This is a genomic window from Chitinophaga sp. YR573 (assembly GCF_900110995.1).
Classification (GTDB): Bacteria; Bacteroidota; Bacteroidia; order Chitinophagales; family Chitinophagaceae; genus Chitinophaga.
Window position 1 is genome coordinate 1 of record NZ_FOJF01000002.1, and the last position, 115,343, is coordinate 115,343.

80 protein-coding genes, 1 tRNA gene and 1 pseudogene (1 of these 82 running past the window's edge) are annotated in these 115,343 nt (G+C 42.0%); 56 read left to right on the forward strand and 26 right to left on the reverse strand.

Translation table 11 applies throughout. The features are described 5' to 3' along the window. On the forward strand, positions 1 to 879 hold an 879-nt coding region (locus tag BMW86_RS20130), incomplete at its 5' end, for a reverse transcriptase domain-containing protein (protein ID WP_143056640.1). Between the two features lie 339 nt (positions 880 to 1,218). Here BMW86_RS20130 and BMW86_RS20135 read toward each other — a convergent pair. Then, positions 1,219 to 3,216, reverse strand: a complete 1,998-nt coding sequence (locus tag BMW86_RS20135; RefSeq protein ID WP_089783746.1) for a pentapeptide repeat-containing protein — start codon at positions 3,214 to 3,216, stop codon at positions 1,219 to 1,221. A gap of 203 nt (positions 3,217 to 3,419) precedes the next feature. Here BMW86_RS20135 and BMW86_RS20140 point away from each other — a divergent pair, with 203 nt between their 5' ends. Continuing rightward, positions 3,420 to 4,007, forward strand: coding sequence for a hypothetical protein (locus tag BMW86_RS20140; protein ID WP_089783747.1), 588 nt, complete (start codon positions 3,420 to 3,422; stop codon positions 4,005 to 4,007). A gap of 100 nt (positions 4,008 to 4,107) precedes the next feature. Here the strand turns inward: BMW86_RS20140 and BMW86_RS32585 are convergent, their stop codons facing one another. Next, positions 4,108 to 4,347, reverse strand: coding sequence for a hypothetical protein (locus BMW86_RS32585; protein ID WP_143056641.1), 240 nt, complete (start codon positions 4,345 to 4,347; stop codon positions 4,108 to 4,110). 339 nt (positions 4,348 to 4,686) lie between these two features. Between BMW86_RS32585 and BMW86_RS20145 the strand changes: the two genes are divergently transcribed. Continuing rightward, entirely contained in the window at positions 4,687 to 5,445 is a 759-nt protein-coding gene (locus BMW86_RS20145) for a DUF2321 domain-containing protein (protein ID WP_089783748.1), read from the forward strand. A 146-nt stretch (positions 5,446 to 5,591) separates the two neighbouring features. Here the strand turns inward: BMW86_RS20145 and BMW86_RS32875 are convergent, their stop codons facing one another. The 3 genes from BMW86_RS32875 to BMW86_RS20155 form a co-directional block, all read right to left on the reverse strand. Beyond that, the gene (locus BMW86_RS32875; protein ID WP_177189332.1) at positions 5,592 to 5,768 is read right to left on the reverse strand and encodes a hypothetical protein; all 177 of its coding nucleotides are present in this window, start codon (positions 5,766 to 5,768) and stop codon (positions 5,592 to 5,594) included. Between the two features lie 1,319 nt (positions 5,769 to 7,087). Continuing rightward, positions 7,088 to 7,927: a hypothetical protein gene (locus tag BMW86_RS20150; protein ID WP_143056642.1), complete on the reverse strand. Its 840-nt coding sequence runs from the start codon at positions 7,925 to 7,927 to the stop codon at positions 7,088 to 7,090. 110 nt (positions 7,928 to 8,037) lie between these two features. Further along, on the reverse strand, positions 8,038 to 9,429 hold the full coding sequence (locus tag BMW86_RS20155; RefSeq protein ID WP_089783750.1) for a zinc metalloprotease: 1,392 nt from the start codon (positions 9,427 to 9,429) through the stop codon (positions 8,038 to 8,040). Between the two features lie 984 nt (positions 9,430 to 10,413). On the opposite strand from BMW86_RS20155, the pseudogene BMW86_RS20160 reads away from it, so the two are divergent. Next, a pseudogene (locus BMW86_RS20160) lies at positions 10,414 to 11,165 on the forward strand (integrase core domain-containing protein). A 316-nt stretch (positions 11,166 to 11,481) separates the two neighbouring features. On the opposite strand, the gene BMW86_RS20170 reads toward BMW86_RS20160, so the two are convergent. Then, positions 11,482 to 11,565 (reverse strand) — tRNA-Leu (locus BMW86_RS20170). 57 nt (positions 11,566 to 11,622) lie between these two features. Beyond that, a complete protein-coding gene (gene treY, locus BMW86_RS20175) occupies positions 11,623 to 14,217 on the reverse strand; it encodes a malto-oligosyltrehalose synthase (RefSeq protein ID WP_089783752.1) in 2,595 nt (864 codons plus the stop codon). A 149-nt stretch (positions 14,218 to 14,366) separates the two neighbouring features. Here treY and BMW86_RS20180 point away from each other — a divergent pair, with 149 nt between their 5' ends. Next, a complete protein-coding gene (locus BMW86_RS20180) occupies positions 14,367 to 16,118 on the forward strand; it encodes a glycoside hydrolase family 13 protein (protein ID WP_089783753.1) in 1,752 nt (583 codons plus the stop codon). On the opposite strand, the gene BMW86_RS20185 is transcribed toward BMW86_RS20180, so the two are convergent. Then, on the reverse strand, positions 16,115 to 16,621 hold the full coding sequence (locus BMW86_RS20185) for a GNAT family N-acetyltransferase (RefSeq protein ID WP_089783754.1): 507 nt from the start codon (positions 16,619 to 16,621) through the stop codon (positions 16,115 to 16,117). The two genes, BMW86_RS20180 and BMW86_RS20185, sit on opposite strands and share 4 nt — an antisense overlap. A gap of 48 nt (positions 16,622 to 16,669) precedes the next feature. Here BMW86_RS20185 and BMW86_RS20190 point away from each other — a divergent pair, with 48 nt between their 5' ends. Beyond that, positions 16,670 to 17,173: a YdeI/OmpD-associated family protein gene (locus tag BMW86_RS20190; RefSeq protein WP_089783755.1), complete on the forward strand. Its 504-nt coding sequence runs from the start codon at positions 16,670 to 16,672 to the stop codon at positions 17,171 to 17,173. Here BMW86_RS20190 and BMW86_RS20195 read toward each other — a convergent pair. Next, complete coding sequence (locus BMW86_RS20195) at positions 17,159 to 18,112, reverse strand: ion channel (RefSeq protein WP_089783756.1); 954 nt, start codon at positions 18,110 to 18,112, stop codon at positions 17,159 to 17,161. The two genes, BMW86_RS20190 and BMW86_RS20195, sit on opposite strands and share 15 nt — an antisense overlap. A 79-nt stretch (positions 18,113 to 18,191) precedes the next feature. Here BMW86_RS20195 and BMW86_RS20200 point away from each other — a divergent pair, with 79 nt between their 5' ends. The 4 genes from BMW86_RS20200 to BMW86_RS33215 all read left to right on the forward strand — a co-directional run bounded on the left by BMW86_RS20200 (position 18,192) and on the right by BMW86_RS33215 (position 26,340). Then, positions 18,192 to 19,025: a CvfB family protein gene (locus BMW86_RS20200; RefSeq protein WP_089783757.1), complete on the forward strand. Its 834-nt coding sequence runs from the start codon at positions 18,192 to 18,194 to the stop codon at positions 19,023 to 19,025. Between the two features lie 306 nt (positions 19,026 to 19,331). After that, entirely contained in the window at positions 19,332 to 22,592 is a 3,261-nt protein-coding gene (locus tag BMW86_RS20205; protein ID WP_177189333.1) for a glycosyl hydrolase family 18 protein, read from the forward strand. 114 nt (positions 22,593 to 22,706) lie between these two features. Then, complete coding sequence (locus tag BMW86_RS20210; protein WP_089783759.1) at positions 22,707 to 24,344, forward strand: glycosyl hydrolase family 18 protein; 1,638 nt, start codon at positions 22,707 to 22,709, stop codon at positions 24,342 to 24,344. A gap of 157 nt (positions 24,345 to 24,501) precedes the next feature. Then, entirely contained in the window at positions 24,502 to 26,340 is a 1,839-nt protein-coding gene (locus tag BMW86_RS33215; RefSeq protein ID WP_089783760.1) for a carbohydrate-binding protein, read from the forward strand. A gap of 128 nt (positions 26,341 to 26,468) precedes the next feature. On the opposite strand, the gene BMW86_RS20220 is transcribed toward BMW86_RS33215, so the two are convergent. The 9 genes from BMW86_RS20220 to BMW86_RS20260 all read right to left on the reverse strand — a co-directional run bounded on the left by BMW86_RS20220 (position 26,469) and on the right by BMW86_RS20260 (position 42,534). Then, on the reverse strand, positions 26,469 to 27,590 hold the full coding sequence (locus BMW86_RS20220) for an efflux RND transporter periplasmic adaptor subunit (protein WP_255372969.1): 1,122 nt from the start codon (positions 27,588 to 27,590) through the stop codon (positions 26,469 to 26,471). A gap of 1 nt (position 27,591) precedes the next feature. Further along, a complete protein-coding gene (locus BMW86_RS20225; protein ID WP_089783762.1) occupies positions 27,592 to 30,822 on the reverse strand; it encodes an efflux RND transporter permease subunit in 3,231 nt (1,076 codons plus the stop codon). Positions 30,823 to 30,825: 3 nt separating this feature from the next. Beyond that, positions 30,826 to 32,358: a TolC family protein gene (locus BMW86_RS20230; RefSeq protein ID WP_255372970.1), complete on the reverse strand. Its 1,533-nt coding sequence runs from the start codon at positions 32,356 to 32,358 to the stop codon at positions 30,826 to 30,828. Positions 32,359 to 32,569: 211 nt separating this feature from the next. Further along, the gene (locus tag BMW86_RS20235; RefSeq protein WP_089783764.1) at positions 32,570 to 33,613 is read right to left on the reverse strand and encodes an NAD(P)-dependent alcohol dehydrogenase; all 1,044 of its coding nucleotides are present in this window, start codon (positions 33,611 to 33,613) and stop codon (positions 32,570 to 32,572) included. Positions 33,614 to 33,844: 231 nt separating this feature from the next. After that, on the reverse strand, positions 33,845 to 35,770 hold the full coding sequence (locus BMW86_RS20240) for a gliding motility-associated C-terminal domain-containing protein (protein WP_089783765.1): 1,926 nt from the start codon (positions 35,768 to 35,770) through the stop codon (positions 33,845 to 33,847). A 66-nt stretch (positions 35,771 to 35,836) separates the two neighbouring features. Next, positions 35,837 to 37,762, reverse strand: coding sequence for a gliding motility-associated C-terminal domain-containing protein (locus BMW86_RS20245; RefSeq protein ID WP_089783766.1), 1,926 nt, complete (start codon positions 37,760 to 37,762; stop codon positions 35,837 to 35,839). A gap of 35 nt (positions 37,763 to 37,797) precedes the next feature. Next, positions 37,798 to 40,257 carry a PKD domain-containing protein gene (locus BMW86_RS20250; protein ID WP_089783767.1) on the reverse strand — a complete coding sequence of 820 codons (2,460 nt, stop codon included), beginning with the start codon at positions 40,255 to 40,257 and terminating at the stop codon, positions 37,798 to 37,800. 242 nt (positions 40,258 to 40,499) lie between these two features. Continuing rightward, entirely contained in the window at positions 40,500 to 40,799 is a 300-nt protein-coding gene (locus BMW86_RS20255; protein ID WP_089783768.1) for a protease inhibitor I42 family protein, read from the reverse strand. Between the two features lie 61 nt (positions 40,800 to 40,860). Next, on the reverse strand, positions 40,861 to 42,534 hold the full coding sequence (locus BMW86_RS20260) for a DUF8189 domain-containing protein (protein WP_089783769.1): 1,674 nt from the start codon (positions 42,532 to 42,534) through the stop codon (positions 40,861 to 40,863). Between the two features lie 339 nt (positions 42,535 to 42,873). Between BMW86_RS20260 and BMW86_RS20265 the strand changes: the two genes are divergently transcribed. The 9 genes from BMW86_RS20265 to BMW86_RS20305 all read left to right on the forward strand — a co-directional run bounded on the left by BMW86_RS20265 (position 42,874) and on the right by BMW86_RS20305 (position 57,068). Continuing rightward, positions 42,874 to 43,470 carry an RNA polymerase sigma factor gene (locus BMW86_RS20265; RefSeq protein ID WP_089783770.1) on the forward strand — a complete coding sequence of 199 codons (597 nt, stop codon included), beginning with the start codon at positions 42,874 to 42,876 and terminating at the stop codon, positions 43,468 to 43,470. A gap of 4 nt (positions 43,471 to 43,474) precedes the next feature. Beyond that, entirely contained in the window at positions 43,475 to 44,491 is a 1,017-nt protein-coding gene (locus tag BMW86_RS20270) for a FecR family protein (protein WP_089783771.1), read from the forward strand. A gap of 42 nt (positions 44,492 to 44,533) precedes the next feature. After that, a complete protein-coding gene (locus BMW86_RS20275) occupies positions 44,534 to 48,166 on the forward strand; it encodes a SusC/RagA family TonB-linked outer membrane protein (RefSeq protein ID WP_089783772.1) in 3,633 nt (1,210 codons plus the stop codon). An 11-nt stretch (positions 48,167 to 48,177) separates the two neighbouring features. Then, on the forward strand, positions 48,178 to 49,548 hold the full coding sequence (locus BMW86_RS20280) for a RagB/SusD family nutrient uptake outer membrane protein (protein ID WP_089783773.1): 1,371 nt from the start codon (positions 48,178 to 48,180) through the stop codon (positions 49,546 to 49,548). Between the two features lie 2 nt (positions 49,549 to 49,550). Then, positions 49,551 to 51,494, forward strand: coding sequence for a TlpA disulfide reductase family protein (locus BMW86_RS20285; protein WP_089783774.1), 1,944 nt, complete (start codon positions 49,551 to 49,553; stop codon positions 51,492 to 51,494). Between the two features lie 59 nt (positions 51,495 to 51,553). Beyond that, positions 51,554 to 52,597, forward strand: a complete 1,044-nt coding sequence (locus BMW86_RS20290) for an alpha/beta hydrolase family protein (RefSeq protein ID WP_255372971.1) — start codon at positions 51,554 to 51,556, stop codon at positions 52,595 to 52,597. Positions 52,598 to 52,677: 80 nt separating this feature from the next. Continuing rightward, complete coding sequence (locus BMW86_RS20295) at positions 52,678 to 53,676, forward strand: DUF2157 domain-containing protein (RefSeq protein WP_089783776.1); 999 nt, start codon at positions 52,678 to 52,680, stop codon at positions 53,674 to 53,676. After that, positions 53,673 to 54,827 carry a hypothetical protein gene (locus tag BMW86_RS20300; RefSeq protein WP_089783777.1) on the forward strand — a complete coding sequence of 385 codons (1,155 nt, stop codon included), beginning with the start codon at positions 53,673 to 53,675 and terminating at the stop codon, positions 54,825 to 54,827. Before BMW86_RS20295 ends, BMW86_RS20300 begins: the two co-directional genes overlap by 4 nt. A gap of 252 nt (positions 54,828 to 55,079) precedes the next feature. Next, the gene (locus BMW86_RS20305; protein ID WP_089783778.1) at positions 55,080 to 57,068 is read left to right on the forward strand and encodes a RagB/SusD family nutrient uptake outer membrane protein; all 1,989 of its coding nucleotides are present in this window, start codon (positions 55,080 to 55,082) and stop codon (positions 57,066 to 57,068) included. Positions 57,069 to 57,440: 372 nt separating this feature from the next. Here BMW86_RS20305 and BMW86_RS20310 read toward each other — a convergent pair whose 3' ends face one another. Beyond that, on the reverse strand, positions 57,441 to 58,415 hold the full coding sequence (locus BMW86_RS20310; protein ID WP_089783779.1) for a fatty acid desaturase family protein: 975 nt from the start codon (positions 58,413 to 58,415) through the stop codon (positions 57,441 to 57,443). A gap of 8 nt (positions 58,416 to 58,423) precedes the next feature. Beyond that, positions 58,424 to 59,326: a lysophospholipid acyltransferase family protein gene (locus BMW86_RS20315; RefSeq protein ID WP_089783780.1), complete on the reverse strand. Its 903-nt coding sequence runs from the start codon at positions 59,324 to 59,326 to the stop codon at positions 58,424 to 58,426. A gap of 155 nt (positions 59,327 to 59,481) precedes the next feature. Between BMW86_RS20315 and BMW86_RS20320 the strand changes: the two genes are divergently transcribed. The 7 genes from BMW86_RS20320 to BMW86_RS20350 all read left to right on the forward strand — a co-directional run bounded on the left by BMW86_RS20320 (position 59,482) and on the right by BMW86_RS20350 (position 68,818). Then, on the forward strand, positions 59,482 to 60,357 hold the full coding sequence (locus tag BMW86_RS20320; protein WP_089783781.1) for a TlpA family protein disulfide reductase: 876 nt from the start codon (positions 59,482 to 59,484) through the stop codon (positions 60,355 to 60,357). Between the two features lie 158 nt (positions 60,358 to 60,515). Continuing rightward, entirely contained in the window at positions 60,516 to 61,859 is a 1,344-nt protein-coding gene (locus BMW86_RS20325) for an alpha-L-fucosidase (RefSeq protein ID WP_089783782.1), read from the forward strand. A gap of 107 nt (positions 61,860 to 61,966) precedes the next feature. Continuing rightward, positions 61,967 to 62,482, forward strand: coding sequence for an RNA polymerase sigma factor (locus tag BMW86_RS20330; RefSeq protein WP_089783783.1), 516 nt, complete (start codon positions 61,967 to 61,969; stop codon positions 62,480 to 62,482). Between the two features lie 79 nt (positions 62,483 to 62,561). Next, on the forward strand, positions 62,562 to 63,572 hold the full coding sequence (locus BMW86_RS20335; protein WP_089783784.1) for a FecR domain-containing protein: 1,011 nt from the start codon (positions 62,562 to 62,564) through the stop codon (positions 63,570 to 63,572). 2 nt (positions 63,573 to 63,574) lie between these two features. Then, on the forward strand, positions 63,575 to 64,462 hold the full coding sequence (locus tag BMW86_RS20340; protein WP_089783785.1) for a glycerophosphodiester phosphodiesterase family protein: 888 nt from the start codon (positions 63,575 to 63,577) through the stop codon (positions 64,460 to 64,462). 83 nt (positions 64,463 to 64,545) lie between these two features. Next, positions 64,546 to 67,395, forward strand: coding sequence for an FAD-binding and (Fe-S)-binding domain-containing protein (locus BMW86_RS20345; protein ID WP_089783786.1), 2,850 nt, complete (start codon positions 64,546 to 64,548; stop codon positions 67,393 to 67,395). Positions 67,396 to 67,471: 76 nt separating this feature from the next. Next, positions 67,472 to 68,818 carry a DEAD/DEAH box helicase gene (locus tag BMW86_RS20350; protein ID WP_089783787.1) on the forward strand — a complete coding sequence of 449 codons (1,347 nt, stop codon included), beginning with the start codon at positions 67,472 to 67,474 and terminating at the stop codon, positions 68,816 to 68,818. Positions 68,819 to 68,866: 48 nt separating this feature from the next. On the opposite strand, the gene BMW86_RS20355 is transcribed toward BMW86_RS20350, so the two are convergent. Further along, entirely contained in the window at positions 68,867 to 71,113 is a 2,247-nt protein-coding gene (locus BMW86_RS20355; protein ID WP_089783788.1) for a glycoside hydrolase family 2 protein, read from the reverse strand. A gap of 259 nt (positions 71,114 to 71,372) precedes the next feature. Between BMW86_RS20355 and BMW86_RS20360 the strand changes: the two genes are divergently transcribed. The 3 genes from BMW86_RS20360 to BMW86_RS20370 all read left to right on the forward strand — a co-directional run bounded on the left by BMW86_RS20360 (position 71,373) and on the right by BMW86_RS20370 (position 77,161). Further along, entirely contained in the window at positions 71,373 to 73,790 is a 2,418-nt protein-coding gene (locus BMW86_RS20360) for an ABC transporter permease (protein WP_089783789.1), read from the forward strand. 82 nt (positions 73,791 to 73,872) lie between these two features. Beyond that, positions 73,873 to 74,406 carry an isoprenylcysteine carboxyl methyltransferase family protein gene (locus BMW86_RS20365; protein WP_089783790.1) on the forward strand — a complete coding sequence of 178 codons (534 nt, stop codon included), beginning with the start codon at positions 73,873 to 73,875 and terminating at the stop codon, positions 74,404 to 74,406. Between the two features lie 136 nt (positions 74,407 to 74,542). Further along, the gene (locus BMW86_RS20370; protein ID WP_089783791.1) at positions 74,543 to 77,161 is read left to right on the forward strand and encodes a leucine-rich repeat domain-containing protein; all 2,619 of its coding nucleotides are present in this window, start codon (positions 74,543 to 74,545) and stop codon (positions 77,159 to 77,161) included. Positions 77,162 to 77,163: 2 nt separating this feature from the next. On the opposite strand, the gene BMW86_RS20375 is transcribed toward BMW86_RS20370, so the two are convergent. After that, entirely contained in the window at positions 77,164 to 79,023 is a 1,860-nt protein-coding gene (locus BMW86_RS20375) for a helix-turn-helix transcriptional regulator (RefSeq protein ID WP_089783792.1), read from the reverse strand. A gap of 31 nt (positions 79,024 to 79,054) precedes the next feature. Beyond that, on the reverse strand, positions 79,055 to 80,917 hold the full coding sequence (locus BMW86_RS20380; RefSeq protein WP_089783793.1) for a helix-turn-helix transcriptional regulator: 1,863 nt from the start codon (positions 80,915 to 80,917) through the stop codon (positions 79,055 to 79,057). 174 nt (positions 80,918 to 81,091) lie between these two features. Here BMW86_RS20380 and BMW86_RS20385 point away from each other — a divergent pair, with 174 nt between their 5' ends. The 26 genes from BMW86_RS20385 to BMW86_RS20510 all read left to right on the forward strand — a co-directional run bounded on the left by BMW86_RS20385 (position 81,092) and on the right by BMW86_RS20510 (position 113,106). Further along, positions 81,092 to 82,468 carry a hypothetical protein gene (locus BMW86_RS20385; RefSeq protein WP_089783794.1) on the forward strand — a complete coding sequence of 459 codons (1,377 nt, stop codon included), beginning with the start codon at positions 81,092 to 81,094 and terminating at the stop codon, positions 82,466 to 82,468. Positions 82,469 to 82,518: 50 nt separating this feature from the next. Then, entirely contained in the window at positions 82,519 to 85,779 is a 3,261-nt protein-coding gene (locus tag BMW86_RS20390; RefSeq protein ID WP_089783795.1) for a leucine-rich repeat domain-containing protein, read from the forward strand. A gap of 15 nt (positions 85,780 to 85,794) precedes the next feature. Next, positions 85,795 to 88,176 carry a leucine-rich repeat domain-containing protein gene (locus BMW86_RS20395; RefSeq protein ID WP_089783796.1) on the forward strand — a complete coding sequence of 794 codons (2,382 nt, stop codon included), beginning with the start codon at positions 85,795 to 85,797 and terminating at the stop codon, positions 88,174 to 88,176. 8 nt (positions 88,177 to 88,184) lie between these two features. Beyond that, entirely contained in the window at positions 88,185 to 89,762 is a 1,578-nt protein-coding gene (locus tag BMW86_RS20400; protein WP_089783797.1) for a hypothetical protein, read from the forward strand. Positions 89,763 to 89,791: 29 nt separating this feature from the next. After that, entirely contained in the window at positions 89,792 to 90,484 is a 693-nt protein-coding gene (locus tag BMW86_RS20405) for a hypothetical protein (RefSeq protein ID WP_143056643.1), read from the forward strand. 10 nt (positions 90,485 to 90,494) lie between these two features. Then, entirely contained in the window at positions 90,495 to 91,403 is a 909-nt protein-coding gene (locus BMW86_RS20410) for a hypothetical protein (protein ID WP_089783799.1), read from the forward strand. Positions 91,404 to 91,411: 8 nt separating this feature from the next. Continuing rightward, positions 91,412 to 92,953, forward strand: a complete 1,542-nt coding sequence (locus tag BMW86_RS20415; protein WP_089783800.1) for a hypothetical protein — start codon at positions 91,412 to 91,414, stop codon at positions 92,951 to 92,953. 21 nt (positions 92,954 to 92,974) lie between these two features. After that, on the forward strand, positions 92,975 to 93,592 hold the full coding sequence (locus tag BMW86_RS20420; RefSeq protein WP_089783801.1) for a hypothetical protein: 618 nt from the start codon (positions 92,975 to 92,977) through the stop codon (positions 93,590 to 93,592). Between the two features lie 5 nt (positions 93,593 to 93,597). Further along, complete coding sequence (locus tag BMW86_RS20425; protein WP_089783802.1) at positions 93,598 to 94,362, forward strand: hypothetical protein; 765 nt, start codon at positions 93,598 to 93,600, stop codon at positions 94,360 to 94,362. Between the two features lie 6 nt (positions 94,363 to 94,368). Further along, entirely contained in the window at positions 94,369 to 94,974 is a 606-nt protein-coding gene (locus tag BMW86_RS20430; RefSeq protein WP_089783803.1) for a hypothetical protein, read from the forward strand. Continuing rightward, the gene (locus tag BMW86_RS20435; protein WP_089783804.1) at positions 94,971 to 96,560 is read left to right on the forward strand and encodes a hypothetical protein; all 1,590 of its coding nucleotides are present in this window, start codon (positions 94,971 to 94,973) and stop codon (positions 96,558 to 96,560) included. The genes BMW86_RS20430 and BMW86_RS20435 overlap by 4 nt, the downstream gene beginning before the upstream one ends. 51 nt (positions 96,561 to 96,611) lie before the next feature. Continuing rightward, entirely contained in the window at positions 96,612 to 97,532 is a 921-nt protein-coding gene (locus BMW86_RS20440) for a type VI immunity family protein (RefSeq protein WP_089783805.1), read from the forward strand. 3 nt (positions 97,533 to 97,535) lie between these two features. Continuing rightward, a complete protein-coding gene (locus BMW86_RS20445) occupies positions 97,536 to 99,116 on the forward strand; it encodes an SMI1/KNR4 family protein (RefSeq protein ID WP_089783806.1) in 1,581 nt (526 codons plus the stop codon). A 31-nt stretch (positions 99,117 to 99,147) separates the two neighbouring features. Then, positions 99,148 to 100,155 carry an ankyrin repeat domain-containing protein gene (locus BMW86_RS20450; RefSeq protein WP_177189334.1) on the forward strand — a complete coding sequence of 336 codons (1,008 nt, stop codon included), beginning with the start codon at positions 99,148 to 99,150 and terminating at the stop codon, positions 100,153 to 100,155. Positions 100,156 to 100,162: 7 nt separating this feature from the next. Then, positions 100,163 to 100,993 carry a hypothetical protein gene (locus BMW86_RS20455; protein ID WP_089783808.1) on the forward strand — a complete coding sequence of 277 codons (831 nt, stop codon included), beginning with the start codon at positions 100,163 to 100,165 and terminating at the stop codon, positions 100,991 to 100,993. A 7-nt stretch (positions 100,994 to 101,000) separates the two neighbouring features. Beyond that, positions 101,001 to 102,776 (forward strand): leucine-rich repeat domain-containing protein, encoded by a 1,776-nt coding sequence (locus tag BMW86_RS20460; protein ID WP_089783809.1) that lies wholly within the window; start codon positions 101,001 to 101,003, stop codon positions 102,774 to 102,776. A 1-nt stretch (position 102,777) separates the two neighbouring features. Next, on the forward strand, positions 102,778 to 103,914 hold the full coding sequence (locus BMW86_RS20465) for an SMI1/KNR4 family protein (RefSeq protein WP_089783810.1): 1,137 nt from the start codon (positions 102,778 to 102,780) through the stop codon (positions 103,912 to 103,914). 109 nt (positions 103,915 to 104,023) lie between these two features. Further along, complete coding sequence (locus BMW86_RS20470) at positions 104,024 to 104,899, forward strand: beta propeller repeat protein (RefSeq protein ID WP_089783811.1); 876 nt, start codon at positions 104,024 to 104,026, stop codon at positions 104,897 to 104,899. Positions 104,900 to 104,965: 66 nt separating this feature from the next. Then, complete coding sequence (locus tag BMW86_RS20475) at positions 104,966 to 105,847, forward strand: hypothetical protein (RefSeq protein WP_089783812.1); 882 nt, start codon at positions 104,966 to 104,968, stop codon at positions 105,845 to 105,847. Between the two features lie 9 nt (positions 105,848 to 105,856). Continuing rightward, complete coding sequence (locus BMW86_RS20480) at positions 105,857 to 106,939, forward strand: hypothetical protein (RefSeq protein WP_089783813.1); 1,083 nt, start codon at positions 105,857 to 105,859, stop codon at positions 106,937 to 106,939. Then, entirely contained in the window at positions 106,932 to 107,783 is an 852-nt protein-coding gene (locus BMW86_RS20485) for a YwqG family protein (protein ID WP_089783814.1), read from the forward strand. Before BMW86_RS20480 ends, BMW86_RS20485 begins: the two co-directional genes overlap by 8 nt. Before the next feature lie 55 nt (positions 107,784 to 107,838). Beyond that, on the forward strand, positions 107,839 to 108,543 hold the full coding sequence (locus BMW86_RS20490; RefSeq protein WP_089783815.1) for a hypothetical protein: 705 nt from the start codon (positions 107,839 to 107,841) through the stop codon (positions 108,541 to 108,543). Between the two features lie 11 nt (positions 108,544 to 108,554). Next, entirely contained in the window at positions 108,555 to 110,735 is a 2,181-nt protein-coding gene (locus tag BMW86_RS20495) for a tetratricopeptide repeat protein (RefSeq protein ID WP_089783816.1), read from the forward strand. Between the two features lie 28 nt (positions 110,736 to 110,763). Next, on the forward strand, positions 110,764 to 111,837 hold the full coding sequence (locus BMW86_RS20500) for an ankyrin repeat domain-containing protein (protein WP_089783817.1): 1,074 nt from the start codon (positions 110,764 to 110,766) through the stop codon (positions 111,835 to 111,837). 10 nt (positions 111,838 to 111,847) lie between these two features. After that, the gene (locus tag BMW86_RS20505; protein ID WP_089783818.1) at positions 111,848 to 112,666 is read left to right on the forward strand and encodes a YwqG family protein; all 819 of its coding nucleotides are present in this window, start codon (positions 111,848 to 111,850) and stop codon (positions 112,664 to 112,666) included. Between the two features lie 65 nt (positions 112,667 to 112,731). Continuing rightward, positions 112,732 to 113,106 (forward strand): SMI1/KNR4 family protein, encoded by a 375-nt coding sequence (locus BMW86_RS20510; RefSeq protein ID WP_089783819.1) that lies wholly within the window; start codon positions 112,732 to 112,734, stop codon positions 113,104 to 113,106. A gap of 70 nt (positions 113,107 to 113,176) precedes the next feature. Here BMW86_RS20510 and BMW86_RS20515 read toward each other — a convergent pair whose 3' ends face one another. The 3 genes from BMW86_RS20515 to BMW86_RS20525 all read right to left on the reverse strand — a co-directional run bounded on the left by BMW86_RS20515 (position 113,177) and on the right by BMW86_RS20525 (position 114,926). Further along, positions 113,177 to 113,851 carry a hypothetical protein gene (locus BMW86_RS20515; RefSeq protein ID WP_089783820.1) on the reverse strand — a complete coding sequence of 225 codons (675 nt, stop codon included), beginning with the start codon at positions 113,849 to 113,851 and terminating at the stop codon, positions 113,177 to 113,179. Between the two features lie 7 nt (positions 113,852 to 113,858). After that, positions 113,859 to 114,272, reverse strand: coding sequence for a hypothetical protein (locus BMW86_RS20520; RefSeq protein ID WP_089783821.1), 414 nt, complete (start codon positions 114,270 to 114,272; stop codon positions 113,859 to 113,861). Positions 114,273 to 114,512: 240 nt separating this feature from the next. Beyond that, the gene (locus BMW86_RS20525) at positions 114,513 to 114,926 is read right to left on the reverse strand and encodes a hypothetical protein (RefSeq protein WP_089783822.1); all 414 of its coding nucleotides are present in this window, start codon (positions 114,924 to 114,926) and stop codon (positions 114,513 to 114,515) included. Between the two features lie 265 nt (positions 114,927 to 115,191). Between BMW86_RS20525 and BMW86_RS20530 the strand changes: the two genes are divergently transcribed. Then, positions 115,192 to 115,343, forward strand: the 5' portion of a protein-coding gene (locus BMW86_RS20530) for a beta propeller repeat protein (protein ID WP_089783823.1). Its footprint extends 772 nt past the window's final position; 152 of the gene's 924 nt are visible here — the first part of the coding sequence; the start codon lies at positions 115,192 to 115,194; its stop codon lies off the right edge, out of view.

The following is a 115,343-nucleotide window of genomic DNA, read 5'->3' on the forward strand; positions in this document are numbered from 1 at the left end:
CTGTCAAGAGAAGTTAGTATGAACAGGATGCGCTACATTATAGACGCAGACATGCAAAACTACTTTGGGAGTATCAATCACCAATGCCTGCGGGAATTCCTTGACCTGAAGATAAAAGATGGCGTGATCAGGAAAATGATCGATAAATGGCTGAAGGCTGGAATATTAGAAAACGGACAAGTGATGTATCCAACGGAAGGTACACCTCAGGGAGGTAGCATCTCTCCGTTGATCAGTAACGTTTTTCTACACTATGTTCTGGACGAATGGTTCAAAGAACAAATCCAGCGATTACTGAAAGGTAACAGCTTTATCATCCGCTTTGCAGATGACTTTCTGTTAGGTTTTACTAACAAGGAAGATGCATTGCGTGTGATGGAAGTACTACCAAAGCGATTAGGAAAATTTGGATTGACACTTCACCCTGAAAAGACTAGATTGATAGATCTGGGAGAAGTAGAGGGAGAGGATAAACATCCAAAGAAAACGTTTGACTTTTTAGGCTTTACGCATTACATGAGTAAAAGCAGGAAAGGAAAACTTATTCTGAAACGCAAAACAAGCAGTAAGAAGCTGAATCTGTCATTGAAACGATTGAGTGATTGGATTAAGTTTTATAGACATAAACTTCCCATTGCGGAACTTATGAAAGAACTGAACCAAAAGCTACGCGGCCATTATGCTTATTACGGTATGACCTTTAACTATAGAAAGCTACACACGTACTATAACCGGACAAAACATTTGCTCCATAAATGGTTAAACCATCGTGGCGGTAAGCGTGTCTGGACGTGGAATAAAATTGCAAAGCTGACTACAGAATGGATACCTCTTGTAAGACCGAAAATCTATCACAGTCATCAATTAGCAAAGCCATAAATAGAGGAACCGTGTGCAGGAAATCTGCTCGCACAGGTCTGTGGGGGAGCGGGGAGGTAACGAACCGCTCTACCCGGAACCAATTGGTATTGATAGTTAGTAGATTGGTATTGTAGCGCCAATTTAATTCAGACGTATCAAGTATATCTTTTACAGCAAAATAACCTATTGTAGGTACTAGCACATTTTCATTTGATCATGCTATAACCCATAATAGAGCAAATAGGAGAAAGCGTCTTTAGGCTGCGATTGACAACCAACTCAATGACATTCGAGTTATGAAAGCTCGTTTTTATTCAGGGATTAAAATAAGAATCTGACCTTCTTGTTTCCAGAACCTTACATTCCAATTCTGAACTGCCAATAACATCCTTTGGAAGATTGCACTTTAATAAGGCCAAATCTTTCCTCCGGAGGAGATTTGTGGCGTAAAAGGTTGAAAATATCACAAATCAGAGATTTATGATCCCCATAATAGGAATGACCGAGGAAGTCAGTATCAAGCTGCGATACATCAATACTGTCCATTTGCTCAATAATTACAATGTTGTCTCCTGCATCTCCCGCCCTGGGGTATCGGTGTATTTTTTTAGACAGCAGAAGTGCCTTGTCATTTTCTGATGCATACAAGGTAAAGCGGTGAGCAAAATGGAGTATCTTTTTAAGCAAATTGGTGAAATGCCCCTGGTCTACATCCGGAGCGGCCAGCATTATCTGGTTAAAGGTTAAATGTTGCCTGTCGGTGACGATAGAATTTTCTGCTATGGAGGCCAGTACTCTTAAAAGAGCCCGGTTACCCATACTATGTGCCAAAATGTGAACTGTGTTAATACCACAAACTTGAACTACAAGGTTCAGGAAGGTAGCCAGGTCTGGCTCTGCGTATTCAATATTTGCTTCATCCACGGTGTAATTAACGGTTGCTACTTCTGACGGCCAGCTAAAAAATAAGGAAATACCCTCAAATGCCAGATCGTAATGGATCTGGGCCGATCTGCGGGCCGCATCTTCAAAAGAAACATTGTAACCATGGATAAATACTATGGCTTCCTGTTTTTTTGCATTCCTCCATTTGGTTGTTAAAGATCTCACGAACTGTTCTTCCTTTTCAAGAAGAGTTTTAAGTAATACGATATGCTTTTGCGGATCTTGCCTGAATTCCAACCGGAAAATGGAGGGCGCTTCCAGCTTTCCTAATCTATGATCTCTGGGGATGCTTACTTCGCATTTTCCAAAGGATAATTGGCCCCGCATAATCCCGAATTCAGAAGACGAGACCGAGGAATTTAACGGTTCCCGGTTTGTACCATAAAAGACCTCTACTACTGCGTAATTGAGTTTGTCAGGCTCTTGCACCCGGTACATAACTGTATTATCAAAACTGGAAGGCAATGTAGATTGTTCTGTCACTGCTACTGATAAATCGATGCCAGTGGATTTAATATCTTCTAGTATCGCATGCCAGAAATTGGTTCCTTTAATGTTGGCGTACGAAAGATCTGTGGAAGTAAGGTTTGTCGTTTCTAATTTCGCTTCTTCAAGATTGGCGCCGATTAGAAGGGCTTCTTGAAAATTGCATCCTCTTAGGTCTGCATGAGCCAAGTGAGCATTAGTGAAGTTTGCGCGGTATAAGTTGGAGTATCTTAGATCTGCATCACTAAGATGAGCATCTATAAAAATAGAATCCGGCAAAACTGATCGTTTGATAGTTACATACCTAAGATCAGCACCGGAGAAATCAGCTTTAGTAAGGTTCACATTTTGAAACGAAGCCTTTAACAAATAGGTCTTCTTAAAAATGGCATTTGACAAATCAATCTCTGAGAAATAAGTCATTGATAGATTTGAGAAAGAGAAGTCAGGCGAAGCTAAATAGGAATTAGAAAAATGGCCTGCGGCCAGGTTTTTATTTTTAAAGTCTATTCCGAGAAGGTTACATCCAGAAAATACAATGCCAGTAAGATTAGACTCATCCAAATCGGCATCTTCTAAGTCGCAAGAATACATACTACACGATTGCAAATTAGCATTTCTCAAAAAAGAGTTACGAAACTTGCATCCATATAAATACCCATCTGATAGATCGGCTCCTTCCAGGTTGGATTCAGATAAATCGGTTCGCATCATTCTAACATGTTTCAACCTGGCAAACATCAGATTGGTTTTTGATAGATTTGCTCCGTCTAAACGGGTGTTCTCTAGGCTTGCATTTTCCAGGTTTATTCCGGAAAGATTGGCACCTGTTAAATCAAGCCTTATATCTTTATTCCGTTCTCTCCACCTTAAAAGCGATTCAGCACCTTCATGCACAAGTTTTACGTGTGTTGGATTTGCCATTTGGGGTCAGCGGTATTTGTTATTAAATATAGGGAAATTAGGTTACATAGTTTATATTACCCTCTACTTGATCAGAGCTGGGATGGAGAAATACAAAGTAGTTGGTATTTTTCAGGTGATTCTAGGAATATAAATTTGTGAGAGCTGTCTTAAGTAGTACGAACTCCAAGCGGCAGTATAACATAGCCCAAAATACAGAATCTATGATACCAATATTTGAACAAGGACAAGGTGAAGGAATTGGACATTCGTTTGACACCTTCTTAACCAGATTTATTGCGATTTGTGAAGAGCACTTAAAGAATGGCAGAGCAAAGGCGTTTGCATTTATACTTTATGACTTCCATGATAGTGCTATTAAACAGGTTTTACGTTCGCAAGGAGGATTTGCACGCCTGGACCGTTTGGCTGGACACGATCTTTCTGTATTCTATTTACATTCTGATAATAAAAGACAGCTAAACGCTTTCAATGACATTTTTCTTCATATGTTTGACATACTCCCTGCCCAGAATCTGCCGTTCGTTTTATTCTTTAAACTGGTTGACCGAGATGCTGTGGATGTTGAAATCGCTGAACTTGAACAATCGAATATAATGTTCGCTTTTGACGAGCTATACCAAAAAATGGAAGATTACATTGATAAATTAAAAAATGATGATACAAAGAATGATCATAGGTCAAGTAAATTTCTTTGCCTTTACCAATTTGTTAAGAAAATAGCAGCGGAGAAGTTTATTGAATATTTGGTAACAAAATTAGGTGAGTACGCTGGACGAAACTTGATATAAAATCAATGAGATAGTAAACGACAATTAAAACGGGCTTTACAGAAGTAACCAGAACGACCTTACCATTTGCTCATATCGTTGGTAGTGTTCCGGTCTAATATTACAAATATAGGATCTGGTATTCCTCCTTTGTTTCACGTTCTTTTTTCTGTGCTTCGGATTTATCATCATAGTCGCCGGTAAACCTGCGAACCATTCGCATAACATAATCAGCACCAGGCGTCCTGGAAGTTTCCGGTTCAAGTCGTGTGGCCAGAGAGTTGAGTGTTACCATTATCTTTTCACCATGAGCACACTCAAACAGGGAGTACTTGGCCTCATCAAGGCAATAGCGACTCAAAGCAACTGATAGTTGATTACATCGAATGATATTGTAATGTTTTATAATTCAAATCTTGATATGACAGATTCAGGTAAACAAAATAGTCATAACATTTGTTACACTTAAGAATGATATAAATCTAAATTAATTCCTAATAGTTTCTATTCTGCTTTTACGAAGGATTATAAAGTTTATATTAAGATATCGGTAGACTGTGAAATATATTAAAGTCTTAAATTAATCAGAAGGCAGAATAAATAGATGGAATTAGAACAATACTGAAATCTTTCTATATTGGTAATGTCCGCTGCGTAACAGATTACTGTAATAAAATATTAAATTAATTTTTAACTGTTAATGGCAAAACAAGACACTCAAGAAGTATGTTTAAATGGTCATCAAATAACCGACCGATATTATAGCTCTCCTGAATTCCGAAAGAAATTTTGTACAACCTGTGGTGAAAAAACCATTCATACTTGCCCTTCATGTGCTAAAGATATTAAAGGACACATGATTTATGAGAATGTTATTGACTTATCAGGTAGATCTACACCAGTCCCTAACATCTGCGATAATTGTGGTGCAGATTTCCCTTGGAGAGAAAAGAAACAAAAAATAAAAGAATTATCAAACCCAACAAATGTTGAAAAAGATGCAACATTTCTAATTGGTGTGCTATGTGATAGATTTCATTTAATAGTTAAGCAACTTAGGCAACGACACAACGATAGACCTACTTTAGACATTAACGATGAATACGATGTACAAGATTTATTACATTCTCTTCTTAAAATATATTTTGATGATATTAGACCTGAAGAATGGAATCCCAGTTATGCTGGTAGTTCGACTCGATCTGACTTCTTATTAAAAGATGAACAGATAATAATTGAAGTCAAAAAAACAAGAACTGGGCTGAAAGCAAAGCAGCTTGGAGAACAACTTATTATTGACATTGCACATTATAAAAATAATTTTGGCTGTAAAATCCTGTATTGCTTTGTGTATGATCCAGAAGGTTATATAAGCAATCCTAAAGGAATTGAAAGTGATTTATCAAAAAATGAAACCGGATTTAACGTAATTGTAAACATTATTCCCAAAGGGCATTAAGTCTGAAAAGAAAAGGATGAGATCATTGCAAAGGTACCGATTACATAAAATAGCAAACCCCAACTAGTGCGGATTTGTTATTTACACATCAGTTTTATCAAAGCTGAGATGAAGCAAATAAACTTCAAATTGATCTGCAGGAATTCTTACTTCCTCTCTTTCCTGTAATATAAGCATCCCTTTCCAAACACCATCAGCACTAACTTACTATTCTCCATAATTGCTTGACGAGATATAGACTTCAAACCAGTTCCTTCGATGGAATCTGTAAAGGTGTGCGCAGTTTTAACCGCCTCTTTAATTGTTCTTGTTAATTCAGACATATAAAATGATTTAAGGACACAAGGTAACGCGCTAAATAAATCAATTCAAAAATCAGGAAAGTTAATACAAGGTTAAGGGTTATAAGTAATTGATTTTGTAGAAGTAGCAGCAAACTAAAGTTGCATGAAGGTTACTTGATGGTAAAGAATGTAATGATTTCCCTGATTTACCCTAATAAAGAGATACGTTATAACCGCTGAGCATTCCAATAGTCAGAAAAACATTTCGAACGTCAGCTCTCATCCTTTCATTATCTGGGAATGAGTTTCCAAATCTAGCCTCGATTCGACGGTTCTCTTTGTTATAATCGAATAAAATAAAATCAGACATCGTGAAATTCATAGTCAGGGTAATGATTTTCCAGTAAGTGATGCAATGATTCTTCGAACTCTTTAATGAAGTTATCCATAATAAATTTTTAGAAACCGAATATAACGAAATGAAAATAAAAGATTAATGCTGTGCCAGGGAACAGGGTTGCAGATAAGCTTCGATTGCCAAAACCTTCGTTGTTGTTAATATACTCTTGATAGTAGTCGAAAATATTGTCGTTAATCTTATGGACTGGAATATCCCCACTGAAACAGACTGTTTTTCTATTACTAGTTGAGATCTCCTGGCTTCCAGAATGGAAAGAGCCTCTTTGTAATATTCCTTCTGTTCATAGTTTTAGGCTTTGCCCAAGCATAAATTCCTCTTGCTTTACGCCGGCCAGCGCCTTTGCCCCATTCGAAATAATGCCATACATTAAATCCGTCGCGGGAATCCGTTGTGAAATAGAAATAGTGCTCGCTATAATGTTCACCAATTGTACGCCAAAATAGGCGGTAAAACGTAGCAAAATGTGATATTTTTCAAACTGCGATATAATTAAAAATCCACGTAAACACTGTTTTATCAGTACCTACGGTGATTTTTCAAGTGCCCAATGGTGAATGGTAGAGTATTTTCGAACCAAGTATTACTGATTATGAGAGAATTAGTTTCACTAAAGCTATGATTACAATAGTAGATGAGTCTAGTTCCCATTTCTAAATCCCTTGAGACTACGAAATTTATAAAACGTCTGATTTCCGCAAGTTTACTATCATTTGATAGTGGATTCGGTCTTTCACACAATAACAATTTCTTGATCCGATTCTTCCAAAACAATTTACAAAGGTTTGTATGTTTCGAAAAGAACCTTGGTGAAAGATGAAATCCTGACCTAGATAAGTACGTTTCGTTGCCTATTCCAATTAAGATATTGGTACGTTGTCATAAATCAGCAAGAGTCAAAATTAGGAAAAAAGAGCTACGATAAAACCTTGTGCGCCCACTAATTTAACTTGAATATACTAGTAGATATCAACGCCCCAACAACCAGAATTCCGCCTTGCAAGTCTCTGTTGCCAATATTTTCAGTGTTGTTTAAAATCTGCTTATAATTTGCAAAAAGCCCCAGTTCTGCAACCTGCAAGGATGTGTTAAATCCAATAGTGTGAAACGTAGGAGGCAGTGCTTTTTCACCTAGCATTTCATTTCTAATACTGAAGTCTTTGGGTTCTGTTGCAATCAGCTGATAATATGGGTAAAAAGTAAACCCAAATTGTTTAGTTATAGCCCCCAGAGTGAAGTCCCTTCTAAGATCTATTTTGGCCCCTATTGAGAAATTTGTAGAATGAAATTTTAAGATGGAATCTTTCGAAGGTGTATAAATATTCCGATTAAATGAAAACTCTACAAAAGGTATCAATCTCCATGGCGCATCTCCGCTTCCTAGTTTGATTAACCATTCATATCCGAGTGTCAAGTCCCTTTTTCCTATGTCTGGGAATAGAAAGGTTCTGGCAACAACACTTGTATCCGCTGAGTTTCCTGCCCTAGCATTATACAGAATATAGACAGCGTGGTGTGACCACCTCGTATTGTCTTTCTTTTTTTGGAAGGCTATATAAGCGCCTAATGCTAAGCTACCTCCTAAGTTCTGCGAGTTGGTAATGTCGTTTGCGCCTCCGATACCTAAGATATCTATATCAATTGGATTTACCACAGATGCATCCTTCCTATTCGCTCCCAGATTTAAGGCGCCCGATGGCCTAATTTGAGTGGGAATGAATTGCTGTGTGAACGCATTGAGAGATAAGAGGCAAAGAATACATGTGATCAAGAATTTCATAATGATGGAGTTCATTAATTAATAGAAAATAATTTTTCGTTGAACACCTCCGTATGAGGCATTGATATTAATGTAAATATTTTCGATTTAAACAATAAGAGATTGTAATATTATCGTATCAATTGGAGTTTTCTGAATCGACTAAATGGGTTATTCCCTTTTAAGTTGAAAACGAAAGAAGTGCTCTCAGCTGACTGGCTTTCATCAGTCAGAACCGCCTGCACTTTTATCTCATATAGAATGTGTGAGCCAAGTCCTCCAAGTTTAATGTAATTATTCGTTGTTGTTATAGTTTTCCAGATATTAGATTTCACCTTTTTGGCTAGGACATTGTACTCCTTAGCTCCATCTATCTCAGTCCAAAAAACAAATCCGTAACGACAAGTATCATGGATCGGTTTGCATCGGAAATACTTTTTAAATTCCACAATTGTAGGTGTAAATATGTCTGTCCGTCTGTTATCACTTACCAATAGCTGCCGGTTTGCAACGTCATTATTCATAAAATGAGATCTGTCTCCGCCTTCTACAAACAAGCTACGCATTCTGTCCTTCTGTTTCTTTGTAAACATGCACATGCAGGCATCATCTACGTAATCCATATAGTTCATAAACATTTCGGCCACAGTTTCTGGGCATTCAGGATTATAAACCATAGGATGGTTAGGACATCCGTAATTTTGACCATATCCGTTGCCTTTGTTTCCTTCATCCGACCCGCCCTTTTGTGGAGGAGTGTCGGCGACAAGATCATCACCACAACCTCCGTAAGTGTCACCGCCAATATGACGCAGATTAAGCCAATGCGCTAATTCATGCGTTAATGTTCTACCTTTGTCGTATGGTCTATATGGAGATGGTACCCCAAAACATTTGTAGTAGATAACTACTCCGTCATATTCACACAATCCTCCTGGGAATGCTGCATAACCTAATAATTGCCCATCACTACCATCCGTAATATTTCCCACCCAAATATTTAAATATTGGGTACAAGGTAATGCATCGACACCTCCCAAATAGGAGAATTTAATCGGTTCATAACTAGGACTATAAACTTTATAGCCATTACCATCCTTGCGCGATTGAATAAGGAATTGTCTTTTGTTTGTCTTAATTCGATTTATAGAATGAAGGACAAACTCAATTTGGCAATCAGCTATCCTATCTTTAAATATTTCCGGAACATTTATTATATCCTTATTTTTCGCGGAGAAATCCAGATTAAGTTGAGATATCTGCGACTTTATTAACGAATCAGGTAAATTTTCCTCTGACGCATTGTACACAACATGCACAACCACTGGAATTTTTATCATTCCTGTTAACCTACTCAACTTTTCGTTCAGCAAAGAATCGGAATTGGTTCGTCCATAACGAGAGGATAACTCTGGATAGTTTCGTATGATATTTTGTTTATACGGCTCTGTTCCACAATTTCGCTGGGAATGGACTAAAAAACTTAGGCAACAGAATATCAATATGAGTATAAGTTTGAGCATAAGATATATTTTAATTTACAATACAAAATATTCTTGTCAGAATTGCTAGTATTTATCACCATTCCTCATTAATCCGCAATTACTTGTCTATATGTCTAAAAACAAAGATGCTTGAATTTAGATCTAACAACAATACCAACTAGTTTGTATTTTTCTTGTTTCAGTGGTCTGAAATTTTTCTCCGAATGTCTTTATTAGTGTTTGTCATTAGTGAAAATTATTTGGATGAGAAGGATTAGATTATCCCTAAAACTAGATGCTTACAATACCGTTGTTTATTAATCATTTTAACAAGCCACAGGATACTGAATCGGGTTATCCAAATTTACGGGAGAGTATGTTATGGGGTTGATCGAAGAATACTCCTAATACTTATGATGATATAAATTGAAGAGCCGAAAATTTGAAGTCGAATTGAAACACACTGCGTGATTTAAACTTCACAAATTATATGTATTATATCAAGAATGAAGTGACCTTTAAAAAGCAATAAGCTAAGAGGTTTATGATATGTATAGACATACTCCAAATGATGAGTTGTGTAAGGCTTGTAAAAAAGATCAAAATTACTCTTGGCCAATAAGATTCGATATTACATATAGCGAGAGAGACGAAGAGGAAATTCAGAATCGAACCTATCGAGATATGATTATAAATAACTTATAAAATGGCTTTAAATCCTGTAGAACAGAAAATCCGCTACTAGAGCTATTGTCTGAACACAGTTCTAAAAAGAATCCAGCCTTACATGACTGCAGTAAATTTCTATGGAAATTTAGACTTTGATTGACAGTTTTCATCTTGTCAATCAAATGTTTAAACATGAGTCCAAAAGAACTATCAGACATTCGTAGAAAACTCAGAGTAATACAGCATGGTAAGGAAACCGGCAACATTTCCAAAACATGTAGATACTTCGGTGTATCAAGGTAAACGTATTATAAATGGAAGAGAGATTATGAAAAAGATGGTGAAGAAGCACTAATTAATAGCAAACCTTGTCCTCAGAATCCTAAGCTCCGTGTTCCTACAAATATTGAAGAGAAAATCATGCACTTGAGAACAATCTATCACTTAGGTCAGGTACGGATATCCTGGTATCTAAAGCGCTATCATAATATAACCGTTTCACCCGCAGGCGTATATGGAGTACTTAAAAGAAATGGAGTAAATAAGCTGTCTCAAAATCAGCGTAAAAGATCGATGGAGCAGTTCAAAACATATAAAAAACAAGTACCTGGTCACAGAATATAGGTTGATATTAAGTTTTTAACCTTCACTGATAAGTCTTCCGGCAAGGAAATCAAACGGTTTCAATATACAGCCATTGATGATGCAACAAGAGCCAGGGCATAAAAAATATACCCTAAGCATAATCAGAATAGCGCAATTCAATTTATAGACTATATAAGAGATAAATTCCCATTTCGGATACATACTATACAAACGGATAATGGACACAGATTTCAAGCTCAATTCATTGGCATTGCGAAGATTTAGGCATACGTCATGTATATATTAGAAAAGCTAGTCCTCATTTAAATGGAAAAGTAGAGCGCTCGCATTTAACACACAAACAGGAATTTTATCAGCAACTGGAGTATAAAGATGATATAGACATAGACAAAAAATTAGAGGAGTGGAAAAAATTCTATAACTGCCATCGGCCCAATGCAGTCTTAAAAGGAAAGATGCCTTATGAAGTTCTCAGAAAAAAACTACAATCCAAACCATGATGTATCCATTGTTAGAAACCCCTGCCGGGATGGGGGGTAAGGGGAATGACGCGGCAGCAGCGCCTTCCCCAGGAAATTTTAATGTTTTGACTACAGCAATCGTATTGTCAATGATATCCCAAGGATCACGTGTAATGGCTCTGATTTTATCTAACAGTCAGGTACAATTGGGCCTAAGCAACAGGTAGATCATTGAAAACTAAGTTCGTCTACCCTTGATCGAACCAATTTGAGCTTGAATATGAAATACTTATAAAGTAGAGTGAGATAACATAAAATGCAAGACCCGCTCTATGAGCGGGTCTTGCATTTTATGTGCCCAGAACTGGATTCGAACCAGCACACCCTTGCGAGCGCTGCGACCTGAACACAGTGCGTCTACCAATTTCGCCATCTGGGCATCTCCTTTTCGTGTCAGGGTTGCAAATGTAAACACTTTTTTAAAATGAACAAATTTTTATTCGGATTCATGGATAAGTAGCGCCACAGGGAATTGTTTAAGTATGGCAGACACAGATAAAACCCCTTTGATAGCAAGGATTTCATTAGTGAAAACGTTCCTGAACCGGGAAGGTGCCCCGGCAGGTAATAACACCGTTGCTGTATCAGAAGAAAAGCCGGGGAGAGGGGTGATGACTACCAACCATTGCTTACGGTAAGCCCGCGCATAAGCCAGGACTCCTGATGAACTGCTCTGCAAGGGCAGGTAATCTCCTTCGAGGAAGAGGTCTGGATACAGCTTGCGTAAGGGCAAGGCTTTCCAGATGAGATATAGCTTTTGTAAGCCCGAAGAGCGGTTAGCAGAGAGATAAGAGAGTGAGAAGTCTTTGGACGTAAAGGAGGCAAGCGCAGCCTTCCGGATAGTATAGTCCACCGGGCGGCGGTTATCGGGATCTACATAGCTGTAGTCCCATAACTCGCAACCCTGATAGATATCCGGGATACCAGGAGCGGTGATTTTTACCAGTACCTGGACAAGAGAGTGTATAAAAGCATGTTCATCTAAAATAGAAAGGAAATCCCGCAGGGGGTGTAGAAAAGATGAATCTGTAAGGATCTGTTGGATGAAGTCCGTACCGGCCTTTTCATAGGTTTCATCAGGAGTAGCCCAGTGCGTATTAACTTTCGCCTCACGCGCCGCTTTAATAAAGTATTGCTGCAAACGCTTTATATACTCAGGAGTAACAACGCCATCTGGTGGAAAGCCCGCTATAACAGACTGATAAATGAAATACTCGTCATTTAAATCACCGGTAAAACCAAGGTTACGCCATTGGGTCACTAACGCTTTCCACTCAACAGGAAAGAGAGTGAGCATATTAAGCCTTATACGGGCATCCTCGCCTCTTTTGGTATCGTGAGTGCTGGTTGTATTCAAAGACTGAGGAGTATGCAGCTGGCGGGTTAATAAACGCTTATGAAAGGCATCTAAAGAGAAGTCGGCAGGAGCGGGGCTATCGCCTACTTCATTAAAGGATAACAAAGGATTGTACACGTAAAAAGTTGTATCCTCTACACCCTTGGCAGTAAGAGGCCCTGTAAACTGCATCAGCCGCTCTACAAATAATAGCCGGTTTTTATCGGAAGTATCTTCGAAAAAACTCTCTAATAACGCCATCTCAGTCTCAACAGTACGGTTCCGCGCCCGCGCTCGTTCAAATGTCTCCCGTACAATCTCCTCATCAAAGGGGCGATAAAGACGATAAACTGGTAAACAAAGCATGAATAACGCTAACGCCTCTTTCAGCTTCTGTCTGTTAATACGTGTATCCGCCAGTTTTAGTGTGTAAGCATAGCGCACCAGGTTGTCCCATTCACCCACCATATACTGCTCTAAAATCAGCCTTTTTTTAGCATAAACAGTTCCCTCATAATCAGGGGTAGCAGGTAATAATTCATGATAAAACTGACGTAGTATTATTTCACCTTTACGATCAGTTAAAAGATGATTGGTGTATGAAAGGAATTCATATCCGCTGGTACCCTGCAATGACCAGTCAGAAGGGAAAGACTCATGGCTTTCTAATATCTTCTCTGCAATAATATAACAACTACTGCCAAACATCCTGCGTAACTGACGTATATAAGAAGCCGGATCACGTAACCCGTCTATATGATCTATGCGTAAGCCCTGTATTAATTCTTCCCTGTAAAGGCGATGTAGGAAAGTATGGTATTCCTCAAAGACAGGTAACGTTTCCATACGCAAAGTTATCAGCTGATTTATGGTAAAGAACCGGCGGTAATTGATATTATGATCAGCTTCACTCCATGTACTAAGCTGGTAATATTGCTGCTCCGCTAATTGGGCCAGCAGAGTAGGGCTGTTATTGATTCTTTCTATAAGATCAGTCAATAAGGAGGATTCTAATAACGGTGCCAGTAATTCTTTTTTACGCTGAACCCAGTCAATCATACTAGTGCCAATTGTGGCCTGTTGATATAAAGCGTTCATAAGCTGCTTAATATCACCGGCAGCAACAAGCACTTCATACGCAGACACCGATAACGGAAATACCTGCTCAAAATAATTAATACTAAAACCATTACCTGAAACAGATAATTTAATCTCCCCATCGGCAATACATTCCTTCAGTGTTTTGGCCAAAAAAGGTGCTATTACCTTACCTGCAAAAGAAGGATGATGCCAGTCTATATCAAAATATTCATAATAAGGTGATAAAGGCCCTCTCTCCAGCACATCATACAACCTTGTATTTGTAGAATGATACGCCATATGATTCGGTACAATATCCTGCAACCAGCTCATCCCTTTCTCCTGCAAGCGCTGATGAATAACGCGTAACTCTTCTAATGTACCAATAGCCGGATTGATAAGATGGGGTTCCGTAATATCATAACCATGCCGACTACCAGGCGCTGCCTGAAACACAGGAGACGCATAAATTGTAGAAATACCAAGATCGTACAGATAATCAATAATCTCTTCTAACTGCTTAAATGTAAAACCTGCATGAAACTGTAAGCGGTATGTTGATGATGGTGAACTATAAGATCCGGCAGGCCCAGCAAAAGGATATTTATTCATCATAAATGTCAGTAGTGAAAATAATATGCCAGCTATGCAGCATATTGATAACGTAGAATATATGCGACGTTATTCTACAGTCTGAAACATAAAAACGGGATAAAATACTATTGCAGGGTTTTTGCAGCAAGGAATATAGAAAAATTATAACCATGTCAGAAACCGGAAAAAATTGGTGGAAAGAAGGCGTCATATATCAGATTTACCCAAGAAGTTTTAAAGATAGCAATGGAGATGGAATAGGGGATATTCCCGGTATCATCTCAAAACTGGATTACCTGCAAAGCCTTGGTATTGACATGGTATGGCTGAACCCTGTATACGGATCTCCCAATGATGATAATGGTTATGATATCAGCAACTATTATGATATTATGAAAGAGTTTGGTACCATGGAAGATTTTGATGTGCTGTTAAAAGGACTCCACGACAGGAAAATCCGCCTCTTAATGGACCTTGTAGTGAACCATACCAGCGATGAACACCCCTGGTTTAAAGAAGCAAAACAATCACGGGAGAGCGCTTACTATGACTATTACCATTGGTGGCCTGCAGAAAAAGGAACGCCGCCTTTCCGTTACAGTCATTTTGATGCCAGTGGTAATGCCTGGACTTACAACAAAGCTACCAACTCTTACTATCTGCATTATTTCTCAGAGAAGATGCCCGACATCAACTGGGAAAATGCAGCAACAAGACAAGCCATTTACGAAATCATGCGCTTCTGGTTTAAAAAAGGAGTAGATGGTTTCAGGATGGACGCTATCTGTTATATTTCCAAAGATACAAGCTGGCCTGATGTAAGAAACCTCGTAAGAGATAAATACAATAACGACTGGGCAGGATATTACGCACATGGCCCGCACCTGCATGATTATCTGCAGGAGATGCGCAAAGAGACAATGGATGGGTTTGATGTAACCACACTGGCAGAAGCATCCGGTATCACCATCGATGAAGCATTACTCTTTGTAAAAGAAGATCGTAAACAATTGCATATGCTGTATCACTTCGAAGGTATGATGCTGGGATATGAGAAAAACGGATACAAACGCCCTGATCCTAAAGGCCCGGATCTGGTGCAACTAAAAAAAGTATACACCGCCTGGGACGAAGTATTTGAACAGGATGGATGGGGAACGATTTATTTAGGAAATCATGATCAGCCGAGGATGGTGAGCAGATGGGGAAATGATACAGAAGAATTCAGGGAAGTATCTGCAAAAATGCTGATGACTTTCTTACTCACGATGCGTGCAACACCTATCTTCTACAACGGAGATGAAATAGGTATGACGAACATCAGATTTAATAAAATAGAAGATTACAGGGATATTGAAACGATCAATATGTACAAATATCTTCAGAGTAAAAAAGAAGACCTGGAACGTTTCCTGAAAGATCAGCAAACCAGCGCCCGTGATAACGGCAGAACACCTTTTCAATGGGATGACTCTATCAATGCAGGTTTCACCACTGGTAAACCCTGGTTGAAAATAAACGATAACTATACTACACTCAACGAAGCTGCTGCAAGCAGTAATGACCGTTCAATATTACAGTTCTTCCGGCAGATGGTATTACTCCGTAAACATACACCTGCATTGGTATACGGTACATATGATCTCTATGATGAAAAACATCCACAGGTATATACATATACACGTACACTGGATAAAGAAATGTTGCTGATCGTATTAAATTTCTCTAAAGAGAAAATTGATTACGACATACCTTTCCAGTTAGCCGCTGATATAGAACCACTGGTAAATAATATGCTGACTTTTAACTTGAAAACGCTGGAACCATATCAGGCATTGATATTCGGTCCGTTGCCTCCATCCAAAGTAGTCAGTCGCAGAGCCGAAAGGGTATTGAAGACAAAAAAAGAAGTAGCATTTTAAGGCAAACTAAATAACATATACTCTTTCTGGTTACCCGGCAGGGTAACCATTTTTTTATAATGTAACCCTATTTTCTGCAGCAGGGAAATGGAATGCGTATTATCTTCCGTAGTAATAGCCACCACCATATTCAGTTTCAATACTTCCCGGGCATATGTCATTACCGCAGCAGTAGCTTCAAATGCATATCCTTTTCCTGTATAATCAGGATGTAAAGCAAAGCCTACATCCACATCATCCAGGCCGTCCCTTTTAATCAATCCACTCATTCCTACCGGTATATCCCCTTCTTTCAGTTTAATGAGGTATAATCCAAAACCAAGACGTTTATAACTGGCGATTGGTCCGTTTAACAGGTAGTTACGTGCTTCATCAAGATTTTTAATACCTCTGTCCCCGATAAAACGTAACCAGGTAGGTGTATTCAGCAACGTTAATACAAAAGGGGCATCCTGAACTGTCAGCTCGTTTATACTCAGTCGTTCGGTTTCAGAGATTAGCATAGATTTTATTTCAACAGAAGATTTGTATAAATTTAGTAAAAAACACCGATGGTTAAATACACGACTACGATATTAAGGTTTGAAAAAATGGGAGAAAAGACGGGCTGGACCTATATCGTTGTGCCTGCTGATATTGCAGAGGAGTTAAAACCCGGTCATAGGCAGTCTTTCCGTGTAAAAGGTAAACTTGATAATTTTAAAATAGCTGCAGTGGCATTAATGCCCATGGGAGATGGTAGTTTCATCATGGCGTTAAACGCCGATATAAGGAAAGGTATTGCCAAAAAGTTAGGCGCAAAACTGGATGTACAATTAACAGTAGATAATAACCCTGATCCCGTTTCTTCCCCGGAATTTATAGAATGCCTGAAAGATGAACCGGCAGCCTTTGAATATTTTAATTCATTACCCAAAGGCCACCGTAATTATTTTATGAAATGGATAGAGAGTGCAAAAACAGAACCGACCAAGGCTAAACGTATTGCACAGGCAGTTACTGCCATGAGCCGGAAACAGGATTATCCCACCATGATCAGATCAAACAGAAACTGATACCGACTTATTCAGCTTCTGTAATTCCAGCACTGTTCCGCTACTGCTTTCCCGGTACATAGGCACAAACTTCTTATTATATTTTATCTCACCGTAAGTGTAGGATGTACGTTGCTGTACCACGTTGGAATATACATCACTGAACCCTCTTATCAGGGCATAAATTTCCACATCAGCTGTTTGTAAATCTTCTGTACTCAAACCCAGTAACGGGCTTTCTGCTGTAATAGGATGAACCACCGTCCAGTTCATCGGTAAGTTCTCAATCTTGCTTCTTTCCAGTTTCAGGTCAAAATACCGGTAAGCAGCCGGGCCTTCATCATGTACCAGCATTGCAATATTCACCTGCACATTCACATCCGTCAGTGCATGGTGGTCTTTATAACACACAAAGCGGAACATTAACGCCATCCCATCCTTGTAAGGAGCTATTACGGCATGGTCGCTAAAGGCCAAATGAGCCTTAGGACGGGCAAATCGTCCGTACATAAGACCAGTTGCCAGCGCAAAGGACAAAAAGCCGCTCATCGCCTCTATAGAGGCCAGGAAATTAGCCCTGTCCCCAATCGGGTTCACCCTTCCGTAACCAACAGTGGTAAACGTTTCCGTACTGAAAAAGTACACTTCTTTAAAAGTTCCCCAGGCCGATCGGGTGGCAATACCCTGCAGCTCGTTTGTTCCTATCAGCAGGTAAATGGCCGTATATAACAGGTTCAGCATGATGAAGGTTATCACCAGTACACAGGTAAATTTCCATGCCGGCAGATTCAGCAACGTCTGATACACACTGTACCTGTCCAATACGGAACGCCCTTCTTTACGCAGGTTGTAGGTCCCGTCGCGGTTCACAAACCGGCCCCCATAATTGCTGATGGTGGTACTGAAGCCGGTATCTTCATTCGTTTTAGAAAATGGGTTGATGCGTTTAAGCAAAGCCATATAATGAGTGGTTTACACAGCAAATCTACTTTTCGTTTTTCAATTGTGTACCTTTACAGCTGTCTAAATAACTTAGTTCATGTATAAAGTAGGTGAATACAACCTGTTAAGAGTAAAGAAGGATAGTGATTACGGGTTATTCCTGGATGGGGGAGAGCAGGAGATTTTAATGCCTAACCGTTTTGTTCCTGCGGGTGCAAAAAAGGGTGATGAGTTAAAAGTATTCATCTATCATGACTCTGAAAACCGCCTTACGGCTACCATGCAGGAGCCTTTTGGGGTAGTGGGGGATATCGTGAACCTCAAAGCTACCGGAGTGACTGAACAGGGCGCTTTCCTGGATTGGGGCCTGATGAAAGACCTGTTTGTACCGGCTTCCAAACAGTTAACGACTATGCACCCGGGACAAAGTTACCTGGTAAAGATTTATATTGATGAACAGACCGGAAGGGTAGCTGCTACTGAAAAGCTGGACCCTTACCTGAGCAATGAAGACCTCACACTGAAGGAACTGGATATCGTAGATCTGCTCATTTACCGCCGTACAGAGATCGGTTTTGTAGTGATCATCAATCAGAAACATACCGGCGTCCTGCACTTCAACGAGGCTTTTGGCCCGGTAGATATAGGAGATAAACTGAAAGGATTTGTAAAATCTATAAAAGGAGATAAGATTGATGTTGTAACTGGTTTACCAGGCTATAACCGTGTTGAAAACGAGGGAGAAAAGATCCTGCGCCTGCTGAAAGAGAACAACGGATACCTGCCTTATCACGATAAATCTGATCCCCAGGAGATCTATGATTTCTTCAGTATGAGTAAAAAGACTTTTAAAATGACCACCGGTAGCTTATATAAGGCCCGGAAGATCACTTTCACCCAAACAGGGATCAAACTGGAAGAAAACGAATAATTTTTTTTAGATAAAAGGACGGCCCGGAAGATAATCTTCCGGGCCGTCCTTTTTATGATACTATTTTGATTTACAGCCCTTTCTCCTGATATCACCCCTATATCTGTATCAAATTATGATAAAATAATATCTATCACGGGTAAAAGAGGCTTAGTACTCTTTGGGCACTCGCACGACTCCTACCTGAACTATTATTGTCTACCATTTTTATTTGAAAACCTTAACACACCCTCTATGATGACCTGCTACACAAACCGGTTGCGCGACATTCCACGTCTTGCGCACCAATCATTTTTAACCTGTATCATGTTACTGCTAGCCCTATGCCTTGGGGTAGCACCAGCCTTTTCGCAGCTTAGCAGGCTGCATGCGGATGGTAAAAAAATTGTAAACGCCAGTGGCCAGGAAGTAATCCTGAAAGGGGTTGGCCTGGGTGGCTGGTTATTACAGGAAGGTTACATGATCAAAGAAGGGTACTCCGGTTACGGGACCCAATGGTCTATTAAACAACGTCTGTACAACCAGGGCCAGACCGACGCCCAGGTTGAAGCATTCTACCAGAGCTGGCGCGACAATTTTATCACCAAAGCTGATATAGACTATATCGCTTCTCTGGGATTCAATTGCGTTCGTTTACCAATGCACTACGACTTGTTCCTCACAAGTGCGCAACGTGCAGTGCGTAACGGCGTGGCGCGTAACAACGCCAACTATGAAAGTTATGTCAGCTCCCTTACCAGCTGGTATAATGGTAACACCCTGTTTACAGATCCTAACCTGGAAGGTTTCCGTCTGGCAGACAGCGTGCTGAGATGGGCCAGTGCCAACAACATGTATGTTATTTTAGACCTGCATGCTGCTCCGGGTGGTCAGGGTTCCGACCTTAACATCGCAGACATCTTCCCCGGTCAGGAACATGGGCTTTGGAACAGAAGCATTTACCGCGACATTACTAACCGCCTCTGGCAGAAACTGTCCGCTCATTACACCAACAACGATGCTGTTGCTTTCTATGATCTGATCAATGAACCTAATAACGTTCCTGCCAATCAGACCATTCATGATCTGTTCGAAAGACTCATTAACTCTATCCGTGCTTTAGGTGATACCCACCTGCTGATGGTAGAAGGTAATGCTTACGGTAACAACTACAACTACATGGAGCCGTTCACGTTCACTAACAGAACCAACTTAGTGTACAACGCGCACCGTTACGGTAACTCTACTTCCACCACCGCTACAAGTGGCGATATCAACCAGATCAGTGAGCTGGGAAATATTGTGAACTTCCGCAACACCAATAACTGCCCTGTATGGGTAGGTGAAACCGGCGAAAACAATAACAGCTGGCTGAGTGCAAACATCGCAGCGATGAACAGCCTGGGTATAGGCTGGTGTCACTGGACTTACAAACGTACTACTTCCGGCGAAAGTCCTGCATTACTGCGTATCAATCCTCCTACACTAATGGATGGTGCAGGCAACATGGCCGCAGTACTCAACAATATCAAGTTCGCCAACAACGTAAAAAATACAAGTACCATCGCAGCTGTTGCTCCTGGTACACCGCCAACTAACACTACAGCACCTATCGGCAAAACTATCTGGCTGAGAGGATTCAATAACTTATACGTTTCTTCCGAAGATGGTGCTACCACAGGAATGAACTGTAACAGAGCTACCGTACAGGGCTGGGAACAGTTCCTGGTTGTAGATGCCGGTAACGGTAAAATTGCTTTAAGCAATAACGGTAAATTTGTTTCTTCTGAAGACGGTCAGCAGGCTATCACCTGTAACAGGGCTACTGTACAGGGATGGGAAGCTTTCGACTGGGTACCTACCACAGATGGTAAAGTATTCCTGAGAGGCAGTAATGGTCTGTATGTATCTTCTGAAAACGGTACACAGGCAATGACCTGCACACGTACGACTCCAAGCGGATGGGAAGCCTTCGCTTATGGTGAAGTAAGTGCAGCAGCAAGAGTTGCAGCAGCGGCAGCCGCTTCTTCGTTTAAGGTAGTAGGTTATATGCCCAGCTGGGCAGGTAGTGTAGATGCTGTTCAGTACAGTAAACTCACACATATCAACTATGCGTTCATATTACCAACAAGCACCGGTGGTTTAACTGCTGTTGAAGATGCCACTAAATTAAGAAACCTGATCACCAAAGCACATGCTAATGGTGTGAAAGTAGAAATCTCTATAGGTGGATGGAATAATGGTAATGATGGTGCTTTCGAAGCATTTGCTGCTAATAGTACTTACCGTACAAACTTCACCAACAACGTTCTCAACCTCATCAACCAGTATGGTTTGGATGGTGCTGATATCGACTGGGAATATCCTGATAATGGTGCTTCTGCCAATAACTATGTGGCATTGATGACACAGTTAGCCACTGCTTTACATGCACAGGGTAAACTGTTAACAGCAGCTGTTGTAGGTACAGATGGTGCAAGTATCCTGAATGCAGTTTTTGCACAGGTAGACTTCTTAAACCTGATGGCATATGACTATAACGACTTCCAGCACTCTACTTATGCTTATGGTCAACAATCTCTCAACTATTGGGTTGGTCGCGGATTACCTAAAGAGAAAGCCATTTTAGGTGTTCCTTTCTACGCCCGTCCAAGCTGGGATAACTATAATGTACTGTTACAGAAAGGTGCAAGTCCTTATGCAGACGTATGGAACAATAATGGTTACAATGGTATTACTACCATCAAGAACAAAACCAATTTTGCTTATGATAATGGCGGTGGTATCATGATCTGGGAACTTTCCGGTGATGAAGGTACCGGTGCTAACTCCCTGGTAAGCGCTATCCACGATGCTATAATAGCTAAAGGTGGTGGTACAACACCTCCTCCGACTACAACAGCGCCTGTTGGTCAGACTATCTGGCTGAAAGGCTTCAATGGTCAATACGTTTCTTCTGAAGATGGAGATACTGCTGGTATGAATTGTAACAGGGCAACCGTACAGGGCTGGGAACAGTTTACTGTAGTAGATGCCGGTAATGGTAAAGTGGCACTCAGCAACCAGGGATTATATGTTTCTTCAGAGAACGGTACTAAAACCATTACTTGTAACAGGGCTACTGTACAGGGCTGGGAAGCGTTTGACTGGATCACTAATGCAGATGGAACCATCTCTTTGCGTGGTAACAATGGTCTGTATGTATCCTCAGAAAACGGTACAAAAGCAATGACCTGCAACCGTGCTACAGCACAGGGATGGGAGAATTTCAACTACGGTATCGTGAGTGCTGCTGCGGCTAAAATAGCAGCAACAAAAGCTGATATCAGTCTGGAAACTTCAACCGGTGTACTCGTGTATCCTAACCCGGTAACAAAGGGTACTACCTTAACGGTGAACGTACAGAAATATGATGGTACTGCACCAGTACAGGTATCTATGGTAGATGTGAATAAGAGAGTAGTCGCATATAAGAAAGTAAATGCGCCTACAGTGTCAGTATCTACAGGTAATGTATCCAGCGGTTTCTATATCATGGTTATCACCAATGGTAAGAACAGCTATACTAAGAAAGTAATAATACAATAAGAGTATAGAGGGACTGACCGGATTGCTTCGTCAGGAGTAAACTGTTTACGGCTTTCCGGTCAGGCTCTTTCCTTAGATTAACCATTTAAAAACAATCCGGGAAAACCTGTTTTTATGACACAAAACCTCTACAGAAAAATCGCCTTTCTGTTGTTGTTGATCGCAGTATCCCTGCAATCATCCGCACAGTTTAAGGTAATCGGTTACCTCCCTACCTGGGGTGGTACCGTAAGTAATGTTCAATTCGATAAACTAACACATATAAACTATGCATTCCTGATCCCTAATGGCACCGGTGGTTATACGCCACCGGATGATCCGGGAAGACTGCAGGCACTTGTTACAGCAGCACATGCTAAAGGTGTGAAAGTGATTATCTCTGTTGGTGGCGGTGGTGGTGATGTTGGTTTCAGAACAACAGCGGTGAATGCTACTTATCGTGCGAACTTTGTAACCAGCATGGTGAACTTCTGTAACCAGTACAACCTGGACGGTGTTGACCTCGACTGGGAATATCCATCTGCAGGTGCACAGGCACAGGGTTTCGTAACACTGATGCAACAACTGGCTAATGCTTTTCACCCACAGGGTAAATTAGTAACAGCAGCAGTAATCGGAGATTATGGTGATGATAGCTTTTTAAGTACACTGTTCCCTATCGCAGACTTCCTGAACATCATGGCATATGATGACAACGATTTTCAGCACTCTACTTACGCACTGGCTGTACAGTGTTTAAACTACTGGCTGGGTCGCGGATTACCTAAAGAGAAAGCCGTTCTCGGTGTTCCTTTTTATGCACATCCTGATTATATCGCCTACAACGATCTGCTGAAGATGGGCGCTGATCCTTATGCAGACGTATTTAATAATAAGTACGGCTATAATGGTATCACTACTATCAAAGCTAAAACCAACCTGGCCTACGACCGTGGTGCAGGTATCATGATGTGGGAATTATCCAACGATGAAGGAACCGGTGCAAATTCACTGGTAAGTGCTATTCACGAAGTAGTTGTAGCAAGAAGTGGAGATACTACCACACATCCTTCTACTGCGCCGATTGGTAAAACGATTTGGCTGAAAGGTTTCAATGGTCAGTACGTTTCTTCTGAAGATGGTGATACTGCCGGTATGAATTGCAACAGGGCTGCTGTACAGGGCTGGGAACAGTTTTCTGTAGTAGATGCCGGTAACGGTAAAGTGGCGCTCAGCAACCAGGGATTATATGTTTCTTCAGAGAACGGAACCAAAACCATCACTTGTAACAGAGCTACCATACAGGCCTGGGAAATGTTTGACTGGATCACCAATGCAGATGGTACTTTCTCTCTGCGTGGTAACAACGGTAAATACGTTTCTTCAGAAAACGGTACAAAAGCAATGACCTGCAACCGTGCTGTGGCACAGGGCTGGGAGAATTTCAACTACGGCATCGTAACAGCATCCGCTGCACGTTTGTCTACAGTAGCAGCAAAAGCTGAACCTGTAAGTGTTGAAACCGGCAAAGGATTACTGCTGTATCCGAACCCTGTTCCAAGAGGTAGCGCTATTACCGTAAGCATCCGTGATTACAACGCAAATGCACCCGTACAGGTGTCTATGCTGGATGTAAACAAAAAGACAGTAGTATACCAGAAAGCAAATGCGAAAACAGTTACTGTAGGAACAGAAAAACTGAGCGCAGGCTTCTATATACTCGTTGTTAAAAACGGTAGCAGCAATTACACGAAGAAAGTGATCATACAATAAATTGTAAAGGCTGACCAGGATGTGGTAAACAGGAAACCTGACGGCGGGTCCTGGTCAGTTTTTTCCCTCAGAATAAACATTAATCAAAAGAAAGATGGATCTCCATATTTCAAATTTTATTCTCAGAATAGCTATTTATTCACTAATCAATATCTAAATGAAAAAGAAAAATCTACTTATTCTGCTGCTGGCCGGTACCTTTTCCACCACTGCCCTAAAGGCCCAGACGCCCCCTGCTACCTGGCAGGAACATTGGTTTGAGCACAACCAATTGTTAACCCGTGTATTTTACGACAATGACCTGGCGTTGTACTATGACAATGATGTAAGTAGCTCCGTAACGTGGACCCAACAGTACCTGGGAGACGTATGGCGGTATACAAAACGTACATACGGCTACTTTGGTGATGACCCACATTTGTTTGCGGTTTTGCATACCAATAAGTATAGCGGAGGCCATCCATCAGGTTACTTTGATGCAAGTCATGACTACAGGGATGTAATTGATGCGGGCCCCGGACCATGGACCAACGCTACTCATGGTGATCGTAACCTTTTGACACATGAAGTAGCACATATTGTAGAAGGTGATTCAAAGAACTCACATGGCTCACCAGCCTTTGGTGTATGGGGAGACAGTAAATGGGCAGAAATATTTATTTATGATGTTTATAAATCCCTGGGCAGGACCGATGATGCTACCCAGGCTTATAATGAATTTTATAACAGTGCAGGAGATAATTTCCCCAGAGCCGGGACCAAATGGTTTAAAGACTGGTTCTACCCCATTTACAACAATTATGGCGGTACCCAGGTATTGAACCGTTATTTTGTTCAGCTGGCATTGTACTTCCCTAAAAACGGCAATGATTACAATGGTGGTTTGAACATGGGGCAATTTGTACACTTCTGGAGTGGCGCTGCAGGTGTAAACCTGAAATCACTGGCTACTACTGCCTTCGGCTGGACTTCAGAATATGAAGCACAATTCGTAGCGGCGCAGGCAGCGTATCCTTTCACTTATACTACACCGCCTCCTGTGGTAGTAAATGCATTCCAGGATTCCAACTATGGAGGATATGGCGTAGCATTACCTGCAGGCAGCTATAACCTGGCTAAACTGAAGGCATACGGTGCAAAAAACGATGATCTTACTTCCCTTAAAGTAGCCGCAGGTTACAAAGTAGTATTATATGCTGATGATAATTTCACCGGTGCCAGTACTACTATCACTTCCGATGTGCCTTTACTGGACGTGGCTACCTGGAATGATAAAGTATCTTCTCTCATCATCAGTGCAAACGGTACAACTACTCCCAGCACATTGATACAGGCAGAGAATTATACTTCTATGGCAGGTGTTATCACAGAAGCTACTACTGATGTAGATGGCGGTTCTAACGTGGGTAGCATTGATACCGGCGACTGGTTAGCTTTCAGCAACATTAACTTCCCTACATCAGGTACTTATAAAGTAGAATACCGTGTAGCCAGCTTAAATGGTGGTGCTCAGTTATCACTGGACCTGAATGCAGGTACTACCGTTTTAGGTTATCTGAATGTGCCTTCAACAGGTGGCTGGCAGAACTGGACCACCATCTCTCATAATGTAACGGTGACTGCCGGTACTTATGCGTTAGGTGTATATGCACAAACAGGTGGCTTTAATGTTAACTGGATAAGGATTACCAAAGTGGTGGATGCTGCATCTGCTATTGCAGCAAAAGCAGAGCAGGATGCAAAGGATAATGAAGAATTGGTATTGTATCCAAACCCGGTAGCTAAAGAAGGTACTTTAACAATCAACGTACCTAAGTACAATGCGGCAGCGCCTGTACAGGTATCCCTGGTAGATCTGAACAAACGTGTGGTGAGTTACAGGAAAGCAAATGCTAAAACAGTAACACTTTCAACACACAATGTTTCCAGTGGATTCTATGTACTGATTGTAACCAATGGTACTAAACAGTATACTAAAAAGGTATTGATCCAATAGGAGCATTTATGAATAGTTAGGAATAGTTTAATTAGAAGGGGCCTTTCAAGGCCCCTTACTTTTTTCAATAAAAAAACGGCCAGACAGCATTGAGCTATCTGACCGTTTACGTTGTGAGTGCCAGTCTGTTAATCTAATTTCAGGTGCTTCAGATCAGCGCCATCTCTTATTTCTTCTGATGCCACGGTTACTATTGTATCGCCGGCATTCAGATTACCATATACTTCTATTTTACCATCTGCGTCATGTCCTGTCTGTACAAGCACTCTTTCAGCTTTACCATTTGTTACCCTTACCACAAATACATTCACTGTTGAATTAACAACGGCTGTTTTTGGTAAAATGAAAGCGCTGTCTGCTGTATTCAACGGGATCTTTACTTCCGCAATCATACCCGGCATCAGTTTCTTATCATTATTCGTAACGTCCATTTCTATACGCTGAGAGCGTAAACGTGTATCCATCACACCAGACAAACGGTTTACTTTAGCTGTGAAGTTCTGACCTGCATATGCTTTCACCGTGAATCCCACTTCACTGTTGCTGGTCAGGTAGCTGGTATAGGCTTCCGGAACGGAAATCACTAAACGTAATTTCTTCTGTTCCTGTAAAGTAAACAAAGGAAATTCAGATCCTTTGCCTGTAGGGCCTACATAAGCACCTGCGCTCACGTTCCTGGCACTTACGATACCACTGAAAGGTGCTCTTATTTCGAGATAGTTCCTGTTGTCGGTAATCTCTTTATACGCTGCTTTGGCAGATTCCAGTTGTGCTGCATCAGATTTCATCCTTGCCTGCGCAATATCCAGGTCGTTTTTGGAAACAGTACCTGGCGTAAGGCTGGTTTCATGTAAGCGGTCGTAATTGGCTTTGCTGGCCAGGTATACCGCTTCCTGTGATTTCAGCCTGGACTCAGCGCCGGATAACTGTGAAGTGATCTCAGGGGCTTCCATAGTAGCCAGTAACTGACCAGTGCTAACTTCAGATCCTACATCCACATTCAGCTTCTTTACAAAGCTGCTCACTTTAGCATATATATCCACCTGTTGAAAGGCAACCAGTTCGCCCGGTATTTGCAGGGTAGATGCCAGCTTACCTTTATGTAAAGTAGTAGCAGCTACTGTAATTACTTCTTTGGTAGTAGCGTCTGTATTTTCTGCCTTTCCTTCTGAATGACCGCAGCTGCTTAACAGCATGGCTGCCTGTAGGCCACACATCAATGTGATAGCCAGTGTTTTTGTGTTGTTCATACTATTCATGCAAAGATGGTACATAGTTTTTACTTTCTTTATCTTCCGGATCAAGAGATACGGATTGGGTAGTTGTTTTGCCTTGTGCCCACGCAAATACCAGTGGTAATATGAAGAGGGTGCTGAAGGTAGAGGCGATAAGGCCACCAATAACAGCACGTCCCAGCGGGGATGTCTGGTCGCCGGATTCACCCAGGCCACTGGCCATCGGGATCATCCCTGCTACCATCGCAAGCGTGGTCATTAATATCGGACGCAGACGTAATGCTACCGATTCTTTCGCAGATAATAATGCATCCCCGTTATGCATGCGTAAATGCTCTGCATTGGTGATGAGTAATACCGCGTTGGAAATGGATACACCCACGGACATGATAATACCCATATAAGATTGCAGGTTCAGGGTAGAGCCGGTGATCGTCAGTAATAACAGTGAACCTAACAGTACTGCCGGTACAGAGGTGAGTACTACCAGGGACACCTTGAACGACTGGAAGTTAGCTGCCAGCATCAGGAAGATCACGATGATCGCTACCAGCAATCCATCCTGTAAGCTATCCAGCGTGTCTGTAAGCGTCTGACTTAAACCAATCAGTTCCACCGTCAATCCACGTGGCAGTTCTCCCAAAGATGCAATCGCTTTGTTCACATCTTTTGTAGCTGTACCAAGATCTATATTATTTGTATTGGCCGTAACAGACAACGTTGGTAACGCACCTAAGTTATCCGCTTCACCATAAGTAGTATCGCGTGTAATAGTAGCCACATCTCCCAGCACAGGACGGGCAGAATTTCTCAGCAGAGGAATTTCCATCATCGAATGAAGATCGGTCATCTTATTCTCAGGGATCTCTACCTGCACACTATAACTCAGGTTCGACTTTTCATCTATCCAGATATTCTTATCCGTATAACGGGAAGAAGAGGTAGAGGCCGTCAGTGAACGGGAGATATCATTCAGGTCAACTCCCAGCTGTGCAGCACGTATACGGTCTATCGTTACCTTGTATGCAGGGTATTTGGTAGACTGTCCCAGCTGTACATCACGCAGGTAAGGGATCTTTTTCAGTTGATCTATTACCTTCTGTGCATACTCTTCATTCAGCTTCTTGTTTCTTCCGGACATCCTTATCTCAACCGGGGTAGGAGAACCCTGGCTCAGGATTTTATCTGTTAGTTCAATAGGTTCAAATGAAGGCTGTACATCCGGTTCTACTTCTTTCAGTTTAGCCCGGATCTTATCCTTCAGCTGATCCATATTTACTTTGTACTCTTCTTTCAGCGCTACCTGCATAACAGCTTCCTGCGGACCTGCCATGAACAGGTAAATCGGGCTGATAGAGAATTGTCCCGGATGTTGCCCTACGTAAGAAGAGGTAATAGACACATTTTCTGCACCTACGATATCCCTGATGGCCTTCGCTGCCAGAATCGTTTTTTCTTCTGTTGTTTCTACACGTGTACCTTCAGGTGCGCGTAACCTTAACTGGAACTGACTGCCATTACCACGTGGTAATACGTCGCGTCCGATATTGGATAACAACAGCACTACTAATCCTAATGCAATAACGATATAAGCCGATACGATGATTTTACGCGCAGGGAGGATCCTGTTAATGAAACGCATGAAGCGGTTCCTGAATTTATCAAACAGGGTAATCCTTCCATCATCATTAAAATCTACTCTTTCCACCAGTTCTTTCTTCTCATCCCAGGAATCATCACCTTTATGAGAAATATGCGGATGTACAGGTTTATGCTCTTTCATGATCCAGTTGGCCATGATAGGTACAAACGTTTGTGCCAGGAAGTAAGAGATCACCATGGCAAAACCGATCGCTAATGCCAGTGGAAGGAACAGTGAACCCGGAATACCACCCATTGTAAAGGCAGGTGCAAACACCGCCAGGATACAGAACAGGATCAGTAATTTCGGGAAGGCTATTTCCTTACACGCATCCCAGATGGCCAGCCCCTTGGGCTTGCCCATATCCAGGTGCTGGTGTATATTCTCAATAGTCACCGTACTCTCATCTACCAGGATCCCGATAGCCAGTGCAAGGCCACTCAGCGTCATGATATTGATGGTTTGCCCTGCTATTTTTAAACACAGTACCGCGGCAATGATAGAGGTGGGGATCGTTAATATTACGATCAATGCCCCCCTGGGGTCACCAAGGAATAACAACACCATCAGTCCCGTGAGGATTGCACCAATGGTGCCCTCACTGATCAGACTTTTTACAGAGTTGATTACGTATACGGACTGGTCAAATTCATAAGTCAGTTTCACATCTTCCGGTAGCAATGCCTGGAATTTAGGCATCGCAGCCTTCAGCTTCTGTACCACTTCCCAGGTAGAGGCATCACCGGATTTGGCGATACTCAGATATACAGACCTTTTACCATTTACCAGTGCATAACCGGCAGTAATATCCGCACCATCTTCCACGGTAGCCACATCGCGCAGGTACAGGTTCTGTACACCACCTTTAAACAGCGGGATATCTTCAAAGTCTTTTACATTTTTGATAGTAGTATTGGCAGGAGTGATATAGTTGATATTACCGATACGCACGTTACCGGAAGGAGAAGTCTGGTTATTTACACGGATGGCTTCTACCAGCTGATCTACTGTCAGGTTATGTGAGCGCAGCAGTTCAGGATCTGCTTTTACCACCACGGTACGGAGGTTACCACCAAAAGGAGGAGCCGATACCAGACCGGGGATGGTTGTAAAGGAAGAACGTACATAGGTGTTTGCAAGGTCTAACAGCTCGTTATTACCACGTTTCTCACTGCTTAGTACCAATTCCCCAACGGGAAGGGTAGAGGCGTCAAAACGGATGATAAAGGGCGGTTGTGAGCCTGGCGGGAATATCGCCTGTATACGGTTACAGAAGGCACTTAATTCTGCCTGTGCCTGTGCCATGTTGGTACCCGGATAAAAGTTCACCTTTATCAGGGTAAGGCCCTGTATGTTTTTTGTTTCAATGCTTTTGATCCCGTTTACATACAGGAGGATGTTGATGTACTGCTTACCGAAATAAGCCTCCATCTGTGTAGGTGTGTATCCGCCGAAGGGATGCGCAATGTACATCACCGGCAGGTCCAGCTTCGGGAATATATCTATTTTGATCGTGCGCACGGCGCTGATGCCGAAAAAGAAAAGTGCGGCCACGATCACAAGTATCGTTATCGGTTTGCGTAATGCTAGTCTTATCAGGTTCATGAACTAAAATTCATTGATGAATAGAGAAAAGTTCCCACTGGCAGCAGCCTTCAGTAATAAAGCCTGCCATACATTTGTATAAGCAATATCGCGGTCTGTTTCAGCGCGGTTAAGCGTATAGGAAACCTGTGTTACATCTACAATATTCGTGAGCCCGTTCTTATATAATACAGTGCGTTGCAGGTATGCATCAGACGCAGCGTTCACCTGGATGGGCGCTTCCCTGTAATTGTCCAGTGCATTCAGGATGCGTGTGCCGGCCAGTGAGATCTGTGCATTCAGTTGCTGTTGTACAAGATCGTATTCATCCTTTAATCCCTGAGAGATATACTTTTGTGCTTTTACCTGGTGACTGACTCTCAGCGGAGTAGTAATATTCCAGGTAACACCTATACCTATCAGGTAGTTACTGCGGGAGGGTTTTACACCATCCCAGTAATTCTTCGTATAGGCTGTCTGGTCAGTAGCATACGATGAACTGAATCCGGAACCTCTTGTCTGCCCTACACCAAATAAGGAGAATGCAGGGAAGTTCAGTGTATGATAATAGCTGGCCTGTGCATCACTCAACCTGATACGGTTTTCATAATACTTCAGTAATGGATGATTCTGTAAACTGTCGTGTAAAGGATCTAATAAAGAAGAAGGGATTTTTGTAATGAACACGGTGTCCAGCACAAAATCCTTAGGCGGTACACCCATCAGCACAGCCAGTTGATTTGCCTGAGTCTGTTCGAAGTCTTTCGCTTTTGTATAAGCGATTCTTGCACTGGATACTTCTGCATTGGCAAGAGAAGAATCCACGCCGGGAATCAGTCCGTTCAACACCCTGGTCACTACTACAAAGCGGAAAGTATCCGCTCTTGCGAGGTTCCTCTGCCAGGAAGTTGTTAAGCGTTGTGCTGCCAGCAGATTCAGATAAGCCGCAGCTACTCTTACTTCCTGCTGAAATTGTTCCTGTTGTAAATCAGCTTCATCCCTGGTTACCACCGCCTGTGCGGTTTTGATCTTTTCTCTGGAACGTCCGAAAGCAAAGAAATCCCAGTTGATGTTGGCAAGATACAAACCTCCAAAAGCAGCATTTGAATTCTGAGAAGAGAGTGTAGGTCCTGAAGAAGCTACCCCTAATCCGTTTAAGCCATAAGAAGGACCAAATTGCCCGTTAACGGTACCATAGTCCTGTTGTGCAGAAACATTTAAGTTGGGCAGGTAATCGCGTTTTGCCTGTGTGGCTGATTCTTTTGAAGCGTTTATATAATTCGCCCTTGACTTAATGGAACCGTAATTAGTAAGTGCGGTCTGCACGGCCTCTTTTAAAGTGAGTACCTGTGCATGCACCTTTGTACTTCCATAGAGCACCAGGAGAAAAAATAAACAAACGAGTTTTTTTCTTTGCATGATTTTATGAACATTAATCGATAGACTCCAGAGATGTATTTCCGGATGTAAAGTGAGTCGGAAATAATTTGCATCATTCGCTGGTTGGTATTTCAGGCGGGTTCCCCATGTTCCTGATCTCCAGCTTATCTTTAGCATTGTTAGTCATATTATAACGAATGGAAGATCTCTCTGAAAGCCTTACAAAAAAAGCAAAAAGAACCAGCGATTAAACGTGGTTCTTTCTGCTTCTATCCGTAGTACCTTTCTTATGAATCCTTCAATCGATATGCAAAGATTGTACTTATATCATTCGTTTGTATTGTTTCATTCAAACAAATAATTGTATAAATCAAAGAATCATAAAAAACTACAATGTAGCCATATCGATAACAAAGCGATAACGGACATCTGCTTTCAGCATGCGCTCATACGCTTTCTGGATATAATTCATGTCAATCAGTTCAATATCAGACACAATATTGTGTTCTGCGCAATAATCCAGCATTTCCTGTGTTTCTTCAATACCGCCGATCATAGAACCTGCCAGGGTTTTCCTGCCCAGGATCAGGCTGAAAGAAGAGATCACAGAAGGTGTTGGAGGCGCACCCACACAAATCATGGCACCACTGGTCTTTAAAAGTCCCAGGTACACATTGTAATCGTGTTCAGCAGATACTGTATCGATAATAAAATCAAAGGAACCAGCAGCTGCCTTCAGGTTATCGGGGTTGGTAGTGAGCAGGAAGTGATGGGCGCCCAGCTTCTCAGCATCTGCTTTTTTGGATGGTGAAGTACTGAGCATAGTTACTTCTGCACCAAAAGAAACCGCAAATTTCACCGCCATATGGCCCAGGCCGCCTAGTCCTAATACAGCCACTTTATGACCTTTGCCTACTTTCCAGTGGCGTAAAGGGGAATAAGTAGTGATACCGGCACATAATAGTGGAGCTACTGCTGCCAGGTCCAGTTTCTCAGATACCTTCAGTGTATATGCCTCATCTACCACTATCAGATTGGAATAACCGCCATAAGTAGGGGTTTTCTTATCCTGTTCGTAGCCGTTGTAAGTTCCGGACATGCCATTCAGGCAATATTGTTCCAGTCCGTCAGTACAGTTCTCACATTTGCGGCAGGAATCTACCAGGCAACCTACACCGGCCAGGTCTCCCACTTTGAATTTAGTTACATGGCTACCTACTTTGGTAACTCTGCCTACGATTTCGTGGCCCGGCACCATCGGGAATAGCCCATTTCCCCATTCGTCTTCCACCTGGTGAAGGTCTGAGTGACAAACCCCGCAATATAAAATATCGAACTGTACGTCGTGTGGTCCTGGTTCCCTGCGTTCAAAATTAAAAGGTGCAAGCGAAGTTTTCGCAGCAGGGGCTGCGTATCCTTTAGTAGCGATCATAAAAAATAATTAATATAAGTGATGGAATTGAGAAGCTCTCGAATTATTGTGCAAAGTAAACGCTATTTCAAATTCTGGCAGCGCTATTTAAAAAGATAGAGGGCCAACCTTTGCAGGTCAGCCCTCTGAAATACATGAGATAAATGTTGTTAATGAGATCACCTATCTCAGTCTGTTCACAATAATAACGTGGAATTTTAGATCAGCATATTTATCAAACTTTTTTTATCACTATCTTAACAAATTGACGGCCCCTTTTTTTATCACTTCCGTTCCATTCGTCATGATAATTTTCATTGTATACATATAAACTCCCGTAGGTTGGGCCTTTCCTCCACTGGTCCCATTCCATCCGCTACCTGTTGCTATCAGTTCTCCCCACTGGTTAAAGATCTTCATATCAAGTGACCTGATATTCCCTTCTGGTTTGAAGATATCATTCTTTCCGTCTCCGTTTGGTGTGAAGGCATTAGGGATAAATACCTCTCCTGGTTTCAGTTTAGCTGTAGCCTGGCCTGGTAAGCTGGTCTGGCAGCTTAAAGTGCCCAGAGAGATGACCCGTATACTCACGGTTTCTTGTTGCAGTCCGGTAACATTATAAAAAGTATCTGTTACGGTGATATACGCTCCTCCATCTATGGAAATAAGATAACCGGTGGCACCGGGAATACTTTTCCAGGAGAAGGCGGCACTGTTGGTTGTTACTGCTGTGTTGACTACAACAGGCGTTACTGGTCTGTCAAATGGTGTGACAGTCACCGGTACGCGATCACTGCTGCAAGGGCCGGTAACGGCTTCCACATACCAGGTGGTGGTCTCATCTATTGGAGGCGTGGTATAAATGTCTCCCGTACCCAGGATATCTCCGCCGGAAGGATAAGGATACCAGTTGTAGATTAGCTGAGAATCAGGATATAGTACAGATAAAGTCGCTAAACTATCCGGGCATATAGATATCGATGAAGCCAGTGGCGCTGCGGGTCGTTGTATCACGGATACTTTAATACTATCGCTGGTGAAGCAACCAAAGAAATCTTCTCCTGTCACTACATAAGTTGTTGTATCTGCGGGAGAAATGCTGGTAGTAGAATCGTTGATATTACCGGGCAGCCAGGTATAATGCATGATAATGCCACCGGTTGGAATGGCAGACAGGGTAGTAGCACTACCGGAACAAACGGTGCCCGGTCTGGCCGTTGCCTTCAGCTTCACTACCGACTTCTCCGTCACCGTCATTGGTACCAGGGTAGTACACAGATTACCATCTGTAACAGTACAGGTATAAGTGCCTGCAGGCAGGTTGGTAGCAGTTTGTGTTAACTGCACAGGCGTTGTATTCCATTCATAACTGAGAAGAGGGGTACCGCCGGTTATATCAAGAGAAGCACTTCCATTTGCTTGTCCGCAGGCAGCAGGTATAACAACCGGTGTTACGGACATTGGTGTTGAACCAACACCTGCTACAGCCAGTATTACTCCTCTTGAATTAGGCCCGCCTCCGGAAATTTCTGTCACTGTAATTGACTCCACCAGTTTTGACTGGTCTGTACAGGAAAGAGAAATATTAAAAGGATAAAATCTCGGATTATTTGTAATCATACCATCCACAACATAAGGTGGCCCCAATAATCTTTTAATACGTCCAAAACCTGAAATAACCGGGGTAAGTCCATCAAACCAGTCTGCTACCGTTTGCTGATAAGCAGTTGTAGAAGTACCATCTGTAAAATTTACGACTGCACTTAATACACTGAAGTATTCGGTAGAGAAAGATAACAGGCTGAGTTTACTGAAGGAAGCAGGAGTAGCAAGTGTTAATGTGCCGGAAGGAAGCGTGTTTGGCTGTGTACCGCCAACAGACATAAAAAGTGCATTATTTAATGCATAATTTTCCAGCTGAAAATTATACCCTCCATTGGATATGAGCCCGTTAGCAGGAATGCCGCCTGCAAGGTTATTCGTAGCAGCAAAGGTGGTGCTGTAAAGGATATTAAAAACAAGGTCCAGTTCACTGCTGGTAACAGCAGTCGCATTGGTACCGGTATCTGCTACAACATCCTGGTTAAAGCCGGTTACTGTAACAGGGGAGTAAGTCTGTGAATAGAGTTTGCTCAGGCATACAGCCAACAATAGGATAACAATTACAATGCGTTTCATCGGGGGGTAATTAAAATGGGTAAAATTGATGGCTGACCCCGGAGTGAATCAGGGTCAGCCATTTTTTTATCTTAACAGGTTCACCGAACCTTTTTTTATCACTTCCGTTCCATTAGTCATAATAATTTTCATCGCATACATATAAACGCCCATTGGTTGAGCCTTTCCTCCACTGGTCCCATTCCATCCGCTACCTGTTGATATCAGCTCTCCCCATTGGTTAAAGATTTTCATATCAAGTGTTTTGATATTCCCTTCGGGTTTGAAGATATCATTCTTCCCGTCTCCGTTTGGTGTGAAGGCATTAGGGATAAATACCTCTCCTGGTTTTAGTTTCGCTGTAGCCTGGCCTGGTAAGCTGGTCTGGCAGCTTAAAGTGCCCAGAGAGATGACCCGTATATTCACAGTTTCCTGTTGCAGTCCGGTAACGTTGTAGAAAGTATCTGTTACGGTTATATATGCTCCTCCATCTATGGAGATAAGGTAACCGGTGGCACCGGGAATACCTTTCCAGGAGAAGGTAGCACTGTTGGTGGTCACCGCTGTGTTGACTACAACAGGCGTTACTGGTCTGTCAAATGGTGTGACGGTCACCGGTACGCGATCGCTGCTGCAAGGGCCTGTAACGGCTTCTACATACCAGGTGGTAGTTTCACTTACAGGTGGTGTCACAAAGGTATCTCCTGTACCCAGGATATCTCCGCCGGAAGGGTAAGGATACCAGTTGTAGCCCAGTGAGGAATCAGGCGTGAGCACAGATAAAGTAGCTAAGCTATCCGGGCATATAGATGTCGGAGAAGCTACCGGTGCTGCCGGCCGGGGTATCACGGATACTTTAATACTATCGCTGGTGAGGCAACCAAAGAAATCTTCTCCTGTCACTACATACATAGTAGTATCAGTAGGAGAGATGCTGGTAGTAGAATCGGTGATATTGCTAGGCTGCCAGGTATAATGCATGATAATACCGCCGGATGGGATGGCGGAGAGGGTAGTAGCACTGCCGGAGCAGATACTGCCCGGCCTGGCCGTTGCTTTCATCTTCACCACAGATTTCTCTGTTACCGTCATTGGTACCATGGTAGTACACGCATTTCCGTCTGTAATTGTACAGGTGTAAGTCCCGGCAGGAATGTCTGTTGCTGTTTTTGTTAATTGTACGGGTACAGTATTCCATTCATAGGTAATAAGAGGGCTTCCGCCTTCTGCACTCACAGTGGCACTACCATTCGATTTACCACAGTCTGCCACTACAAGAGAAGAGGTGATGGTCATCGGGGTATAACTTACCCCGGAAAGCGCCAGGATAACTGCCCTGGAATCATTACCGCCACCTGATACATAATTAAAGAAGATGGAATCCAGCATCTTTGATTGAACAGCGCAGGGGATATTTATATCTATCGGGTAAAACCGGGGATTACTAGCCGCCAGGTCTTCTACAACATAAGGTGGAGAAGGAATACGCTGTATACGGCCTACTGATGAAATGACAGAACCCGGTCCGTTAAACCAGTCGGCAACATTTACTGTTCCGCCGGAAATAACAGTACCATCTGTAAATTTCAGACTGATATCCAGTACACTGCTTTGCTCAGTGGAAAATGCCAGTACACTTATTTTGGTGAAGGTAGCCGGTGTTACCATAGCAATGCTTCCGGATGCAAGCGTATTGGCTGCAAATGCATTGGCCGAAAGATATAACGCATTGTTGAGGGCATAATCACCCAGTTGGTAGGTACGCTGACCACTTACAATAGTACCGTTATCTGCTAAACCTCCTGCTATTGAATTGGTAGCAGCAAAGCCCAGCGAGTAAAGGATCTTCTGCTGAAGATCTACTCCCGTAGAAGTAACAGCCGTTGCATCTGTTCCGGTTTCGGCTATTATATCATTGTTGTATCCGGTTATGGCAACAGGAGAATAAGTTTGTGCATGTAAACTGCAGGTCCATGTAGCCAGCATAAGGATAACAATAAAAATACTTTTCATTCACTTGTATTTTTTGGTTGATGTTAAAGAGTTTATCAGCGTAACAGGACTACCCATCCGGTATAGGGTTTCTCTCCGGGCGCTGTTTTGATTACATAATAATAAGTGCCTTCACTCACAGGTTTTCCCTGTCGCAGACCATCCCATCCAATGGTGTATCCGTTGCTCTTGTAGACCGTTTGTCCCCAGCGGTTGAACACTTCTACCTGGCATGCAGGGCGTGCTTTTAATCCATCCAGGTTCCAGCGGTCGTTGATACCATCTCCATTCGGACTAAATGCATTGGGTATATCAAGTACGAGATCGGGAATTATTTTATACCACGCGCGACTGGTACTATCCATACATCCGATATCATTTCTGGCGTATAGGGTTACACGGTAGTCGCCCGGTAATTCCCATTTATAAACAGGATTAATTTCTGATGAGGTAATACCATCGCCAAACTCCCATTCATAGGTGGTTGCATGCTGTGAAGTATTTGTAAAATTGAACGTCGCATTTTTATATTCTATAGGAATGTTCTCTCCGGGTTGTGCTGTGAAACTGGCAACAGGTGGAGGGATAACATTGATCAACCCTGTTTTTGTCAGTGTGTCAAAACATAACTGTTGTGAGCCTGCTATCAGTGTAACAGTATATGTTCCGTCATCACTGTAAGTATGGGAAATGTTTTTACTGGTAGCAGTACCACCATCTCCTAAAAACCATTTGTAAGAATCTGCAAAAGTAGATTGGTTGGTGAAGTTTACGGTAACGGGTGTACATCCGGTGATGATATCCGGAGTAAATTTTGCAGAAGGTCTTGTGATAACATCCATTGCTACCGGTGTAGCAGTTCTTACGCAAACGCCATCGGTAACAGTCAGGGAAATAGTTCCGCTGCTCAGGTATTTTACCAGGCGTGGATTAAGGCCGGTACCGCTTTGCGGAGAACCGCCTCCCCAGTTCCATTGTGCAATAGCTGCATTACTGGCAGTACCGGTAAAGGTAACAGTCACTATCTCGCCTGTACAAACCGGATTTTTACTCACACTAAAACTGGCAACAGGCGGAGCCTGCACAGTGATCTGATGTGTTACCAAAGGAGATGCACAACCATTTTGAGTTACCTGCAGAGATACTGTATAAGTACCAGCAGCGGTATAATTCAGCCAGTACCAATCCGGGTTGCCGCCAACACCACCACCCTGTACTGGTGCACCACCACCGTCCCATGCATAAGTTGCTGTTGGACCGGCACCACCTGTGTACATCAGTGTATCTGCAAAACCAAGACAAACAGCAGGCTGGCGTATATCAAATGCAGCACTGGGTGTAGGCTTTACAGTTACATCAACCGTATCTGCGATCACACAGCTGAATGCATCTTTTGCAGTAACAATATATTGGGTATTAGCGGTAGGCGTAACGGAAGTATTAGCTCCGCTGATATTGCCGGGGTTCCAGGCATAGCCGCTTACAGTGCCGCCTGTAGCCGTAGCAGATAAGGCAGAAGCGGACCCGCTGCATATCATTGTTGGATTGGCCACTGCTGTAATACTGGCTAAAGATTTCAGTACAAGAGTATCAAATACAGTTGTAATACAGTTGTTGCCATCTCTGATAGCGCAGGTATAAAACCCTGCTACCAGGTTGGTAGCAGAGGCGGTTGTTTGGGTTGGGTTAGTATTCCAGCTATAGGTTAAAGGAGAAGTACCACCGGTGGCTGTGAGGACAATATTGCCATTGGCGCCACCGCAAACAGGATTGGTGATCACCTGTGAATAGGTGAGTGGTGTATACCCCACTCCGGAAACTGCCATGATCAGCGCTCTGGAACTGGGGTTGGCACCGGGAATATAATTGAAGGTGATAGATTGTACCAGTTTAGACTGAGAAGCACAGGGGACTAAGAAATCAAAGGCATACATACGTGGATTAGATGGTAATCCATCCACGGTATAAGGAGCTGCAGTTAACCGGGTAAGACGTCCAAAACCACTGGTTAAAAAGGGGGTACCGCCAAACCAGTCTTTAATAGTGATATTACCTGCATTAACGGTAGTACCATCTGTAAAATTCAGGGTCACTGTTACTACGCTGTTGTTTTCTGTACCGAAGGCCAGCAGGCTTAAATTGCTGTAGGCTTTAGGAGTGGCAAGGGTGAGTGTGCCGGTACCTACCGTATTGGGCACATTACCGGCGGAAGACATATACAGTGCATTGTTGGCTGTATAGGCTGCCATCTGGTAAGTACGGGTACCGCTGACGATAGTGCCGGTATTGATAATACCTCCGGTTACTCCGTTCAGTGCTGCAAAACCGGTAGTATAGATAACGTGATTACTTCCGTCTATTATGGTAGAGGTAACAGCAACTGCATTGTTTCCTGCTTCCGCTACAATATCACTATTGAACCCGGTAACGGGAATGGGCGTATAGGTTTGGGCAAATAAGACGTTAGTGCCGGTCAGTAATACTGCCAGCAGGATAATGGTAAACGTACGCTTCATGAATGGTCATTATAGGTTAGCATTAAACAAAAAGACCAACGGTACAGGCATAGGTATACCGTGGACGTAAATGGGTATGATCAGGGCATAGCCGCACACAAGGCATGGAACACCGGAAAGCGATGCTCCTGCCAACACTTTTTAAACCTTCTCATCTAAATACTTTGGGAAAGGAAAAATGGGGGGGTAGGGAATATATATTTATAATTTAAATAACTAAATTGGGTGTAACATAACTGCTTTTATACAACTGTAATGGCCAGATTTTTGGTATTAATGGCCACTCCGTCTTTCTCCCAGATCCTTCTTTGCTCAAAAGTTATGTTTGTAAGGCCGGGGGCCTTACCTGTTATCAGGTAAACATCGTCATTGCTGTTGCCAGCCTGTTGCAACATGGAGTCAACTGTATAATGATAGGGTTTTATATCGATAAAGTCTTCTGTATCTGCCTTAAAAAACCATTGAAAACCGGCAGTACCCAGTCCGGGAAGTATAATAGGTAAGGATGTACCTACCTTGATTTCTTTTTCTTCGATTTCCATATGATACGTGTTTTATTAAATTGCGGGTTACAGATTAATCCGTAACCCGCAATATAGTTTATTATACATACCATTTATGATACATCGCAGAATCTGTGCCTTGTACAAAGCAATCCAGTCTGCCTGCCTGCCATGAGCAAACGCCCACATCAGAGGAGAGTACGCCGCCGAGATTTTCATCTCCGCTCCAGCTCTTACCATCCCACCATTTGTGCATCATGTTGTAGGTTAAGCCAGGATAGAATATATCTATTCTGTTAGGACCCCACGATTGTGCCGCAGGACTTCCCATCATATTAGACTGTAAATCTTCCCAGTTGCTCCAGCCTTTATCGAACCATTTATGGAACAGGTGGTTGTTGGTACCGCGTGCAAAACAATCCAGTCTGCCACTGGCCCAGGAGGACACTGCAGGTGCTGAAGTGATAATGCCGCCTAAATCTTCCCATCCATGCCATGCGCCATCATACCAGAGGTGCCACATAGAAGAGTTCATACCGCGAGCGAAGATATCGATGCGGTTTGGTCCCCAGCTAACGCAGGCCGGTTCGGAAGAGAGCATACCGCCCAGGTCTTCCCATCCGCTCCATCCGCCCTGGTAGTATCTGTGCCACAGGTGATGGTTCATACCGAGCGCAAATACATCCAGTCTGCCACTTGCCCATGAGCAGATAGCAGGTGCGCCCTGGATCATGCCGCCAAGAGATTCCCAGCCCAGCCAGGAGCTACCGTTCCACCATTTATGGTAAACAGCAGAATCTGTGCCTCTTACAACCACATCAATGCGGTTAGCAGCCCAGGAAACAGCATTTGGTCTTGATGTAAGCAGACCGCCCAGGTTTTCATAACCATGCCAGCCATGAGCAGGAGCAGGTAATTTCACGCCACTGGCAGTCCAGAATGGGAATTCAGTATCGATACCAGCCTGTCCGTAGCCGATCTTGAAGAAACCGCCTTTACCCCATCCGGAGCCCCAGGAGTTCTTACAGATCCAGCAATGTTCAGCCTCTGAATAACCGATTACTGTTACGCAATGCAGACCTTTATCTACGCCACTTACATGGGTATATACACCATCTGCATAAGAGAAGAAATCTTCGTATACATGCATCACTGCAGAGCAGGGACCATTATTGGAAATATAGTTTTTACGAGCTGTAACATCAGCGATCGTAGTAGAGTTTGTGATCTTCACAGCTCTTGCATCGCGATTGGGTCCTACGGTGCAATGAGGAGGTGATTGCCAGATGTTGTTGCCCGGGAAAGCGGTATTATATGGGAAACATGGTTCATCCGGAATACCGCGGGTTTTGATCTGCGCAAATGCATCTGTAGGCCACCATCCGCCGCAATTGGCGCCATGGGAGGAGCAGAAGTGCAGGTCTGCTTCAGAAAGGTCCAGTAATTGTCCCAGTTCAATAGAAGCCATTGCTTCTGTTACGGAAGTAGTACAGAAAGAAACGCATGAACCGCATCCGCCCTGGTCTTTAACGGGAGTGATATGATTCCCGTTATGGTTGCGCCAGTCTACTGCGGGAGCAAACGTGGCTTGGGTGGGAGCGGCGCCTGCAACGGGTTTCATAACAGAAGCCAGTTCCGCTTTGTTAACAACTACGCCCAGCATTGCTAATTGTTGTGGTTCGGGCAATACTGAAACAGGTGTTTCTCTCGCCTGCCATTGGGTGTTAGCCTTTTTAAGATCGGCTACCAGGTCCGTGATTTTGAGATTGGACATGTTGAATGTGGTGTTTTGGAGTGAATTAAAATGAAATAGGATTCTTCCTTCGTGTCTTTCGACAATTGGAGATTTTACAGGTTCAATAACTTGGTTAAGTCCAGACTAGCGAGTCAGAGAATTTGGGGGGTGAATAATAATCACATAACGCTTAGGAATTGCATGCATGCTCGTTCCGTCTTAAAGTTAGAACAACATCAGCTACAAAAAAAATAAATGTTGAATTGCAATCAGTTGCAAGTGAAAAAATGCGTATTTATACGTTGACAAAATACTTATTGTTAAAAATTTTAACAATAAATATTTTGTCATATAGGTTCCACTTTTGGTTATATTTAAATGTATAGTACATTTATAGGGTTAAACAAAACAGTCGTATTGTCAGGTGAACAATCTTTATGGGATGGATTAAAGAGGGGCAATGTACAAAGCCTGGAAGCATTATATACACAGTATAATGAGTTACTGTACAACTATGGTAAGAAGTTTACCACAGATATTCACCTGGTACAGGATGCCATCCAGGAGACATTCATCTCCCTCTGGAAGTACCGTACTTCCATCTCTGCCGATAAAGGCTTTAACTACTATCTCCTTAAATCTTTCCGTAACCAGTTATTAAGATTAATTAAAGAAAGGGCGAACACCACTTATACAGACGAAAACCTGGAATTCTCTTTTGAAGTAGGTTTTGATAAACAACTAATAGCAGGAGAGGAGTACGCCTTGTTGTCCAAACAGGTAAAGGACGCGCTTGGTCAGCTGACTGCCCGTCAACGGGAAATTATCTATTTCCGCTTCTTTGAAGGACTCTCCTTCGAAGAAATAGCCGGTATCATGAATATGCAGGTACGGGCTACCTATAAATTAACGTCCCGGGCATTAGCCGCCTTAAAGGAAATTATGTCCATCCTGCTTATTTTAAAAATAATTTAAAATCATGGGGCACTTTTTGTCCCCTGTCTTCTTTTATATACAGAACAGCGCTTTTATTATGACACACTCCGTTCATAACTATTCCAATTATACCATGCATCAGTTGCTGACGGCACCTTATTTTCTGGAGTGGGTAAGGTTCCCTGATGCAACAAATACCGCTTTCTGGGAAGATTTTAAAAAGACTTACCCGCAGAAAGCCGAAGATGTAAACAGAGCAGCTGCCATTGCCCGCACCATGTACGTGGTAAAGGAAAAGCCGGCCATGCTTTGGGAAAATATCTATAAAGAGATCAAACCAAGATCTACAATAAGATTAAACATCATATGGAAAGCAGCTGCTATATTCATATTAGCCATCGTTGCTACCTGGATGATTTTCCGTACCAATACAGATAATAATATAGAGATAGCCTCTCATTTTGGAGAAGTAAAGAAATTAATATTGCCGGATAGCTCTGAAGTAACGCTCAATGGTAACTCCACTATCCGCTACAGCAAAAACTGGGACAAGAGAGAAGTATGGATCAATGGAGAAGCATTCTTTAATGTAAAACATTTAAATCCGGACGGCTTTAAAGTACACAGCGAAGAGATTGATATTAATGTATTAGGTACCTCTTTTAATATCCGCAGCAGACGTGGAACTACATCTGTAGTATTAAACAGCGGAAAGGTACTGGTAACGGATGAAGATAAACAATTGTTGCTGTCAGCACCGGGAGATATGGCTGTATACAGCAAAAAAGAGCTTGTAAAGAAACAGGTACCGGTGAGCAATTACACCAGCTGGCAGCAGCAAAAACTGCAACTGGATCAGGTAACTGTAGCTGCCTTTTTTGAAATGCTGGAAGATGATTGGGGATATAATGTACAACTCAGCGATTCCTCACTGCTACAGAAGAAAATAAGCGGTGAGATTGATATGAAAGATAAACAGGTGCTAATGGACGCATTAGCCGTTATTCTGAACGCAAATGTTACGCAACAGGGATCAACCATTATCGTAACTACCAACTAAGAGGGACAGGTTCTATTATTTGTAATTTAAAATGCTCTGGGCATGATCAATCTGAAAAGGATTGCGGCCTTCTGTTGCCTGCTGCTTTGCAGCAGCTTGCAGATGTTTGCTGCCGTAACCGACCAAAATCAACCAACACAAACATTGAAGGATGCTTTAAATAATGCATCAAAACAGTTTAATGTTTCCTTTATCTATGAAGATGAACTGGTCTCCAACAAAAGAGTAAATACTACTATTGATGGCAGCTTCAGAAAAGTAGAAGATTATTTATCTACCGTACTGAAACCATTTAACCTGCATTTTAAAAAGTTAGGCGCCACTCAGTATGCTATTTATGGTAAACAGCCAGCTAAATCAAAAGATTCAAATACCAACCATGTAATACCCGCAGAAGCTGCTCCTCCCGAAGAAGCAGCTTCCGGGAAATTACCTTCCGTCAGTACTCCTTCGTACAACTTAACAGATAGTACGCCACAGATCCGCATGGTACTGGGCATAGTGACTGATGAATCCCTGGCACCTGTATCCTCAGCTACCGTAATGGTTCCCGGTACACGAAACATGGTAATGACGAACTCCCGTGGTGAGTTTGAAATCAAAATCCCTGTCACTGTAAAAACATTGCAGATATCATCTATAGGGTATGAAACCCAGCAGATAGCCATCAACAGGGTAGTATATTACCAGGTGGCATTAAAAGATAAGACAGGTTACCTGAAACCGGTAGAAGTAGTGTCCACCGGTTATGCTAATCTGCCTAAAGAACGTGCCACCGGTTCCTTTGGTGTTGTCACCAGTAAAGAACTGGAGAAAATCCCTACGGCCAATGTTATCCAGCGACTGGAAGGTCTTGTTCCCGGTTTGCAGATGAAAATAACTGCTGGTGATAACAGCTTTGTATATGACAACGTTACACCTGCTCCATCCAGTAATACAAGAACAATCGGTGCCAACGATTATAATCTCAACATAAGAGGTACCAGTACCATCAGAAGTGAAAAGACCCCGCTGGTAGTTGTAGATGGTTTTCCTACAGAACTGGACATGAAAACATTTAACCCCAATGATATTGCTCAGATTACTTTCCTGCGGGATGCAGCAGCAGCTTCTATATGGGGTGCGCGTGCTGCTAACGGTGTAATTGTGATAGAAACAAAGAAAGGACGTACCCGCATGCCGGTAGTAAATGTATCAGTAGGATTCAGTACACAGGACAAACCCGATATCGGATACCTGAAGCTAATGAACTCCTCACAGGAACTGACCTACGAAAAGGAACTGGTGGATAAAGGAATTGTACTGGCATCTGTTTATAATCAGTATACACCTGGTGTAAAGAGTTATGCCAGTGATGGAATAGATCTTGCCTTTCAATTAAAGTCAGGCAGAATCTCACAGGCAGAATATGATGCAAAGGTTGCGCAGATGAGCGCTGTCAATAACTACGGACAGATTACAAAATACCTGATGCAGCGTGCTACCAGTCAGTCTTACAACCTGTCTGTAAGTGGTGGAAGTGAGGTACACACCTATTTCCTCTCTGGTTCTTATTCCAAAGAAATGCCCAGTACAAAAGGAAATTCCGGAGAAAGAATGACCCTTACCGCTAACCAGGAATTTAAAATAATCAAGAAGATTACACTGTCTGCAAGTTTAAAGGCATCCTTCTTTAATTATACGGCAAATGGTATAGGGATGGGTGCTCTCATGAGCGGTGGCAGAACATTTATGCCTTATAATGATATTCATAACAGGTTTTATTATACAACAGGCCGGCACTATGCAGATTCATTACAGTCACTCGGTTACCAGAACTGGGGTTATAGTTACCTGGATGAATTAACGATGTCTGACAATAGTACACATGATAATAACTATACCGGAACATTAAACCTGAATGTTCCTATCTACAAAGGACTGGCTTTTGCGGCTGCTTATGCAATGGAACGTAGCTATTATAGTTCCCGCTATTATTATGGCGATAGTACTTTCACTAATAAGAACATTTATAATACCGGGACTACTGTATCAGGTGGTAACCTGGTAACGGGTGTTCCTAAAGGTGGTATATTCAGTCTTAATAATTCTTCTTTTAATAACTACAGCGCGCGTGCGCAGTTTACCTATAATGGTAAAATAGGTAAGATCCATGAACTGAATGCCCTGGCTGGTATGGAAACCCGTCAGACAATGGTTAGTCAGAACCTGTCCACACTCTGGGGATATAATTTAGCCACCGGTTTAAGTCAGACGCCTGCATATGGAGTGTTCTACAATACTTATAATTATAGTATAGGTTCTTTATATGGAGCCCCTTCACAAATAGATAGGATTAAACGCTTCCTTTCCTATTATGGTAATGCTGCCTACACGCTGATGGGACGCTACACATTGTCAGGAAGTGTAAGGTATGATGATTATAATAATTTTGGTCTGGATAGAAAATACCGTGCTAAACCTTTCTGGTCTTCCGGTGTAAGCTGGAATATCAACAGGGAGCAATTTATGCAGCCTGTCAGCTGGGTTAATAACCTCACCCTGCGTGTTACCTATGGTATTAATGGGAATATTAACCAGGAAGTTATGCCCTTCACAAATATCAGTGTAGGTTCTGCCGATTGGCAGACCGGCCTTCCTTATGCGTCTATAAGCTCAGTCGCTAATCCGGCATTAAGATGGGAGAAAACGGGTGTATTTAATGCAGGGGTTGATTACTCGTTGCTGAATGGTCGTATTAGCGGTAGTATTGATGTATATACCAAAAGAGGAAAAGATCTGATTTCTTCATTTGATGTGAATCCTACCTATACTGGTATTAATGGTAGCATATTATCATTGAACGGAGCGACGCTGTCTAATAATGGTATTGATTTAGGATTGAATGGGGCCATTATTGATAATAAATCATATGGATGGAATATGGGACTGAACTTCTCATACAACAGTAATAAAATTACTGATAACAGGTTTAAAGCTACCACCTCCTTCTTTTCGAGTTTAAGTGGTGGATTGATAAAGAATTATCCTGTAGATGCAGTATGGGCATATAAATTCGCCGGATTGGACAGTACCGGTCTTACACAGGTATATGACCAGGATGGTAAAAAACTGAAAGCTAATCAGCCGGTAACTAATATTGGTGCCATAAAATATGCAGGGCGTTCTACTGCTCCTTATTACGGGTCTTTCACCAATACTTTCCGTTACCATCAGTTGTCATTATTTATATTAACAACCTACAGTTTTGGGAGTGTGTTCATGAGACCTACTGTAGCATCTTATCCAAGCACCAGGCGCTTTGATTACAATTTGAATGCAGACATTGCCCAACGCTGGCAAAAGCCGGGAGATGAAGCAACGACCAATGTACCCGGCATAAGTGGTACATACGCAGCTCTCAGTACTTTCCGCTACGCCTACTCAGACCTGAATGTACAGCCGGGAGATTATATCCGCCTGCGTGAAATATCATTGAGTTATGATATGCCTAAAAGCATCGCTGGAAAAATACTGGCTAAAAATGTGCGGGTAAATGGTACTGTACGTAACCTTGGATTAATCTGGAAAAAGAATAAAGTAGGCATAGACCCTGATTTTCTGCCGAACCTGAGCATAGCAATGCATATGCCGCCAACAGTACAGTACAACCTGATGGTAAATGTGACCTTTTAAATTTAAAAAGCATGAACACTAAATATATAGCTGTTTTACTACTGATACTTACAGCAGGATGCAGCAAATACACAGATATAAAAACACAGGGCAGCCTGATACCAAAACAAACTATCAACTACAGGTATCTGCTGAACGGTACAAGTACATTTGAAGGAGGAGGTCAGCTACCTGATATCGCCACTGCGGATGTTAATATTACAGACAGTATTCAGCAGGCCAGTATTACAGGTAACAGCTACTATACTTTTTTTAAGAACTGTTATAACTGGCAATCGCCTATTTATGCAACAGCGGTCGACAGGGACCAGGACTGGGATACTTATTACGGACGTATCTACAACTGTAATACGATCATTGCAGAAGTACCTTCCAGTACAGGTAGTACAGATTCAGTAAAGAATGAACTGATTGCAGAAGCACTGGTACACCGTGCAGATGCTTATCTGAATCTGGTAAACGAATATGCCAAACCATATAATGCTTCCACTGCTTCTTCAGACCTGGGGGTACCGTTATTGTTAACACCCAGTCTGGATGCTAAACTGGACCGTGCTACTGTAGCTACTGTATATAACCGGCTGGAAGCAGATCTGAAAAGCGCGCTTATCGCTTTGCCAAAGGTCACTGCATTCAATACATTGCCCGGCAAGGCAGCAGCCTATTCCTTACTGGCACGCCTATACCTGTTCATGGGTAATTACACAAGCGCAGGGTCGTATGCAGACAGTGCTTTGTTATTAAAATCCGGATTGAATGACCTGGGAACTATCAGCAGTTATCCTACGAAACTGCAAAATCCTGAGATCATTTTTGGTAAAATAGCCTATACTTCTGTTGCTTACTCACCCACTACCTTAAGATTGGGAGATGAATTGCTTAATCTGTTAGGCACAACAGATATGCGTTATGTACTTTTCACTGCTGATGCTGCCACTAACCTTGGTAACGGTTATACGGGCCGTTTCTTTGCACTTGAAAGATCTACGTATCAGACGCGTAATATCGGTACGTCCGTGCCTGAAATGATGCTGATAAAGGCAGAAAGTCTGGCCCGTAGTGGCAGTGCCGGTTCTGCTATTGATATAGTAAACCAGTTAAGGTCAAAACGCTTCAAAGCAGCAGACTATGTTGCATTGACTGCCACTGATGCAAACGATGCACTGGTACAGGTGATTAATGAGCGTCGCCGTGAATTTTTCTGCCGTCATCTTCCCTGGTATGATCAGCGTCGTCTGAAAAACGATCCTTTATTCAGTCGTACGTATACCCGTACCTGGCAGGGCATCACTTACACATTAGACCCGAACAGCAACAGGTATGTATTTCCGATAGGGCAATACTACATTGGCTATAACCCGGAAATAGTACAAAATCCATAATAATGACATTCAGAAGAATCATCATCCTGGCGATTGCGATAGGTACAGGAAGTCTTGCCAGCGCACAGACAGAGAAGAACCTGTCCATGACACCAGACAGACCGGAAAGAGGACAGCAGATAACATTCACCTATCGTCCTGATAGCGCCATGCTGGCAACCGGTAAACCGGTAAAGGCAGTAGCCTATTATTACGATACTACCTATCGCTGGTCGGTAGCAGACATACCACTGGATAAGGATTACAAGGCTACACTGCAATTACCGCCCGCAGCAGGTTTTGTTGTTTTTAAATTCAGAGCCGGTGATGTGACAGATAATAACAGAGACAGTGGTTACTACCGGATGTTATATTTCCCGGGCAACGTGCAGGGTGCATCTACCTATGCCGGTTACTGCCTTCTGAGAGCAACCCGTTATAACATGGGTATTCCCAATTATTTCAATTCATATAATATCAGCGATACTGCTGTTTATTTCTGGATAGGTAATGAAGTGGCCCGTTTTCATGGTGCTGGCAGGCCACTCGCTGAAATATATATCCGTTCCCTGGCTAACATGGAGCAATTAAGCAATGGTGATCCTTCAACCTTGCCTGCGCTTCGCAAAGCGGCTTCTTACCTGCTGCATCTGCCGGATGCAACGGAAAAAGAGTTGTATACAACAGCAGAAGTATATGAGAAATATATGAAGGAACCGGCCGTAGCAGATTCTCTCCGCGCTGTAATGCAACAGCGTTATCCAAACGGGATCCTGCAAAAGAAAGTAGCTTATAAAACCGCATCAGCAGAAAAAGATCCTGCTAAAAGAGTGCTTTTATGGAAACAGTTTGTGAAAGACTTTCCTGCTTCGTATGCGCTGGATCAGGCAGCAGATGTTGATTACAATAAAGTATATCGCGACATATTTGCTATCAGTATTGCGAATAATGATACAGCGGTGTTAAGAACGTATGTTGGCAATAGTTCGCTGGTTACGCTGGCTCTGGCATATTACAAAATGGTGGAGATCCCTTATGACGACTGGAAAACAATGCCTGCAAATAGAGCGTATTCCTTCTCTCAGCCTATCATGGACCGCTTTTACCAGTTGAAGAAAACAAAACCAACAGAGTACTGGTACTATTCACCAGAGGAATGGAATGAGTACACTGATAAAATGTTTACCAGGAATTACATCACACATGCCAGTATCTTAAAAGAAACAGGCAGGGATAAAGAAGCACTGGAACTGGCTACCTATGCGCAGCAGTTATTACAGTATAGTAATGCAACGCTGAACGAAATACAGGCAGCATTATTACAGAAAGCAGGTAAGAAGAAGGAATTGTCTTCCGTGCTGCATAACAGCGTACGGCTGAACCAGGCTTCTGGGGTGATCCTGGATATGCTGAAGAAAGAGTATGGGAAAAGTGAAGGGTTTGATGCTTACCTGGCTGCTATGAAAGATGCGAATACCATGAAGCTGATGAAGGAGCAGGTAAAGGAAGAGATGGTCAATGAACCTGCTGCTCCATTTACACTCAAAGATCTGAATGGGAAGGAGGTCTCACTGTCTGCACAGGCCGGAAAGGTAGTTGTACTTGATTTCTGGGCTACCTGGTGTGCTCCCTGTAAAGCCGGCATGCCCGGTATGCAGATGGCACAGGAACATTTTAAGAATGACAGTAATGTAGTTTTCTATTTTGTAGATACACAGGAACGTGATCCTGCCTACAAGGAAAAAGTAACAACATTTATAAAAGAGAAGAAATATCCTTTTAAAGTATTGTTCGATAATGGAGATGAGTTTTACAAAGCATATGCTACGCTGATCAAAACTTCCGGTATCCCATTTAAAGTTGTGATAGATGGAAAAGGGAACATCCGTTTTGCGGCAGTAGGGTATAAAGGTAGTCCCAGCGGACTGGCAGACGAAATGATTACAATGATTGAACTGGCAAAATAAATTAAAGAGTGATGAACCAGAGGGGTAGTATTTACTACTCCTCTCTTATTTTAAAAAAAATGATACTAGCAGCGATACTAATGGCATTACTGCCTTTAAAAGATACCACCGAAAACATACATTACTATAACGCAGACAGCTCTATTCAATTCGGGGCTTCTTTAACGATTCCAAAGACTAAAAAGAAATGCCCTGTAGTGATCATTGTTTCCGGAACCGGTAAACAGGACAGGGATGGCACCATGGCAGGACATAAAATGTTCCTGACCATAGCCACTTATTTAAGCAGCAATGGTTATGCTGTATTACGTGTAGATGACCGCGGTACGGGTGAAACCACCGGCATATACGAAGAGGCCACTACTGCCGATTTCGCAAAAGATGTACTCGCAGGTATCAGTTACCTCAAAACAAGAAAAGAGATCAATCCCAAGGAGATCGGACTGATAGGACACAGTGAAGGGGGAGCAGTCGCTTATATAGCCGCTGCACAGAGTAAAGACGTTGCTTTTATACTCAGTCTTGCCGGACTGGCAACACCCGGCCTAACAGCCCTTAAATTGCAGAATAAGGCTATTGTCAGCAGCGCCGGGATCTCTCAGCAGTCGCAGGACAGGCATAACCTCGTCAACACCATGCTTTTTGATACTGCCTATGCTTATGCGGATTCCCCGGATTTGGAACAGCATCTAAGAGCTGCTTATGCAGCATGGAAGGTACTGGATGATGAAAAAATGAAAGTGGAAGGCTACCAGGAGAAGGGGAAAGGTCACTTTTTCTTTCCGCTGGAATCCTATATCAGACAGGCTACCGGTCCCTGGTACCGTTATCATATCCGCTTTGACCCTGTTCCCTGGTTACAGCAGTTAACGATCCCGGTATTAGCTATCAACGGTGATAAAGACCTGATGGTAGATTATAAAGAGAACCTGGATACCTACAAACATTACGTGAAGCATATACAGGTAATAGTGGCCCCGGGATTGAACCACCTTTTTCAGCATTGCATCACCTGTACCATGCAGGAACCTGCTACCTTAAAAGAAGATTTCGCTCCGGAAGTGTTGCAACAAATGAAGGAATGGCTGGATAAGCATAAGTGAGGATCTTTTATCTGTTTGAAAATGAACATTTTAAGCCAATGAGTAGTTAAAGTAAAATAAATGTTATATTTTTCGCAGTCATGGATATACATTTGTTTGAAAAGCTTCAGCAGGAAGGCTTGATTTCCCCAGATTCCACAGAGAAAGTACGTGTACTTTCCAGGAATAAATTGTTCTCTTTACATTGGGAGCTGAAAACCATCCTTTACCTCGGCGTATTATTGCTAAGCGGGGGATTGGGCATATTAATCTACAAGAATATTGATACGATCGGGCATCAGGCTATACTGGCCATGATCGCACTGGTATGTGCAGGTTGTTTCTTCTACTGTTTTAAGCAGAAGTTACCATTCTCGTGGAACAGGGTAGCAGCACCCAATGGCTTCTTTGATTATGTGTTGTTACTGGGTTGTCTGACTTTCCTCACGTTCATCACTTACTTACAGATCCAATACAATGTATTTGGTACACGTTACGGAGCGGCCACTTTCTTCCCGATGCTGGTACTACTGTTCAGTGCTTACTACTTCGATCACCTGGGGATATTGAGTATGGCGATTACCAACTTCGCGGCCTGGCTGGGACTAACGGTTACTCCTATGCGTCTGTTATCTGCCAATGACTTCGCCAGTCAGCGGATCATTTACACAGGTATTTTCGTAGGCTTACTGCTGGTATTCGTTGCATACATGGGTGATCGCCTGGATCGTAAGAAACATTTTGCATTTACCTACAGCAATTTCGGCGTACATGTTTTTATGATTGCCTGTCTTGCCGGATTAATGGGTGGTGGCTTAGGATCTTCCTATGAACCGGACAACAGTTACATGCTCTGGTTCCTGTTACTGGCAGGGGCTACTGCGTTCTTCTATACACAGGCTTTAAAGAAACGTTCCTTTTATTTCCTGCTTATCGTGGCATTATACGGATATGTCGGAGTGAGTTATGTAGTGGTAAGACTGCTGGTTGCAGCAAACAGTATAGAAGCATTTTATGCAGGACTGCTTTACTTTATAGGCTCCGGCATAGGCGCTGTGATATTCCTTATGAACACCAGTAGAAAATTGAAAAAAGCATGATCTCCTATAAAAGTAAAACACTCGATAATCTTGCTGTAGTTGAAGCCGCGGAAAAAGCGCTGGATAAAACCTGTATTACGGCAGAAGAATTTCAGCAGATCAAAACTGCTTACCCTGTAGATCTTTACACGCCAAATATCTATATGAGGTTTGGCCTGTTTATACTAACACTGGTCGTTGTCTTTTTCTCCTTCGGCCTTTTCTGCCTGATATTTATGGGAGGTGGAGAAACTGCCATTGCAGGACTCACACTTTTCTTTGGCGCTTGTTTGTATGGTGCTGTTGAGTATATGGTAAATGAAAAGAAACATTATAAATCAGGCGTAGATGCTGCATTGATGTGGATGAGTGGGGGAGCTGTTACCGGTGCTGTTTTTGTACTTGCAGACACACATGTAAGTTTATCAGGAATGAGCCTCTTGTTCCTGATTTTATCAATGCTGTTTGTACTGCGTTTTGCAGATGTATCGATGAGCATTGTAGCCTACCTTGCCTTTCTTACATTATCATTCTCTCTCCTCATATATTCAGGGCGTATGGTTATCCCTTTTATGCTGATGGGTGTATCTCTGGGCACTTACCTGTTATCGCGTAAGCTCACTGCAATACACGCCTGCAGGCATTATGCCAGCTGTCTGAAAATGATCCAGATTCTTTCTCTGATCACGCTTTACCTGGCAGGTAATTACTTCGTAGTAAGAGAAGCCAGTAATGAGATGTTTGATCTGTACCTGAAACCTGGAGAAAGCATTCCCGGTGCATGGATTTTCTGGATCTTTACGATAATAATACCACCCATTTACATATTCGCGGGCATCCGTAAAAAGGACAGCATCCTGATTCGTACCGGCCTCTTTCTCGTTGCTGCTATCGTATTTACGATCCGTACCTATCATAGTGTAGCACCTATTGAAGTGGCCATGACACTCGGTGGTGTCATCCTTATTGCACTGGCATACGGTGTTACTAAATTACTGATGCCATCCCGCAACGGCTTTACCTCAGAACAAACAGATGATGATAAAACAGATGCTATCCAGCTGGAAGCCGTTATCATTGCACAATCCTTTAATCAACAGGCCCCGCAGGGAGACCAGTTTAATTTCGGAGGAGGAACCGGTAGTGGTGGAGGAGCTAGTGGAAGTTATTAGTGACTCAGTTTGATTTTTGGGTGCAGAGCGAAGCCCTGCAAAAAACCTTTCATTTTTTCTGATAGTGCATTCGCACTATCAGAAAAAATGAAAGGTTTTTTGATTAAAATAAATCTACTCGATAAGTTAGCTCTCCTATATATTTAAATATTTTACTATATTGCAGCCCATTGTGAGGAACCTGAACCTATATTCTTGTTAAAAGGGGCAATATCGAAAACCGTCTATATATCTGATCAACATACAACCTATATGAAAAAAATCCTTTATCCTTTATTGGTATGCGGCCTTTTCGCGTGCTCCAAAAAAGACACACAAACAACACAGTCCACCGAGCCTGTAGCAGTTACAGAAGTTTCTGCTTACCTGGCAGGCGTAGATTCCCTGAGTGAATTTGAAACAGCCTTTAAAAAGATCACCATCAGCACTGCTGATGCCAGCGGAGGACTCACCATATTCGCTCCCGGTAACGAAACTATCGGCAGCTACGATATAGGCGCTAAAACGAAGGGAAATGATCTTCCGGATAGCATCATCAAAAGTCATATCGTGAAGGGCGTATTCAAAGCCGCAGACCTCACAGATGGCAAACAACTGACTACTCTCAGCGGTAAAGTATTTACTGTGAAAGTTATAGACGGTAAAATCTATGTTAACGGTGTGCTTATAACTATCCGGGATGGTAAAGCCGGCAGCCAGGTGGTGCATTGCATCGCTAAAATGCTTACTACCAGTCCGGGTGGTACAGATGTAACCGTATACGACGCTACAAAGTGGTCTCCAAACACCCCCAGCGGACAGCGTCTTGCCGGTGCTACTGTAAACCTGTATCTCACTATAGCGGAATATCAGAACAATACACCTTCTTTTACTGCTCTTACAAATAATGACGGTGTGGCGCACTTTACGGGGCTGCCTGTTGCTACTTACTTTGTAGTAGTTAAAAAAGATGCGCTGTCTAATATCTGGCCGGATGCAAATGGTAATACTTATGTAAGTACAGACAGTGTTTTCCAGACGCAGGCAGAAGTCGAGGCCCAAATGCCTTTACAGTATGGGTACACTATCGGTGATTTCCGTTATGCAGACTTAAACATGGATGGTGTCATAAACACCAACGATAGAGGAGTTGCTCCTCCCCGTACTATTGTTGTGAATGAGGGAGAGATATCCGCGCAGAAGATCCTGATCGGTTATCCAAAGAATTCCATCATGAAGTTGTTCACTACTCTGGCAGATGCACAGACGAGCCTGAACAGTGTTATTACACAGGTAGGTGTAGTGCATAAGTCGCTGGTAATGCTGGATGGTATGATGAGTGATGATGCAGATTGTTCAGCACTTGCCGGCTGGTGTGCTTATGATCAGTTCACCTTCGCTGCAACTGATAGTAAGATCGCCAATATCTGGGGACAAGAATATTCTTCTATCACTTCTTTAAACAGGATTATCCAGAGTCTACCCCAGATAGGAGATACTTCTGTGATAGCTGCACAGGCAAGAGCGCTGAGAGCTTATGCTTACCTGGAACTGGCTACTTATTTCGGTGGTCTGCCCGTGACCAATGATCTGACATTGCCTTCCAGTATCAGCCGTAAATCATTGGCAGATACATATGCGTTTATTGAGAATGAACTGCGCATTGCATTGAATACTTTACCTGCTACCGGAGCAGTTCATGTAGTAACGAAAGGTGTTGCCAAAACATTGCTGGCCCGTATTGCTATAGTTAAAGGTAATTTCAACGTAGCAGGCAACTATGCAGTTGAAGTAATTCAGAGTAATTATTCACTGGTTGATTCTACACAGATTTACGCCAGTGCAACCAATTCTGAGATTGTATGGGACCTCTCTGGTGCTTATCCTGCTGATTTCCTCACTTACTGGAATCACAGTATCTGTCCGGTAGCCCGTATCGCAGAACTCTGGCTGATCGATGCAGAAGCTGATATAGCACTGGGTAACCTGACTGGTGCTGCATCCAGCATCAACCTTATCCGTGACAGATCAGGTATGCCTGCTCTGACCATGACTAACTTAGATGAAGCAAGAACAGCGCTTAAAGATACCTATCAGAAAGAATTCTTCAAGGAAGGGTTCCGTTTTGCAAGCCTGGTACGCTGGAACTTAGCTGCAGAGGTATTGACCAGCAAAGGATACCAGTCTTACCGCAGCCTGTTGCCGATCCCTGCAAATGTACTCCTGAATAGTCCAAACATAGTACAGAACCCGGGATACTAAAATTATAAAAGCTGCTAACGGGGCTTAACTGAACCCTTTATTCACTTTGCAAAAGGCAGGTGAATAAAGGGTTTTTTAGTTCTTTTAGCATTCGGAAACTATTGCTCCCCTTTACTTTGCTTCATCCATATATAATAGCTATAGGCAGTCTTTAAGTAGATTATCCCCGGAATAACAGGATTTTAAGCCCTATATAAGCCCACTCTAAATAAGGTGGGCTTGTATACAGGTTGTAGTGGACTTATAGTGGGCTTATATAGGGCTTATACCCTCATATAGATTGAATATCAGTGCCTTATGAGCTATAGTAAAAAAGCTCCTGACAGGTTTCAATCTGCCAGGAGCTTCATTATCAATTATTTAAGTATAAGGTTATAGTTGATTTAATCCCACCATTGCATTTACATCAGGGTTCCAGACCTTCAGTTTCAGGCATGCAATAATATCAGAAGGCGTTAGGCGTGTAGTTTTAGCCTGTTGTAATTCCGGTATCGCTGCCATTACTTCCGGCAAACGATAAAAGGGAATACGGGAGTTCAGGTGATGAATATGATGGTAACCGATATTACCGGTTACCCAGTTCCAGAATGGATTCATCAGCAAATAACTGGAAGAGGCCATAGCCGCATTCTCATGACACCAGCCTTCCTTATCCCTGAAAGTAACCCCGGGGAAATTATGCTGTGCATAGAAAAGATAAGCGCCTAAAGCGCAGGCTAGAAAGAAAGGTGCTACCAATAGCAATAAGCAGCTCAGCCAGCCCATATAAATGAATATAAGCGTACCTGCTGCAAAATGTAATATCAATGCCAGCAATGAATCAAAATGACGGGAAGGACTGCTTAAAAAAGAACGCAGACTCATTCCTACCAGGAACATGCTGAAATATCCGAAGAGAATAGTTAAAGGATGCCTTTGCACCAGATACGCACGGCGTTCTTCCGGCGTGGATTCCATGAACTTCTGTTTTGTCATGATCGGATAAGAGCCGATGCTGGCAGTAAAGAGCTTGGAATTATGTGCATGATGATGATCATGAGAGCGTTTCCAGATACTGGCAGGGGCCAGTATAAAAACACCAAAAGCCGAGAACAGTAAATCAGCAATTTTAGATTTATAAAGGATCGTGTGGTGCTGGTAATCATGATAAATTACAAACATCCTCACAATCACCAGTCCGCAGAGAACACTGCATAATATGCGGAAAGGCAGAAATGGAATGAGTGCTACACCCGCATAAAGACCCAGAAGGATAGCTGCTGTTGATAGCGTATAATACCAGCTCTTCCACGGTGTTTCTTTGGCAAATGGTTTTGTAGCCAGAATCAGTTGTTTTCCTTGAAGCATTGTAGGTTTCAGTATATAATTGGTGACGTTGTCTTTTTAACTGGTTCCGGACGTTTGTGTTTCCATCTTCTGTGACTCCACAACCAGTATTCCGGTTGTTTACAGATGTCCTCTTCCAGTGCTTTGGTATGAGCAGCAGAAATTTCACCATCACTTGTCTTAGCGGGTTCTTCAAACAGCGTTCTTGCCGAAATCTCGTAATATCCTCTTTTCACCCTTTGTACTTTGGCATATACTACCGGGTAGTTCAGCTTGCGGGCAATCTTCTCTGTTCCCTGGAAAACAGGTGTATCCTGGTTCAGGAAGGTGGTCCAGAAAGCACTCGTTGGCGCAGGTGTCTGATCAGCAATGAAAGCGGTAGCGCTCAGCTCTCCTTTATTGCTCACCATATCCCTGAAAGTATCTTTCATGGGGATCAGCCCGGTACCGAAACGACTCCGCATTCTGTAGATCAGTCCGTCGAAATGTTTATTGGACAGGGGGTGATATACCACGTACAGGTGATGTTTACACTCCAGGCTGAAAGTATTTCCCGCCCATTCCCAGTTGCCATAATGGCCCATTACGACCATAATGCTCTTGCCCTGTTCTGCATAACGGGTAAACACCGCCAGTGCTTCCGGCGTCAGTTTACAGCGTTTAATGGCAGAGGCCCTGGAAATAGTCAGCGTTTTAAACGTTTCCAGCAGCAAATCACAGAAATACCTGTAAAAGCGCCTGCTGATACCCCTGATTTCCTTTTCTGACTTTTCCGGGAATGCATTACGTAAATTCTGCAATACTACTTTCTTACGGTAACCCGTAACGTAATACAGCATGAAGAACATAAAGTCGCACACCCCATAAAACAGTGGAAACGGCAATAGGGAGATCAGGTAAATAAACGGTAAAACGAAAAAATACATTGGCATATTCGACACAAAATACGATATATTAAAATTTAAAAAAATGTATTTTAGTTGTATAACAAGAGTTTAACACATAGGAACTAACGATAAAATTACAGTATACCCCTAGAGACGATTAAATATTGCTGTACTTTGGGTGGCGAATAAAATAAAATTCAATGAGGACATTGTTGCTGTTATGTGGTTTGACCCTATGCGTTACAAATACAAATGCACAGGAGTCTGCCAGGCTGGATAGTGCCATCACCGTGGTAGAAAATGAAATTAAAGCCCTTTCCAAACAGTTTGATAAGGAGAGTGATGTGTATGAAGCTGCCGTAAAAAATAAGGCTGATGATCATGTGCTGGATTCCCTGAAGGAAGTGCTGGCTGCTATACATGACAAGTTCGGGCCTTACAATAATCGTGTACAGGACCTTACACTACAGTTTATAGCAACACATCCTGATTCATATGTCAGTGCCAGGAAGTTGATCTATTTTGTTAATGCACTCCCGCTGGATTCCGTACAGCATCTTTACAACAGTTTATCTCCGGTTATCAGGAATAGCGAATACGGTATGGCAGTAGCAAAGGAGATCCAAAAGGTGATATCAGGTTTACCGGGCAGTGTGGCACCCGGTTTCAGCACAGTAGATATCAATAACAAGCCATTACAGTTATCAGCTTTCAGAGGTAGTTATGTATTACTTGATTTCTGGGCCAGTTGGTGTGTGCCCTGTCGCCATGGTAATCCTCATCTGATAGCACTGTTTAATCAGTACAGCAGTAAAGGATTTACGATAATAGGGATTGCTGATAATGATAAACAGCCGCAGGAATGGCGGAAGGCTGTTGCAAAGGACAAGATAGGTATCTGGCATCATGTGCTTCGTGGAATGAATATGAAGAAGATAGATCTGAATGATAGATACGGGATTCGCTCTCTTCCCACTAAGATACTGATAGACAGGAACGGTGTGATTATAGGGCGGTATGGAGAAGGCGGGGAGGATGAAACCGCACTGGATAAGAAATTAGCAGAAATATTTTGATTATTGGGTGCAGGGCGAAGCCCTGCAAAACCCCTTTATTTTTTTGTGATGATGCGAAGCATCATCACAAAAAAATAACTGAATCACTATCCACAAATAGCTTTCTTGCATTTATAGCTTTTTCTCCGTATTATTATCGCATCCGAAATGTGAACTATATGGTGAAACGTTCTTTGATGGCAGTAATCTGCCTTGTTGTATGTCTGTATGCCAACGCGCAAAAAACATCGAATACTCCTGAAAAAGAAAAGTGGTTTATGGACCTGGGCCTGGGTATGTTCATCCACTGGAGTGTGGACGTACAGGTAGGAGCTGTTATCAGTCATTCAATGGCGGGGGCTTCCGATGATTACCTGAAGCGTTTCACCGAAGAACTGCCTAAAACATTCAACCCGCACAAATTCAACCCGGACGACTGGGCCGTATTAGCCAAACTGGCTGGTATGAAATACGTGGTATTCACAGCTAAACACCATGCCGGCTTCTGCATGTGGGATACTAAAACCACAACATTCAACATCATGAATACCCCCTTTAAAAAGGATGCTACAAGGGCCATTTTTGATGCCTTTCGTAAGCAGGGCATCGCTATTGGGGTGTACTACTCGCCGGAAGACTTTTACTACCTCTATCAGCACCATATTCCCATTGGCAGGATGCAGCTTCCACAGCATTTCCCTGAAAAGAATCCCGGACTAATGGCTTATGATAAATCACAGATAAAAGAACTACTCACCAACTATGGTAAGATAGACTTCATCTTCTTCGACGGCCCTGCCGAAGGTCTGAAAGAATACGCCTGGCAACTGCAACCGGAGATCGTTGTCACCCGCGGACAAATGAACACTCCTGAGCAGGAATTACCAGATGCCATATTGCCCGGCCCCTGGGAAGCCTGTTTCACCATGGGGACCGACTGGCAGTACAAACCTACCAATGACCCTCAGAAGTCCGGTACAGAGATGATCAATATGCTGATAGAAACCCGTGCCAAAGGTGGTAACCTGTTACTAAACGTAGGTCCTAAACCGGATGGCGAAATCCAGATAGAACAGGAAGCGCTGCTCCGTGAGCTCGCCCTCTGGAACCTGGCGAATGGCGAATCTGTTAGTGGTGTAAGACCCTGGAACATCTCTCATGAAGGAAACATATGGTTCACCCGCGCTCAGGATACCAGCACCGTTTATGCGTTCGTTCCCGGTGGAAAAGACTGGAAATATGGAGAACGTAAAGACCTGGTGTTACGTACCCTGCAAGGTAATGAACATACCAAAGTATCTATATTAGGTTATGGCAGTGAGCTGGTAGAATACAAAGAAGGATTCGATGCCGGTATTTACGTACAATCCACCCCGGTAGGTTTACTGATCAGCGCAGTAAACGGGCAACGTTTTTATACAGACAGGAAATGGCCTAACCCGGTAGTCATCAAAATAGAAAATGTAAAATATAAACCTGCTGTCAGCAATTATAAACAAAGTACGATTGATGGTGCGAAGTAAAACCTGTTAATATTCTGTTAACAGTAACATAACTTTACGTTTCAACATTTATACCCAATTTGCATTCTTCCTTGCCAATAGATCACTGTCGCAAATTGCTGTATTTAATGAGTGTAATCTCTCAACTGAATGATGGAAACGAAAAGGTGTTCAAACAGATATACGATCTGTTACATAGGAAAGTATTCCGCTTTTTTCTCAAAAGGAATGATTCGCATGATATTGCAAAGGAACTGACACAAAAGACTTTTGTTAAGCTCTGGCAATACAGGCATACGCTGAAAGAAGAATTTACAATAGAGACACAGCTGTTCACCATTGCCAACTCGATCCTGGTGGATCACTACCGCAGGGAGACACATCAAAATAACATGCAGGCAAACATTGCAGTACGAATGCGTGATAACCATACCGTCGCGCACCCTATGCAGGAATTCGAACAGGTAAATTACCTGAACGCTGCTATAGCCAATTTGCCACCCGTACGTAAAAAAGTAATAGAACTAAGATTAACTCATGGCTTTACCAACAAAGAAATCGCACATCATCTGTCTATCCACGTTAAAACTGTAGAAGACCATATAACAAAGGCTTTACGCCATATCAGGTCCATTCATCTTTAACTTATCTTTGTTATCTAAATGTTAACAGCAGGGGGTACTCTTATTACTGTGCGTAATCAATTTTGATATTAACCAATTCATGCAACTAACAAGCGAGCAGATAGACAGTTTTCTAAAAGGAATGTATTCCGGAGAGGAAGCAACAAAGATAGCCGACTATCTACAGGAAAATCCTGCTGTGTTACAACATCACTTAAGTAAGGAGTGGGAAGACGCGGATGGGGAAACCCCACTGCCAGGTGAATTGAGTGAGGTAATATATCAGGAGATAACCACAGAGACATTTGGAATAAGGAAAGTAAAAAGAAATGTATGGACTGCCATCGCGGCAAGTGCATTATTGATCATCTCATTTTTACTATTTCAAAAAAATAATAGCAAACCTGCTATGCTGGCGTCGTTGAAAAAACCGGATAATGATACTGTAAACAGGAACGCCGGCATAGTTTGGCAGGAAAAACGAAACAATACCAGTAAAAAAGAAGTGATCACCTTACCGGATGGATCCACAGTACATCTTTTTAAAAATAGTGTAATTCGCTTTAAACAACCATTTGTACAACAGAAAAGAGAGATTTTCCTGCAGGGACATGCATCATTTGAAGTGACCAGAAACCAGCGTAAACCATTTATAGTATATGCAGGAGCTACCGCTACTACCGTACTTGGCACCATCTTTAATATAGCTCAGGATAAATATGGAGTAACCGTAAAATTGTACAGCGGTAAAGTAATGATAAAGCCTGCAGGGAAAGAACAAACAACAGGATGGAAAGATCCCGTATACCTTTCTCCCGGCCAGCAGATGAAATATGATGCAGCAAAAGATGCCGTAACAGTGCTTGAAGAAAAAGACAGTAAAGGTACCCTGGACTTTAATAATATACCCATCAGTAAAGTACTGGAAGCATTATCTGACAAATACCGGGTACAAATCATATATGATGAGGAAGAACTGGCCGAAAGCTATTTCACAGGAGCTGTTCAGCGAACAGATTCACTTATGACAGTATTACAGGTAATGAAAAGTGTGAACAATCTTACAATAGCCCAGTTACACGACACGATTATCATAAAGAAAAACCACTAAATATGAAATACATTTTTCTTTCTCTGTTAATAGCAACAGGTGCATCCGCCCAGCAAAAAACAGATGTACAGTCGCATCGTGGTGGGCGTGCTTTAATGCCGGAAAATACCATTCCTGCTATGATTCACGCCATAGACCTTGGTACGAGAACACTGGAACTGGATTGCGTCATCTCCTCAGATAATAAAGTAGTGGTATCACATGATGTGTATATGTCTGCCGACTTTATGCGTAAACCCGATGGTACAGACATTAATAAGAAAGATGAGAAAAATTATGCGTTGTATAAAATGACTTACGACAGCATCCGTAAATTCGATGCCGGCACCAAACCTCATCCCGAGTTTCATGATCAGCGTAAAATGAAAACATACAAACCATTATTGTCTGAGCTGATAGACAGTGTGGAAGCCTATGTAAAGCTGCATCACCTGAAACCTGTTTATTATAACATGGAGACTAAATGTTCTCCACAGGGCGATGGTACTTATCATCCGGCTCCTGATGTATTCTCTGCTCTGGTAATGGACGTGATCAATAAAAAACATATAGCTGACAGGGTTACTGTTCAGTCTTTTGATATCAGAACATTACAGATCATCCACAAAGATTTTCCTAAGCAGACAACCGCTTTACTGATTATGAACAAGGAGAGCTTTGCGAATAATATCAAAACACTTGGGTTTACCCCCAATATTTATAGTCCTTATTTTTCTCTTGTTACACCGGAGCTGGTGAAGGAAGCGCATGATACAAAAGTAGCAGTTCTTCCCTGGACTGTGAATGAGGTAAGTGATATGGAGAAGATGATCTCTTATGGTGTTGATGGGATGATTACTGATTATCCCGACAGGCTGGTAGGCGTAGCCGGTAGCTATCAGAAAAAATAAAACTAATTATTCTTGCCATAGAAATCCAGGCCGTCTTAGTCATTTGACTTTGACGGTCTTTTTTTTGTATTATTGTTCCCATTATGGTCACCGTACTTTCAACAGCAGACATTGTGGGGCACCTGGAAAGTATATTTCCTGCCGAAAGAATCAAAAGCCGACTGGTAGATGTAGTTTCTTATGCCGCAGATGCGGGCTTTTACCACCTGGTACCGAAGGCTGTCGTGCAGCCGGTCAGTATAGATGAAGTGAGAGCATTATTTGCCTTATGCAGGCGCTTAAACATCCCGCTTACCTTCAGGGCAGGAGGGAGCAGCTTGTCCGGCCAGGCGATTACAGACGGGATACTGGCAGATATCAGCCAGCACTGGCGGAAAGTACAACCATTAAATGAGGGAGCAGCCGTGAAAGTACAGCCCGGGGTAACAGGCTCCGTGGTAAACCATATGCTGAAAAGCCATAAGGTGAAGATAGGCCCGGACCCGGCCTCTATCAACACCGCCATGATGGGAGGGATTTTATCCAACAACTCCAGTGGTATGTGCTGCGGCGTAAAGCTGAACTCCTACCATACCATCCGGTCATTACATTTCTTACTGCCGGACGGGCATGCTTACAATACTGCCGTAAAGGAAGACTATACCCGCTTTGAAACGGAATCCGCAGAACTGGCAAATGGTATCAACAGGCTTAGACAACAGGTACTGAACAATACCACCTTATATGATAAAATCCGCCGGAAATACCTTACCAAAAACACCGTTGGATACTCTCTGAACGCGTTCGCAGACTATACCCATCCGCTGGATATCTTCGCCCACTTATTAATAGGTGCAGAAGGAACGCTGGGTTTCATCGCCGAAGCCGTGATGGACACAGTACCGGATTATCCGGCAAAATCCACCACTATTCTTTTTTTCAGGGATATGAAAGAAGCCTGCGATGCTATCGTTCCCCTGAAAACATCCGGGGCAGAGATGATAGAACTGATGGACAGGGCCTCATTACGTTCCGTAGAAACGATCAAGGGTATCCCGGATATCATCAAACTATTACCGGAATCTGCAGCCGGACTGCTGGTAGAATACCAGGATACAGATGAAGAAAGGCTGGAACAGAAAATAGCCGCTTTTGAGCAGATCCCTTTATCCCTGCTCACTCCTGCAGCATTCACTACGGATGTTACCACCCGCGAACTATACTGGAAAATAAGAAAGGGGATGTTCCCTTCTGTAGGAGCTGTACGTGCCAAAGGCACCACGGTGATTCTGGAAGACGTCGCTTTCCCTGTAGAGCAGCTGGCTGCTGCCTTAGCAGACTTACAGGTGCTTTTTGTGAAATATGAATACGCGAATGCTATCATCTTCGGTCATGCAAAAGACGGGAATATCCACTTCGTGGTTACCCAGTCTTTCAATACAGCAGTGGAAATAGAACGTTATCGTCAGTTCATGGATGAAGTAGTAGCGCTGGTGGTAGACAAATACGATGGTACACTGAAAGCAGAACATGGTACAGGACGCAACATGGCGCCATTCGTAGAAGCAGAGTGGGGGGCAGAGGCATATCAGATCATGCGGCAATTAAAAGAGCTGGTAGACCCGCAGCAGATCCTGAACCCCGGTGTGATCATCAACGATGATAAACTGGCACATATCAAAAATCTGAAGTCGTTGCCCGAAGTAGAGGAAGAGGTAGATAAATGTATCGAATGTGGCTACTGCGAACATAAATGCCCCAGTCGGGACCTGACGATGACACCCAGGAGAAGAATCGTGGTACGCCGTGCCCTGGCTAACTTTAAACAGGAAGGTAATACAGCTGATCATAAAACATTGTTGCAGCAATACCAGTACGACGGACTGGATACCTGTGCCGTAGATGGTCTCTGTGCCACTGAATGCCCGGTAAACATCAATACCGGAGACCTGGTAAAACGTCTGCGTAAAGAGAATCATTCTTCCTTTGCTAATAAGGTAGCCACACAGGCAGCTAAGCATTTCAGTACAGTAGAAAGCGTGGTGAAGGTATTACTGAGATCCGGTGTACTGGTGAACAAAGTACTGGGTAAACGGGCTATGACAAACATCACCGGTGTCTTTAAAAAGATCGTCCCTGCTTTCCCATTATGGATGGCGGAACAAACCGGGCCTGTACGTATCTCTAAAACGAAAATTGATCAGCCTTCATTTATATATTTTGCTACCTGTATCACCCGTAGCATGGGTCGCAGTCGGGAAGGAAAAAATAGTGTGATTGATAGTCTGCTGACGGTAGCTCAAAGAGCGGGGATTAATATTCAAATCCCTGTAAACATTCACGGGCATTGCTGCGGACAGCCATTCTCTTCCAAGGGATTTGCTTCAGCAGCAGCTTACACCAAGAACAAAACGGTCGAATGGTTATGGCAGGAAACCCAGCAGGGCAAGCTGCCTGTGATTCTGGATATGAGTTCCTGCACTTATACTTTACTGGAATGCAGACCTTATCTGAATGATGAGAATAAAGCCCGTTTTGATAAGCTGCTCATCCTGGATACTGTTGATTTTCTACATGACCATGTAATGCCATCTCTCTCTATCAGAATAAAGAAGGATAACGTGGCCTTACATCCCGTTTGTTCTTTATCTAAAATGAAGAATGCGCATAAGCTGACGAATATCGCCAAAGCATGTGCAGATAATGTACATGTACCTATCTATGCAGGTTGTTGCGGCATGGCAGGAGACAGAGGGTTCTTATTCCCTGAGCTGGTGAAATCTGCTACAAATTTAGAAGCAAAAGAAGTGCTGGAACAACCAGGACAGGGGTACTACTCCAGTTCCAAAACCTGTGAAATGGCTTTGGAGAATGTCACAAAGAAGAATTATGAATCTATCGTTTACCTGGTAGACGAGTGTAGCAGAAGATCGCCTCATTACCCGCGAAACTAGCTCATTTCCTATTAATGTACAAAAGACGCAAATTCTTCCTGAAGATTACATTACCTTTGCGGTTTATTTAAGAGATATGACTTTTGAAGAATTAAACCTGAGCAAACCTTTACTCAACGCTTTAAGTGACCTGGACTATGTACAGCCCACCACTATTCAGGAGAAGGTTTTCTCTGTAGTAATGTCCGGCCGCGACGTATGTGGAATAGCCCAAACGGGCACGGGAAAGACTTTTGCATACCTGCTTCCCATGTTACGGCTGTTCAAATTTTCGAAAGACCGTTACGCCCAGATGCTGATTGTAGTGCCTACCCGCGAACTGGTAGTACAGGTAGTAGAAGCTGTAAAGCAGCTAACTCCCTATATGACAGTGGAAGTAGCCGGTTTTTACGGTGGGGTAAATATGAATCCCCAGATGGAAGCCGCAGAAAAGAAGCTGGACGTGGTTGTTGCCACTCCCGGTCGCCTGGTAGACCTGATCCTGAGTGGGGCTTTAAAGACGAAAGCTATTAAAAGACTGGTGATAGATGAGGTAGATGAGATGATGAACCTCGGGTTCCGTCCGCAGATCAACATGATCCTGGACCTGCTGCCTTTAAAGAGGCAGAACCTGTTGTTCTCTGCTACTATCACGGAAGAAGTGCAGAAACTGATGACCACTTACTTCAATGATCCGGTAACCATAGAGGCAGCTCCTACAGGTACCCCGTTGAAGAACATTCAGCAGATAGGTTATGATGTTCCCAACTTCCACACCAAGGTGAACCTGCTGGAATTACTGCTGACAGAAAACGAAGACATGGCCAGGGTGCTGGTATTCGTTGCTACAAAAGAGCTGGCTAACGAGCTGTACGAGCTGATCTCTGCCAAATTCCCGGATAAAGTAGGGGTAATGCACTCCAATAAAGAGCAAAACCACCGTTTCAATACAGTAAAGCAGTTCAAAGAAGGCAACTACCGGTTTATCATTGCAACAGATATCATTGCCCGCGGGTTGGATATTGCTGAAGTAACCCATGTTATCAACTTTGATACACCGGAAGTACCGGAGAACTACCTGCACCGTATTGGTAGAACAGGTCGTGCAGATAAAGACGGGGTGGCTTTGGTTTTTGTGAAACCGGCAGAAAAAGAATTCCAGGAGAATATAGAAGGGCTGATGAGTTACAGGATTCCCATGAAACCATTACCTGAGAATCTGGTGATCTCTGATGTGCTGACAGAAGATGAACTGCCACAGGTGAAGATGAAGAACTACCTGATCAAACTCCCGGCTAAGGAATTATCTGGTCCTGCTTTCCATGAGAAATCTGCCAAGAACAGTAAGGTGAACAGGAAAGTATCTCATGCGGATAAGATGATGAAGAAGTACGGGAAACCGAAAACGAGAGGCGCGAAAGTAAAAGGTAAAAAGAAGAAATAAACAGAAGGTCTGCCAGTTTAACCGGCAGACCTTTTTTATTATTGATGATTATGGCCAGGTGTTCTCCCCTTTCTTCATTTTATCCCATATTTCCTGGTACATCTTCATATCACTTTCAGGAGATAATATCGTTCCTCTTTCCTGCCATTTTAAGGCATCTTCCCTGTGCCCCAGTTTATAAAGGAGATTAGCGTAAGCAGTCATGGTAACAGAGTTCTTTTCCATCTCTACGACCTGTTTCATCCATGCCAGCGCCTGATTAAGCAACACAGTATCACTGGTTCCGTTAAATACCTTTGTGGCCATACTGCTTATTTTAGCCGGTGAGAAGCTGGTACCTCCTTTTTTCAGGTAGTCAGTTAAGTTATCTGTCATAGGTTTCCAGTCGTGGCTCTTTTTAGCATCAGCTTCCTGTTCCAGGATGGCCAGGAATTGTTTACGGTTGGGATCGGGGATGGAAGTAGTATCTGCATCTTTAAGTGCTAACATAGGTATCAGCAGTTTGCTGCGTTCCTGTGCAACAAAAGGAGCATGTATCTGACGTAATGTAGCTAATGGAACTTTGATGATTTCACGATCGTAAGTCATCAGGCCATTCTCTTCTATTTCCACATCATAAGGCTCTGTGTAGATAGAACCGGAAAGACCTTCTGTTTCATAGACCTTCAGCCGTTTTACCATACCAGCATATTTATCGCTCATTTCTGAAGGAGTGATCTTTACGTATCCCCATCCGGCAGCAGCATTCCACTGATGGCCTTTTACGGGAACACCTACACCGCCCCATTCGCCCAGTACACGGGCTTTACCTGGCAAAGCAGGCGCAGTCCCGGGGCCGGGATAATCATGAATATCTGTAAGGTCGCTGTTCGCCCACTTCTCAGCAGGATTCTGAGGACCATCTGTACCATAGTTTTCACCTGTATGGCCATTGATCAAACGGGAATGATCCGTTTTCTGCAACCACTCCGTTAAGCGTGGCTGATCGTAAGTATACCAGCCTTCGTTAAATAATACCCAGCAGATAATGGAAGGGTAATTAAAGAGCTGTTGTACGTTAGCGGTGTTCTCTTCTTCAAAAGCTTTTTTAGCATCGGGTTGTAAGCTGGCGCAGGTAACCATATCCTGCCATACCAGCATACCCAGTTTATCTGCATGATAATACCATCTGGCAGGCTCTATCTTGATATGCTTGCGGATAGTATTAAAGCCCATGCCTTTTATCGCTGCAATATCAAATTGCAGCGCATCATCTGTAGGCGCAGTATAGATCCCATCAGGCCAAAAGCCCTGGTCTAATACGCCTAGATTATACGTGTATTTATCATTCAGGAAAATGCGCTCCTGTCCTTTAGGATCTTTTTTGATGGCTATCTTACGCATGCCGAAGTAAGAAGTGATCTGGTCTTCCGTAGTTCCTTTTTTCACAAGGCGGATGGAAAGATCATAGAGGAAAGGGTCTTCGGGACTCCAGAGATGCGCATTTTTTACAGGGAGTTTTAAGGTAGTATTAGCTGAGCCTTTTATACTGCTGACAGTTTTACTATTAGCGCTGGCTACAGCTTCTATGGTGTAATCACTGGCAGCACCCGTAGTGTTGACAGTAAGGGAAAGATAACCCCCATCCACTTCAGGGACCATCTTAAGAGAAGAGATATATACAGGCGGAACAGTTTCCAGCCATACGGTTTGCCAGATACCGGTGGTAGCTGTGTAACGGATACCCTGTGGTTTCAGTACCTGTTTCCCATGAGGATTAGGTCCCTGATCTGTAGGGTCGTATACACTTACAACCAGTTCGTTATCTCCGCTTTGCAGCAGGTCTGTGATATCGAAAGAGAAGTTCTGGTAGCCGCCGGTATGAGTACCTGCTTCCTTACCATTCACGAAAACGGTCGTTTGCCAGTCTACCGCCCCAAAGTGCAGCAGGATGCGCTGGTCGTTTTTAGTGTCTGGTTTAGAGAAGGTACGTTTGTACCAGAGACGCTGGGTAGGCAGTACAGGCTTTTTAACACCTGATAAAGAAGATTCAATGGCAAAGGGCACCAGGATCTGTCCATCGAACTGAGTGGGCTGAGCCGCATCTTTATCGGTAATGGCGTATTGCCAGAGGCCGTTCAGGTTTTGCCAGTCGGTACGCACCAGTTGAGGGCGTGGATATTCGGGCAGTACTTTATCCGGTGTAACATCTTTTGCCCAGCGGGTCTGTAATGGTGCGGGTTGGATCTGCCATTGGGCCTGTGTTTCAGACATATAGATGCAGAATACGAGTAGTAGTTTTACAAAACGTTTCATTAGAGCGTGCTGGTGGTTTTAATGCTGACGAATATAACGGCCGGGGGCAGTAGTATATTCGCAGTGAGATATAATTATCAGGGGTACATTGCAGAAGTAGGCAAAAGGTAACATCTTTTAAAAGTAATGTTCATTTTAGCACAGAAAAGTGTCCGTATTTGAACAGATGAGCATTTTATGAAATATTGTAATCCGCCATAGATGGGCTTCCTGCTATATGGCATCTGTTTTGAATATAGGGAGCATAACAATATCAGCCATGATCAAAAATTATCTTAAGATCGCATGGAGAAGCCTGGCCAGGAATAAGATGTATTCCCTGATCAATATCACCGGATTAACCGTAGGCATCGCCTGTTGTATCTTGATTACATTGTATGTAAAAGATGAATTATCATACGACCGTTATAATCAACATTATAATGAAACTTACCGGGTAGTACAGGCTTTCCGGAGCGCTAAAAACGTAAAGGAATTAGCGCCGCCTGCGCCGGAAGAGTTCCAGGTATGGGGTTGTGCTCCGCTGGCTCCTGCCATGAAAGCAGATTTTCCTGAAGTAGATAAGATCGCACAGTTTACCAGTCCAAGTACATACTTACTCCAATACAAGGATAAACACTTCCAGGAGAACGGTATCGTATTTGCCGATTCTTCCATGTTCGACATCTTCAGCTGGAAAATGATCTATGGAGATAAAACAACAGCCTTAAAAGGTGTTAATTCCATTGTACTCACTAAAAGTATTGCTGAAAAGTATTTCGGGAAGAGTAACCCTGTGGGGCAGATGTTGAAGGTAGATGATGGTAGCTCACTCATGGTAACCGGCGAAATGGAAGATATTCCTTCCAATTCTCATTTTACATTTAATGGCATGATCTCCATGAGTACTTTCAGGCGGGTGAGGCCAGAAGTGTTTGACGCCTGGGGATATGTTGACTTTTACACTTATTTTACTGTACGTAGGCATACAGATATAAACGCCATGCAGGCAAAGACTGCTGCATTTGTAGAACGTTATAATCCCGCTGGTGTGGATCATAGTTATGCCATTGCTTTTGAGCCATTAAAGAATGCTTATCTGCATTCAACAGCCAAGAGGCAACCCGGTGTAACCGGCAGTTTATCTAATGTATATATCTTCTCGCTGGTAGCTGTTTTTATCCTCTTCATTGCCTGCATCAATTTCATTAATCTCTCTACAGCCAGATCTATGGAAAGGGCAAAAGAGATAGGAGTAAGAAAGGCAGTGGGCGCACACCAGGAAGGACTCATGTTCCAATACCTCACAGAATCTGTATTGATTGCATTTTTAGCGACAATACTGGGAGTGGCATTAGCGATTTGTTTATTATCGGTGGTGCGTGAAATGGCAGGTAAGCCATTACCGTTTACAGCGCTGCTGTCCTGGAAGATGCTGCTGGCATTCCTTTTAGCACCCGTTTTAGTAGGTATTCCGGCGGGTATTTATCCTGCCTGGGTATTGGCGAGGTTTAAACCTGCGCTGGTGTTAAAGGGTAAGTTTCATTCATCCGGTAAAGGGATACAACTGAGACAGGGGTTAGTGATATTTCAGTTTAGTTTATCCATTGCATTAATTGCCTGTACTGCTATTGTATTCTCGCAACTGAATCATCTCAGATCCCATGACCTTGGTTTTCGCCAGGATCAGATGCTGGTGATAGACTATGGGGGCGATGGTAACATCAATAAAAATATTGAAGCGATAAAGGCTACACTGGCGCGTAATCCGGCAGTAACATCTATTACAGCTTCCAGGGCAGTACCGGGAGATTTCCTGCCCAATGCGACGACTATAATTGAAGCGCCTAATGGAGACAAGTTATCATTTGATCCTGGTATCTATGAAATAGACGCAGACTTTTTACCCGCTTACGAGGTGAAAATGGCAGCAGGCAGGGCTTATTCCAAAAGCTTCTCCACTGATTCGGAACAGGCCATCATCATTAATGAAGCAGCAGCAAAAATGTATGGATATGCGAATCCTGCAGATGTAATAGGTAAATCTTTTGATCAGTGGGGACGTAAAGGAACAGTGATTGGCGTAACGAAAGATTTTAATTATCAGTCGCTCCATAATAAAGTAGAACCGCTGACCATCAGGATGGCGCAGTTTTACTCTTTCAATAAATTATCCCTGCGTGTAAAATCCGAACATTTATCAAAGACAATTGCCGAACTGCAGAATACCTGGGCTACCATAGCGCCAACCCGGCCTTTCCTGTATGGCTTCATGGATAAGTCTTTTAATGAGCAGTACCAGAAGGATGAACGTTTTGGAGAGATCTTTATGACCTTCGGTTTTTTAACGATATTCATCGCCTGTCTTGGACTCTTTGGACTGGCTACTTATTCAACAGAAAAGAGATTAAAAGAAATCGGGGTGAGGAAAATCCTGGGAGCATCTGTAACAAACATTGTAACACTGTTATCCGGTGATTTTGTAAAGCTGGTGCTGATTGCTATCATTATTGCTACACCGATGGCCTGGTGGGGAATGAACAAGTGGCTGAACGACTTCGCCTATCGGGTGGCTATTCAATGGTGGATCTTTGGCGTAGCCGGAATGATAGCTATTGCCATTGCATTACTGACAGTAGGAGTACTGGCGCTAAAAGCCGCTACAGGTAATCCCGTGAAGTCTTTAAGAGCGGAATAATGATAAGAGGGTATATCAAAGTCTGATATACCCTCTTACTATATTAAAAATTTCTACATTTGCGTAAAGACACATCGTATTTATGCAAACCATTATCCTGGTAACCTTTTTTACCTTTATTGTACTCCGCCTGATCACAGTAGTATTATCTGCTATCAATGAAAAGAAATTAAAGAAGATAGGAGCCATTGAATATGGCAAGCCCAATTCAACTTTCCTGATCATTGCGCATTTTGGCTATTACTTTGCCTGCATATTTGAAGGCATACAAAGGGGTGCTTATTTTTATGATACCATCAGTTATACCGGATTAGGTATCTACATCTTCTCTATCGGAATGTTATATTACGTGATCTATTCTATCCGTCATGTATGGACGGTAAAACTGATCATCGCTCCACAAGCATACCACACTATCAATAAGTCACCCTTATTCAAATATGTTAGGCATCCTAATTACTTTCTCAATATTATTCCCGAACTGATCGGCATCGCGTTGTTTTTCCATGCATGGATAACACTGGTAGCAGGGATGATCATCTACCTGATCCCTTTAATTACCAGGATAAGGCAGGAGGAGGCTATTATGAAAGAAACTTTTGCCGGAGATTATTAAACTATAATTATAGGTCTTTCGTAGAGTGCTGTTATTGGGCATGTAGAGTATTTGTAGTAGCTGATTATTCACAATGTTAGTTTCCAATAACTATTTTTGAGGGATATCGTTACTAAAATTGAAAAGCCTCGTATAGATGAAACAGTACTTCGAATTTCAGGAAGACGCTTCTTCCAAATTCTGGGAGATAACCCTGGAGAATAACATTGTAAAGACCCGTTACGGAAAAATCGGAACGGAAGGTAAATCCACAGAAAAAGAATTTAGTGATGCTGCTGCAGCCAGTAAAGAATATGATAAACTGGTAAAGGAAAAGACCAAAAAGGGATACCAGGAAATTACACAGGAGAACACTCCATCTGCTGAAGCTCCCCGGGTACTTACCATGAAACAGGCAAAGGAACAATTTGACCTGAGCGGTTATGATCCTATGGGAGATATTGGTTATGATGCTGTATTGCTTTTTGATGGAGATACACATGTAGATAGTGATCTGCAGGAGTGGGCAAAGAAAATCACTGTTACCCTGGGAGATAAGGCCAAAGGAATGAACCTGTTCCTGATAAACGGAAACCTGACCGTAATAGGAGACCTTGATATCACCAGTCATCTGCTTGTATTGGGTAATGTTACATGTGATGTGCTGATGAGTTATGATGAGTGTATACACATCACCGGTGATGCGAACATTAAATATGCATTTGATGGAAACTATAACGATGGCAGTATCACAATTGAGGGAACAACCTATGTACCATATGTACTTAACTCTGATCATAGCTCAACCATCACTCCCGAAGGCGCTATCCTGATTAATTATTTCGGAGATTCTAATGACTTCTTTGATTATGATTACACAGAGCAGGATTTTGAAAGAATCATGGTGCCGGAAGTATTTGATGAGAAGATGCGTTTTAAACAGCATAAATTTGTCGAATTACTGAAAGAAGGGAAATCTCCTTTAAAGGAAGATGCACGCCCGGCGCGTCAGGTCCTTGAGGAGGAAATGGAACAGTTGGCTAAAGATGATAGTGGGGGAATTGAGGAAGTGGATATGACTGATAAACGGCTGAATAAGTTTCCACTATCAGTGACAGAGATTATTTCTCTCAAAAAGCTGATCCTGAATGATAATCCTATTAAAAGTATTCCTGCTGACATTGAGAAGCTGGTGAACCTGGAAGAATTGCAGCTGGAATCATGCTACCTGGAATCCCTGGATTTTAGGATAGAACAATTAAAGAAACTGAAAGTACTGAACATTTCCTCTAATTACGATTTACCTGTACCGGAAGGGATGGGTAAACTTGCATCGTTGAAGACGCTGAATATTGCCCGTAACGGATTTGAATGGCTGGAACCAATTGGTAGTTTAAAGAAACTGGAAGAACTGGATTGCTCTTATTCTACAGATGCTGCTCCTGTTGATTTTCCGGTGGTTATCACACAACTGACAGGGCTTAAAAAATTGTTCATTGGAAGTAATTCGGTAAGGACAATTCCGGAGAGTATACTACAGCTTGAGAACCTGGAAGAGTTAGACCTGGATTCCAGTTTATGTTACCTGGATGAATTACCTGATTTGTCAAAGTTGAAGAAACTGAAAATTCTGCATGCAGATGGTCAGAGATCTAATTCCACACGACCCTATCCTAAGCAGAGTTTGTTGCAATCATTCTTTAATATTCCCGGTCTGGAAGAATTATATATCGACAGGTTTGGAAAAGAGGAAGAAGCGTTTCTCAATAAAGATCAATTTGCTGAGATAGAGAAGAACCTGGCACATGATCCTGAAAGATTCAAGGCATTTGCAGATACAGTCAGCACCATTGTTCCCAACAGTATATATGGTGATGGCCGTAAAGGAATTACAAGACATGAGTTAACAGCCGCACACCTGGAAGGCATCTCAAAACTGAAGCATCTGAAAGTATTAAATCTTTCATTTAATGGTCTGATTAATCTTCCGGAAGAAATCTTCACTATGAAGAACCTGCAATTTTTAGATCTGCGCTATAATCGTCTTGCTACAGCAGAGCGTTTAAAGATCAGTAAAAATCTGCCGGGATGTACAATTGACTTCCGTGATAACCGTCCTGTAAGCGATGTTGCTGATGCGGAAGAAGTAAAGCAGTGGCAGATGATGAATATGCTGATGATGAGAGCAAATACTTTCATGGTGGCAAAGGATGATGCAAAGAGATTAGGCCATTCGTTGGTGGCATATGATCAGGTGTTGGAGCTTTTCCGTTCCGGTCAGGTGGTAGATGAGTATAATTTGTTGTATGCGAATTATGGTAAGGTCAATGCATATAATTACCTGCTTTCAAATCATGCAGCTACTTTTTCTCCTGCTGAATTACTGGAGAATAGACTTGCAGCTATTGATCAGGGACTGAAAACATTGGAGCTGGTTCCTGTTATCATCTGGCACTTTACAGATTTGGGTGCATTTCATAAAGACGTGACCCGCATTAGTGCCAATATGGTGGCCTGGCAGATGTACGAGATCTATGATAAAACAGAAGATCTGGAAAAAGCGCTGGATGTTATTGTTAAAGGAGTGGAATGCATATCGAATGAAGACCACTACTTTATTTATGATACAAAGGTCAGGATCCTGCTGAAACTTGGAAGAACAGAAGAAGCCTGGCAGATTGTAAAAAGAACATTAACGCTATCCCCGGATTTTAATGACTTTCAGGATCTTAAAAAAGATGAAAGGTATAAGAAATGGAAGAAAAAGAATAAATAAAACTATAACGTTCCTATATATTCATCGAGATCCACCTCTTTACCCAGGCCCAGTTTTAATTTGATGCGGTAACGCGCCATCAGGATACTTTTGGGAGCAATACCTAAACGCTGGGCAATTTCTTTATTGGTTAAGCCGATGGATATATAGGAACAATGTTTCAGGTCTAACCTGGACAATGTATTACCGGATTTCTCTTTCAGTTTCTCAAAGAACTCCGGATTGATATTGTCAAAGTCTGCTTTATAGTTAGCCAGTGTATCATCTATCCGTTTATTCTGATCAATGATCTGGTTGATCTGTTTCAGAACGTTGTCACCACCTTTATTCTCCTCAATCTTCTTTTGAACAGCCTGCAACAGCTCATCTTTTTGTTCCACCTGCAAACTACCGGCCAGCAGATCTCTCTGTAAGCGATCCTGCCGTTCCTGTAATAATTGCTGTTCTGCTATTAAACGCATGGCCTCTTCATCCTTTAATAGCACACGTAATTCAGCATCTTCTTTCTCTTTTTCCAGAAGTTGTTGCTGATGACGGGTAGCTTTTAACCGGAAGTGATAAGACCAGAAAAGGAACAACAATGCTATAGCGGCTGCTATTATCAGGAATATATAGAGGTAGTTGAGTTTTTTGTTGAGGGCGGCCGTTTGTTTAAGCGTTTTCAACGCTGCTTCATTCTTTTCTGATTGATATTGTGCATCTAAACGTTTGGTAATAGCCAGTTTTTCAGCATCGAATAATTCCTCATATTTTTTGTGATAGTTTTTATAGTATTTGAGAGCAGCAGTTTTATCGCCCTTTTTCTCAGCCAGGTTGGATAAGGCTATCATGAACTGCACCATGGTGTGGAGGTTACTAACACTATCAGCACGAAGCACAACTAATCCTGAATCTAATAAGGCCTCCGCTCTCTGGTAATTACCCCTTTCTATTTCAAGATCACTCATCATGCCATAACAGTTTGAAATAACATCGATGTGTTTGGTTTCCAGTCCTATTTTAAGGGCAATGTTGAGATAATGAAAAACGCTGTCTTTATAGCTGGCAGGAAAATAGGATTGGTACAGATTGGCGGTATTTAATGCAACGATAGCCATAGTACTCTGCAGAATGATCCGTTGTTTCTGTGCGTAATAGAGGTTGGTGGCTTTATGATTATGAAAAAGGGACGAATCCAGGAGTGCCGTATTTTTCTTGTTTCGCTTATAGGAGTAATGATAGTATGCGGCCATGCCCTGCTCGCTCATCAGCAGGTTATCAAAATCACCACTTTTCTCTGCTGCCTGCACAGCTAACAGTGCATATTTCTTTCTGGCAGGAAGGTCATCCCATTCGGAATAGATCCCTGCTATGTTATAATAAACACTGAACTGATAACTATAGGCATCAGTTCCTTCCAGGTACTTTAAGGCTTCCAGAGAGCTTTGCATAGACTCTTTGGGTTTTCCCAGCAGTGTTTCCAGCCAGGCTTTTTTAAACCATGCAAAACCTTTCATAGTTCTGCTGGTAGTTTTGCCGGCATACCACAAAGCACTGTCTGATACTATCTGGGCTTTGGGCATATTATCAGTCCTGTAATATAGATTTGTGAGGGTACCATAGGCAAAAACCCTGTATTGAGGATCTGGTAAAGTACGGCTCAGTTGTAAAGTTTGCAGGCCAATTTCCAGGGCCTTCTTTGCATCAGTTGTTGACAGGGCTTTTGCTAACAGCCCCATGGTCATCACGCGATTTTCTACGGATAAGTCCTTTTGTAATAATACAGTACTGAGTGAGTCGGTAATTCTCTGTGCTTGTGTAACTACAACCTGTGTACAGAATAATAGGATAAAAATGCTTATCCGGCTGATTTTTTGGCTCATGTGGCAAAGGTAATTATGAAAAAAAGTCAGGCTATTTCAACGTTCCGATATATTCATCCAGATCAACGTCTTTACCTAGTCCCAGTTTTAATTTGATGCGATAACGTGCCATCAGGATACTTTTGGGCGCAACGCCTAAACGCTGGGCGATCTCTTTATTGGTTAACCCGATGGATATATAGGAACAATGTTTCAGATCCAACCTGGACAATGTATCGCTCGATTTTTCTTTCAGTTTCTCAAAAAACTCAGGATGGATATTGTCGAAATCTGCTTTGTAAGTAGTTAAGGTTTCATCTATACGTTTATTCTGATCAATAATCTGATTGATCTGTTTCAGTACGTTGTTACCGTTTTTATTCTCTTCAATCTTCTTTTGAACGGCCTGCAATAGTTCATCTTTCTGTTCCACCTGCAAGCTGCCGGCCAGCAGATCTCTTTGTAAGCGTTCCTGGCGTTCCTGTAATAATTGTTGTTCTGCCATTAAACGCATAGCCTCTTCTTCCTTTAAGCGTGCGTGTAATTCAGCATCTTCTTTCTCTTTTGCCATCAGTTGTTGCTGGTGACGGGTGGCCTTTAGCCTGAAATGATAAGACCCGAAAAGGAACAATAATGCTATAATGGCTGCTATCGCCAGGGATATGTAGAGGTAGTTAAGTTTCCTGTTCAGGGCGGCTGTTTGTCTGAGTGTTTTCAGCGCCGCTTCATTTTTTTCCGATTGATATTGTGCTTCTAAACGTTTGGAAATAGCCATTTTTTCAGCATCGAATACTTCCTGGGATGTTTTGTAATACTCTTTATAGTATCTAAGTGCATTTACATAATCCCCTCTTTTCTCAGATATATTGGATAAGCTTTGCATGAAAGCTGATATCGTTCGTGTATACTTGGCACTGTCAGAAAGAAGTACACTCAGCCCCGTAGCTAATAAAGCTTCGGCTCTCTCATAGTTACCTGCTGCCATTTCATAATCACTCATTACACCATAGCAGCTTCCAACCACGGCAATCTGCCTGGTTTCCTGTCCTATTTTCAGCGCAATATCGAGATAATGAACAACGCTGTCTTTATAACTGGCTGGAAAATATCCCTGATACAGATTGGCGACATTCAATGCTACCACTGCCATGATATTACCGGAAATAAGCCGGTGCTGTTGCGCAAAATAGATGCTGATAACGTTACGGTTATAATAGAGGGCTGAATCCAGGAGGGCAGCATTTTCCCTGTTTTGCTTATAGCGGTAATGATAGTATGTTGCCATGGCTTGCTGACCATGGGCCATGTTATCAAAATTTCCGCTTTTCTCTGCAGCCTGCACACATAATTCTGCATATTTTCTTTCAGCAGGGAGATCCTCCCATTCGGCATAGGTCCCTGCTATATTATAATAAACAAAGGATTCATAATCATAGGCTCCGGTCCCTTCCAGGTATTTCAACGCTTCTAAGGCGCTGTTGATAGACTCTTTGCTTTTTCCCTGGAGGCTTTCCAGGAAAGCTTTTCTATACCATGCAATGCCTTTTATACGTCTGTTGGTAGTTTTAGCGGCATACCAGATTGCACTGTCCAGTGCCTCCTGTGCTTTCGGCATTTCTCGATGCTGCTGATACACAGATACCAGTATACTATAGATAAATGTTTTGTATTGAGGGTCTGATAAAGTATTGCTTAATTGTAAAGCTTGTTGACCAATTTTTAAAGCATTCTCAGTTTGAGTGAGCGATTTGGCTCTTGCCAGCATGCCCATAGTCATTACCCGATCTTCAAGGGGTAAGTTCTTTTGTGATAATATAGCACTTAGTGAGTCGGCAATGATCTGGCCCCGTGTAACTACAGATTGTATACAGAATAAAAGGATAAAGATGCCTATTCGATTGATTTTCTTACTCATGTGGCAAATGGATTGGCTGCAAATTTACAGTTGTAGGGTATTTGTAGTGAACATTTTATGCGCATGTAGAGCATTTGTAGTAGTTAATTATTCAAATTATAGGATTTCAGGGTCTATTTTTGATCATATATTAAAGATACAATTATATATATAAAGATTGAAACTCTGAATCCTATGTTTAAAACTGTAGAAGAAGCATCCCAAAGATGGATCACTGAAGGAAAAGCCTATAAAGACCAACTGAATAACTGGCTGGATATCATTTATATAGATAAAAAGCAGCCGGAAACACCCTGTCCGGAAGAAACCCGTAAGGATATGGGGGCATATGTACTGGAACAAATCATTGCTTTTAATGAGGCGGGAAAGCAGGAGGAACTCAGAAAGTTGTTTCCACCGGATAATGATCCAATGGACTGGAGAAATATAACTGTCTGCGTGAGTCAGGTAACAATATTACCTGATAACCGTTTGGTGGTAACCCTGGGAGAATGGCACCAGGAACGTTGGATGTATATAATTAAAGGTAACGACTACCAGATGCTGGATGACATTTTCATGTTTGGGAAGTCGGCCGACAAAAAATACTTCGCAAAAGTATATCCCGATAAAATAGAAGTTACAGAAGGCTGGGACGGCCCTGTGGTAAAAACGTTTGCTCCTCCTGCCACTTATGGAAAAACGGACATAACATTCAAAGATGGTCTGGGGGAATTAGACTTCTCAGGGCTTGATATTCATCATGTTATTATATTTCCTTCCGGCCAGCGGATTGGGCTGGCTACGGCCAAGGGCATTTTCGTGCTGGATGAAACAGGGGCCAAGTATATCGAAACAGAAGATAAGGAAGCAGAAGAAGAGAATTATACTTTCCGCTACGATTATCCTCATATAGATGTATCCCCGGATGAAAAATATATAATAGTGGGTTCCCAGTCTTCCAGTCATTTATTATTGGAAGAAATAGATGGGGTATGGACGACCGTGGCCACTGTAGAACCCCGTTCGTCTTATCCTAACCTGGCTAAGTTTAATTATAAACTAAAGGACGCCGGGGAAGAAAATGATGGGCCACAGGTATTGTTAAGCTCCTGTCATTTTGGAGGAAGTGCTTCTGTTAGCCTGCCCATTAAAAATCTTACACCTGACTTCTCCGCCTCTGCTTATGATGGTGACAATACACTCAATTATGTAGATACCCGGAAATGGGTGTTTTCTGCAGCTAACTATGGCTGGGGATATGGTCTGGGATGTAATGATGGCTATATCTGGTTTAAAGGATTTTATGGCTGGCACTATGGCTTTCTTTATATAGGTGGAACTGTGATGGATATTGATATTTCTGAAGACAGGATGACTATGGTTGCAGCAAGTTACAGCGGACAGGTAATTGTATATAGTTGTAAAGATCTTTTGTTTGGAGACAGCCTGTTCCGTTATGATGCCAACAGGGAGAGTAAAAGACCGGATGATTTTTCCATTACCAACACGGCTTACAAAGACGTAAAGAGATATTTGTTCTTTGGAGGACAGCATCCTAAGATCTGGTAAAATCCGATCTCCCAAAAATTAATCCATATATATTCAAAAACCTAAGGTGAATGATACAATACTTTGAGTTACAGGATGATACTTCTTCCAAATTCTGGGAAATAACCCTGGAGAATAACATTGTAAAAACCCGTTACGGAAAAATAGGAACAGATGGCAAATCAACAGAAAAAGAATTTGGTGATGCTGCCGCAGCCGGTAAAGAATATGATAAACTGGTAAAAGAAAAAACAAAAAAAGGGTACACGGAAGTTGTTCCGCTGGTATACCCTGCATATACACTGATCACCGAAAAAGAAGCTAAAAAACGCTTCAGTTTTTCAAAATACATAGAGGGTGGATATGGAAATGAATGCAATTATATATTGCTGGAAGGAGAGGTTGTCCTGGACGGAGATCTGGATATGGACCGGTTCTGTACACCGTTGGATACCTATGGGATTATTGTTGACGGTAACCTAACAGTTAACGGGGTGATTTTTCAACCGGATATGGATTCTGGTCAGGCACTGTTTGTAACAGGAAATGTCCGTGCAAAAAGCATTAATAAAGGTGGTGCAGAGTTTTATATTAAAGGAAACCTCAGTATTGAGCAAACTATTTATGGCTACTATAATCATGGTAGCCTGAAAGTAGAAGGTAATACAGAGGCCACTACTATTTTTTCGGAGGACCACTATTTCCAGTTTAAAGGAGATGTACAGGGACTGATCATCAACACCGGTGAAATACAGGGAGCAGAAGCTGATTTTGAAACAACTGAGCCATTGGTGGATGAACTGATTAATAATGAAGATTATAGTTATAGTGAAATAACATCTGATTATATCAACAGTGGCCGGCATATTATAAAGGATAAATACCTGCCCGCTGTATCAGAAACGGTTGTTAACAAAACATCTGCTGTCGCCCAACTGATTACAGAAGACGAAGCAAAAGAAAAATTTGATCTGAGCCTGTATGATTCCTTTGATGAGATGGGTTTTCAGAAAGTAATTTTCCTGGATGGAGATGTTTATATTGATGGAGATCTGAACCATGACTGGACAGTAAATACGCTCGAAGCACTGGGTGAAGATCCTGATACATCAGATTCATTGCTGCTTATAAATGGTAATCTGACGGTGGCAGGTACAATCGAACCTGCGAACGATAATTATCCTTTTTTACTGGTACAGGGCAATGTTAAATGTGATGTCTTACATAGTTATGATGAATTCATTCACATTACCGGTGATGCCGATATTAAATATGCACTCAATGGCAATTATAATCATGGCAGGATTGAGATTGAAGGAAAAACAAAAACCCCTTATATCCTCAACTCAGATCATAATTCATTACTGAGGCCCGAAGGTGCCACTGTCATTAATTATTATGGAGATCACGATGACTTTTTCGAGTATGATTATACCGTAAAAGATTTTGAAGAAGTGATGGTATCCGCTGTTTATAATGAGAAAGGAGCATTTGCAGTACGGAATTTTATAGCATTGGTAAAAGCAGGTAAATCTCCTTTGAAGAAAGGAGCACGTCCTGCCCGGTTGATACTGGAGGAGGAATTAGCACAACTGGGAAGCAAAAAAGAGGATATTGAAGAATTGGATCTTACCGGTAGAAAATTGAAAGAATTTCCCCGTATACTGAGAAAGGCGCTGTCTCTCAAAAAGCTGGTCCTGGATGATAATCCTATTAAAAGTATCCCTTTTTCTATTGGAGAGTTATCTAATCTTGAAGAATTACATCTTCAGAAATGTGGTCTCGAAAGATTGCCTTATGAAATAGCAAAACTGAAAAAGCTGCGTGTGCTGGATGTAGCCGGTAACTGGAACTTAAAATTGCCCCCAAATATCAATGAAGTTGCATCACTCAGAGTACTGGATATTTCCTATAATAAAGGATTTGGGTTTCCTGCATCTGTTGAAGGGCTGAAGGAGCTGGAAGAGCTGAGTTGTGCTGATTGTTCCGGTCCGGCTCCCATTGATTTTCCAATTGAGATTACACAGCTGACAGGACTTAAAAGATTGTTCATGGGTACGGTTTCAATCAAAACCATTCCGGACAGCTTTCTGCAGCTTGAAAAACTGGAAGAGCTTGATCTGGATGCCAGCTTATGTTATCTCAATGAATTGCCGGATTTATCAAAGTTGAAGAATCTGAAAATTCTGCATGGAGATGGTTTGATTTCTACTACTACACGTCCCTGTCCTAAACAGAGCCTGTTAAAATCATTCTTTAATATTACCAGTCTGGAAGAATTATATATCGACAGGCATGGAGAACGTGAGGAAGCCTTTATCACAAAGGAGCAGTTTGAAGAGATGAGGAATAACCTTGCACATGATCCTGAAAGGGTTAAAGCCTTTGAAGCGGCAGTCAATGAGGTTGTTCCTAACAGTATATATGGAGATGGCCGGAAAGGTATTGTGAGAGAAGCCCTGAAAGCGGCACATCTGGAAGGTATTTCAAACCTGAAAAATCTGCGGGTACTGGATCTTTCTTTTAATGATCTGGCCAGCTTGCCGGAAGAGATCCACACGATGACACACCTTCAGTTCCTGAACCTTCGTTATAACCGCCTTCCAACTGCCGAACGTTTAAAATTGAACCGTAGTCTTCCGGGATGTACTATTGATTTTCGTGATAACCGTCCGGAGAATGATACAGTAGATACAGAAGATGTGAAACAGTGGCAGGCCATGAATACATTGATGAAGGAAGCCAATGCATTGATGTATGCAAAGGATGATGTGGAGAAATTACGTGCGTCACTGGGCGTATATGATCAGGTGTTCGATTTCTTTAGTTCAGGGAAAGTGGTGGATGAATATAATCTGTTGTATGCGAACTATGGTAAAATGTATGCTTACAGCTATCTGAATTCATATCATAAAGCTGCTTATTCAAAAGAAGGATTGCTGGAAATGAACCTGGCCGCTATTCAGCAGGGTTTAAAAACACTGGCGCTGATACCATCTGTGATCTGGCATTTTACAGATATGGGTGCATTCCATGAAGAAGTAACCCGTGTTGTTGCGAATGCGGTAGCATGGCAGATGTATGAGATCTATGATAAGAAGAAGGATCTTGAAAAAGCATTGGAGATTATTGCAAAGGCGGTGGGATTTGTATCAACAGAATATCATTATTTTATCTACGATACACAGGTGAGAATCTTACTGAAAATGGGACAAAAAGAAGAAGCCTATAAAATAGTAAAGAGAACGTTAGCTCTGGCATCGGACTTTGAAGATTTTAGTGACTTTAAAAATGATGCAGATTACAAGGAATGGTTGGTGAATCAGAATTGAAAAACCTGAAAAATAATGTCATACAAAACGATCACTGAGAAAGACGCGAAGGAACGTTTCGGGTTTCCGGAATATATTCAGGGAGGCGGAGATAAATACAAGTATATACTACTGGAAGAAGATACGGTTATAGACGGGAATCTGGATATGTATAAACTTTGCACGACACTGGATACCAGCGGAATTATCGTTGCCGGTAATCTGACCGTAAAAGGTGTCATATTTCAACCAGGTCTGGATGCTGGTGAGGCATTGTTTGTTACCGGTAACCTTCGCGCCAGAAGCATTAATAAAGGTGGGGCAGAATTCTGCATTAAGGGAGATCTGATTGTTGAACAAACTATCTATGGTTATAGCAACCGAGGTGGCCTGATAGTAGAAGGAAATACGGAGGCGACTACTATTTTTGCGGAAGATCATCATTTCAAATTCGGCGGCGACGTACAGGGGCTTATTATCAGTACGGGGCAGGTAGATGGGGCAGAAGCAGACTTTGAAACTACAGAGCCTCTGCTGGATGAGTTGGCTGATGGCGACTATAATACTAATGGAGAGTGGCTGGACCGGTATATCAGTGAGGGCAGACAAATTATACAAGAGAGATACATTTCGTCCGGGGGTGAATTGAGCCCTGCTCATCTGATCCTGGAAGAGGAATTAGCACAACTGGGAAATGCTGACATCCACGAACTGGACCTTACTGGTAAAAAACTCAAAGAATTTCCCCGTACGCTTACAAAGATCTCTTCTCTCAAAAAGCTGATTCTCGATGATAATCATATTGGAAGTATACCTGCAAATATTAAAGACCTGGTCAATCTCGAAGAATTACATCTTAAGAAATGTAATCTGGAAAGTCTGCCTGATGAGATAGGTTTGCTGGAAAACCTTCGTGTACTGGATGTATCCGGCAACCCGGATTTACAATTGCCGGAAAGTATCAATGATCTTTCATCACTCAGGAAATTGGATATTTCCAATAATATCGGATTCGGATTTCCTGAATCTGTTGCAGGTCTGAAGGAGTTGGAAGAACTGAATTGTTACCAGTGTTCATATGCCGCTCCTATTGATTTTCCCATGGAGGTTACACAACTGACAGGGCTTAAAAAATTGTTCATTGGAAGCAATTCACTGAAAACAATTCCCGATAATATCCTGCAGCTTGAGAACCTGGAGGAGTTAAACCTGGATGCCAGTTTATGTTACCTGGATGAATTACCGGACCTGTCTAAGCTTAAAAATCTGAAAACGCTTCATGCCGATGGGTTGATCTCTTTTCTCACACGTCCTTGTCCTAAACAAAGTCTGCTGAAATCATTTTTTCAGATTAACAGTCTTGAAATATTATATCTTGACAGACATGGTAAACGTAGAGAAGCGTTTATCAAAAAAGACCAATTTGCAGAGATAGAGAAAAACCTGGCGCATGATCCCGAAAGATTCAAAGACTTTACTTCCAGGTTGAACATTATAAGTGGTCATATGTGGGGTGATGGAATGGAAGGAATTGTAAGGGAGAACCTGCAGGCAGTACATCTGGAAGGGATTTCAAACCTAAGAGACCTGAAAGTACTGGATCTTTCATTTAATAAGCTGGATAGTCTGCCGGAAGAAATTTTTACATTAAAGCACCTGCAGTTCCTGGATCTTCGTTATAACCGTCTTCCTGCCAGCGAGCGGTTAAGGATCAGCAGAAACCTGCCGGGATGTACAATAGATTTTCGTGATAACCGTCCGGAAAAGGAAACTGCTGACACAGAAGAGGTGAAACAATGGCAGGCCATGAACAAGCTTATAACAGAAGCTAATGTCCTGATGAATGCCAAAGACGAGCGGGAGAAATTGTTGCAGTCGCTGGTGGTATATGATGAGGTACTCACTTACTTTAGTTCTGGCAGGGTGGTAGATGAATATAATCTGTTGTATGCAAATTATGGTAAGGTATATGCTTACATGTACCTCACCTCTGTTCATAAAGCAACTTTTTCTCCGGCGGCATTACTTGAAATGAATCATGCTGCCATTAAACAGGGCCTGCATACATTAAGCCTGATTCCTTCTATGATCTGGCATTATACAGACCTGGGTAAATTTCATGAGGAAGTTACGCGTATTACAGCCAACTCTGTAGCCTGGAAGATGCAAATGCTTTCTGAAAAAAGGGAAGACCTCGATACGGCGATGGATATGGTGCTGAAAGCAGTAGCATTCATTGAAGGAGAGATCCATTACTACATTTATGACACTCAGGTAAGGATCCTATTGAAACTTGGAAGAACAGAAGAAGCTTATCAGATTGTGAAAACAACATTAGCACTGTTGCCAGACTTTGGCGATTTTCAGGATTTCAAAAAGGATGCGGATTATAAAATATGGTTGGATAAACAAGTATAGCATTGAATATGGATATCGAAAAAATAAAAACCTTTAAGCAACTGTATGTTGCTACGAATAACATAGTTGCCGAATTCGCAGAACTGGGTAACAGTGTACCGCTGAATGAGCAAAGCATTGAACAGGCTATTCGTAATATAGATGAGTTGATAGCGATGTTGCCGATGGAGTTCCCTGATAATTCCTTACACGATAAAGGATCGCGCGTTCTGCATATTAATATGAAAGATGCAGCCGATGAGCCAAAAGAGAAAATGTGTAAAAAAGATGGTGCTACATGGTATGAGACTCCGGAAAATACAACAAGCCTGTTTGAAGAAAACGTACTGATATCACTGGAAAACTCGAAGTTCCTGATCTGGAATAAGGTCGTATTACTATTTGAAGATCCTGTTATCAGGGGGAAATATAATCCCCTGATGCTGGCCCAGGCAGAGAAATGTCTCACTTATTTTCCGAATAATATTTATGGGCGGGACTGGGCGAAAACAATGATAGTGATGTATGCAAATCAGATTGGCCGGTTTGCACTTGAAAACGAACAAGATCCTGAAAAACTGGACAAAGCTTTACCAATAGTAATAAAAGGGTTTCACCATTCCAACTGGTATAAACTGAATGATATTAAGGATACAATTGTTCGGCTGTTACTTAAGCTTGGCAGGGAGGAAGATGCCTTCCCGATTGTTCAGGAAGGACTTAAAAAGAATCCTGAATATGCAGATTTCCAGGATCTGAAAAATGATGCGCAATATTTAGCCTGGGCAGATGGAGTTGCACAACGTGAAGAAGAAGCGAAGCAACAATTGGAAAAAGCCTATCAGAATTTTCTGCTGTTGGTAAAAGAAGAACAGGCAAAGACAAAGAACCAGTTCGTATATCCTGATCATCCACTTGTGAAACAGCATGCAGAAACACTTAACCTGATTAAGGAACGAATGGTGGCCATCCGGTTAGAAGAGATGTATAGAAAATCTGATTGGATAACAGCAGACCTGAAGTATGAAGATAATTATAAACTTCAGAGGTGGAGTATAGAAGAGGTGAAAGCATTTGAGCAAACGAATGATATTCATTTGCCGGATGAACTGAAAGTATACCTGATGGAAATTGGTACTGGCGGTGGAGGTTATACCTGTTATGGCGGTGATATAAGGATTTATGACACACGATGGGATGAAATAAGAAAACCTTTTCCTATCACATGGGATAAAATACATCCTATCAATCATCGCTGGAATATTAAGGCCTGGGTATACAGTGATAGTACAGCCTGGAAGAAGATAGGAGTATTTAAGGAAGAGGATGATATGAAGACATTGTTTGGTTTAGCTCCCGGAGCAAAAATTACAGATGGTTGTATGGAGTTTGGTAATTCCAGCAGCCAGGACGAACTGTATCTTATTATGAATGGCCCGTTCGAAGGAGAGGTGTGGGTGGACACTTTGCAGTATGGTGCAGAGGTGGGTGGATGCTTTGGCGCTGCCACAGCAAAGCGGCTTAAACTATTGGAATACATGGCTGAAAGTCTGCTGGCAAAGTTCGAGGGATATACAGAGGCTTCTGATCAGGGAGCATGGATATAATTGAAGAACATAAATATTATTACACTCGTATGATAACACTACCGCTCTCCGAAGATGATAAGAAAGTTCTTGAAAGACTTTACTTTATTCGGTGGACCATATACAAACGTATGCTCATGGCCCTTGGCCTTGTATTTGGAACCTTTTGGTTATGGACTGGATGGGAGGCGTTACACGATGAACAGTTAATATCTGTGTTTGCCATCATTACTGTTGTTGTGTTGGTGCTTATGATTTTTGGCTGGCTAACGACTCCTGCATATAAGCGGAAAGTAAAACAACCGCTGGAAGAGGATATTCAAAAGAATCAGAAAATACAAAAGACGGGCACTATTCTCCGGATAGAAAGTGCTGGCAGATATAATAACAACATTATTTTTATTGAGAATGGTAGTCCTGACGAGGAAGCGTTTGTTTTTAACAGCCGGTTTTCTGAAGTGCTTATTCCAGGAAGAGAAATTAATCTTGATTACAGCCCCTGTACCAGGGTTGTTTTGGATGCATGTCTGCTGGTACCCTTAACAACAGAGGAGATAAAGGAAAGGAAAAAAACAGATGATACTGCCTTAATAGCAGCGGTAAGTATACCCTGTATGATATTGCTGGGTTTGGGGTGGATGTTTGATATGTTATTACCCTTTGCAATCATTTGTTTTTTGTGTGTGATCACTACCGGGTTTATAGTAGCGTGGGGAAGAAGACAGCGTAAACGAATAGAGTAATAAAATAACTATGGCAAAGAAAAAGGATACACGTGTACGTTTCCTGGGAGGGTATGCCGCAAGAAAGGATCTTTTGGGAATACTGTCATACCCGGTTGGGTATGATGGCAGTGATGTAGAACATACCCGTTTCTTCATGGTTACGCCAGAAAAATGGGTACACAGACCTATTGAAGCAGATGTAGTCTCCGCCGTATTTGAGGATAGTGCAAATGGGAAGTGTTGGTGGTTGCTGGATAAACGTGGTGTTGTGCATTCAATCCGTCCATCTGGCCTGGCACAGCAACAGATTGCTGATGCTGGTACTGGCCCTGGAAAGTTTGGTTATCTGAGCAGCATCAAAATGATAGAGGAGAAACTGTATGCCTGTGGCTATCGCAGGCAGGTATACGAGTATACATCTACCGGCTGGGAGCATATTGATCAGGATATCCTTTTGCGTGAAGATGCGATGGGTTACTCACTGAATGATATAGCAGGTTATGCTGGTGTACTCTGCGCGGTGGGCAATGAAGGAGAGATTGCGCTTAGATCCGGTAGTAAATGGACTATGATTAACAGCCCTGTACAGGAGCATTTATACGCTGTTTGTACAGATAATCAGGGGCGTTTTTATGCTGCCGGTGCAAATGGAACAGTAATCAGTGGAGATGCTTCGGGTTTCGTTGTGCTTTGCTCAGGAGGAGATTCACTTTGGGATATTGAATATTATCAGAATGAAATAGTAGTATCTGCAACATCCGGGTTGTTCATTGTGCGTGATGGAAAGCGGGTCCCTTTTGATAAACCTGCTGCTCCGAAACATGTAGGCTACAAGTTAAGTGTGGTAGATGATATGTTGCTATCCATCGGCACAGATCAGATCTTCGCCCTTGAGAATAATAACTGGAAAGAATGGATTTGTCCGGATAATGTTTAAAACTAAATATGGTGAGTACCGATATCGAAAAAATAAAAACCTTTAAGCGCCTGTATGTTGACACCCATCAACTGTTTGTTGAACAAAAGATTGATCAGGCCATTGAAAATGTAGATGTGTTGATAGGCATGCTGCCATTGGAGTTTCCTGGTATCTCCCAGAGAAGAAAGGATACCCGCGTATTATTGATTAACCTGGAAGATGCGGAAGATGAACCGGAAGAGAAACTGATATTCGAAAAGGGGCTGCCCAAATTTGTTATACCGGAAAATGCACGGCTCTTTTATGATGTTGATATGCCGACAGTTTTGGACGACTGGAAATTCTCTATGTGGAATCGTGCGGTGGAACTGTCCACAGATCCTGCCATCCGGAAAAAATATCTTGCACTGACACTTGTACAGGCAAATTATTGCATTGCTCAATTTGGTAAAAAAGAAAGATGGATGGATTGGGATGTGACAATGTTTGTCAGGTATACGAATCATATTGGATGGTTCGCTTATCTGGAAGAGCAGGATACCTCTAAATTGGAAGTCGCTTTAGAGATATTGGAAAAGGGATTCAGCTGGTCTAACTGGAATCATCTCAGATATATCAAAAATACGAAGGTCCGCCTGTTACTTAAACTGGGGAAGAAGGATGAAGCATTCCTGATTGTAGAGGAAGCGTTTAAGCAGGATCCGGGTTACGAAGATTTTCGGGATCTGAAAACAGATGTACAATACACCTCATGGGTAAAAGAGAAAGCAACACAGGAAGAAGAAGCTAAACAGGAAAAGGAAAGAGCTTATCAGTCATTCCTTCAACTGGTAGCTGCAGAACAGGCAAAGATTACAGATCAGTTCGAGAATCCTGAACATCCGCTTGTTGTGCAGCATGCAGCAGTACTCAATCTGATTAAACAGCATATGCTTTCCGCAAAATTGCATGTTTTCTATCATAATCCGGAATGGAAAGAAAAGTATGAGAAGAAATTTATGCTTAACAAATGGTCCGTGGAAAAACTGGCACAGTATGAAATAGAAAACGGACTTCGTTTGCCGGATGAATTAAAGGTATATATGATGGAGATTGGCGAGGGTGGTAAACTGTATTTTAGTTCGAATGGTGTTAGTCTACCAGAAGAAAAATACATTGAAAGATCGAAAAAGCCTTTCCCGATTACTCCTGATAAAATTCATAACATTAAGCATGCCTATGGTTGGGATGTTAAAGTTTGGGTATACTCAGATGATGAGGATTGGATAAAGATGGGTATATATAAAGATGTAGCTGAAATGGAGGCCCTTTATGGCTTACCTGAGGGGGCGGTAATTTCGGACGGTTGTATGTTCTTAGCCAGCTCCAGAGATCAGGATGGATTATATCTTGTGATGAACGGTGTGTTTGAAGGGGAAGTATGGGTAAATACTTTACAGTATGGAGCTGATGCCGCAGGTTGTTTCGGAGCTGCTTCTGCACAGCGGCTTAAACTGTTACAATTCATTGCAGAAAGTCTGCTGGCAAGACAAGGGAATTATAATTCTGACCAGGGAACATGGATGTGAAATTGGAAATAAATAAACACTATGCCGGATATACGTTATATCACTTTAGATGAAGCTGTACAACTAATTCAGCAAGCTCCAGATGGTGATACGAAAATAAATATGCAGCAACATCTTGACGCTTTCGCCGAGTTTGTAGAAGATGGATCATCTCAGATTGCTTTATATGAAGGGGATACCGTGTTGCCTTATCTGGCAGTAAAGGATGACCTGATCATCGTAAATGGTAACCTTACAATAACAGGCATTCTGGAAGATTGCCTGGAAGTGAGTTTATCATTATTACTTGTATTGGGGAACGTAACAACTCAGCATCTTTTTACCTTCTCACAAATCTGCATAACCGGTGATCTGATTGTTGAAAATATTCTTGTTGCGGATTCTATTTGTATATCCAGTTTGGATGTTCAGGGAGATGTGCGTGCAAGAATGATCTTTGAAGATGGGCATTGGTTTGATATTAAAGGCGCAATAACTGCTGATAATATCTATGCCTCACATTCTAAGCAACCACGTGGTTTATTGCAATTTAACATGGAAGATGATGATCTGCCGGATGAATTGAAAGAAAAGGGCCGGTTGGATCTGAGTAAAGTGATGCAGGCATTGATGAATAACAATTCTGATTTTCTGAAATAGATTGTATGAGTATGAACATCTGGCTGTTTATAATGGAATTTATTCGTCAGAGAGAGCCTGTATTTCTGTCTCAGATAAAGGGATTGTCTGACAATGACATTGCTGGGTTACCTGCAAGCCTGCCGGCTTCCTATGTAGAGTTTCTACGGTGTATGGGCATTAACAGCAATGGTTATTCAGTCTTTGGTTCCACATATGATCATCGCTTTGTTGCTATTACTGAACATCTCAGTGAATATGATGAGGATTCACCTCCGCCTGATCGTTATTTTCCGGTAGCTATCGAAACAGACGAATCACTTGTGTCATTGGAAAATATTTATCTCGATCTGAAGCGTGGTGATGGAGAAGATGCACCACTGGTTGTGCTGGAATGGGGTGTCCCATTTAACTGGCAAATACCAAAAGAAACCAGTGATACTTTCAACGAACGTATTGTCTGGAGTGTATTTAATCGCTTTCAATTGAGTTCTTGCAGAGAACAGCATGTACTGGCTATGGGTGGTACGTTATCACCGGGTGAAGGTCGTATTGCGTTACAACAGGTGCTGACGCTGCTGCAGAACATGGGATTTGAAGCTGTATTACCGTTGCTGGGTCGCGTGGCCTGTTTGCAGTCGGGATCGATAAGCATATTAGCCCGGGTTAACGAGGAGAGTGAATTGCTGACGATATTACTTGGCAACAATGATGCTAAAGCACTGAGTAAATTAGCGGATCAGCTGCTGGCTGGATTGCCCGGCGCAAGACGGCCACATTATCAAAAATGATCTTATATGAATGAAATAAATTTCTGGCCTCGTGTAATCGAATTTATCCGGCAACGTGATCCGGTATTCCTGTCTAAGATAGCAGGTGTGCCAGGCGAGACTATCTCGGCGCTGATGACTGAGCATTGTATTACGCTACCAGCTGCTTATATAACATTCTTACAACTGATGGGTGCCAACAGTAATGGCTTTAACCCATTCGGCCCTACAGGGGATCATCATTTCGCCACTATTATAAAGCGGCTGAAGGAACCCTCCGGACAGTTCTTTCCGGTTGATGGGGATGCATTGTTAGAAACGAATGAAACCTTTTGCGAACGTATCATCAGTAGTGTGTTTTACCACTTCGGACTACGTGGTCTTGCTGCCAAAAGTGAGATACGCATGCACGAACCCGGCGCATATCAGGAGGTCCTCTCGCTATTGCTGAGTATGGGACTCATGTCTACGTTGCCAATGCTGGAACGTGTGTCTTGTTTGCAGGGAGGGCCACTCATCATAATCGTTGAGGTAAATGAGTCTCTGACATTGAATTTCGGGAGCAACGATCCGAAGGCTGTAAAGACATTGAGCAAACAGTTGCTCGCGAATCCACTAATACAACCTAAATGAGTACAGATATCGAAAAAATAAAAAACTTTAAACGCCTGTACATTGCTGTCAATCGATTGATGGTCAGTTTTGAAGAAACAGCTAAAAGCGGTCAGTTCGACGAACAATGTATTGAACAGTCTATTATCAACATAAATAAGATGATAGAAATGTTCCCATTCGAATTTCCAATTGTATCTGAGAGATATCCAAAGGATCGTCTTGTGATTATTAATCTGAAAGATGCAGAGGATGAGCCACAGGAAAAAATGGTGGAGGAAAATGGAGAGAAGCAATTTGTTTTTCCTGAGAATACGCATGTCTTGTTTGAATCTACTATACTAACTAGTTTGGAGGATTGGAAATTTAAAGTATGGAATAGTGTAGTATACAATTTTTCTGATACAGCCATCCGGAAAAAATATGTTCCTCTGATGCTTGCACAAGCAGAGAAATGCCTGGCATCTTTCCCGAAACCGGTCTATTGGCAGGAGTGGCAAAAAGATATGATTACGCTTTATACCAACCAGATTGGCTGGGCCGCTTTTGAATATGAAGAGGATCGGAATAAATTAGAAGAAGCTTTAAGTAAAGTGGAAAGAGGGTTTGAATTTTCCAATTGGGATAATCGTAAATACATTAAAGCAACTAAAGCAGAATTCTTAATAAAACTGGGGAGGAATGAAGAAGCTTACTTAATCATGTTTGAAGCCTTTAAAAGAAATCCTGTTGATCCTGGTTTTCTTGCGCTGAAAACAGATGGGAAATACCTGGATTGGGTAAAAGCAAAAGAAAAGAAAGAAAAAGAAGCTAAACAGGAAGAAAAGAAAATATATAAGTCATTCCTGGGATTTGTAGCCGAGGAACAGGCTAAAGTAACAGACCGGTTCGAAAATCCGGAACATCCTCTTGTTGTACAGTATACAGATGTACTTAATCTTATCAAACAGCGCATGGTGTCCGTAAAGCTACACCTGATGTATAAGAAATCCGGATGGAAAACGGCTGATGAAGAAAAGTATAAAGATGCGTTTGTTCTTAATAAATATTCTGTAAAAGAGCTGGAGCAATATGAAGTAAAAAACGGACTTCGGTTACCGGATGAACTAAAAGCATATCTGCTGGAAATCGGAGAGGGTGGCAAAGAATATTTCTGCTACAGTGGTGTGAGTCTTCCGGATAAAAAGAAACTTTCAAACGTGAAAAAGCTGTTTCCTGTTACTCCTGATAAAATTCATAACATCAAACATTACTGGCGCATTAAAGCCTGGATAGACCCATACGACGGGGAAGAGTGGAAAGAAGAAGGGATCTTTAAGAAAAAAGATGATCTCAATGCGATGTTCGGTTTACCGGAAAAGGCTAAAAGAACGGATGGATGTATGTACCTGGGGCCTTCAAATGAACAGGATGAACTATACCTTATCATGAATGGTGCATTTGAAGGGGAAGTATGGGTAGATACAGTAGCATATGGCCCGGAGGCGGACGGTTGTTTTGGAGCTGCATCTGCACAACGGCTGACTCTTTTACAATTCATCGCAGAAAGTTTACTGGCAAAACAGGTAGGTTATACGGAAGCTTCTGATAAAGGGTCCTGGAAATGACGAGCAACAAAGCTCTTGCTCTTTGGCTGGACAACGCGTAATAATATCAACATGCTTGACGAATTACAATTACATCTGAAGATGCGCAGTGGCGAATACTGCGCGGCACGTGTTGGCGTAACGTTGGTGCTTTACTATGCGAAGTCGATGGAGGAGCTGGCAGACGTTGTTCCGAAGATGTATGAACTCTACCAGTCTTTTATTCCTAAAGGGGCATTGCGGTCATTATTAGGAACAACGGGCGTGTGGCGAAAAGCTACAAAACAGGCACTGGCGTCCAGGTTTCGTCAGTTACACAAGGAGGGGGTAGATTATACCTCAATTAACCTGAATTCTGGTGAACCGGGGCATGTTGGAGACTATGGCTTCCACTTCTTTGCATCAGATTTGTGTCATACGGACATCTACCCGCGCGAGACATGCTCCTTTATCATGGAGTTTCCTGTTGAAGCGCTTGCGCCGGAACAACGGGGACGCTTCAAAGAGTTTGTGATGGCAGTATCCGGAATAGCAGACTTTGAATCAGGATATGGAGGTTATGCATTCAAGCATCTGTCACGGACATGGCGTGGGCAGGCATTAGACTGGATTTCCAGACTTACACATCGCTATCTGGCGCTTGACATCAGTAATGACAGCTTCAAAGTGGTGGCCCGCCGCAGGGTGGTGAATGTATCGTGGATTACGCTGTTGGGCCATGATCTGACAGCTGACCTGGGAGGTACAGAACGTATCCGTGAGCAATTATCACCGGAAGTGGGTATGCAATCACTGACGAATGGGACAATACTGATTGCCGGCGATACACCGCCTATAGGCGACACGAACGGCGATTTACAGGATATCCGATGGCTGAAGGAAGTGGCAGCGTTAACGAAGCCCGTAAGGGCCAAAATGGAGATCGGTTTTGGTAGCCCCACTTTCCGGCGCACCTGGCTGAACCGGCTCGATATAAATGAAAAACCTATTTAAAAGATGAATAATTCAGAAAAGATCCTGGCATTTAAACGCTTGTATGTTGCAGCGGATAAGTTGGTGGGAAATGCCCATGAAAGGATATCAAAAGGAACGTTAGATGAAGCTGATGTGGATCAGGCTATAACATACCTGGATGAGATGCTGGCGCTGTTGCCAATCAGCCCGGCCGGGGTATTGCATTCTTCGGATGAACCGGTGTTATTGATCAATCTCAAAGATCCTGAAGATGAACCGAAGGAAAGGAAGATAAAGGCGAATGGAATGACAAAATATGTTATTTCGGAAGACGTCAGGAAATTGCGTGAGTCAGCAATACTGTTTACGCTGGAAGACTGGAAGTTTTCACTTTTTAATTTTGTTACAGTACTGGCTCCGGAAGAAAGCAGTAAACAAAAATACAAACCCCTGATGCTCGCCCAGGCAGAGAAATGTTTTGGTTTTTTTGCTAATAGGGACCAATTATATTTCGGGGAAATGGACAAGATTGTGCTATACGCCAACCAGATAGGCTGGTATGCTTTTGAAGAGGAGCAGGATCCTGTTAAACTGGAGAAGGCTTTGGCTATATTGGAAGATGGTGTTAAACATTCCGACTGGCACGACCGGAAATACATCAAAGATACTTATGTACGATTACTATTGAAACTCGGTAAGGGGGAAGAAGCTTATCCTATTATAGGCGAAGCGTTTGAAATCGATCCAGGATATCCTGATTTCCAGGATCTGAAAAACGATGAACAGTTTATCCGCTGGGGTAAAGGTGATGCAAAACGCAAAAAGGAAGAAGCAAAGCGTAAAAAAGAAGAACAGAAGGTTTTCCTGAAAAGTGTAAGTGATGAACAGGAGAAAGTAAAGGATCAGTTCATACAGCCTGATCATACACTTGTACAGCAACATGCTGCTATGCTTAATGTGATCAAACAACGTATGGTGGCCGGCCGGATGCTCTTGTTAAATGAAGCGGAGCCAGATGAAATCGATGATTATAATGAGGACTTTAAGTTGCATACCTGGTCTGTACAGGAGCTTGAAGCATTTGAAAAAAAGCATGGACTGCAATTACCCGATGAATATAAAGTATATCTCATGGAGATCGGCAGTGGTGGTGTCGCCTATTTCTGGCAGGATGATATAGGAGGTATTGATGTGATTGACGATAAGAAGAAAATTAAACAGATAAAAAAGCCTTTCCCGATAACAACCGACAAAATTCATGAGGTAGATAATTTTTATGGTGTTAAAGCCTGGGTATACCCGGATGATGAAGAATGGATAGAGGAAGGCATTCTCCCGGAAGGAACTGATATGGAAGCTCTTTTTGGTTTACCGGATAAAGCTGAGATAACCGATGGCTGTATGTTCCTGGCCAACTCCGGTGCACGGAATGCACTATTCCTGATCATGAATGGTGAATTTAAAGGTGAAATATGGTCGGACAGACTGCAATATGGTGCTGAAGTAAGAGGTTGTTTTGGTCCGGCTTCGACTAAACGATTGAAGCTGTTGGAATTTATAGCTGAGAGTTTGCTTTCTAAAGAAAAGGGAGCTAAAAATGCTGATAAAGGAGATTGGATGTAACAAATTACTTAACCATAAAAATTGCCGACTTATGAGTAGCGAAAAAGAATTAATGGGGTTTATAGGTTCCGCTGACTTTGATAAGGTTGATAATATTAAAAACCTTATAGAGGAAGGTGTTGACATTAATTACGTATTCCAGAAAGCTGAACAGGTTGATAATCTGTGGTTCAGCAGAACGCCTTTGATGGAATGTATTATAACAGCGGGCATCAGCCAGTCTGAGGAAGATTTTGAAGTATTTGAATTGCTGACAGAGAATGGTGCAGACATGAAAATAACAGATGAATCAGGCAATACACCGGCTCTCATAGCTGTCAGGTATTTCGCACTGGACATCCTTAGATTTCTTGTTCAACAGGGCGCAAATATCCATGATCAGAATACGGCTGAAGAGAATGCGTTCGACATTATAATAGCCAGATATGAAGAAGAAAGAGAGGAATTGGGTGAAGAAGATGTGAACGATAAGGGGGAAGCGTTTGAAAGAATGCTGGAACGGATTGATGCCATTGTTGAAAATGGGTACGATCTGTCCGCCGGAAAATACCCGGCTACTGAGTGTGCACTGCTTAACATCAGTGAAAACAGATTGCCTGCCGAAACATTGATTTATCTGTTTGATAAAGGAGCCGATCCAAGAGGATATGTTAACCCGGAAGAGGGTACTCCCTTCCCATTGTTGGAAGCAGCTTTTTGTAACAACCTGCCTGATGAAGAACTGGTAGCTATGATCGGAAAAATAGGTGTTGAGTATGTGTATGAACAATACGTAGAGAGTACCCCGCTACTCCTCGCTGTCCATAACCAGAATGAGGTAGTTATAAAAAATCTCATCTCCTCAGGAGCAGATGTTCATATACAAAACGATCGGGCTCTTAGAGTAGCCTGCGATACAGGGAACCTGGAAATAGTAAAATACCTGGTCGGACATGGGGCCATAATCAATGCAACTGATTTACGTGGAGATAATTCGGTTGCGCTTGCAGAAAAGCTAGGTTTTACAGATATTGTAGCATTCTTAAAATCAAAATTGTAAGATAAATATGGGAATGCACGAATTTGAAGCTGGCGCTGATATAGCTGTTATGGCACTGGATAAAAGTAAAGATACCAATACAATGGATCTGAGGTCCATGTACTATTCAGTGGCAAAATTCACAGGACAGTGGGATGCTTCTTTGCAGCATTTTCACGTACTTGCGCTTCTGCTGAAACACCGGTTCACATATGCATTTCCGGTACAGGAACACCCGGACTATATACAGTACAAAACATATTTTGATGGCCTTACCGGCTATCAGGGTATTAACCGTGTACCCGGTGAAGAATGGGACCAGGAGAACCCGCAGGTAGCCATGTATTGCAATCCATCGGAAACCTGGAATGATTATACCGGCACCAATGTTCCCGAACACCTCAGAAATACCGGTATGATATATTTTGATGCCGGTAGCGAGCTTTGGCAACGGTTTGTGGACGCCGGGAAATTAGCCGGTACAGATGCAGTTTCCCCCAAAGAAATACCTGTTGAAGAAGTCATTGCAGCGGTAGTAACCGTAGCGCAGGAACAGGGAGATGTGGACATTATCAGCTTCTGGTATCCGTTAATAACAACAATCGCTGCATTTGTAGCACCTAAGGAGATCGCATTGCTGAAACAAAATCCGCATTTAATAAAAATCCGGGAGATAGCGACTGCCACAGAAGCCTATAAAAAGAATAATGACTACGGCGCTACCCGTTTACCGTCGCCTGATGACTTTAAAAGTAATTTTCTGGAATGGGGTGTTGGTGAAGAACTAAGTGATCTTTTTCAATGGTGGTACCAGCCACTGAGACAATGGTACGAATCTCCTGAATATACTAATCAATAAAAATACTATGGAATCACCTACTCCAAAATTATTCACCAGGGAAGAGATTAATCAACGGTTTGACCTGCGTAAATACGATTCAATAAATCGTCTTGATCATGAACGGATTCTCTTCTTTGATGGTGATACGACTATTGCTGAAAATCTCGATTCAGACTGGGCAGAGAAAGTGCTGCAGGAATTAAATGAAGATGATTCCCTGCGTTCCGTATTGATTATGATCAATGGGAATTTAACAGTGGAAGGAAATATTAATATTGCTGACTATCACCCGCTGTTGCTCGTATTGGGTAATGTACATTGTGAGGTGTTAAAAAGCGGAGACGATACTATTCACATTACCGGTGATGCGCATATCAAATATGCTTTCTTTGGTCATTATAACGATGGTAGCATTATTGTAGAAGGAACTACCTACGTGCCGTATGTATTGAACGAAGATCACTCATCTTCCATCACACCGGAAGGAGCCACGCTTATTAATTTATACAGTGATCAGAATGATTTCTTCGAATATGATTATACGCGCAATGTTCTTTCTGATATACTTATCCCTGCTGCTTTGGATAAAAATGAAGAGGTGGATGTATGGAAGTTTATTGATGTTGTTAAATCGGGTCAGTCACCTTTTAAAGAAGGAGTAAAACCTACCAGGTTAGTACATGAAGAAGAGCTTGACAGGTATACATCCGGCAATATTGAAGAAGTGCTGGAACTGGATTGGTCAGATAAGAAGTTAAACGTGTTTCCGGAGTCCATTGCCAAACTGAAGCAGCTTAAAAAACTCAACCTGTCAAAAAATGACATTAGTGAAATCCCTGCTATCATTGGTGAGCTTGAAAACCTGGAAGAGCTTTATATGCAGAATTGTGGCGTGAAAACCATTTCTGAAGCTATAGGCAAACTTAAAAAATTACGTGTATGGGATCTGAACGGCAACTATCATCTGAACGCGCTGCCTGATACTATTGGTGACCTGAATGATTTGCAAACGCTGAAGATTGATTACATCCCGGTAGCTCTTCCCGAAAGTTTAGCACGTCTGGAGAAACTGGAAGAGATCAGCATGTATAAGTGCTATTCAGATATTAATAATCCCGCACCTTTTCCTGAAGTGTTAACAAGGTTGAAGAATCTGAAAAGATTTGATTTTCGTGCAAATCACATCAAAGAGATGCCAGACAGCATCCTTGCTATTCAAACGCTGGAGGAATTTATATGGACTGACGGAAGTACGAACTCTCATAACTTCCCTGATTTCGCACACTTTAAAAATCTTAGAAAATTAGTGATCAGTAAGAAGTTTAATAGCTGGAAAGAGAGGATATTTAATATTCCCTCTTTAGAGCATCTGGTAATTAGTCAGAACAAAGAGAACAAGGAATATTTTGATCAGGAGACACTTGATATCTGGACAGAGCTTTCTCTTGAAAATGGGGAAGAATTTAAGAAACGCCTTCAGTGGATTATAGAAAATAAACAACTGGAAGCCGATGGACGGTTTTCAAATATTATTACTCCTGGTATGAAACGTGAAGAACTACAGGATATTTATAAGTTGCAGCAATTGAAACACCTGGATCTGTCATCCAATGATTTATCATACCTGCCAGATACATTTTTTCAACTTAAAAACCTGGAGCATCTCGATTTGGGAGGCAATCAATTTCCGGAGGATGTACAGGCGAAGATCACTCAGGCTTTCCCCGATACCCGGATAATCTGGATGAGTGAAATAGAAAGAAGAATGCAGGATTTACGTAATACTATTACTGAAGAATAAAATGGAGAAAATAATCGATACTATCCGCCGTCTGGAACCTGAAATCAATAATCAGGGTATCCTTATTGAATTTACAGATCCTATAGAGATGCAGGAAGTAAGGGACTTCGAAGCAGATTTTGGCTTTACATTTCCGGAGGATTATACCGAATTTATTACCACACATGGGTTAATGGGTTTTAAGATTTTAAAATCAGACAAACAAATGTGTGATATGTATGAGCCGGTAATTATTGCTGAAGAACTGGAGGATGTGCGTGATCTTGAAGGCGAATGGAGTGGGCAAATATTTATATTTCAAAAATTTGCTTCCCCTGATAGCTTTGACTTTTATGCTTTTCGAAAAACCGGGACAGTAACAGATGTTGTTTCCTATTTAGATGATGGAGGAGTCAGTTTTATTGCCCCAACGTTTACTGAGCACATTGAGATCCTGCTAAAGAGTATGATAGATGGATCGTACCGCAATAAATACAACAATTATATCAGGTACGATAAAGCAGTTTTTGATGCGAAGGAACTGCAAGCGGAATATCAGTTTGCCATGCAGCGTACTTTCCAGGAAGCGGGTACCTACCTTGGTAACACTAAGGATAAAGTAAAATTGCAGAAGGCACTGGAATTATACGATGAGGTAATCGAATATTTCAGCACAGGAAAAGTAATAGATGATCATTTTTTGTTGAACGCTAATTTCCTGAAGATGTGGGCATACTCCTATCTGCTAGGGAATTGTCGCCAGGAATTTACTGCAGCAGAGATCTCTGCCTTGCAACAGGCAATCATTAAGCAATCTGAGTATACGCTGACATTGGTTCCGGATAATTCAAATCATTTTTCCGATAAAGCGTCAATACGGGTAATCTGTAATACCCTGGCCTGGTATATGGCAGAGAGTACGCAACAAAAAGAGGTGTTAGAGAAGGCACTTGGGATTATACAACAGGGCATAGATCATATTGAAACAGAACTACATTATTTTCTTTATGATACACAGGTAAGGATTTTACTCAAATTGGAGAGAACAGAAGAAGCATATCAGATCATACACAATATATTGGGCTTGTTGCCTGATTTTGCTGATTTTCAGGAATTTAAAAGTGATGAAGGGTATAATGCCTGGCTGGGAAAATTATAAATTGTTAATACATGTAGAGCATTTGTAGTAGCCTGATTTCTACAGAATCTGTTTACGCAATGTATTTTTGATGATTACTGATAGCAATGGATAATTTTTAATAGATACGATGGAAAAACCAATTTCAAAATCAACAGTATTTATTACAGGTGCTGCGAGATTCCATGATCTGATTTATTTGATAGGACGGGACAAGGATCTGGATGTTCAACATGTAGGGCACTCCCGGCTCATTGGATTTGATGGGGGGAAGTTTGGCCATATGGGTGATCGCAACTGGAACGCTCATGCTATTGCTATCGCGAAGCAGCCAACAGAGCGTTTAGTGATTATAGGTGAAAGTGGTGAAGTTTTTACCTATGCTGCCGGCAAATCAACGTCCAGACAAATATCTCCTGAACCCAGTGCTATTCGTTCGGCAGGTGTGATTGACGGATATGTATATGCTTGTGGGATGAAACATGAGGTTTACAGACGCAATAGCGATGATAGCTGGATAGCGATCCCTAAACCAGCGCAACAAGCGCTGGCAGATCTCGAGGCTATTGGAGGTTTTGGAGAATCGGAAGTATATGCAGCCGGGTGGTCTGGTGAAGTCTGGCTTTGGGATGGTATATCATGGTCTGTAGTATCAGCTTTAACAAATCGTATTTTAACATCCATGTGTATTACAGATAGAGGCGAAGTTGTCATCTGTGGTCAGGGTGGAGTAATGATCCGTGGACGCAATCAGCAATGGTCGAAGATGGATTTGGGAGAGTATAAGGACGATATCTGGGATGTCGCCTGGTATAAGGATAAACTCTATTTTTCAACCATGACAAATCTTTACTGTCTTTCTGAGAATGGTCCGGAAGCTGTTCAGTTCTCAGATGATAAACCTAATACATTTTATCACCTAAGTCAGGCAGAAGGTGTACTATGGTCTATAGGAGCGTCTGATGTTTTCTCCTTCAATGGTGATAACTGGAGCCGTATTGATTAGAACTGAATCTGGTGATCAAATTGGTTGCCAGACAATAGAAAATGACTAATTCAAAAAATTATAAAAATGGAATTACCACCTATAAGCTTTGGCCCTGGGTTCGTTGAAAATGCAAATATAGTAAGGGTAATATGTCACATCGGAGAAGGTGCTGATACTGTTACAACTGTGGCTCGCTGGGACGGATTAGAAAACAAGTGGGGGTTATTTCCCATGAAATGGATACCTGTAGCCCAGGCTATGCTGGATCTCCCTCATCCATGTTATTTTACGCTTAGTACCAATGGTACTGTTGGTTTTGGATATGGCGATTATCATGAAGAACAGATTGATGATATCAGAGGTCCTATGCGGGATCTTCGTGCCATAGACAATCAGTTGTATGCCACCGGAATGGGGCGTCAGGTCTATAGGAAGGAACCTGATGGGTCCTGGTTAAGAATTGATGAGGGTGTTGTTGTACCAAAAGGAGAGATAAGCCCCAGCGGATTTTCATCGATTGATGGAACCTCCGGAGAGGATATCTGGGCAGTAGGTATGCTTGGTGAGATATGGCATTTTGATGGCAATCAGTGGACAAAACATGAAAGTCCTGTAAAGGTGATGCTCAACCGGGTTGTAGCTGTTGATCCGGATCTGGTGTATGTAGTAGGACAAAAAGGAGTTGTGCTGAAGTATAACAGAAATCGGTGGAGCGTGTTATACAATACCCCGGATATAGGTGATCTCTGGGATGCTGAGTGGTATCTTGATGCGCTCTACGTAGCATCAGAAAAGAATATCTATCGCCTGCTGGATAACAACTGTCTTAAACCTGTTTCAACAACGGCAGCAAGTAGTTTTGGGCATCTGCATGCAAAGGATGGAGTGCTTTGGTCCTTCGGAACAGGTCATCTGGCATTTACCAGTGACGGAGAGACATGGAATGCGGCAAAACCACTGTTATAAATTATAGGTATGATGATGAATAGTTATTTCAAACCCCCTGAAGAAATTAACAGTCTTTTTCAGAAGGCTTCTGAGGCATTGGAGCAACACGGCTATGATGCTGCAGAAATTCTTTTCGAAGAGGCGTTTCGTCATGATCCTTATCGGCTGCAGGCACATTATGAATTAGCGCTTTATTTCGCTTCGGTTAACAACGCTCATCGTTTTAAGGAACACTTGTTCATTTGCTGGAATATTGATCCTGTATACAAAGAAAAAATATCGGCTGATAATGCGTTCATCACTGAATTTATTGCAGCAAAAGAGGAAAGAAGGTGGTGTAAAAGGGAATTTGAAGCCATAGCCCCTCCGTCACGGTATGAAACTTTGTTGAAATTTAAGCCTGCTCACAAAAAAGAGATGCTGGTTTTTGCTAATTCATTGGATACTGAAACAGCAGAATATTTTATAATTGATAAACCTCGTACTGCACCTTCTCTGTCTGAGCTGCATAAGGAACCTGACTTTGAGAAAATTGATTATTGCAGACTGGATCATTTTTCAGAACGGGCCGCGATTGATTGTGCCCCTGAAAAATTGTATGCAGCACTACAAAGAATAAGCCCTTATATAGAAGATGTACGCTTTCTTGTGACATCTGAATGGGATCCTTTTGTTGATGAAGTGATTATATTAAATGGAATGTTTAATATTTATCGCCATCCTGTAGGAACAGATAGATATCAGGACCTGTGGGACTATTTTGAACCAATCGTCCAATTGTATCCGGAAGACAGGATGCTCAGGCATTGGTTATGCAGAGAATATCAGGATGATGTTCTTATGAGGATCGGATATAGATCACACTTTGGTGAGCCGGAGGAATACCTGGATAATGCAATCCGCCTGTCTTCCCCTGAAGATCCATGGATGCCCTATGTATTGGGGAAATTAGCGCTCAGTAAGAATGAAACTGAAACAGCATTGAAATATTTAAGGGAAGCTGCTGCAAAAACATCCGACAGCCTGAAGGCTGCCCGCAAGGATTTACTTTTAAACAAACCGGATCTTCGGGATCTGAAAGATAAAATAGCAGCGCGTTTAAATGGATGATAAAGATATTCCAATGGAGAAAAATACATTCCCTGAATCACTTCTGCAATATCAAAAGCGCATTGAATCGACAGCTATGCCGTCTGTACTTTTATCATTAAAGAAAGAAAAGACGGAATTGTATCAAAGTAAAATAGGGGGTGAACCTTATTTCCCCCGTGATTATCCACCGGATATATTTTATCTTCCTTATCCTGCTATTGTAAATCCTTCACCCTGGTCTAAACTCAGGGAAACAGGAAGGGAACTGATGTTGCTCCTGCAGATCAATTTTGAAGAAATGCCATCCTTGCCTTCTTTCCCGGAAAAAGGAATATTGCAGATTTTTGTGAATGATTATGATTGGCATCACCTGGACACCGATCTGCAGGTTATTTACCATCCCGAAATAATCCGGAATAAAGATCTCCTGTTTTCCGATTTTAATGCTCCATTAGAATCGTTCAGAGTTAAGGAACATTCCCTTTCCTTTCGAAAGGAAACAGAATTTATAACTCCTTCTGATTTTCGTTTTGAAGAGGTACTACCATATACTACTGTATTTAAGGACAATCTTCAGGCAGGGAAGGATTACTCAAAACTTACCGACTACCGTTATTTCAAACAACATAGAGAATGGGGACTTGGAAGGAATAAAATAGGTGGATATCATCATTCCCAGAATTTCCAGGATCCCAGGAAATCACTCCCTGACTGGCAGGATAGTCTTTTATTAGTTCAGTTTGACGAATATGATGAAGGGCTTTATTGGGCAGATGGAGGCAGTGCGCAATTCTTTATCAAAAGAGAAGACCTGGAAAATCTTAATTTTCAAGACCTGCTTTTTCATTGGGACTCTACGTGAACCCGGATGTTATCCGGATCTGAAATAATTAGCAGAAAAGAAAAGACAAAAACCTATGGAACTCAACTACACGCCTCCACCCCACATTGCTGCCGCTGATTTGCCGCAGACGCCGGTCGCCTACCGTTGGGACAACACAACAGAGGAGGAGATGAAATTCTTCCAGATGAACATCGCGCACCGTATGGCAGAGATGTCTGGCAGGGCTGCATTGGCGTTTTCGTTGGGTGCGTTGGAATGGACGTTGTGGCGGCTGCGTCCGGAACTTCCGGGAGATGACGTGTTTCAGTTCCTTGATGCGGCCTGGGCTGCGCTCGTCGATTGGCGCTATCTCAAATCTTTTGACCTGCCTGAATGGGAGCCAGCCTTTGAACGGCCAGTAGGAGGGCCTCTTTGGGAGTCGTTTAATGTGTTACATGGCTCCTTCGTACAAGCGCGTAACGGCAAGCCGTTTATGCATAATCCGGTGATCATCTCGAAGATCGCATTGTACGTGTGTGGACGACCAGAGGCCTTCAAGGCCTGGCGTCGCTCCATCATCAGGCGCTTGGTTGGGATGTACCCGATGGACCGTGCAGCGCCTGCCGGTCGCCCGGTACCACGCAGCCTGCTCAATCCTGGCTATGTCCCGTCTCCGGAGATGGACAACAGACATATCGCTGATTATCTGGCTGGCCTCAACTGGCAGACCAACCGGTTCCTCCATTCGCCTGAAGAACTAAAGGAGAAAGGCTTTGAGGGCGAGCCTTACACCTTTTAAAACTAATTTTTATGAATAGCTATTTTAAAACGCAGGAAGAAATCAGCCATCTCTTTCAGATCGCCTTTGAGGAATTAGACAGGAATGGATATGATACTGCTGCTGTCTTTTTTAAAGATGCTTTTCGTCATGACCCTTATCGACTGGAAGCTCATTATAATTTAGCTATTTATTTCGCGTCTATAAAAGATGTAGATCGTTTTAAGGATCATTTCTTCAAGTGCTGGAATATTGATGTGGCATACAAAGAAAAAATAGCGACTGATGATGTTGTGGTGAATGCATTGGGTGATGTATCTATTGCAGAAGTTATTGCAGCGAAAGATCAACCGGATTTATCGATGACAAAGGATTTCATGGCCATAGATCCGGCAGGATATGACATCATTTTGAAATTTAAGCCCGCACATAAAAAAGGGATAGAGGAATTTTATCACTCACTGGACTATAAAATTGCCAATTGGTTTATAATTGATCAGCCAGATACTCCTGCTACCTTTACGGAGTATGTAAATAGTGAAGAGGAGTATGATTTTGATAAGATCGATTTTTTCATGTTGTCTTCTAACAGGAAATACATGGAAGGTACGCCCGAAGGATTGTTTGCTGCATTGCAGCAAATAAGTGCTTATATAGAAGACGTGCGTTTCCTTACAACATCGGAGTGGGATGAATATATGGAAGAAGTGGTGATTGAAGGGGGGAAGATGCATATTTACCTTCATTTGCTGGGGCCGGATACTTATGATGAGCAGTTGGAATGTTTTCAGAGAGTTGTTGATTCGTATCCGGAAGATAGTATGTTATGGAGCTGGTTGTACATACAATACCAGAATATGGTTGAGGCTACACTCGCAAACGATTGGCTGGATAAAGCAGCGGAATCTTTGGATAAAGCCTTTGCTATGTCTAAATCAGATGATCCGGGATTACTTTACCTGAAAGGGAGGTTAGTACTTGGCAGAGGAGATATCAACGCAGCAATCATTTGTTTCAAAGAAGCCATAGCAAAAAATTATCGCGTATTTAAGATCTACAGAGATTTAGGCGAACTGTTATTTAATACAGATGAGTACAGGGAAAGCATACAGTATTTTTCAGCGGCGCTGGACATTCAGACAGATGTTAATATTTGTCTTAAAAGAGCATTGGCGTATTATAAAATAGGAAAGATAGAAAAAGCAAATATTGATATTGAGTTCTACATCTCCAGGATAAATTCATACAATAATTCAATGCTTGTGTATGGAGGGTGGTTGTTTTCAAACGCCGGTTTTAGCATTCCTGCAAATATGTTTTTTGAAGCAGCGCTGGAGGGAAATATGTTGTTTGAAAAGTATCTGGCTGAAAAAATACATGAATATGGAGCATCTGGTGATTCTTTCTATAGCAGGCAGCTGACCGAAAATATTGCACTGAGAGTACGTGCCTATATTGGATTAATGCTAAATGCAGCATCGCCTGCATCTGAACAGGAATATGAGGAGAAAGCGCTGGCGCTTGCAGAAAAGGATGCGGAGCTTTTATTCAATATCGGTGTTTGGTTCCGGGATAAAAAGAGAATGGAGGAGGAGAAATATTATGACCTGTCCATTGCACAGGATCCACATTTTATCAAATCCCTGAATAATAAAAGTATCATCCGGTTGCAACAAGGGGATTATACAGCAGTATTGAAATTAGCCAAACAGATGGAAGCCGCAGATCGGGATTATCCTGGCACCTGTATCACGAAAGGGAATGCGCATTATCACCTGAAAGATTATGAAAATGCACTGATCGCTTATGAAAAACATATTGTACTGATGCCTGCATCAGAACTTGGCTATTTTGGTGTGGGATTTACTTATGTTCATATGAGACAAGATGAAAAGGCGATTCCTTATCTGTTGAAAGCTATTGAAATAGCTCCGGAAGGGGCGCAGGTAAATGAAATATATAGTAACCTGGCATGCTGTTATAACAATACCGGACGGTTAGAAGAAGGGATTGTAATGGCAGAGAGATCAATTGCTATTAATCCTCATTATTACCACCCGTACTATATGCTGGCATGTATTTATGCAAAGCAGGATCATTTGGATGATGCTCTGAAAATGGTACAACAGGCACTATCACAGGATGCATCCCAGCGGGATTTAATTTTATATGAAGCTGATCTTTTGAAGCTGAACCTAAAGGATAAAATATAGATACCATTAGCATAATAAAAATAAAAGCGTGACAGAAAAACAACTGGAATTACAAACGTTGATCAAAAAGATAGACGATTTACATTACATCTATCAATACCACAGAGTAGAGAAGAGTGAAGCTGAATATCTCCAGATACTGGAAAAGGCAAATGAAAATAACCGGCAGGCGCTGGCAGCCATCAGGGAAATACTAGAGAGTGGTATAGATCTTACATTTAAAACTATAAATAACTGGTCAGTAATGTACTTAGCAGTTGTTCAGGATAATGTTGAGTTGATTGAAATGCTTATTTCATATGGTGTTTCCATTGATGGGGATAGAGAATATTTTCATCCTTTACGCCGGGCAGCAGAGTTTGGCGCAATCCGCGTAGTTAAATTCTTCATTGAAGAAAAGGGAATAAACCCGAGGAAAGTTGGTGGATTGTCTGAGGCCATATCATCACGATTTAGCGGAGAGGTGCTTCCATATTTGATAGAAACGATGAAGAAAACAAAATCGGAAAGACTACCTCCTCCGAAAAAGTTAGATGAACTCACAGAGGAAAATATGATGAAATGGTTATCTCAGGTCCCGATACCTGTTTATAGCAGTGAAAAATTACATGATATCGTCGATAGTCTGTTTATTGTGGCTTATTCAACAACGATATCAAACTTTTATGCAGCAATAGAAGAACAAGACCCTGAACTAGTTTTTGCCTGCATAGCGCTTATTACGAATGCAACCACATCAGAACCTAAAGATAAAGTGATAAAAAATATATCGAAGGATACTTATGTACATCATGGTAACCTGGTTGTTACAGGTGATTTAAAGATCCGTTCATTGATGGTAACAGGGAATCTTACGGTTAAGGGTCATGCTTCTAATGTGCAGGGGCGCAGGTTATTTGTGGGAGGGGATTTTGAATGTGAGAGCATGTATACGGAAGGTCCTGTGATTATTGGAGGTAATTTAAAAGCCAAAAAGGTTGAGACTTTTTATAATGATTATGCATTGGAAGTTAAGCAGACGTTGCAGGCAGATACATTGATTATAGATCATCATCAGGTGATAGCCAATCATTTTGATGTGAAAGAGCGTATTGAAAAATAAATCGCAAACAATGTTTCCTAAATCACTACAACCATATCAGCGTATTATTGAATCAACAGCTATTCCGTCTGTACTTCTATCATTAAAAGAAGAAAAGACGGAATTGTATCAAAGTAAAATAGGGGGCGAGCCTTATTTTCCCTGCGATTATCCACTGGATATGTTTTATCTTCCTTACCCTGATATTAGTACTGTAAATCCTACACCCTGGCCTAAACACCGGAAAACAGGAAGAGAGCTGATGTTGCTCCTGCAGATCAATTTTGAAGAGATGCCTCCCTTGCCATCTTTCCCGAAAAAAGGAATATTACAACTCTTTGTAGATGACAGGAACTGGCATAACCTGCAAGACCAGTTACAGGTTATTTATCATCCCCAGGTGATCCGGAAAAAGGAACTCCTGTTTTCAGATTTTGATAATCCCCTGGACTCATATAGAATTTCGGAGTATTCTCTTTCCTTTCGAAAAGAAACGGAATACATAACTACTTCTGATTTTCGTTTTGAAGAGGTACTACCTTATGATGTTATATCCGGAAGCAATCGCTTATGGATGGATTACTTAAATCTTACTGAGCGCCGTTATTCCAAACAAGATACAGAACCTGGATATGGAATGAACAAAATTGGTGGATATCATTATTCTCAAAATAACCAGGATCCGAGGAAGTCGCTCTCAGAATGGAAGGATAGTCTTTTATTGGCGCAGTTTCAAAATTATGAAGACCTGAGTTGGGGGGATGTAGGAAGTGCACAATTTTTTATCAGGAAAGAAGATCTGGAAAATCTCAATTTTCAAAACCTGCTTTTCCATTGGGATTCTACCTGAACCGGATGTTATCCGGAGATGAAATAACAACACTTTTAAACAGGACATAAATAAAATTAAAGTAGATGAAAGAGACCTGGAAAATAGTAGAAGATAAATTAAAAGAAATGGCTCCAATTGTATACAAAGATTTAAATGAAGGAGCAACACAGGAACAAATTGACGAATTGGAACGTTTGACAGGTGTAAAATTACCTGGTGATTTTGTTGAATTTTATAAGATTCATAATGGACAAACTCCTATAAAGTTTGATCCGAATATTTCATTGTTTGATCATACCAAATTAATGTCTATAGAGGAAATAATTGAAGTGTGGACAAGGTGGAAAGAACAGGTTGATGCCGGAGAATTTATTGATAATAAGAATATGCCCTGGAAAACAGAGCCTGATACCGGTATTTCTACCACTGGGGGAATGAGGTTCCCAATGAGGAGATGACGGACTTTTTCCGCAGATGGCCCTTTGGCCCCGCTTCACATCCCCGGATCATCCACTAAAAAATGCATGACTATAATATAGACATGAGCAAATCGGTTAACTTTTCAGCAGAGACCTCAGGAGCCTCAATATTCTCAAATGGAAAATATATCTCTACCAAATCATTTACTCCTTTTACTTCAAGATCATCGTTATTGATAAAGGCTATCTTATTATAACGGGCCTTCCAGCCGCTAAGAGCATCTTCCTCTTTCAGCAAATCAATAATGACCTGTTGTATTTTTTGCGTCAGCTTTAATACCCTGTTTAATTGCAGACCATCTGTAGGAAGCTCCATAACCGGTACTCCAACATTTATAGCATGAGCATTAAAAATAGCTTCTGAGAAAAGTTGAAAACCTCTTTGAACTGCTAACTTTCCTGAGACTTCATAAGTCTCATTTTTTGTAAGCTTACCCAAAGACAGTATACTAAGCAGGTCGGCAGGATTAATCAATTCAATAGACTCGATCTTCCCAACCGTAAGATGTAGAAACCTGGTTGTCAATGCATTTCTGTCATCAGTAACCTGTAATACCAGAAAGGCTTCATCAGTTCTTACTTTGCCAATCGTTAATACTACACCTGTATAGGATCGTCCCGCATCAGTGGTGATGCTTAATATTGTAGCAGGAAAATGTTCTGCTATGTGAAATAAAAGTTCCTGCTTATTAATAGCAGGAACTGATTTTAGTGATTTGTTCATTGGATATCTATAAGTTTTTCATTAAAAGTTCTCCCAACTCGGTAGAACGTTCAGTAACATTGTCTACGTTAGCAAATGACCTATGATCTATTGTTAAAACACCATCACCGAATTTATAGGCAGTGGACCCATAAACGTTTCCTGCTTCATTTTTAATAATCACTTTCTTCAGAGCCTCTTTAAGCGCTTCTTTTCCCATATCATCAGCTGTTATTTCTTTTAGTGCTGTAATAAGGGGGGTAAAATATACCTTGGTAAAGTATTCATCATAATACTCAGTGGAATATCCCTCTTCTGCCAGGCTATCCCAGTTGACCTCAAATTCAAGTGTGTAACCAGTAATTGCATTGATTTCATCAGTTAACTTTATGTAGCTGCCATCCTGAAATGCTTTTAATGCCCTTTTTTCTAATAATCCCATGGTTTTAATTTTAAGTTTTTTTAGATGCCTAAAAGTAAGAGGGAGGGGGAGTATCTACAAATATTGGTAGACTACAAATAGTCTACGTTAATTTTATATATATACTACAAATGCTCTACGAGTATAATATATTTTCTTATAGTCGATTGATTTGTAGTGTGTTGATAAGTTTGGCCTATTTAAAATCAGTTCCTGCTTATTAATAGCAGGAACTGATTTCAACAGGTTGTTCATGGACCTCTATAAATTCTTCATTAGAATTGCCGTCAGTTCGGTAGTACGCTCTGCAAGTCCGTTATCTACATTAGTACATGGCTGATGATCTATTGTTAAAACGCCATTACTGAATTTATAGGCACTGGAACCATAAATGTATCCTCCTTCATTTTTAATAACCACTTTCTTCAGGGCGTCCTTAAGTGCTTCTTTTCCCATATCATCAGCTGCTATTTCTTTTACTGCTGATACAAGAGGGGTAAAATATACCATAGTAAAGGCATCCTCATACTTATCTGCAGATCCTTCTTCTGCCAGGCTATCCCAGTTAACCTCAAATTCAATAGTGTGACCAGTAATTGCATTGATCTCATCTGTTAACTTTTTGTAGCTACCGTCCTGAAATGCTTTTACAGCTCTTTTTTCTAATAGTCCCATGGTTTTAATTTTTAAGTTTTTTTAAGTTTTTAGTGGAAGCCCAAAAGTAAGTGGCAGGGGGAGTATGTAAAAATATTGGTCACCTACAAACTGTCTACACTTATGCTACAAATGCTTTAAAATTATGATAATCAATTTATTGTAATTGATTATATAATTGACGATGTAGAGGTTTTAAATGCATGTAGATCATTTGTAGTAGTAGGATAGTTATGTAATCTGTTTCAGTAATGTATTTTTGACGGAATAATAAGAGGTTAATCAAATGAGTAAACTGCCAGGAGATATTGGGTACATTACAGGGATAATTACAGAAACAGGTGTTATTGCCATTATAGCCGCATCTGAAGAACTGGAGAATAAAGACATACCCCATAGTTTATTGGCTGTCTTAAAAGATAAAACCTGGAAGATATT

Excerpts from the sequence above, each read along its gene's own strand:
- BMW86_RS20265 (WP_089783770.1), top strand. The coding sequence starts at position 42,874 with ATGTATAGTACATTTATAGGGTTAAACAAAACAGTCGTATTGTCAGGT.
- BMW86_RS20510 (WP_089783819.1), top strand. The coding sequence starts at position 112,732 with ATGAAAGAGACCTGGAAAATAGTAGAAGATAAATTAAAAGAAATGGCT.
- BMW86_RS20415 (WP_089783800.1), top strand. The coding sequence starts at position 91,412 with ATGGTGAGTACCGATATCGAAAAAATAAAAACCTTTAAGCGCCTGTAT.
- BMW86_RS20310 (WP_089783779.1), bottom strand. The coding sequence starts at position 58,415 with ATGCTTCAAGGAAAACAACTGATTCTGGCTACAAAACCATTTGCCAAA.
- BMW86_RS20315 (WP_089783780.1), bottom strand. The coding sequence starts at position 59,326 with ATGCCAATGTATTTTTTCGTTTTACCGTTTATTTACCTGATCTCCCTA.
- BMW86_RS20355 (WP_089783788.1), bottom strand. The coding sequence starts at position 71,113 with ATGAAACGTTTTGTAAAACTACTACTCGTATTCTGCATCTATATGTCT.
- BMW86_RS20190 (WP_089783755.1), top strand. The coding sequence starts at position 16,670 with ATGGTTAAATACACGACTACGATATTAAGGTTTGAAAAAATGGGAGAA.
- BMW86_RS20295 (WP_089783776.1), top strand. The coding sequence starts at position 52,678 with ATGGATATACATTTGTTTGAAAAGCTTCAGCAGGAAGGCTTGATTTCC.
- BMW86_RS20140 (WP_089783747.1), top strand. The coding sequence starts at position 3,420 with ATGATACCAATATTTGAACAAGGACAAGGTGAAGGAATTGGACATTCG.
- BMW86_RS20435 (WP_089783804.1), top strand. The coding sequence starts at position 94,971 with ATGAGTACAGATATCGAAAAAATAAAAAACTTTAAACGCCTGTACATT.
- BMW86_RS20145 (WP_089783748.1), top strand. The coding sequence starts at position 4,687 with ATGGCAAAACAAGACACTCAAGAAGTATGTTTAAATGGTCATCAAATA.
- BMW86_RS20490 (WP_089783815.1), top strand. The coding sequence starts at position 107,839 with ATGGAACTCAACTACACGCCTCCACCCCACATTGCTGCCGCTGATTTG.
- BMW86_RS20210 (WP_089783759.1), top strand. The coding sequence starts at position 22,707 with ATGACACAAAACCTCTACAGAAAAATCGCCTTTCTGTTGTTGTTGATC.
- BMW86_RS20135 (WP_089783746.1), bottom strand. The coding sequence starts at position 3,216 with ATGGCAAATCCAACACACGTAAAACTTGTGCATGAAGGTGCTGAATCG.
- BMW86_RS20255 (WP_089783768.1), bottom strand. The coding sequence starts at position 40,799 with ATGGAAATCGAAGAAAAAGAAATCAAGGTAGGTACATCCTTACCTATT.
- BMW86_RS20455 (WP_089783808.1), top strand. The coding sequence starts at position 100,163 with ATGGGAATGCACGAATTTGAAGCTGGCGCTGATATAGCTGTTATGGCA.
- BMW86_RS20280 (WP_089783773.1), top strand. The coding sequence starts at position 48,178 with ATGAACACTAAATATATAGCTGTTTTACTACTGATACTTACAGCAGGA.
- BMW86_RS20505 (WP_089783818.1), top strand. The coding sequence starts at position 111,848 with ATGTTTCCTAAATCACTACAACCATATCAGCGTATTATTGAATCAACA.
- BMW86_RS20430 (WP_089783803.1), top strand. The coding sequence starts at position 94,369 with ATGAATGAAATAAATTTCTGGCCTCGTGTAATCGAATTTATCCGGCAA.
- BMW86_RS20445 (WP_089783806.1), top strand. The coding sequence starts at position 97,536 with ATGAATAATTCAGAAAAGATCCTGGCATTTAAACGCTTGTATGTTGCA.
- BMW86_RS20485 (WP_089783814.1), top strand. The coding sequence starts at position 106,932 with ATGGATGATAAAGATATTCCAATGGAGAAAAATACATTCCCTGAATCA.
- BMW86_RS20320 (WP_089783781.1), top strand. The coding sequence starts at position 59,482 with ATGAGGACATTGTTGCTGTTATGTGGTTTGACCCTATGCGTTACAAAT.
- BMW86_RS33215 (WP_089783760.1), top strand. The coding sequence starts at position 24,502 with ATGAAAAAGAAAAATCTACTTATTCTGCTGCTGGCCGGTACCTTTTCC.
- BMW86_RS20155 (WP_089783750.1), bottom strand. The coding sequence starts at position 9,429 with ATGCTCAAACTTATACTCATATTGATATTCTGTTGCCTAAGTTTTTTA.
- BMW86_RS20515 (WP_089783820.1), bottom strand. The coding sequence starts at position 113,851 with ATGAACAAATCACTAAAATCAGTTCCTGCTATTAATAAGCAGGAACTT.
- BMW86_RS20475 (WP_089783812.1), top strand. The coding sequence starts at position 104,966 with ATGGAATTACCACCTATAAGCTTTGGCCCTGGGTTCGTTGAAAATGCA.
- BMW86_RS20235 (WP_089783764.1), bottom strand. The coding sequence starts at position 33,613 with ATGATCGCTACTAAAGGATACGCAGCCCCTGCTGCGAAAACTTCGCTT.
- BMW86_RS20305 (WP_089783778.1), top strand. The coding sequence starts at position 55,080 with ATGAAAAAAATCCTTTATCCTTTATTGGTATGCGGCCTTTTCGCGTGC.
- BMW86_RS20230 (WP_255372970.1), bottom strand. The coding sequence starts at position 32,358 with ATGCTAAAGATAAGCTGGAGATCAGGAACATGGGGAACCCGCCTGAAA.
- BMW86_RS20520 (WP_089783821.1), bottom strand. The coding sequence starts at position 114,272 with ATGGGATTATTAGAAAAAAGGGCATTAAAAGCATTTCAGGATGGCAGC.
- BMW86_RS20470 (WP_089783811.1), top strand. The coding sequence starts at position 104,024 with ATGGAAAAACCAATTTCAAAATCAACAGTATTTATTACAGGTGCTGCG.
- BMW86_RS20300 (WP_089783777.1), top strand. The coding sequence starts at position 53,673 with ATGATCTCCTATAAAAGTAAAACACTCGATAATCTTGCTGTAGTTGAA.
- BMW86_RS32875 (WP_177189332.1), bottom strand. The coding sequence starts at position 5,768 with ATGTCTGAATTAACAAGAACAATTAAAGAGGCGGTTAAAACTGCGCAC.
- BMW86_RS20380 (WP_089783793.1), bottom strand. The coding sequence starts at position 80,917 with ATGAGTAAGAAAATCAATCGAATAGGCATCTTTATCCTTTTATTCTGT.
- BMW86_RS20370 (WP_089783791.1), top strand. The coding sequence starts at position 74,543 with ATGAAACAGTACTTCGAATTTCAGGAAGACGCTTCTTCCAAATTCTGG.
- BMW86_RS20200 (WP_089783757.1), top strand. The coding sequence starts at position 18,192 with ATGTATAAAGTAGGTGAATACAACCTGTTAAGAGTAAAGAAGGATAGT.
- BMW86_RS20180 (WP_089783753.1), top strand. The coding sequence starts at position 14,367 with ATGTCAGAAACCGGAAAAAATTGGTGGAAAGAAGGCGTCATATATCAG.
- BMW86_RS20150 (WP_143056642.1), bottom strand. The coding sequence starts at position 7,927 with ATGAAATTCTTGATCACATGTATTCTTTGCCTCTTATCTCTCAATGCG.
- BMW86_RS20220 (WP_255372969.1), bottom strand. The coding sequence starts at position 27,590 with ATGAACAACACAAAAACACTGGCTATCACATTGATGTGTGGCCTACAG.
- BMW86_RS20270 (WP_089783771.1), top strand. The coding sequence starts at position 43,475 with ATGGGGCACTTTTTGTCCCCTGTCTTCTTTTATATACAGAACAGCGCT.
- BMW86_RS20420 (WP_089783801.1), top strand. The coding sequence starts at position 92,975 with ATGCCGGATATACGTTATATCACTTTAGATGAAGCTGTACAACTAATT.
- BMW86_RS20410 (WP_089783799.1), top strand. The coding sequence starts at position 90,495 with ATGGCAAAGAAAAAGGATACACGTGTACGTTTCCTGGGAGGGTATGCC.
- BMW86_RS20205 (WP_177189333.1), top strand. The coding sequence starts at position 19,332 with ATGTTACTGCTAGCCCTATGCCTTGGGGTAGCACCAGCCTTTTCGCAG.
- BMW86_RS20375 (WP_089783792.1), bottom strand. The coding sequence starts at position 79,023 with ATGAGCCAAAAAATCAGCCGGATAAGCATTTTTATCCTATTATTCTGT.
- BMW86_RS20450 (WP_177189334.1), top strand. The coding sequence starts at position 99,148 with ATGAGTAGCGAAAAAGAATTAATGGGGTTTATAGGTTCCGCTGACTTT.
- BMW86_RS20440 (WP_089783805.1), top strand. The coding sequence starts at position 96,612 with ATGCTTGACGAATTACAATTACATCTGAAGATGCGCAGTGGCGAATAC.
- BMW86_RS20360 (WP_089783789.1), top strand. The coding sequence starts at position 71,373 with ATGATCAAAAATTATCTTAAGATCGCATGGAGAAGCCTGGCCAGGAAT.
- BMW86_RS20350 (WP_089783787.1), top strand. The coding sequence starts at position 67,472 with ATGACTTTTGAAGAATTAAACCTGAGCAAACCTTTACTCAACGCTTTA.
- BMW86_RS20345 (WP_089783786.1), top strand. The coding sequence starts at position 64,546 with ATGGTCACCGTACTTTCAACAGCAGACATTGTGGGGCACCTGGAAAGT.
- treY (WP_089783752.1), bottom strand. The coding sequence starts at position 14,217 with ATGATGAATAAATATCCTTTTGCTGGGCCTGCCGGATCTTATAGTTCA.
- BMW86_RS20390 (WP_089783795.1), top strand. The coding sequence starts at position 82,519 with ATGATACAATACTTTGAGTTACAGGATGATACTTCTTCCAAATTCTGG.
- BMW86_RS20335 (WP_089783784.1), top strand. The coding sequence starts at position 62,562 with ATGCAACTAACAAGCGAGCAGATAGACAGTTTTCTAAAAGGAATGTAT.
- BMW86_RS20250 (WP_089783767.1), bottom strand. The coding sequence starts at position 40,257 with ATGAAGCGTACGTTTACCATTATCCTGCTGGCAGTATTACTGACCGGC.
- BMW86_RS20365 (WP_089783790.1), top strand. The coding sequence starts at position 73,873 with ATGCAAACCATTATCCTGGTAACCTTTTTTACCTTTATTGTACTCCGC.
- BMW86_RS20325 (WP_089783782.1), top strand. The coding sequence starts at position 60,516 with ATGGTGAAACGTTCTTTGATGGCAGTAATCTGCCTTGTTGTATGTCTG.
- BMW86_RS20285 (WP_089783774.1), top strand. The coding sequence starts at position 49,551 with ATGACATTCAGAAGAATCATCATCCTGGCGATTGCGATAGGTACAGGA.
- BMW86_RS20240 (WP_089783765.1), bottom strand. The coding sequence starts at position 35,770 with ATGAAACGCATTGTAATTGTTATCCTATTGTTGGCTGTATGCCTGAGC.
- BMW86_RS20195 (WP_089783756.1), bottom strand. The coding sequence starts at position 18,112 with ATGGCTTTGCTTAAACGCATCAACCCATTTTCTAAAACGAATGAAGAT.
- BMW86_RS20340 (WP_089783785.1), top strand. The coding sequence starts at position 63,575 with ATGAAATACATTTTTCTTTCTCTGTTAATAGCAACAGGTGCATCCGCC.
- BMW86_RS20260 (WP_089783769.1), bottom strand. The coding sequence starts at position 42,534 with ATGTCCAATCTCAAAATCACGGACCTGGTAGCCGATCTTAAAAAGGCT.
- BMW86_RS20395 (WP_089783796.1), top strand. The coding sequence starts at position 85,795 with ATGTCATACAAAACGATCACTGAGAAAGACGCGAAGGAACGTTTCGGG.
- BMW86_RS20400 (WP_089783797.1), top strand. The coding sequence starts at position 88,185 with ATGGATATCGAAAAAATAAAAACCTTTAAGCAACTGTATGTTGCTACG.
- BMW86_RS20275 (WP_089783772.1), top strand. The coding sequence starts at position 44,534 with ATGATCAATCTGAAAAGGATTGCGGCCTTCTGTTGCCTGCTGCTTTGC.
- BMW86_RS20460 (WP_089783809.1), top strand. The coding sequence starts at position 101,001 with ATGGAATCACCTACTCCAAAATTATTCACCAGGGAAGAGATTAATCAA.
- BMW86_RS20425 (WP_089783802.1), top strand. The coding sequence starts at position 93,598 with ATGAGTATGAACATCTGGCTGTTTATAATGGAATTTATTCGTCAGAGA.
- BMW86_RS20495 (WP_089783816.1), top strand. The coding sequence starts at position 108,555 with ATGAATAGCTATTTTAAAACGCAGGAAGAAATCAGCCATCTCTTTCAG.
- BMW86_RS20405 (WP_143056643.1), top strand. The coding sequence starts at position 89,792 with ATGATAACACTACCGCTCTCCGAAGATGATAAGAAAGTTCTTGAAAGA.
- BMW86_RS20185 (WP_089783754.1), bottom strand. The coding sequence starts at position 16,621 with ATGCTAATCTCTGAAACCGAACGACTGAGTATAAACGAGCTGACAGTT.
- BMW86_RS20385 (WP_089783794.1), top strand. The coding sequence starts at position 81,092 with ATGTTTAAAACTGTAGAAGAAGCATCCCAAAGATGGATCACTGAAGGA.
- BMW86_RS20465 (WP_089783810.1), top strand. The coding sequence starts at position 102,778 with ATGGAGAAAATAATCGATACTATCCGCCGTCTGGAACCTGAAATCAAT.
- BMW86_RS20525 (WP_089783822.1), bottom strand. The coding sequence starts at position 114,926 with ATGGGACTATTAGAAAAAAGAGCTGTAAAAGCATTTCAGGACGGTAGC.
- BMW86_RS20245 (WP_089783766.1), bottom strand. The coding sequence starts at position 37,762 with ATGAAAAGTATTTTTATTGTTATCCTTATGCTGGCTACATGGACCTGC.
- BMW86_RS20225 (WP_089783762.1), bottom strand. The coding sequence starts at position 30,822 with ATGAACCTGATAAGACTAGCATTACGCAAACCGATAACGATACTTGTG.
- BMW86_RS20330 (WP_089783783.1), top strand. The coding sequence starts at position 61,967 with ATGAGTGTAATCTCTCAACTGAATGATGGAAACGAAAAGGTGTTCAAA.
- BMW86_RS20290 (WP_255372971.1), top strand. The coding sequence starts at position 51,554 with ATGATACTAGCAGCGATACTAATGGCATTACTGCCTTTAAAAGATACC.
- BMW86_RS20480 (WP_089783813.1), top strand. The coding sequence starts at position 105,857 with ATGATGATGAATAGTTATTTCAAACCCCCTGAAGAAATTAACAGTCTT.